Raw genomic sequence first — 115,343 nt, 5'->3', positions numbered from 1 at the left:
TTCAACTTTTTCCTGCTGTTAAGCTAGAAAAATTACCGATCGCTCTTTACAGTTAATATCCTTATAGCTCTTTTGCCTAGAATATTTATACTTAACTTAACGCTCACAGAAACGGAACAAGCAACAAAAGAACGAAATAATCTAAAAGTCTATAATTTATAAGCTAATAACAGTTAATTTAGATTAAACATTGAGAATTTGATCAGGATATGTTTGAAAGCTTTTATCTAAAAAATTTTCACTCACAAAATGAATTTACCTAAATATATAACCACATTACCTCCAACCAAATCTGGTTTTGCCTCAGCCTAATCTTAGGCATAATTTGTAAAATTTTAGGAATAATTCCCGCCTTCAACAGTCAATATGTCGTCCAAGATGACGCTCGTTCCCATGTTTTTTGGATGGCAAGATTTCTCAATCCTGAACTTTTTCCCAACGATATTATTGCCGACTATTTTCAATCAGTCGCCCCAAAGGATATACCTACTTTTATCAACTATTTTCCCTCATCGGCATCCGACCTTTATTACTCAAGAAATTCCTGCCAATAATATTAGGATTAATTACAACTGCCTATTGTTTTGGAGTCGCAATCCAAATATTACCTGTGCCACTCGCCGGATTTCTCAGCACATTATTTTTGAATCAAAATCTGTGGCTAAAAGATGACTTATATCATGTCCGGATAATTAGTGATAAAAAAAGTTCCATCTTCCCACACTTCCCACACTTCCCACACTCCCCACACTCCCCACCCTCCTCCCTCGTTATTTATAACTATTCAACCGGACATGATATTAATCTCCGCCACCCCCAGAGCATTTTTCTATCCTTTATTCTTAGGATTTCTCTATTACTTTCTCAATAGTCCTAATTTAGAAGAAGTGAAAAAATTTATCCAAAAATATGAGATTGATTTTTGGTTGTTAGATTCTCAGGCATTAACTTTAGAGTATGTCAGGAAAAATCATCGCCTTCAACAATTAAATAATACTGCCGCTACTCTAGTTAGAGCGCAGATGGAAAATGGTATAGTTCCGAGTTTGTTAAATGTTCAAGAAAGTTGTCAAGTTCTAGATATTCAGGATTGAGTTTTATTAGAAGCTAACTGTATTTTAGGTATGACTTATGCTAACTAATTTTTCAAGCAAATGTTAGGTGAGGTTAGTCAACTTTTCATTGTCGATATCCGCTACCTTCTGACTAGCAGGATCATAAACTTTTGGCGTCAAAGCACCATCTGCTCTTTTTATTTCAAACTTTTTTCCAATCTAAAGAGGAGTTAATACCCAACTGTTTGCAAACCATCATGGTAACTTCCTCGTCAGATTGGGAATAAAAAGAAATGCTTTTCATTTCGCTCCGCGTTAACCGAGTTATAGGCTAGCAAAACGCCCCCTACTCGACTTTATTCAGCAAACCTTATTTGTATAACCAACTAAATAAATCTGCAATAGATAATTGCCAATCTGTTAATAAATTGAGAACTGGTAAATTATCAAAATTATATCTAATTTATGGTTGTTGGTTAGGTTGAAAAGTCACTATAAATTCATCTTCAGAATCTACTAACCAACCTAACTGAGTACCATTATTGAGACAGAAAAGAATTTTATTAATTAATTGATTAGAACTTTGGTCTGGGGAGAGAATTTCTATTACCTAATCTGGTGCTATTTCAAATTTGTTTTCGATTCTACCATTGGGTTTTCTGCGAATACATTGCCATGCAAAAACTGAAATATCTGGAACTAGGGAACGTCCGTTAAAAGTACATCTTAATTCTGGGAATGCCATTGCTAACTTTCAATATCAGTTATCAATTATCAGTTTTTAATTTATTGGCTTTTTTAGTAAATTTAAAGATTATTTAGTATAATTAAAATATATAACTTAAAACCGTAACGTTATGGTTATGACTCTTTCGTATGTTAGTACCACACAAGCAGCTTTTCTGCTCAATATTTCCACAGGTAGATTGCGACTTCTACTCAATAATGGTCGTGTTGTTGATGCCGAAAAAGTCGGCAGATTTTGGAAAATTCCTCTGAACCATCGGGGAATGCCAGAAATTACACCAGGCCGTCGTGGTCCTCAAGGGACTTGGAATAAATTTCAACGTACAGCCAAGACTATCGTTCATGTTCTCAGAAAAACTATAGACTACAACAGAGACAATAAAACTAAATATGCAGCAGTAGCTGTGAAAGTGGGAGATAAAAAAGATTATTGCCACGCTCTGAAAATTCACGGCCCTTGCCAAATAATTTATCAACCCCATGAACCGAATACTAGTCTTGCTGGAGGTGCCAGGCTGTGGATTGAAGTAGAGCCTGAAAAGAGAGTAGAGCGAGTGTACTTTAGTGATGGAGATTATGGTCCGCCACCAGAAATAGTTCAGCAACGTGCAAAAGCTAAGAAGCCAAAAAATCAGAAAAGAAAATCGAAAAAGAAAGGAAAAAACAGAAGTAATTAAATATTTGGGAAAGGAAAGGAGAATTCCACAAGCAGTGCCTGGGTTCTGCTTAATTTTTGCTGTCTATAGAACCTATTTAGGATTTATGGGATACTACTGACGCAACGCTCGACGCTAAAACTAAGTTTTTGTTGGCGCACAACGGGCGTTAACGGCTGTCATTTCAGTTATATGCAGGGAACACTTAACTGGGAACAGGCATGAAAAACATTTCCTACTCTGAGATTCATCATCAGTAATTTTCAAGAGCCAATTCTTTCTTAGCTATATCAGTTATCAGTACCTCTGCCTGTTTGCTCCGCATTCCGCAGGAAAGCCAGAGGCTTGAGCGATCGCCAATATCAAAAGCAACATCTGAGAAATAGCCAGAATTATCATTTTGTGAAGCTCCAAAAATTTAAGTCGGAAAGGTAGAAAAAAGTTAATTATCGTGATAGAGTGAAATTAACGGTCGGGGTTGCTCGTCCCTACACATGACTTTTTATTCAACGCCAGAAAGCCTGATTGTGAAGGAAAAAGAAGCGTTTTCTCAAATCAAAAGCAAGAAATATTTGAATGAACGACCAGAGACGTCATTGTGTGAAGCTCCCCAAAAACAGAGTCAGCAACATTTGAGAAGATAGACAGAATTATCATTTTATGAAGCTCAAAAAATTTAAGTGGGAAGGGTAGAAAAAAGTTAGTTATCGTGATAGAGTGAAATTAACGGTGGGGGTTGCTCGTCCCTACACATGACTGTTTATTCAACGCCAAAAAGCCCGATTGTGAAGGAAAAGGAAGCGTTTTCTCAAATCAAAAGCAAGAAATATTTGAATGAACGACCAGAGATGTCATTCTGTGAAGCTCCAGAAAAGCAGAGGAAGCGATCGCTATCAATCAAAAGCAACATTTGAGAAACAACTAGAATTATCATTTGCGAAAGCACCCAGAAAAAGTAGCGGAGTGAAAAAAAGGTTGCATTTGGGAAATAAATCTGATAAAGTAAAATAAATATTGGGGGTTTCTCGTCCCTATATATGATTTTTTATTCAATACAATAAAGTTCCGATTGAAAAAAAAAAGCCATAAAAAGTGCTAAGTCCTAGAAATACCTAGAGATTAATCAGATAAAAAACCAAAATACTACCTTCTCAAAACCTTCTCAAAGAAAATATGCTATAAAACAATCGGGTTTCAAGCCAAACCCATGAACAACTATATATATTGTGAAGATTATCTTTATGGTCATCAGTTTTGAACGAGAAAAATGTAGTAATCTCAATATAGCTGAATCACGGGAATGGTTAATCACAAACGGAATAGGCGGTTACGCCTCCGGCACAATAACCAACCTCCTAACCCGTCGCTATCACGGACTACTAATAGCAACTCTCCAACCCCCATTAGGGCGTACTCTACTCCTAACAAAATTAGACGAAACTGCTGAATATAAAGAGCAAAACTACCCCCTATATTGTAACCGTTGGGCAGACGGAACAATAAATCCAGAAGGTTACAAACAAATAGAAAACTTCCATTTAGAAGGAACAATACCAGTATGGAAATTTACATTTGCAGACGCAGTATTAGAGAAACGAATATGGATGGAGCAAGGAGAAAACACAACTTACATACATTATAACCTGCTTCGTGGTAGCCAACCATTAAACTTAGCCATCAAAGCATTAATCAACCATAAAGATCATCATCATCATACCCACGCTAACAACTGGGATATCAGCACCGACAACATAAAACAAGGAGTCTGTATTAAAGCTTTCCCAGAAGCTACCCCTCTATACTTACTAATAGACAATAAAACTCTAGTATCCAAACCTGCCAACGATTGGTATTACGGGTTTAACCTAGCAGTAGAAAAATATCGAGGGCAACAAGAATTAGAAGACCACCTACACGCTGTCACCTTCAATGCTCAATTAGAAGTAGGCAAATCTCTAACTATAGTTGCCAGTACCAAAGAAAATCCTACTACCAATGGCGAGCAAGCATTAGCATCTCGTCGTGCTTACGAGCAAAGGGTCATCCAAAAATTTGCTACTGCTCAAACATCCCAACCAAAAGACAAAAATCCAATTTGCCGACTCTGGAAAAGACTAACCCAGAAAAAACCTAAATTTTCTGCACCAACACCAGAATGGATAAACCAATTAGTATTAGCAGCTAACCAATTTATAGTCGATCGCAAATCCCCCGAACATCCAGACGGCAAAACCATCATTGCAGGATATCATTGGTTTGAAGACTGGGGACGCGACACCATGATTAGCTTACCTGGTTTAACTCTATGTACAGGACAATTTGACGTAGCAAAGTCTATTCTGTTAACCTTTGCCAAATATGTCGATCGCGGAATGTTACCTAATCGTTTTCCCGATGGTGCAACTACACCAGATTATAATACTGTAGATGCGACACTTTGGTATTTTGAAGCAATTCGAGCATATTATGAAGCAACCGAAGATGACAAATTATTAGTAGAATTGTTTCCAGTATTAGCAGAAATTATTGACTACTATCGTCGAGGCACCCGTTACAATATCCAGTTAGATGCTGATGATGGTTTAATTTATGCAGGAGAACCAGGTAGTCAAATTACTTGGATGGATGCCAAAGTAGGTGACTGGGTAGTAACACCGCGTATTGGGAAACCGATTGAAATCAGTGCTTTGTGGTACAATGCTTTGCAAATCATGGATAAATTTGCTCAAAAGTTGGGTAAGGATAATTTAGATTATGAAAGATTAGCAAGGTTGATCAAGGAAAAGGGTTTTGCTCGTTTCTGGAATCAAGAAGGTGGTTATTGTTACGATGTGCTAGATACACCTAATGGTAATGATGCTTCTTTGCGATCGAATCAAATATTTGCTTTGTCATTGCCACCAATGGGTAAATATAGTTATGCTCCCCTTCTGACAGCGGAGCAAGAAAAACAGGTGATGGATATATGTACTTATAAGCTATTAACTCCTTATGGGTTACGCAGTCTTGCTAGTGATGATCCAAAGTATAAGGGTGTTTATGGCGGAGATATTTATCAACGTGATGGAGCTTATCATCAGGGTACTGTTTGGGGTTGGTTGATAGGTGCTTATGTTACGGCGCATTTACGAATTTATAATGACCCGGTAAAAGCTGAGGAGTTATTGAAACCAATGACAGAGCATTTAATGGTGCATGGTGTTGGTAGTATCAGTGAAATTTTTGATGGCAATGAACCGATAACACCTCGCGGTTGTATTGCTCAAGCGTGGAGTGTTGCAGAAGTTTTGCGAGCTTGGTCAGCGATTAATCAGGTTCGTTGAAGTCAAATAGACAGAGAGTAGGAAAGTAGGGGAGTGGGGGGAGTATTTTTCAATCTTTTTCATGTATTGCTTTTGTCCCACTCCCGACTCCCGACTCCTGATCTTAAATCCGGTAGCATTGATGTAATACTAAATCCGGTTTAGATGGAGAGACCTTGCATACAAGGTCTCTACAGAGTTTTCGTGGTTTGCTAGAATGCGGGTGTGTTTAACCCAGATTGGGTATAATATAATTACATCTGATAAATGAAGAGATTAATAGTAAGAGTTAGGCGATACTACTAACCCAATGCTCCGCTTATAAAAGTGATTTATTATAAAAAATTTTAATAACTCTAGTAATTGTAAAAATATCAATTTGTTGTAATACTTTAGTGTAATACACAAGGATGTAAGGTGGGTTTAAAAAATATCTCAATTTAGAGCTGATTTGTAAACTTCGCTAAAAGTCTTATATTATCTAGCTTTTAGCAATTAGGGGGTTACTTAACAATAAATCCTAAAACCTAGATATAGCAAGTGATTCAGCGCCTTAATATTTACTTTATAAATCAGATCTTATCTTGACTATTTTATTAAAGCAAGATAACCTATACTCGGATTTGGAGAAAGTCCGCAAAGGCACTTGTAACAGTTTACCAGACCAACCAAGTGCCTTTGCTTTACTAAAAGCCTTGACAGCTTTTTCTCCTAGATTTTGCGTCAAATACCAAAAAAGGTATTTTAGAAAGCGATACAAAGCTTCTATAGTAACACAACTATAGAGACAGGTGGGACAAAAGTCACCTTGAAAATTTCTATTCGCCTTTTATAATACCTACTTCTTGGTGCTTGTCAACTGTCAATAGGCATAAAAAAAAAGACAATTTTACCAAACAAAAAATTATGGACAGAACAAGAACGACCAAACTATCAAGAAGAAAGAAAATGAACTTTATGAAGCTGGCTATACCAGCCTTAACCATTTTGTCTTTCGTTCTACCATCTAGCTTTATTCTAGAAATCGAATTTCCAAAAAGCATTAGAATTGAAATGCACAAAAAAAATTTTACTGACTTTACCAACAAGTAAAATTTTTTGATTGCCAGAATGTTGTAGCTGGTTCAGGAACAAAAACATATTCAGAAACAAAAGCTTACCCCACGCTGGTTCTACAGTGTGGGGTTTCTTTTGAAAGTAACTAAGAATAACGAAAAGTTATTCTCAAAAACTCCTTTTTTATATGAATAAGTAGTCAAGTTTTTGAGTATTTTTAAAGATCAGATTATACAAACAATATTTTTCTAAAAGCAGGTGTAATTATATTACCGATGCTACCGGATATAACTCCTAACTCCTAACTCCTAACTCCTAACTCCTAACTCCTAACTCCTAACTCCTAACTCCTGACTCCTGACTCCTGACTCCTGACTCCTTTAAACGCGAAACCGCTCAATCAGTTCAATAATTTGCTGGTCATGAAACTCCCTACTCAATTTCTTAATTTGCTGCACAAACGGAACATATTTGTCGTTAACCTTCTCCAGAATTTGAACCTGCTTCACAATACCCTTAAAATTACCCTTCATCGCCAACTCATACAAAGTATCCAATACCTCAGAACCAGGCGGTATAATCTCCATCTCATCCACCTCCTTTTCTTCTGAGACCGTTTCTTCTTCATACACCCATTCCAAACCCAAATGCTGCTGCAACTTATTTAATAACTCTCTTGCCTCGACTGGTTTCGGCAAAAAATCATTGCCACCCGCTTCAAAACTCCTATACTGGTCATACTCAAACACGCTTGCAGAAGAAACCAGAATTGGTACATTCGACAAAACCTCAGACTCCCTAAACCACCTAATCATCTCAAAACCATCCATTACAGGCATTATCAAATCAGTAATAACTAGATCGGGCAGAAAAACTCGCGCCTTTTCCCAACCTTCTTGACCATTCCTTGCCTCTTCTAATTCAAACCCCAGAGGTTGCAATAAATTAACAATGACCGAACGATTTTCCCACTTATCATCCACTGCCAAAATCTTGATCTTTCGAGGTTGATCTTTAATACCTTTAATCACCCCTTTAATACTAGACTGTGCCGACTTCACCCACTCTAGGGAATATTCTAAGGACAAATCGAACCAAAACACGCTACCTATACCTACTTGACTTTCCACATAAATTTGACTATTCATCATCTGGACAATTTCTTGACTTATTGCCAACCCTAAACCAGTTCCCTCGGATTGGTTTGTCGTATCTCCCACCTGCTCAAAAGGTAAAAATATAGTCTCCAAGTGTTCCCGTGTTATGCCCATACCAGTATCGCGCACCTCAAACCGGAAACCAGTTTCAGAGCGACTCACGGTAAAAGTTACCGTACCATCATTAGTAAATTTAATGGCGTTACTCAATAAATTAATCAATACCTGTCGTAACCGTTTTTCATCAGTACGTACACCTTCTGGTAATTCTGCATCACATTGGTAAACTAGAGCAATATTCTTTTGTTTTGCTTTGAAGCGACACATTTCCACAATACCTTGCATGAATGCGGGAAAATAGAAATCAGTAGGCAGCAATTCCATTTTATTAGCTTCAATTTTAGACATATCCAGGACATCATTAATTAAAGTTAGCAGGTGACTGCCACATTGATAGATAATTTCCACAGATTTTGAGCCATTTTCATCCAAAATATGAGAACGTTGTAGAATCTGAGCGTAACCTAAAATCCCATTAAGTGGGGTGCGGAGTTCGTGACTCATATTTGCCAGAAATTCAGTTTTGGCACGATTAGCAATTTCCAATTTTTGATTCGATCGAGCTAATTCCGCAGTACGCTCTTCTACTCTTTGTTCCAAGGTTTCCCAAGATTCTTTCAGTTGCTCTGCCATACTAATAAATGCTCGCCCTAGTTCACCAATTTCATCCTGACGTTTAGTGGGTAATTCTTGCTGCCATTGACTATCTGCAATTTGATTGGGGTTATCCTCAATATTTTTAGCTGCTTTGCTCAAATTTTGAATGGGTTCGAGGAGTCGAAATTTAACTACTGCCAGGATGAGTAATGCTCCAATGACAACAATAAATATAGTCCGGTTAATCAGAAATTGGGAAATAGCAGTTGCTACGGCAATGTTTTCGGAAAAAGGCTTAACAATAACTAACTTCCAGTAGGTATTGGGTATATGAAAAATATCAACGATTGATTTTTCTTTGAGTAACCAGTCATCGTCTATTTCCAATTGTTTCAGTAATCTTGTTGAGTCTGTTTCTCCCCCCAAAGGATCGGCGAGAATAACACTCATAAGTTGCGCTTGCTTTGAATTAATTTGATAACTTCGTTGTTCGAGTTCGGCAACAGTTTCTAGTTTGTAGTTCGGCATTTGCTGTGCTTGCTCTAAAATTTCTTGATTTATCTTTTCTAGTGCTTCAGCAATAGGAGCAAATTCGGAATGAACTTTGACTAACTCTGATGCGAATAGAAAATCTGTTGTAGTGCCATTACTATCTTTATGTATTCGCCTCACTAGATCGATATCTGGAAAGCTGATAAATTTGTTATCTCGATCTACAATAAAAATATACCCCTGAGTTTTTTTCTGCAAAGCTGTGGTAAAACTTTGTAAACCTTCCAGTCTCAGATCGATAGTCACCACCCCAGAAAATTCCCCATTTTCTTGAGTAGCAACCGTACAAGTTACCATTGGTTGTTGGGAAAAAGGGTCTACATAAGACCTACTCCAGAAACACTTTCCTGGTTCTAAATATGGCGCGATCACATACCAGTCTTGATCGTGATAACCAGATTCATTATAGTCATCATAATATTTTAAAGTTCCGTCTTGTTCCCTACCCCAAAAGAAACTTCTTTTTTCTACATCAGGAGCAAAACGGTAGGGTTCCGGCCAAACTCCACCTCCAGCAATATCCATGTCACCTTGAAAATCAATTATTGCTGGTATGACACTCCGGAAAATTGTTTCTGATTTGGATAATTGTTCGACTGTCAACCCCAGGGTGCGAGTTAAAGCTGCCACTTCTTGAGTACGAACAGTTAAATCTGAGACAGCACTATCGCCTGTTTGTTGAATGAGACGGGATGATTCTCGGAAAACCAGTTTTTTACCTTCCCTATTGATGGTAAACATAAAACTACTAATTAGACTAGAGGCAAATATGCCCAAAATAATCATGGTTTGGGCATTCAAGCTTGTGTACCATCGAACTGGCTGATTTTTGGGCATCGAAGAAATAGGAATAGATAGAAATTACATTTGAGGTTCATTTTACACGCATTTTTTTGATATATGGATAGACATTTCCAGGCAAAGAGGGAGTAGGGAGCAAAGAGTAGGGAGTAGAGAGAAATAATTGATGATTTCTGTGAGATAATTGATTTTCTATTTTTATTATTGGAGATGTCTAATATCATGTCCGGATAAGAGCGTGATAAAAAAACCTTATAATCAAAAATCAAATCAATTATCGGGCAGAAAACATTAATTCTTTCCCCCTACTCCCTACAGAAGAAGTAAACATAAGAATAATTAATACGCTCCTGGGGTGTTAATTATTGAAAAAAGTCATTCATTGCAGCATTGCCAAATCTTTCTAGATATCCCCATCTTCCCAAACTCCCCACACTATTTATAGCAGGGAATAGGGAACACTTAACTGGGAAGAGGCATGAAAAACATTTCCTAGTCTAAGATTTATCATCAGTAGTTGTCCTAACTCTCCCTTACTTTGCTATATCTAAATTACCCGATTTAATGTAACTTGTCGGTAGCGCCATACCTCACTATCCTCAAAAGTGCTTTAATATCATAATCCCGATAGTCAGCGATCAAAAAACTTTCTCCTTTTTAACCTTTTCTTTCCTTCTACCTTCTGCCTTATACCATTTCCCATACATGAATGCCATATCTAATTGGATGGGGAAGTGTGGGGGGTGGGGGGAGAAGTAAAAGTATTGGTGGTGGTGCTGAGGAATGGTAGAGAGTGTGTCGGAGGTGTGGGAAGTTGGTTCGTGTGGGAAGTTGGTTCGTGTGGTTCGTGTGGGAAGAAATTACAAAACTTATGTATCTTCGCCATTCCTCAGCAGGACTACCAAAGTATTCTCAATCAATACTGAGCGATTCATAATTATTGTCAAAAACCCCCCAAAAACCTTGGTAACTATTTAAATTTTGAAGTATGGCTGAAGCGTAGCATTACTTTTAGTAATTGGTATTACTTCCTCCAAAGTCTAAGTATTCAACCCGACATGATATAAATCCGGATTACATAATTCAGTCACAAATCTAGCAAATCTCAAGAATTATAAATATTTATCAAGAAATATAAATTGGCCGTAATAATAATTTAACCATGTTAATATAAATACAATAACAAATTTAAAAACAAAGCAACCAATTTTTTTGGCAATGTTAAGAAACTTTTTTTTAAACAATTTAGATCGAACACTTCTGCTTCAGGTAGGAGATTGCTGGAGAGACCCACCTCAGTTAGTCTGGGTAGAGACTACTTCAAATATCGTAATAACTTTTGCTTTTTATTCCATCGCAGCTTTAATCATCTATTTTATTCATAAGCGACAGGATATACAAAGAAATTGGAGAATTTCTATCCTAGCAATTTGCATTCTATCCTATGCCACAACCCATCTAATAAAAACTTGGACTTTGTGGCATCCCAGCGATCTGCTTTCAGGTTTGCTGCCAGCTATTACTGCAATTATTTCTATTTCAATTTTCTCCATAATAGTAACATTAATTCCCACAGGATTAATGATTCCTAGTCTAAATAAATTACAGTCAATAAATGCTGAATTAGCATTAGAAATTAAACTCCGACAAGAAGCAGAAAAATCAGTTAATATCCTAAATGCGTTGTTAGAAAAACAAGTCGAAAATCGGACTGCAGGTCTAACTTGGTTGAACAATAAATTGCGTCAAGCGCTCAAAGAAAAACAGCAAATTAAAGAAGAACTACAATTAAGTCAATTTGCCATAGAACGTTCTGCTGATGCAGTTTTCTGGATAGCAAAAGATGGAAAATTAATATATGTCAATGAAGCAGCTTGTCATTCTTTAGGATATTCTCCAGCAGAATTACTATCAATGACAATCCATGATATTAACTCAGATTTTCCTGGAAATTCATGGTCTCTGCATTGGGATTTATTAAAAAAATGCGGTCACTTGAAAATAGAAGCTTATCATTTCAATAAACACAAGTATAGATTTCCAGTAGAAATCACTCTTAATCATTTAGAGTTCAAAGGCAAAGAATATCAATGTTTATTTGCACGAGATATTAGCGATCGCAAAAGAGTTGAAATTGCTCTGCGCAAGTCAGAAGCAAGAGAACGCAATAAAGCTGAACAATTAGAAATAGCTCTCAATGAATTAAGAGAAACTCAAGCTCAGTTAATTCACACAGAAAAAATGTCTAGCTTAGGTCAGTTAGTAGGAGGTATTGCCCATGAAATTAATAATCCAATTAGTTTTATCTACGGCAATATTAACTATAGCAATCAATACATTAAAGACCTACTAGAATTGATTAATCTTTATCAAAAACATTATCCTATTCCTGATGAAGAAATTAAATATCACATAGAAGAAATAGAACTAGGTTTTCTCAAGAAAGATTTGCCAAAAATTATTTCTTCAATGCAGAGTGGAGCTGAACGTATTCGTTCCACAATTTTGTCTTTGCGTAATTTTGCCAGATTGGATGAATCAGAAAAAAAATTAGTAAATATTCACGATGGGATTAACAGTACATTGTTAATTTTAAAGAATAGATTCAATCTAGTAACAGGATTAGGAACAGGGATAGAATATGAGGAGATTCAAGTTATTAAAAACTACGGAGATTTACCATTAATTGAGTGTTATCCAGGACAATTGAATCAGGTATTTATGAATGTTTTGAATAACGCGATTGATGCTTTAGAAATATCAATTTTATCGAATAGTTGGATGAGTCAAAATAAACAGCAAAGTCATATAGTTTTAGATATGAAAAATTTGCCTCACACTCAGAGCAAAACTACTTTAAATCTGGAAAGTTCTCTAGAAAATTTAGAATCTTCTGGGAATGCTTTGGTTATGAATAATAATAAAAATTCTAAGCAAATACTTGATTTAGAACAACAAAACAATCAGGAAAAACTCAAAACACCGACAATTTCTATTAGTACAGAAATTGTCAATGATAATTGGATATATATTCGGATTGTTGACAATGGTTTAGGTATGAATGAAAAAATATATAAACAAATTTTCGATCCATTTTTTACTACTAAACCTGTAGGTAAAGGTACAGGTTTAGGGTTAGCAATTAGTTATAAAATTGTTGTCGAAAAACATGGAGGAAATATTCAGTGTAATTCTGTATTAGGAGAGGGGTGTGAATTTGTAATTCAGATTCCAGTAAAACTGAAACAACAGGAAAAAGTGACATCTTTTCATAAAGCTAGTTGAAGAAGGCGTTAAGTTATGCCAATTAAGTAGTTGTGCTTTTAGAAATTTCCTAAGTTATATCAAATCCGGTAGCATCGGTATAATTAGATGGTTAATCTAGGAGTCAGGAGTCAGGAGTCAGGAGTCAGGAGGGAAGAGAACTTAGAAAGATTTACTCAATGCTTAAAATGAAAATTTTTTTATACCGAATTAAACGGATTTGATATTATACTAAATCTGCTTATAAAATACCTCCTACGTGGTCTCGGGAAGCAGATAGTTTGATTTGTGGAGAAATCTGACCGTTGACCCTGGCTTTCATCCCGACGCTCCCCTGCCCCTCCCTCTCTCCTGCAAGGAGAGGGGGGAGGTTTTATCCACAATTTTAGTCTAGACGCGGTAGTAGAGAAGTTCCTAAAACATCCCTACATTATTTATCACTACATATCTACTTAACTGAGAACATCTGAGCTAATTCTGGATGACGACCAAATAAACCAGTCATCACCCGCAAAGACAAAGATTTCAACATCGGAACTATTCCCATACCCCATAAACCTAAACGACGAACTGCCACTATAGGCAACAAAGTACCAGAAAACATTCTATCCAGAAAATCAGTAACTCCTAAAATTACTAAATTTTCCTTCCTTCGCCAACTTTCATAACGCTTCAATACCCTAATATCCCCAATATCCTCACCTTGTTGATGAGCAGCTTTAATAACTTCAGCGATCGCTCCCACATCTCGAATACCCATATTTAAACCTTGACCTCCTACTGGATGACAACAGTGAGCAGCATCCCCGATCAAAGCTAAACGATTTTGAACATAGCGATCGCTCTGCATCAACTGTACGGGAAAAACGTAGCGATCGCTCAACAACTCTACCTTACCCAATAAACCAGCAGTGCGATACTCCAATTTTGCCAAAAATTCGTCTTTATCCAACGCCTGCAAAGTCTTCGCCTCAGCATGAGGAGCAGTCCACACTACCTGACAACGATTTTCCGGCAAGGGCAATACTCCCATCGGGCCACTTGGCCAAAATCTCTCAAAAGCAATATTATTGTGAGACTTTTCTGTTTTTATGGTCATCGCCACACAAGACTGCCAATATTTCCAACCATGAGTACCAATACCAGCAGTTTCACGAATGGGAGACCTGGCTCCATCTGCTCCTATAACTAACCGAGACCGAACAGTAAAAGTTTCTTCCTCACCAGATAAATTATCTGTATCCTTGCGTTTCAGTTCAACCTCCACAAAATCAGATTGATAATTTACCTGCAAAACTTCTGTCGGACATAACCAGGTAAGTTGCTCAGAGTCTGCCAAAAATTTTTGCATTGCCGTCAGGATGACTTGATGTTCTCCGACATAACCCAGTCCCTCCTTGGAGGTTGGTTTCTTACCAGTAATAGCTAAATCATCGGGATAAAATTGAACAGTACGGGGATAGTTACCATCAGAAAGACTGATTTGCCGATATGTAGTAATTTTGGGCAAAATTTCTTGCCAGACTCCAATGCCATCCAATATTCTGCCTGAGATTAGGGAAAGATTATAAGCAAGTTTCTTTGCTGCAACTACAGATTTAGGTTTAGTTTCAACTAATGCTATTTTTAACCCAGAATTTTTTAGGGCACAAGCAAGAGCAGTGCCAGCGATACCTCCACCGTTAGAGTCGATAGAGGCGTTTCCACCTCTACCTCTCCTTCAGAACCGGACGTGAGACTTTCACCTCATCCGGCTCCTCGATATCTCCACCCTTGTCATGGGTACGATTCAAGACTTTAATGGTAATGAGCCATCCTGTGCAGTCTTTGTGTCATGGCAATGTCTATGTAGAAGTTGTAAGTTGTCATAGGTATCTTTTCCACCTAGACTTTTTGGAACTATATGGTCAACTTCTAGTAGGTCTTCACTCGTAAAGTTCAGACCGCAGTGTGTGCATTTACCCTTTTGCTTTTTGATTAGCTTGGTTACTTTTTTAGGAGTACCAGGGTATTCTCCACGTCGTTTGCTCCAATATTTCCAGTCACCGTTGTATGGACTACATTCTCCCTTAACTTTTATATGTCTAATAATGGGAGTTTCTGAGTGTGTTTTCAGTTTTAATCCATCTTCGGTGCTGAAGCACCAATTTTGGTCTCCTACTGTTCTCCAGTATTTTTCCTTGTTAATGCTACCCTTCCCCCTATATTTAGCCCAAGCCCTGAGTTTTTCGTAAACAAGATTGTCCAACTTGCTGAACGTTTCCTTACTTACTACGGTTGAGTAATAGTTTGACCACCCGCGAATTATTGGATTCAGCTTGCTAATTAAAGCAGCTTGTGAGGCAGTCTTATGGGTATCTATTACGTCGCCGATATGTCTCAGATGAGATTTGACTTTACTCTTAGAAGGTGTGATTAGTGTCTTAAACCCTAGTGTTTTTCCATTTGTATTACTTGCACTTCTGTAGTTACCTACTTTGTGCTGTTGTACATGGAATCCTAAAAACTCAAACCCAGTTTCTCCCCTGTTGGTTTGTAGGGTGTGGGTTAGTCTTGTTTTGCTAGGCTTTAACTCCAATCCCATGTCAATGAGCCACTCTTCAATTATTTTCTGGCAGTCTTTGATTACGTCTAGATTATCGTGAATAATCACGAAATCATCGGCATATCGGATTAGGGATAGGGCCTTTTGATTATCCCTTTTATTGTCTTTTAATGTGGAGGCGTATTCCTTAATCCGTTCTTCCATACCATGTAGGGCTATATTTGCCAGTAAAGGTGATATTGTTCCCCCTTGTGGTGTACCCTCATTAGTAGGAAGGAAAACTTCCTGGTCAATTACTCCTGCTTTGAGCCATGAATTGAGTTGTTGGCTCAAGGTAGGGTATGTATTGACCTTAGTTAGCAGAGCTTTGTGGTTAATACGGTCGAAACATTTTGAGATATCCGCATCAAGCACATATTTGGCTTTATATCTGATGCTATTAAAGATGGCTTCAATAGCATCGTGACATGAGCGTCCTGGTCTAAAACCATAACTGTTTGGCTCAAATTTGGCCTCCCATTCTGGTTCTAACGCTTGTTTGACAAGTGTTTGCAAAGCACGGTCTTTCATTGTTGGAATGCCTAGCGGTCTTAACTCATCACTGTTGGCTTTCGGAATCATTACCCGTCGTGTGGGTTTGGACTTCCCAGTGATATTCAGCCCATTAGTCAGAGTGAGACGTTGCTTTGGGGTCAGCTTCTTAACACCATCCACACCAGCCGTCTTCTTACCCTGGTTATCTTGGGTAACTTTTCTTACCGCTAAAACCTTTGCAGACCAAGACCTAATCAAGGTTTTCTGAAGCTTACGCACTGCTTTGACATCACCACGCTCACTCGCACGAAATATTCTCTTTTGCAACTTGAACATCTTGACTTCGATTTTACGCCAGTCAATTTCGTTCCATTCCATCATCAACTTATGTTGTGCTTTAGACATATTTATTGCTACTTGTTCAATTTCTTTGGAGTTACCGTGAGTACGTCAGCATATCCAGTTCATTACGAACTGGCATTAGCTTCTTACTCAATCCCGCCCCTATATAACTTGCGGTTAGCACCTACTAGGCATCGACCATTCCTAGAGATATATAAGGGTTACTTCGTTCCGATTACACATTGTCTTAAGTCTTTAGTGCGATGCTGTCCACCGGGTTTATTTGGTAATGCAATAGGTCGAATAGTCAATCGCCTATCCCTTATCCTTGCCTTTTGGCTTGGCCTTAAACAGTCGTTATGGCCATCCTTAGTAACGATGGTTCGGGCACATCTTCGCTTTCGCTACACATGGACTCTTGCTCGACAGTCACCAGATTCGACTACTAGTGGTCTGTCTTTTGTCCCCGCTTTACTATTAGGGTTGCTAGTTCCAACAATAGGGGCCATGCTTTCACTCCTGCATCGGGAGGGAGGACTTGCACCTCATATGTAATCAGTTGTTGTAGCATATGGGCTACACTAACCGTCCCGATTGGCTTTCAGCCTTTCTTTAGGTTAAACGAATCGCACGACAATAACTAAGTCGTAATCCAATTTTGGTGTGTTGGTTGTTTCAGATAGAGAATTTGGGAAAAGTTGTTTATATACCATATTCATCAAAAATGGTCAAGTGTTTACCTAGTAATTTGTACTCTCCTATATTGTGGCGCAACTTTTCAGAAAAATCTGAGTGATTAGTGACTGAATAAGGAGTTAGGAGACAGGAGTCAGGAATCAGAATTTCAAGGAGGAGTTAGGAGTCATATCAAATCCGGTAGCATCGGTATAATTAGATAGTTAATCAAGGAGTCAGGAGTCAGGAGTCAGGAGGGAAGAGAACTTAGAAATATTTACTCAATGCTTAAAATGAAGATTTTTTGATTCCGAATTAAGCGGATTTAATATCAGAATTAAACTGCTAATATGTTCCACTTAAGTACAGTTTTTTTCTTCTTTTCTACTTCCTGTTTCTTAGTGCTAAAGTATAACAAAATCCCTCAAAACATTAATTGATTAAAAATGAGCAGAAATATTCGCCTTTTTTCCTCCTATTTTTAAAGATAAAATCAGACTACAAACCATTGTCTGCTGATTCTAAAAATGCTTTATGAAGAAAATCCCAAATTTTTATCAGAAGTGAAGAAGGAGTCAGGAGACAGGAGTCAGGAATCAGAATTTGAAGGAGGAATCAGGAGTCAGAATTAAACTGTTAATATGTTCCACTGAAGTACAGTTTTTTTGATTCTTTTCTACTCCCTATTCTTTAGTGCTAGACTATAACAAAATGCCTCAAAACATTGATTAAAAATGAGCAGAAATATTCGCCTTTTTCCCTCCTATTCTCAAAGATAAAATCAGACTACAAACCATTGTCTGCTGATTCTAAAAATGCTTGAAAAGAAGAAGGAGTCAGGAGACAGGAGTCAGGAGTCAGAATTAAACTGTTAATATGTTCCACTGAAGTACAGTTTTTTTGATTCTTTTCTACTCCCTATTCTTTAGTGCTAGACTATAACAAAATGCCTCAAAACATTGATTAAAAATGAGCAGAAATATTCGCCTTTTTCCCTCCTATTCTCAAAGATAAAATCAGACTACAAACCATTGTCTGCTGATTCTAAAAATGCTTGAAAAGAAGAAGGAGTCAGGAGACAGGAGTCAGGAGTCAGAATTAAACTGTTAATATGTTCCACTGAAGTACAGTTTTTTTGATTCTTTTCTACTCCCTATTCTTTAGTGCTAGACTATAACAAAATGCCTCAAAACATTGATTAAAAATGAGCAGAAATATTCGCCTTTTTCCCTCCTATTCTCAAAGATAAAATCAGACGACCAACTATTGTCTGCTGATTTTAAAAATGCTTTATGAAGAAAATCCCAAATTTTGATCAGAAGTTTTGAGTAAACTATTGGGTGAAGGCTTATCTGGAAAAGTTGGAGTGAAATTCACCCAACAAGTAAGAAGAAAACAAAGTATTCCTGATGGAGAAATTACTCAAGAACCTTTCTCTATTTTTATTGAAACAAAAAGAGGAAATAATTTTGATGAAGGACAATTATTACGTCATCTAGAAAACCTCAAGCAAAAGCAAGGTACAAAAGTTCTTATTGCTCTTGCTAACTATGAACAAGATGAACCTAACGATCCGGCTTTTTCTAATGTTAAAAAGATTGCTGAAGCAGATAATATTTTATTTTTACCAAAATTACCAAAAAATGAGGGTATGCGCCTCCCCTTGGATAGGGGATGAAAAAAATATTTAATTCAGTATTTCAAGCCTCCGACTTCAGTCGGAGGTTCACTGATAACTGATAACTGATAACTGATAACTGAAATGACCCATTAGTTTTGAAGGTTTTCTAGAATCAATAAAACTGAGAGATTTATCAAAAAATTTAGCTGATTCGATTAATGATTTAGAAGAGTATTTTAATGAAGAAAATTTGTTACCTTCTTGGAAATATCGTCTAGATGTTGTGAATTGTGCTGGAACTTATGATGATGTTATTAAGCATAATATATATGTTTGTACAGCAAGAGGTGTTCAACAATTAATAATGAATAATGAATAATTAATAATTACCTCTCCTTGAAACTGATAGGATTGACTCCTGAATGAAAATTTTTATTTATTATCCCCTATCCAAGGGGAGGCTTTAAACCAAAATTTTTCGGTCAGTATAGTCATCGTCGTAGTCTTTATTTTGGAGTATATCGAAATAAACAAGTAGACCAGGTTGCCAAGATTGAAGCAGTTGTGGATCTTGAGTCAGAAGATGATTATTCTATTAAGTGGAAAAACGTCGATAAATCGGATGAAGAATTAGTTGAAATTGCTAGAAGTCGTCGTAGTTATGTTGATGATTCATGGTATCCAGCACGAGTATTTTTATTAGCTGATTTACATCCGACTAATTTTCGTAAGACTACTCCTGGGGGTATGCAAAGCAGTAAACAATACTTTGATATTAGTAATTTGAATGTGAATGATGCTGCAGATTTAGCTGAAAAATTACAAGATAAAACTTGGGAAAAATATTAATAAAAATTCCCTACTTTAAATAGGGAAAAAAATATTCTCCCTCAAGTATTTTGACAATTATTAGCTAGTAGCATATTAATTATAGGACTTAGGCAGAACCACCATATCTAGTAGAGGCGATTCACGAATCGCCCCTACAAATGGTGTATAATTTGCTATTTTGCGTAAGTCCTGAATTATTCTTATGTGTACTTGTCTCCTACTCAAGAAGCAGCTATAGCTAAGAAAGAATTAGTTAGGAAAATTACTGATGATTAATCTTAGAGTTGGAAATATTTTTCCAACTCTTCACTGTTCCCTGTTCCCTACTATAAGAGAAATTTTTATGCTGCCAAAAATGTATTTTGAGATTTATTTCCTTCACCATAAACATAAGCAGTTTTAGTCATAGGATGAAAATCTATCCATTCCCATTGTTGCTGCAATGCTTTAAATAAACGATTTGTTCCTTGAATCATTGGTAGAGGAAATTGTTCTAATTTTTTGGGAGATTCTAACAATCTTTTCGGGATACGATATTTCAGGGAAAATTCTGCAATTACTGGCAAATTATCTGTCTGGTTTAAATACCAGAAAATTAAATCTGTTTTAACAATATGTCGATCTCCAAACTGTAAATTTCCAAGTTTTCTTACTACCTCATAAACTTGAAAATTATTGACTTTCTCAATCGGAGTTTTTTCAGGAATATCGAGAGATTTTAATCCAGGAAATAATTTAGCCACTTGTTTGATATTTTCAAAGTTAGGTTGCTGATTTTTAGCCACAGATATTGACTGAGAAAACTTACTTTGAAATGGTGGAATTATATCTTCCTCAAACTTGGTTTTACCCGGTTTAGTTGCCGATAAATCCTGTGAAGCTGACAAATAACGGTCTGATTCACGATGTTTGAGAGTTACTTGATATTCTGGTTGGTTAGATCTTTTTTCTTGCCTAATTCTCAAGATAAAACCATAATGACGTAAATCAAGATTCGGCGTATCTAAATAATAAGTTTGTCGATATTTTTCTGCTGTTTCTCGACTAATAACTTTTCCCGAAAACTGTTGTGTTAATAACTCAACTAAATTACCAAATTTTTCTACCGCATGGTTACGCTCATAAAATTGATTGACGTTGAGAATAAGTTTATATTCTCTAGAATTAATTGCTTGGTTGGAGTGCTTCATTACTAATTTTTATTGCATCTGTGTACGAGTTATGACAACCTGAAACTTATTGATTTAAAATTTTAAGTTTGAGGATGTTTTTTAGCAGATGCACCCCTGGGTTAATGAAGTCAAAATTCAAAATTCAAAATTCAAAAGTTAGAAGTTGTTTTTGTCATATAGAATCCGGTTATATAACATAAGTTGATAATTCTATAATTAGGGTTTGCTGAAAAAGTATGCATAGTAGGGGTAGGAGTCAGGAGTCAGGAGTCAGGAGTCAGAAGAAATGGTAATTTAGAAGAGGTAGGAATAAGAATTGTAAGAGTGATTTTTCTGTCATAATCAGCCCAGAATACTAGCTTTTTAATCATTTTTAACTGAAAATCAGGCACTTTTTTCGACCCTGAGAATCGTCAAACCTTTATATATCAATACTTTTGTAATTAATCAGCAAGCCCTAATTACTTCAATATTCAATCTCCCCTACTCCCCTACTTCCCCAACTATATAATAAGTATTCAACCGAATTTGATATCACAGGGACTAGAGCAACCCTCCAAAAACATTTCGCCTTAAAAGGCGAGGTTTTAGACCTAATTATTTTGATAACTAAGAGTTGATAGCTGAAGTAATGATGTTAACAGCAACTATACTTTTTGCTATTATTTATAGTAATTTATTGCCATAAATAATCAAACAAAAATACCGATATAAAACCAAACTTTTCCATCTCTTGAAATCGTCACAAAATCAATATAATGCTATACCTTGGCTGAAATTTTGCCCAGAAAATAGGATAGTTACTTTTCAAGATTTCAACTCCATACTTTCGGTGGAATTGCATCAATAGTAACTATCTATTGAGTAGTATTGCTTAAATCAATTATCGCCCCTGAAAAATTTTAGCTTTTGGCCAATAAGACCATACTATTTTACTGAAAAGCTACTTTTATTGTAGCTATTATAAACTTACATATTGATGTATTGCAATACCAGAAAAAAACTAAAAAAAATATTTTTATTGGTTATTTTTTGATTTGTATATTCGAGAAATCAGAATAATATCAAATCCGATTGAATACTTAATTATATAGTTGGGGGAGATGGTGAGGTGGTGAGATTGAAGTAATATCAAATCTGCTAGCAATGGAAGTGTTATAAGAAATCGGGTTTGTGGGAAGTAGATTTTATATCAAATCCGCTGACTTCGGAGTTACAAGAAACCGGGTTTGTGGGAAGTAAATGTTAGTATTTTAGGCCATTTGATACTTGCCCCGGTTTCTCGTAGATGTTTATTGTCAAAAACAATGATTTACCGTAGAAACCGGGTTTCTTTGCGTAAGTCCTGATAATTTGCTTCAGTGGTTTACATTATGAAAAACGCAAAGTAGGGACGTTCCATGGAACGTCCCTACGGAGTTATCTTTATAGAAATTTACTCGTAACCCAATGTTTAAAATTCCCCTGCTAAAGAAACAACGCAACGTTCGCAAATTGTGGGATCTTCTGAGGAGACACCGACATGAGTGGAATAATTCCAACAGCGATCGCATTTCTCGCCATCTGCTTTGACTACTCCTACGCCTAAAGAATCTGATATAGATTTATATTCAAGATTTTCTAAAGCTTCTGGAGATTCTAATAATTCTACTTGGGAAGTAATAAAGAGATAACGTAATTCATCAACTCCATTACCAGCGATCATGGCTTTAATATTTTTGGGTTGCTGAGGTAAAGTTTCTGTTTCTACTACTTGTGGAACAGGGGGAGTATCGACTTTTGGAGGTACACCTTTTGCCGATAGAGATAGTAAGGTTGCTGATTGTTGAATTGTATTGTCTGGCATTTTTTGATTTTTGCGTACTAATGCTTCTTTTCCTAATATATCTTCAGCAGTAACTTTGATTTTTTCTGACAAATTTTGCCGACTTTTAGCAAATAGCAAGTTATGAGTAATAAAGCGAATTGTGTAGATGATTCCTACTAATTCCATGAGAAAATTTACGATTGGCAGGTCGTTAATTGTTTCTAATCCTGTTACTGTTACTCTGATTAATAACACTGAAATAATGATCAAAAATAACCCTCCTAAAGGTTTTTGATATTCACTAAATAGTTTGAACAAATTTTCTGGAAAATCTGCTAAAAAATTCATTATTTTAGCAAAGATAGTAGTAAATTTTGGCGCGTCATTAGGATTTATTTTTGCGATTTTTCCTGGTTCATTTTCGATTTTTGCTTCCAGAATTTCTGACTGATTTTTGTCTGCTTTAGCAATAGGGTTAAAAGCTTGTATTTGCTCCCGGAATTCTGCATCTTTTACATACAATAATACCTTTGCTTCTAGGGGCGCACCAATGGCTTTTTCTGCCCTTGCTTTTTCCAGCACTTTGTTAACTTCGGTGCGAGTTTTTCGTAATTCTTCCCATAATTTAACTAATTCTGGGTTATGCCATTTTGACTCTAATTTTACCCACCCAGACTCAAATACAGATTTGTAGGGAGTCGGATAAGGAAGATTTTGCCAAATATCTTCTGCTGTATGGGGTAAAACTGGAGCGATCGCTTTTGCTAAATTTTCGACTGCTACAGCTAAAACAGTCTGACAACTACGGCGTCTGAAAGCGTCGGTTGCACTAATATAAAGTCTGTCTTTAGCAATATCTAAATAAAAGTTAGATAAGTCAACGACACAGAAATTTTGAATTGTTTGGAAAAATCGGAAATATTGATACTTTTCAAAACCATCTTTGACTTCAGCAAACACCTCTGTCATCCGGTGCAACATATAACGATCTAGTTCTGGCATTTCCTCATAAGCAACAGCATCTTTTGCCGGATCGAAATCATGGATATTCCCCAACAAAAACCGCGCGGTGTTTCTAATTTTGCGATAAATATCTGCAATTTGTTTGAGAATATTTTTACCGAGTGGTACGTCAGAAGAATAGTCTACGGACGAAACCCACAAACGTAAAATATCTGCACCATAAGGAGGTTCTTGTTTTTGATTTTTGCCGCCTTCGATAACTATTGATGGATCTACCACATTTCCCAGAGACTTACTCATTTTCCGACCATTTTCATCCAGCACAAAACCATGAGTCAACACAGTTTTATATGGTGCAACACCGTTAGTAGCAATACTCGTCAGCAAACTTGACTGAAACCAACCGCGATGTTGATCCGAACCTTCCAAATATACATCAACTGGATATTTTAACCCTTCCCGTTGTTGAGCGACTGCTGCCCAAGATGAACCAGAGTCAAACCAAACATCCATTGTATCCGTACCTTTCCGATACTTGTCAGCATCTTGGCGATAGGTTTCCGGTAAAAGTTCCGCCACCGACATTTCCCACCAAGCATCAGAACCCTTTTCAGCAATAATTTTCTGCACATGAGCGATCGTCTCCTCATTCAACAAAGGTTCCCCAGTCTTTTCGTCATAAAATACCGGAATAGGAACCCCCCAACTTCTTTGTCGAGAAATACACCAGTCAGAGCGATCGCTCACCATCGGAGTAATCCGGTTTTCACCTTGAGCAGGTATCCACTGAACATCAGCGATCGCCTTTACTGCTTCATCGCGGAAACCTTCGACTGAAGCAAACCATTGTTCGGTTGCTCGGAAAATAGTAGGTTTTTTAGTTCGCCAGTCGTAGGGATATTTGTGTTCGTAAGCTTCCTCTTTCAAAAGAGAATTAACATTTTGCAGTGCTTCAATAATCGCAACATTCCCTTCATCAAGTACCTTTAACCCCTCATATTCTCCTGCTTCAGCAGTAAATTTCCCATTGCCATCCACAGGCGACAAAATTGGTAAACCATAACGTTGCCCTACAATATAGTCTTCCTGACCATGACCAGGGGCGGTGTGAACTAAACCCGTACCTGAGTCGGTAGTAACGTAGTCGCCACCAATAACAATTTTACTTTCTCGCTCAAAAAGTGGATGTTGGTAAGTGCAATTTTCCAAATCTTCACCTTTAACCGTCGCTACAGTAGTTAAAGTTGTGCCGAGAGTTGCCGACAAACGTTCCACTGCTTCTGCTGCAACTATAAATAATTTATCTTTCCCCATTGCATAGTCAGCATCAGGTTTGACAACAGCATAATTCAAGTCTGGGTTGACACTGACTGCCAAATTACCAGGTATCGTCCAAGGTGTTGTCGTCCAGATAGCAACCCAGAGTTTTTCCAGGTAAGGTGCGAGAGACTTTTCAACCGCTTTTGCCAAATTAGTAATTTTAAAAGCAGCATAAATACTCCGAGATGTGTGACCTTCGGGATATTCTAGTTCCGCTTCCGCAAGAGCAGTCTTAGAACTCGGACTCCAATGTACAGGTTTAAGACCACGATAAATGTAGCCTTTCAAAACCATTTTGCCAAATACCCCAATTTGAGCAGCTTCGTATTCTGGAGAAAGAGTCATGTAGGGAGTTTCCCAGTCTCCCCAAACTCCATAACGTTTGAATGACTCACGCTGTTTGTCTACAGTTTCCAGAGCAAAATCTCTAGCTTTGTAACGTAATTCTATAGGTGTGAGTTTTGCCCTTTCTGCTGACTTAAGATTTTGAATAACTTTTAATTCAATGGGTAAACCGTGGCAGTCCCAACCAGGAACATAACGCACTTTTCGCCCCTGAAGAATTTGATAGCGGTTAATAATATCTTTAAGAATTTTATTCATGGCATGGCCAATATGTAGGTTGCCATTAGCATAAGGCGGGCCATCATGTAGGGTAAATATTTCCCCTGGGTTGGTCTGAGAGAGACGTTCATAGATTTGTGATTCTGCCCAAAACTTTTGCAGTTCTGGTTCGCGGGTGACTGAGTTTGCCCTCATATTAAAATTGGTTTGGGGCAGGTTTACGGTGTCTTTATAGGATTTTGCTTCAACCATTAGATTTTAGATTTTTCTGTTAGTGTATTTAGAATTTTAGACTTATAGCATTTCTCTGTATCCCCCTAAATCCCCCTTTGAAAGGGGGACTTTGAGCGCTTTCCCTTGAGAAAGGGAGACTTTGAGCGCTTCCTCTTTAGAAAGAAAAGGAGACTTTGAACGCTCCCCCCTTTCAAAGGGGGGCAGGGGGGGATATCAAAGGGAGACTTTGAACGCCTCCGCCTTTCAAAGGGGTAATTTGAACGCTCCCCCCTTTCAAAGGGGGGCAGGGGGGATATCAAACTGTACCTTATTGATACGAAAAACCCTATATTTCTTTGTATCATGCCCTGTTTAGGGTTTTGGTGCTGTTTAATCTTATCTGCATAACTGCCTGTTTATCTTAGTCAGGACTTACGCATTTTTGAGTTCTAAACACTACATATTTATAACGTTATAGTTCTTGAAGGCTATATGACGCTATATATAGTGTCTCTGCGTAAGTCCTGTTAGTCTTGTTAAAAGAGTATCTATCAACAAAATATTTGGTCAACATTTGCAGGTGGTTTTTATTTATTGTAGTATAAAAAATACAAATTGAAGTAAGAAATTAGATTTATTCAGGACTTACGCAAAATGTGAAAAAAAATAAAAAAAATTCATTGTGTAAACCGAATTTAGTATATAAATTGAGCTAATCAATAGTAAACCAGGTATTAATTCGATTGGGGGTATTCTACAATATGGGACGATTTAGAAACTGGTTCAAAAAAGTCTTTAAAAAGACAAAAAATGATACCAGCGACAAAAATCATAATCTCTACGGAAACAGGTGGCGAGGGGACACCTTATCTGGAGAAGAAGGGGACGATAAGATATACGGTCGAGGAGGCAAGGATATCCTTAAAGGATTGGGTGGCAAGGATTACATTGATGGCGGTACCGGCAAGGATTACATTGATGGCGGTCCCGGCGACGATAGTCTTTATGGAGGTACCGGCAACGATAGTCTTAAAGGAGACAACGGCAACGACATCCTCAAAGGAGGTTCAGGCCGCGACAGCCTTTATGGAGGTACCGGCAACGATAGTCTTAAAGGAGACAACGGCAACGATAGTCTTTATGGAGAAAACGGCAACGACATCCTCAAAGGAGGTTCAGGCCGCGACAGCCTTGATGGAGGTCTTGGCCACGATAACCTTGACGGAGGTTCGGGCAACGATCACTTTCTAGCAGGTCCTGGCAACGATACCCTCAAAGGAGGTTCAGGCCGCGACAGCCTTGATGGAGGTCTTGGCCACGATAACCTTGACGGAGGTTCGGGCAACGATCACTTTCTAGCAGGTCCTGGCAACGATACCCTCAAAGGAGGTTTAGGCAAGGATACGCTCCACGGTGATAGCGGTAACGATAACCTTGACGGAGGTTCGGGCAAAGATTCCCTCTACGGAGGAGACAATGATGACATCCTCAATGGTGGTTATGGCTCTGATTACCTCAACGGCGGTTCGGGAAACGACGTTATCCAAGGATTTCAAAACTTCTGGAACTTGAAAAAGTTACAGGATTTATTCTACACGCGCTCGAACAACTATGAAGTTGATACTTTGAACGGAGGCTTGGGTAGCGATACTTTCGTTCTCACTGACGATAGAGGTGCTGGCTACCTAAACAGACCTGAACCCATAGGCGGCAAATTGCCCGGTGCTTATGCAGTCATCGAAGACTTTGAGAAGGGCATTGACAAAATTGATATGGGTTTTACAAACCCAAGCGTTCCCGATACGCTTCCAGGAAGTTCCTACGAAGGTTACACCTCTAGCGATGTAGTGATACTCAGCCCTCTCTCTGGGACTTTTGATTATGACGTACTCGCTGTTGTCAAGAACGTAGGGAATGTAGGTGGTTTAAACGCCCAGGATTTTCTTTACTAATTACTAGCAAACCAAACACCAGCAAAGATTTGTTAGGTTTTACTATCGTTCTAGCCAACCTAAATTTTAAGGTTCGTTATACCAAACCCGATCGAGAAAAAAAGTAGGAACGTTGCATAACAAAAATTCGTTTTCCTGACGGAATGCTACGCAAACATGTCGCACAGCAAAACGCCCCTACAAAACTATCTACTGTAACAAGACTTACGCAAAATCTGAAACCATACACCATCCGTAGGGGCGAATGGCATTCGCCCTTAGTAAATATGCTGGTCATGCGTAAGTTCTGTGCAAAATAAATATTACGACTCAAATCATATTTTTTGCCTTAGCTTAAATCAATAAATCAGAACTTAGGCAAATTCTTAGATAACACGCTATCTGTAGAGGGCGAATGCCATTCGCCCCTACAGGTGGACTGTTTTAACGCGAACAAACAACCCTATTTCAGATCAAAAATTCTTGTGTTACTGACAGTTTCTCTGAGTAAAGGTAGCGATCGCTCATTAAATGATAACCCTGTAGGGACGTTCCATGGAACGTCCCTACTTTGTCTCGATAGATTGTTTCTAGGATTTCTTGTGGTTCTGACATTTAATCTCCTGTTCTGATAATTGATAATTTACCCACAAAACTTCAACCCGGTTTTGCTTTTTTCCGTCGGTACGAGTATTAGTCGAATGAGCTTTTTTTGCTGGAGCATCAATACAATACCAATCTTGATAAAGCGTATCAAATAATTGACAATGATACCCAGAAATCGCAACTTTGCCTTGAACACTATGCAGCACTTCAGCTAATTTTCTATGTTCATCATCCGTCATTTCATATCCATAAGCTTTTGTATCCGTCCGCGAGTCGTGGGGATAAGGTGGATCGCAATAAAAAAGTGTTTCCTCGCTATCAAAACGTTTGATAACTTCAATAGCTGGAGAATTTTCAATTTGCACCCGCAGTAACCTTTGCACAATTTCCGATAACCCCTCTACACTACCTAACCAACGGGAAACAGCACCTGCCATTCCAGCTCTGGTTGTTAGCTTACAATGTGCCCAACGTCCTACACTCGCGGTTTGAGCTAATCCTGTTCTAACCTGTCTTGCTCGGACAAAAAAACGACGCGCACGTTCTAAATCAGAATTTTTTTCTGTAGGTGGTGTCAGCGCTATTTTAAATTCTTCTCTAGAAAAAGGAGTAAGAGCGATCGCTTGAATTAGTTCTTCCTGAGAGTCTCGTAACATTCTAAAAAAGTTAACAACTTCTCCATCTAGATCGTTATAGGTTTCGACAGCAGAGGGTTTTCTATTCAATAAAACTGCTGCCGAACCGCCAAAAGGTTCACAATAATGTTGCGTTTCTGGCAACAGTGGTAGTAACCAATCAAGATGATTAAATTTTCCTCCATACCATCCAAAAGCTATTAACTTACTCATTCTTGAAGTGAAATTTTAATTATTATTAAACAGTTAGTTTTTCAGTAGAATAAATGAAGAATAAACCTCATTAAAAAAATGATAACCCTGTAGGGACGTTCCATGGAACGTCCCTACTTTGTTTGAAAATTATACCCGCTCTTCAGAAACACCTTCTTTTCTTTTTTTCAAAGGAGTTTTAATGAACTTGATTTTCCCTTTCCATTCTTTCTCGAATTGCTTTTGTCTTTCTAACCAATCAGCTAATATTAATTCCGGATCGTAGTTAAAAGCTTTGGCGTGTTCTTCTCGAATTTTGTAAATTTCTTCTAAAATTTCATCAGGTAACATCATATTTTTTTCAAGTAATTGATACGGCGTACAAACTATTGGTAATTCATACCCAAAGTTAGTGCTAATTTCAGATAGTTTTTTCTGAATATTAGGGTTGGCAATATGGCGACAATTCCATGTTAAAAGATAGTCTAAACTATAAACAGTTGCTAGGGCAATATGCAACGCATCATCACTAGCTTTAAGGGGAAGATTAGTTTGTTGAAGAAACTCTTGAGTCAAGTTTGTAACAGTTTCATTATCAAAGAGAAAGGGAAGGTCTGTAATAACCTCTATTCTCTTTTGAGCCATTTCTGGGTCGCCCCTACCTGCCTCATCCAAGACTACTGGAGAGACATATATTTCAAAATTGCTTCGGCAATTATCCCACCATTCTCTGGTTACTGCCATATTAGCAGCAACAATTAGATTTTGGCTTGGTCTGGCGGTTAAATAGCCAATAACACTTGTTTCTAAATATAAACTTTCACTCATTGCTATTTAATTATTGTTCAAATTTACCTTGTTTAAACTTGCTCATAACTAAATTTTAACTTAATTTTATTCATTTATTGTCTTAATAATTTAAGATTACTCTGTTTAATAATTAATAAAATATGTTGATTGATACTAGACATTTATAGTATCTTGTTAAATTAATCTTAAATAAGAGATTATTTAGCTAAAGCCTATTTAAAATAGCTACAATATATTTGATCGGGACTTACACATCGATATGAAATAATACACCAATTGTAAGGCAATTAACCCCTACTATATAGAGAGAAATTTTCACAGAAAAAACAGTGATTTAAACACTCCACTATTTATCTAAATGTAATGAAAAATCAATTGCTATTATCAGAAGAATCAAAGTTATTTGATAGACAAAAATTAATCGCGATCGCATTATTATTCATAGCTGCAGTTGGGCTATCTTTTGCAGCAATATTTATTAAATGGAGTGAAATAGAAATTAGTCCAAATGCAACAGTTTTTAATCGTTTATGGATTGCGACTGTAGTTCTCGGTTTTGGGAATACTCTTAATTTTGTTTATCTAAAACTATCTAATAGACAATTAAATCTACAGTCTGTAGAAGATAGGCCTTACACAAAAACTGTTATTTTACTATTGTTAGGATTAGGTTTTAGTTATCTGGGATTTCAATCACTTTGGGCTTGGTCTATAACTCAAACAAGTATTGGTATTTCTACTGTCTTGCATAATTTTACTCCCATATTTACAACTTTGAGCGCATGGATTTTTTTCGGTCAGCGTTTTGAAGAAAAATTTTTGATAGGGATGGTAATAACCATTGTAGGAATAGTTTTTATTGGTATCGGAGATATACAAATAGCTAATGGTACAACTAATAAAATGTTAGGTGATGCAGCTGCCTTATTATCTGCAGTTTTCTATGCAGGATACTTACTGATAATAGAACAATTACGAAGCAAATTAAGTGCTACCAAAATATTAATGTGGAGTTCCTTAACTGGAGCTATTTTAATTTTACCTATCCTGATAGTTACTGGGGAAAAAATTTTTCCTTACTCATGGAACGGGTGGTTAGCCGTGATTTGTTTAGCTGTTATCTCCCAGGTTTTAGGACAGGGACTTGTCACTTATAGCCTCGATAAATTATCTGCCGGGTTTGTTGCCCTATTTTTACTTCTGGATCCAGTTCTGACAGCTATTGAAGCATGGATAATTTTCTCCGAAAGATTAAGTTTATTGGACTGGATTGCTTTTGTATTAGTTCTACTGGGTATTTATTTAGCTTTATCCAGTAAATCTTCTATTCAGCAAGAATAATTCATAACTTCAAGTTATTATTTATTTTGATTGGGAAACAGAAGGTAGATGATAATATTTGACAGTAAACGGACACTTGTTCCATGTCTCAATATTCGTAATAGGCAAAGGCTGGAAGCTTCTAGCATTCCTGGTTTAAAAGATGTCTGGCACTTCCTAAAAATGTCTACCCTGATAGATATGTACCTCAAAATTGCTTTCAGTCATGCACTGTAGCAGGAAATTTTGCCAGTGAAGATATTGTCTCCGTTATGTGGCAGATTTTGCGCTGGATAGAAGAAGATATTGGGGGTGTAGAAGCAATGGAGAAGATTAACTGGCAAAAATCTTCCGCTCTCTATGATTTTATTGATGCAACGCCTTTATTTGATTGTCCTGTCGAAGTTGAGTCGCGATCGCGCATGAATGTAGTTTTTAAGTTGCCGACAAAAAGCTTGGAACAACAGTTCATTCAGGAAGCATTTGAATCTGGACTTGTGGGTGTAGCTGGACATCGTACTCAGGGAGGATGTCGTGTCAGTCTTTATAATGCTGTTACTATAGATGCAGTTAAAAATTTGATTGAATTTATGGACAAGTTTGCTCAAAAAACGAATTATTAAAAACCTGCTTGATTGTACATAGATTCAGTTAGTTCATAATCATTATTTTGGTTTATTGGTTGTGATGTTCTGGAACCAGATTTAATATTATAATCTTGGAAAAAAATGTAGAGACTTTCTATGGAAAGTCTCTACAAAAGTTTGAGTAAAAAAAGGGGATGATAGGAGGTAATCTCGTGCTACCTCTGATATTGCTTCCTTCTAATCCGCTCCAGACCTACAATAACTAAATTATCGGGATTTGATATAATCTAAAGCTCAAGTATAAAATATAGATTTATTATCAAAAATGTCAAATACTTATAATTCTACTAATATACAACCTTCAAACGTAACTTATTTATTTATTGATGGAAGTTATCTAAGAGAAAGTTATATAGATACCACTTATAAATGGTTTGGAAATGAAGTCGAAAATGACAATATTAACATTGATTTTAATGCCATCAAAAATTTTTTTGATGCTCGGAAAGTTTTCTATTATGACTATATAAATCGGATTCAACGTAAGGATGAGGAAAAAATAGATTTTGAAGATCGTGTATCTCAACAAAAAGATTATTTTAATTACATTCGTTCTCTAGAAGAATATCACGTTAAGCTAGGAAATTTTACAAAAACAAAAAAAGGTCAAAAAGAAGCTAGCATTCTCCTCACAGTAGACATGATGAATCACGCTATTCGCAACAATATGACAAAAGCAGTTTTACTATCTGGAGATAAGGATTTTAAACCACTTCTTGAAAGTTTAGTTAATATGGGAATGGTTGTATATGTATCTTCCGAAGTTCGTTCAACTTCATCAGAGCTGAAATATGCGGCTGATTCTTACATTCCACTGTCATTTTTTGACTACTATAAATGGTCCTCTCCCGAACTGAAAAATAAGTATCCAATGCCTAAAATTGAAACATATAAAACTCCATTTTTAGGTCGAGGTATAGAAAAATTTACGGCACTATCAGACACTAAAATAGGTAAGAAATTTGGAGGTATGGTCAAAGTTTATGAACCTCAAAATGCTCAGTTGCTCGATCGCGGAACAGCTAAAGATTACGAAGTTAAATTATTTCAAAAAGATAGTGAGTTTATCCTCTTCTTTAGAAACATAGAAGATGGTTCTACTTTTCAAATGACTTTGAATAATCAGGATAGATTAGAACTTTACTATGCTTTGGAATCTGGGAAAAAAATTAAGTGGGATTAATTCAGTTATCAGTTATCAGTTATCAGTTATCAGCAAAATTGTAGGGTGCGTTAGACTGCAAAAAATTCAGACTATGAAAGGGATTCAATAATCCGTCGTAACCCACTATTTTAGATTTCTCAGTCTCTGAAGTTTTTTAGATGAAACAGTTGCTATAATTATCAAATATTTAAAAAGTAATTATCATCAAGATATAAAAAAACTATAGAAAGTAACTACTTGATTTTAATTCAAATATCTGCCGCCTTTTTTGCTTCTTCTAACCAACTATCAAACAACTCTTGATTCTTTTCAACCCACTCTTTAGCATGGCGACGGATATCCTCTGGAGAATTTTCACCATCTTTAATATATAGACTTTCAACATTCATATCCTCAGCAGGAATTTGCACCAATTCAAACCAATGTTTGGCAACTGGGTTAGCTGCTAAAAATTTTTTATTGGCAAAAATTTGCTGGTTATCAACAATAAATCCAAGATTTTTACCTTCTATAGTGGTGTCTTTTACTGTGATATTTTTCAGAGATTCTGGAAGAGAGGTAAACGGAACTTCCAACCAAATTATATCTTGATCTGGTTTTAAGACTGTAGATACCCAGTGAGGATTATAAGCTAAGTAGAGAACGCTTTTCCCTTGCTGGTAGCGAGTAATAACATCTGCAAGTAAAATAGTGTATTGTCCTCGATCTTGTTCAACTGTATCTTCTAATCCATAAGCTTTGATGTGATGGTCGATTATTATTTCACAAAACCAACCAGGATTACAACCTACTAAATTAGCTTTACCATTACCATCGGAATCAAATAGTTGAGCAATTTTTGGATCTTTTAATTGTTCAATATTAGTAATGTTATATTTATCGGCAGTTTTTTTATCAATTTGATACCCATGTATTGTATTAGGAACCAGAACTCCTAATTGCTCTAACTTTTTTTCACCCCCAACATTATTAAAATATTCTTGGCGTGTTTTTTCAAAGTCGGTAACACTATAATCTATGTCACCATTAGCAACAGATAAATAAATAGCAGGGTAGTCAATTTCTATCGGTTTTTCAATCTGATAACCAAGTTTTTCCAGACCAATATTTACAATTTCGGTTTGGAAATGTTCTTCAATCCAATTACTATGGGCAGCACTAACTTTAGTTTTTTTCACAGACGAAGTTGATTTACAGGCAATTACACTTATCAACAAAGTTGTCAAAATTATTCCTAAAGTAAATTGCCTCAATTTTTGTTTCATTAAACAGTTGTAATAAAGTTACGATAAAGATTATTTAGTTAGAATATATCCTCAAACTCTCAATTACCCAAAAAATTTATAAAACCTTAAGTATTTTTCAAGGGAATAGGATTCAATAATTAATAATTAATAATTAATAATTAATAATTACCTCTTCTGAAAAATAAAAGGATTGGTTTAAAAGATTTTTTTTTATTTTTTCTCCTTAAAAGTAGAGATTTAAAAGCTTTAGTTTCGGTAAATAATTTATAATTTATGTACGATAATTGGTTTTATTTTTTATTCTTGGAGAGGTATTTTTAGTTATCAGTTATCATTTATCAGTATCTTTCACTCATTATTTGGAAATATGAAAAAATTTGATGGAGCTGAGTTGAGAGGTAGGAAGCAAGAGGTATTTTTAGTTATCAGTTATCAGTAGCGATCGCTAATTATTTTGAGATATGAAAAAATCTGATGGAGCTGAGTTGAGAGGTAGGAAGCAAGAGGTATTTTCAGTTATCAGTCATCATTTATCAGTATCTTTCACTCATTATTTGGAAATATGAAAAAATTTGATGGAGCTGAATTTAGAGGTAGGAAGCAAGAGGTATTTTTAGTTATCAGTTATCATTTATCAGTATCGTTCACTAATTATTTTGAGATATGAAAAAATCTGATGGAGCTGAGTTGAGAGACAGGAAGTCAGAAATATCTACAGCCAATATTTGTCTCAATGGTATAATGTTGTAGGTAAACCTTAAAAGAGTTAACCATTGGTACGATGAAACTAATATTTTCCCAACCCTATCTTTCTTTAGCATTGTCTCTATTGTCAGGATTATGAGTTCAAACCTTCTGTGGATATTTGTTAAAATAGTTTTACCTTTAATGCCTATAGTAATTAATTTTATTTTTATTAGGATAATGGGCAGTGATAAGAAGTGGTATCAAATTCTAACAGGTGGCGAGTTATTCATTTTTTCTACTACAATCTCTGCTTCTGCTATTGGGGTTACTTTTTTTCAAGGTACTTTAGATAATTCTTTAGGAAATTTAATATTTTGTATTCTTCTTTTAACGCTCATATTTTCTACTTCTTTATTTGGCTTCGGTAGATTCATAAAACTTGACGAAAACAAAATAGGCAAAATAAAAAATGAAGAATTATATGCTATTGCTTCAATTGCTTGTGCAATAGCAGCAATTTTTTGTAGTTACTGTATAAATTTTTTATCAGGTACAATAAAATGAATAATTCAACAATTCAAGGATTGACAAAACAAGAAGAAACTCTATTTTGGGGTTTAATTAACAAAATATTACCTCAAAAATTATTACTAGAAGAATCATCTACTTCTACAGAAAAACAATTCCAATTAAATTTCAAGGTAGATGAGAATGGTTCAATAGATGTAGACTCTATCCAATTGCAATTGGTGGAAACTAAGCCAATTTCTCTATTTGAAGAATCTTCTATAAATGAAGGAAAACAAACAGGAATTACAAATGAACAAATAGGATTCATAAATGCAGGAAAGCAAATAAATGCAGGAAAGCAAATAGGAATAGAAAAGAAAGAAGAACCTAAGCATAGTTTGGAGCAATCTATGTCTCCTCCCCCAATTATTTCTACTATTTTCTATGTAATTTCTGTTGCAGCATTTACTTTAGGGTTCATAGTTATCCCTGGAATAATAATCTGGATAGTAACAAATTCTGTTATAAGAACAATACTTGGTGTAATAGGATGGATATTATGCATAATGGTTGCAGTGGGACTTTTTAATGGTAAGACTAATTGGATGATTATTATAAGTGCATTTACTGGTTTATTGATCATCATATTATTGGCAATTTTTCCATAGAAACTTTGGTTTTTCTGAACTAGATGGAAGAAAATTTGTCACTGAATTTTACCCGACACTTCAAATCAACTTGCAACGATATTTCTATATAGCAATCCTCAATAGGTTGTAATATTTTTGGGTAGGGGTTTGGTCTCCCAACCCAGACTAAAATGGGATTTATCTGACCAAACCCCTACAGTTTTTTTTGACAAATTATTTCAGATTGCTGTATCTGTTTCAGCACAAGAAACTTTGGTCTTTCTGAACTAGATAGAAGAAAATTTGTCACTGAATTTTACCCTCCACTTTAAATAAACTTGCAACTATATTTCTATATAGCAATCTTGGATAGATTGTCAGATTTTTGGGTAGGGATTTTTTCTCCTTTCCCCAGACTAAAATGAGATTTATCTGACCCAACCCCTACAGTTTTTTTTGACAAATTATTGAAGATTGCTGTATCTGTTTCAGCACAAGAAACTTTTGTATTTCTGAACTAGATAGAAGAAAATTTGTCACTGAATTTTACCCTCCACTTTAAATAAACTTGCAACGATATTTCTATATAGCAATCTTGGATAGGTTGTCAGATTTTTGGGTAGGGATTTTCTCGACTTTCCCCAGACGAAAATGAGATTTATCTGACCCAACCCCTACAGTTTTTTTTGACAAATTATTGAAGATTGCTGTATCTGTTTGAGCAAAATAAAGTTTTGTCTTTCTGAACTAGATATTAGAAAATTTATCACTGAATTTTACTCTCTACCTTAAATCAACTTTCAACGATATTTCTATATNTTTTTTGGTAGGGGGAGGAGTCAGTCCTCAGTCCTCAGTCCTCAGAATTTACGGGAAGTTTAGAGGAGGGAGTCGGAAGAATGTCCGTTATTTTTTCTGTCAAGTGTGAGCCTTTAATACTAACTTTTTGAGCCTGAGTTACCTAAAAGCTGGCACTTTTTAAATACCATTACAGGCTAAAACCTTGATCTGTAAATACTTTCTGATTTAATCAGCAACCCCTAATTATACTCATACTACTGCTTTAGAGAGTCAGATTCTCAAAAAGGCTAAAGCTCCTAGTTTGGTAGGGGGTTTGGAGACCAAACCCCTACGGAGTAATAATTATACCCATACTACTGCTTTAGAGAGTCAGATTCTCAAAAAGGCTAAAGCTCCTAGTTTGGTAGGGGGTTTGGAGACCAAACCCCTACGGAGTAATAATTATACCCATACTACTGCTTTAGAGAGTCAGATTCTCAAAAAGGCTAAAGCTCCTAGTTTGGTAGGGGGTTTGGAGACCAAACCCCTACGGAGTAATAATTATACCCATACTACTGCTTTAGAGAGTCAGATTCTCAAAAAGGCTAAAGCTCCTAGTTTGGTAGGGGGTTTGGAGACCAAACCCCTACGGAGTAATAATTATACCCATACTACAGAATTTGATATGATAGAACCCATTTGGTATTTTTGACATTGTAAAATATTAGCTCACAAAAAAATCCATGGTGAAAAAATCAAACTTTTTAATTGCTGGTGCAGCCCTTATTGTAGCAGGCAGTATTACCACATATCTTTACTTTAGAAGTGTAACAGCGAAGGTCTCTAGTCCCCTCAAAACCGCTCAAGTTGTGCCAGAATCGGCAATTATGGCCACCTTTTTCCACCCTAATCAAAAAGCCATAACTAAATTACAACAATTTGGTACTCCTGAAGCTAAAGAATTGATTAGTCGGAGTTATGCAGAATTTCAGCAAGAAAATTTAGCTGAGACTAATATTGATTGGGAAAAAGATATTAAACCTTGGGTGGGAGGGATAATGTTGGCTTTTGTTCCTGCTGAGGAGGGGCAAGGTACCGATCCTGTGAATATTTTGATGGTGGTGGGAATTAAAAATAAATTCCAAGCTTTGAGATTTGCTACTAAGTTACAAGGGGAAGATGAGAGTCAGGTAATAAAGAGAGAATATCAGGGGGTGACTATTCGAGAAGTTACCGATGAGACTGGGAAAACTTTTAATTTGGCAATTTTAGGAGATTATTTGGCGATCGCTCCCATGGCAGGAGCAGTTGAAGCTGCTATTGATACGTTTCGGGGTGAAAGTTCTTTGGCGATGAGAGAGAATACTGCTAAGAGTTTGCAGGAAAGTGCGGGGGTGGAAAATGCTATTGCTACTGTTTTTATTCCTAATTATGGTCAGTTTGTCAGAGAGTTTGCTGATGAGTTGCCGGAAAATCAAAAGTTGTCTGCTGCGAGTTTAGAGCAGTTCGAGGCAATAGATTCGATGGTGATGGGAATAGGGGTTGATGATGGGGGGGTACGGTTACGAGCGCTGACTAAGTTCGTTTCTCCGTTGTCTCCAGAACAGACTAAACCTGTGTCTGGGAAAATTTTGCAACGGTTTCCTGCGGAGACGATGATGTTGATGAGTGGGATGGGTATTAGTCAAGCTTGGGCAGAGTTTACCAGTCAAGCAGAGAATAATGAAGATTTGCAAGATGTTGTGGAGGAAGTGAGAAGTCTATTTGTGGATTTTGGTTTGGATGTAGATCGAGAGGTGTTTGGTTGGATGGATGGAGAGTTTGCTTTAGGTTTGATTGCATCTAACCAGGGAGTTTTGGCAACTACTGGGTTTGGGGGAGCCATGGTTTTTGAGACGAGCGATCGCTCTACTGCTGAGAAGTTGATCGAGAAGTTAAATTTGATGGCGACAGAAAATGCGGGGTTAGCATTAAGGGAAATACAGGTGGGACGGCAGTCGGTGACTCAGTGGCAGGTAGCAGGTATTGGTGCATTTTTGGGGTATGGGTGGTTGGATGACAATTCTTTATTTGTGGTATTAGGAGAACCTTTGATGGAGGGGATAGTTAATATGTCTGGCGATCGCTTGATTGGGAGTGAAGGTTTTGAGCAAATTACGGGGACTTTGCCAGAGTCGAATCAGGGTTATTTTTATTTGGATATGGAGCGGACGATGGTTTGGGTAAATCGTTATCCGTTTGCGAATGTGGTAATACCATCGGACTTGAAGGCAATTTTGAATTCTATTCGGGGTATTGGGGTGACGTCAAGTTGGTCTGATGATTTGACGAATGAGATGGAGATGTTGGTGGCGTTTTAGTTAAGCTTTCAGCTTTCAGCTTTCAGCTTTCAGCTCAGGTTCATTATTGTAGGGTGCGTTAGAAGGTTTAAATTCAAACTATGAAAGGAATTTGGCAATCCGTCGTAACGCACCATTAGATTTTGTAGTTAACCAATTTGGAAATAAAAAGCCTGAACAGGTTTCAATCCCTAAATAGGGATTAGGGTTTCCAGAGTGAAAAGTCTAACATAAAAGATATGATAGACGATTTGTTTCAATCCCTAAATAGGGATTAGGGTTTCCAGAGGAACCAGTAAGTACATTTTTACAGGCACAAAATCGTTTCAATCCCTAAATAGGGATTAGGGTTTCCAGAGATTCGATATCTCTATAGGAGGCGGCGACAACAATTGGGTTTCAATCCCTAAATAGGGATTAGGGTTTCCAGAGTCAGTTTTTCCAATTCCAGTGGAGTAAGCAAAGTTGGTTTCAATCCCTAAATAGGGATTAGGGTTTCCAGAGTTATGTCTATCTCCAAGAACGAAATCTCTATCTTTTCGTTTCAATCCCTAAATAGGGATTAGGGTTTCCAGAGCGGAGAAAAAAATTGTTTCAAGCTGTATCAGACTTTTTCGTTTCAATCCCTAAATAGGGATTAGGGTTTCCAGAGCTATTTAAGGGATTAAAAATTAACCGTCATACTAAAGTTTCAATCCCTAAATAGGGATTAGGGTTTCCAGAGTTTTTTGTAGCTGGCTGTCTTGAAGAATTATTTTGGTCTAAGTTTCAATCCCTAAATAGGGATTAGGGTTTCCAGAGACAAAGATGGTAAGAGAAGTATAATTGAGTTTTCAGACAGGTTTCAATCCCTAAATAGGGATTAGGGTTTCCAGAGGAACTAGCAGCTATTTTAGCGTTATATCCTTTATGTTTCAATCCCTAAATAGGGATTAGGGTTTCCAGAGTCGAAGATCTGGTAAAAATAAAAAGAGAAGGCAGAATGTTTCAATCCCTAAATAGGGATTAGGGTTTCCGGAGTTAATGATATTGCCATATGTGCTATATATAATAAATAGCAGTTTCAATCCCTAAATAGGGATTAGGGTTTCCAGAGCCATCGGTGGTGGTGATAATAACTGGCAAACGTTTGTGTTTCAATCCCTAAATAGGGATTAGGGTTTCCAGAGAGTTCCGATCCAGAACTACGACGTAGCAAGGGTTTCAGATACCCAAGAATACCAATTCCTTTGATTTTATCATCAACAAGGCTAATTTTGCCAAAATTACGAGCCTCAAACCCGCTCCTAGCATGGCATCGACGCAGTTGAACGAAATAATCAGCATTTCAGCGATTTTGCCAAGTGCGTCGATGGGGGTCTATGCAAAGATGAAAAACCACCCTTCAGCCACCCTTAAAGACTAAGAAATGACTAAAAACATATTACTATTTATTTTTCGAGGTTCTAAACTGTAAATATACTAACCTGTACTTTTCATCCCTGTCAAGTGGACGAAAAAATCAATTTTTAATATTCCTTTTTATCAATTATCATTTATCAGCTTTTAGTTTTTAGTTTTCAGTACCTCCTACTGAAATTAGTTATCAGTTATTAGACGTACCAATAGCGTTTATGCGTAATTCCTATTAATCTGTGCATCCGTGGCATAATCTGTGTGAGCGCCTTGACATACTCCCGACGTTGCCCTTACGGGACTTATAGGGATTCTTCAGTCTGGGAAACCCTGACCGCTGTTTAGACAGAGGTGATGTCCTCCCCCTGTTTTGACTTTTACAATAACAAAATGCTCTTAGCTTGTCAAGGGCATATGAACGTTTAGCTTATGAAGGTATCCGAATCCTGGCCCTGGCTTTCATCCCGACGCTCCCCCTCCCCCCTATGCACGGGGGGTTAGGGGGGATGGAGAGCGCGGGACTTCCCGCCAGGAAAGTTAACCCAACAACCACTTAACTAATCCGTACATCCGTGGCATAATCTGTGTGAGCGCCTCAACCCAACAACCACTTACTTCATCTCCAGATTCCTGTAGGGGCGATTTCCTACGGAATGCTCCGCAAACGCGAATCGCCCCTACAACCAAAATATTACAACTAAACAAAAATTAGAATTGCCATATCATGGAAAATTTATCAACAATAGAAACAGCCGCAAATTCAATTGTCAAAAAATCCGCTAATAAACCATCTCCAGATTCCGTTATCTTAGCACTTATTGAAATTGAAAAACAGTCAAAAAAAGAGAAACAAACCTATCAACTTCAGCAACTATCAGGAAATTGGCAATTATGCTTTGTTACTGGCACGAAAAAAACCAGAGAAAAAGCAGGTATTGTATTAGGAGCAGGACGTTATATTCCCAATTGGGTAAAAATTACACTCTCCTATTCTGCTCCTATCAATACTTCTGAAATTCCCCAACAAATAGAAACAGGTACCGTGGAAAATACCGTCGAATTTGCTGGTTTAAAATTATCTCTTTCGGGACCCACAAAATTTATAGACAAAAAAAATATTCTAGCTTTTGACTTTACAAAAATTACAGTCAAATTATTCGGGGGAAAACTCTATTCTGGATATATTCGAGGAGGAAAAGAAAGCGAAAATAAATTTGCCACAGAAAGTGTAGGTAAGCAAGCATTTTTTGCCTACTTTTTGATTCAAGAAAAATTTATTGCTGCTAGAGGAAGAGGAGGAGGATTAGCGATTTGGGGAAAATTGGAAAATTAGAATTGTGAGAATGAGTCAGTAGTCAGGAAACAGAATTAAAAATTAACAAATAGGAAATTTTTCAATTCTTACAGCAATGCATGAGGTTAGTGAGGTACAGTGTAACACAGCCTTCAAGGCTGTAACAACCTGGAAGGTTGAACTGCCAAAATTACTAACAGGTTTCCAGCTTTTAACAAATAGTAAAGCTTTGTACCTCACGCGCCTCCGAAACTACTGTAAATTTAGTCACAGTAATAATTTAACTTCTGAATTCTGAATTCTAAATTTTAAATTCATTCAAGCCGTTAATTCATCGTAGTGGACTGTTTCAGCTAAAACTGTGCACTAGATTCTCTCCCTTGTCTCCCTTGTCTCCCTTGTCTTCCTTGTCTCCCTTGTCTCCCTTGTCTTCCTTGTCTCCCTTGTCTCCCTTGTCTCCCTTGTCTCCCTTGTCTCCCTTGTCTCCCTTGTCTTCCTTGTCTTCCAATCAAAAAGTAATGCACCATTTAAGATGAAACAGTCCAGTAGGCATCTTGCCTGTGTGGAATAGGCCAGCGGACATGATATAATTTAACATTTTGCCTAAGTCCTGACCAAATCTTAAAAAGTTTGCTATATATTCTTGTAATAGTGGGGAGGTGGGGAGATAAGAACAAAAATTATAGTATTACTCTTCAGAAATGGTATTATTGACATATTGATAATTTTCCGTTCTACTAAACTTACCCTGAGGAGAACATTTTTATTATAGCAGTCGAAGCAAAGATTAGGACGCATCAAAAGCCTAAAACCCAGACAAAGCCAGATTTTTCCTTCTGCCTCCCTCTCAAAGGGGGGTAGGGGGGATGCTCTGAGCATAAATGTCTTTTGCTATATAGGTAATTAATGACAGCATAGTACAGAAGTAGGTCAATTTTATTCAACAGATTTTACCGTTCCATGGCTAACACGATCAACCAACATTTCCATCATGGCATATTCATCATCATTTAGATAACCAGTCAATAATACACGCCGAATCTGTTGGCGTTCACCGCTAGTAATAACACTAGAGGACATTACTTGACTGAATACTTCCTCAAGTAGAGTTTTTGCTGGTGATATATTGAATAAGCTCATATAAATTATTAACTAATGATTAATTAAAACTGATACTTTATATTATTAGGGTTTTTATAATTAGATAGGGTGATTTGAGTAATGATTAGTTAATGATTCTTGTCAACTTAATTTGTAGTTGATGTCATAGGTTTGATGTGAGTATGTTCTGTTTTTTTGGTGATGTTCGTCACTGATCTTAAATCTGGTTGCGAACCGGCACATAAAATTAGCTGAGGTAAAAGACAGCAGGCAAGAGGTGAAGCATATTTGCCGGCTTTCTATTAAAACTGCTGGTGCTATAGTTATTAGTATATTCAGGGTTGTCTGTGAATATTGTAATTGTTTATTATTATATAGAATCCGGTTATATAGTATATGTTGATAATTCTATAATTTTCAGTATTGAATCTCCCGTACGGACGCCCTTATGCAACGTCTCTACCCTACTCCCAACTATACAATAACTATTCAACCGGATTTGATCTTAGACCTCTGCAGAAAAGATGGAATAAGGAATATGGGGAAATAATTGATAATTGCTCTACGATAATTGATTTAATTTTTTATGATTGGAGATGTCTATTGATTTGACCAATAAATAAGGTTTTAAGTCTCCGCCTTCAGGCCAAAAGAGGTGCTAATAACTGATAACTGAAATTGCACTTAGCAGAACCTAGAAGTAGGTAAATCTCATTCAACAAGTTTTACCCATCCACGGCGAATACAATAAGCAAGTCTGTTAATGATAGCATATTCATCATCATCCAGATCGTCACCGGATAACACACTCTGAATCAGTTGATGTTCATTGGTAGTCATAACACTAGAGGACATCACTTGAGTAAATACTTCCTCAAGTACAGTTTTTGCTGGAAGTACACTTTTTGCTGGTGATATATTGAGTAATCTCATGTAAATTATTAACTAAGGAATAACTAAAACTGAAAACTCATTATATTATCCTTTTGTAATTAGATTGGGTGATTTTAATAATCATTTAACTTGTCTTTGGCCTCTGACAATCGCGCTTTTCTCCTTCCTCCTACAGCTAGGTGTCTAGTTTTTGGCCAAAGAGCGATCGCGAAGTGTGGCGTCAACTATATCGCTTCCAACTCAGGTTGGACACAAAGAGCTTGTAATATAGAATCCGGTTAAATACTTATCATATCTGTGAAGCGAAGGCAGAGGGCAGAAGGCACAAGGGAAGGAGTCAAGTTAAAAGGCAGAAGTTTTCCCATAACTAATTATCTGGACTAGATATCAAACCCTTTCCCATTGGTTTGTAGTTAAGATCATAAGTTTTAATGTGAGTGTATCTGTGTTTGTTAGTGATGTATGTCATCGGTATTAAATCCGGTTGTAAAACATCACATAAAGTTAGCTGAGGCAAAAGGTAACAGGCAAAAGAGGAAGTATGACTTGTTTGAAGGTTCTCTATTAAAACTGCTGATACGATAGTTATGAGTATATCTAGAGTTGTACCTGAATATTGTAATTGTTTATTCTTGAATTGGCCAAAAAATAAGGTTTCAATTCTCCAACTTCAGGCAGACAAAGGTGCTGATAACTGATAACTGAAATGGTACTCAGCATAGTATAGAAGTAGGTCAATTTCATTCAACAAATTTTACCGTTCCACGGCTAACACGATCAACCAACTTTTTCATAATAGCATATTCATCATCATCTAGATAACCAGTCAATAATACACGGCGAATCTGTTGGCGTTCATCGCTAGTAATAACATTGGAGGACATCACTTTACTGAATACTTTTTCAAGTACATTTTTGGTTGGTTGCATATTGAGTAAGCTCATATAAGTTATTAACTAATGATTAACTAAAGCTGATATCAAATCCGGTAGTATTGCTATAATTCAATTCCTGTCAAGGTTCGGTTTTGCTGACCAAACCTTGCTTGGGAATTTTGGCCTCTTTGAGAATCTCCGAAATCCAAAGCAAGCGGATTCGATCTGATACTTTTATTATTAGGGTTTTTGTAATTATACGGAGTGATTTGAGTAATAGTTAGTTAATGATTGTTATCAATTGAATTTCTAGTTAATATCATAGGTTCGATGTGAGTGTATTTGTGTTGCTTGGTGATGTTTGTCACTGGTATAGCGCTAGGGAACATTTAACTGGGAAGATTTAACTGGGAACAGCAGACTTTTAAAGGCTTTTTCTTATAGGGAAATGCTCCGCAAACAGGATTTATATCATGTCCGGTTGAATACTTATAAATAAAAATGGAGGAGTCAGGAGACAGGAGACAGGAGACAGGAGAAAAGAATGTACCAGGAGAAAGAAATGGTTTTATCACTAATTATCCGGACATGGTATTAGAAATATCCTAACCTTACAGCGCTTTTCGGATTGATGAACCACATCGTCACAACCAAAACCCCGTAGGGACGTTCCATGGAAGGTCCCTACTGTGGTCTACTGAAATGAAAACCGCTGTAATGCGTAGTGCTATATTAAATCTCTACGTCCAAGTTATATCAAATCCGGTAGTATCGATATCAAAAAGCAGAGAAACCGGGAAAAGTATCAAATGCCCTACAATTGCTGACATTACAGCGCTTTTCAAATTGATAAACCACAGTAGGGGCAAATGGTATTTGCCCTCACAAGGTTTTGGTTATGACGATGTGGTTCACTCGTCTGAAAAGCGCTGTAATCTCCTACACACCCTGTTTCTGATAACGCTTCCGTTGCCAAGCGGATTTGATCTTACAGCAATTTCGGAGGCGCGTGAGGTACAAAATTTTGTTACTGGAAGCCGGTTAATAGTTTTGGTAACACAAGCATCCTGCTTGTTACAGGCAAGATGCCTGTGTTACCAATCTTTTTACAGGCAAGGTGCCTGTGTTACCAACTGTAAGTCAGTATCCTCATGCATTGCTGTAAAAGTCAAAAGGCAAAAGTCATGCATTAATCTCTGATCGCCTCCATCATGCTTGAAATTCCCAACTTTTCCATAGTTCGCAAATTGTCAGCTACAAGTTTTCACATCTTTTTCCATATAGAAAGTAAAAATGTTTGTATAAATCTTTTATTTTTGTATTATAGCAGGGAACAGGGAACAGGGAACAGGGAACAGTTAGAAAAACATTTCCCAGTCTAAGGTTCATCATCAGTCCATGTCCTAAGCAACTCTTTCTCAGCTATATTTACAATTTGCATAAATTAAAAAATTACTAACTAAAACTTACATTTTTATGATTAATAATTTGGCAATTACAGCACTTTTAAGGATTAATTTCTATCTTTGCAGTTCAGGCATCTTGTCTGTAAGAAGCAAGATGCTTGTGTTACTAAAATTACTAAATGAAATTTTGTACCTCACGTGCCTCCGAAATTGCTGTAAATAGACTAATTTAAGTAATAATTTAGTTAGTAATTGTTCTGAATTAAAAATGTGAAGATTTTTTTGACGATTTACCGAAAAATCAAGGTATAAAGCCTCTCCATTCATGGAGAAAACAGAATTTTTTTTTTAGCCTTACCTCTCCCTAAAAGCTATCCCTTATAAGGAACTCCTGAAAACCTTGTGGGGAGGGTGGGGAGAATGGGGAGGATGGGGAGGTGTGGGGAGTAATAATCTTCAAAAAAACGTATTTTTCAATACACTTTTCTGATGAAAAAGCCACTCAAACTACCTCCACATAACTTCTCATTTTTGTCAAGTTTTATGTTAATAAAGATGTTGATAAAGCAGAGCAAAAAAAGGGAGAGGTAATTAATAATTATTAATTATTGAACAGATTTACAGACAAGCTTCAATTGTTGCTAATACTGACTGAGATAAACTAGGTAAGTCATAACCTCCTTCTAGACCAAATAATATTTTGCGGGTTATTTGCAAACAATATTTTGTAAATAATCCATAGTCTTTTGGTTGTAAAGAAATACCTGCTAATGGATCGTCATGGTTAGCATCATAACCAGCACTAACAATTAATAAATCTGGTTGAAAGTTAGCTAAAAAGGGTATGACTTTTTCCTCGAAAATAGGTTGATAAATAGCCATTGTGCTACCTGGTGACATAGGTATATTTAGTACATTATTGTACGCACCACGTTCGTTAGCAGATCCTGTTCCTGGATAACAGGGAGATTGATGCAGAGAACAGTAGACTATATTTTCATTAGTTTCTACAATTTCCTGAGTGCCATTACCATGATGTACATCCCAGTCGAGAATGGCAACTTTGTTAATGTCTGGTTTTTCTAGGGCGTAATGAGCGGCGATCGCTGCATTGGAAAACAAGCAAAATCCCATACTCCGTTCACTTTCAGCATGATGTCCGGGAGGTCTTGCCAAGACAAAAGCAGGTTTCCCATTTGCTAACACTAAATCAACCCCATCTAACCAAGCACTTACTGCTAACAATGCCACATCATAACTTTTAGCAGAAACTGGTGTATCCCCATCTAGATAACCACCACCTTGTTTAGCTATTCCTGCTACTAATCCAATCTGAGTACGAGAATGAACTTTTCTTAGCAGTTTCTTCAATGATGGATTGCGCTGTTCTACCGGAGTAGGTGACTCCCATTGGAGTTGGCCATTTTCAAAAGGAAAAGCTTTGAGAGTTTCGACAATAGCAGTTAAACGTTCTGGTCGTTCTGGGTGTCGTATACCAGTTTTGTGTTCGAGAAATTCATCGGAGTAAATAACAGAAACCATATTACAAATATAAAGATTAGAGGTTGTCCAATTGACTCAAAATTTTAACTAAAATTATACCAATATTTGAACTTTTCATCCAACTAAAAATATCTTCCTATATCGGATTGATTTTAGGCAAATCTTTAAACAAAACGTGCTATAATTTTAGATATAAACAGCATAATTTTTTAATTATACCGAAGTTAATTGGAGGAAATCCGATTTTTTTTGGTTTGTTGCTAGTGAATTATAAATTTAATGGAGTTTTTCATTATATGACTACTGCTGAGTCGCGAATTGTACCAACCGATCTGCGCAACGAAATGTCCCAATCATACCTGGAATACGCCATGAGTGTAATCGTAGGTAGGGCGTTGCCAGATGCTAAAGATGGTCTCAAACCTGTGCATCGTCGGATACTTTATGCTATGCACGAATTAGGTTTGACTCCAGATCGCCCTTTCCGAAAATGCGCTCGTGTAGTTGGAGAGGTGCTGGGTAAATACCACCCCCACGGCGATACGGCAGTGTATGATGCTTTGGTACGAATGGCGCAAGATTTTTCGATGCGATCGCCTCTTATTCAAGGTCACGGTAATTTTGGTTCTGTAGACAATGACCCCCCTGCTGCGATGCGTTACACGGAATGTCGTCTGCAACTGCTAACTACTGATGCTATGTTGCGGGATATTGACTCGGAAACGGTAGATTTTGCTGATAACTTTGATGGTTCTCAACAGGAACCGTTGGTACTTCCTTCTCGCGTTCCCCAACTATTCCTGAACGGTTCTTCTGGAATTGCCGTGGGGATGGCAACTAATATTCCTCCCCATAATTTGGGAGAGTTAATTGATGGTTTGGTGGCACTAATTCACAATTCAGAAATCAATGAGAACGAATTAATGCAACTTATTCCGGGTCCTGATTTTCCGACAGGTGCTCAAATACTAGGTAAGTCGGGGATTAGGGATGCTTACACCCTCGGTCGCGGTTCCATCACCATGCGGGGTGTCGCTAACATAGAAACTATTGAACAACGGGGTCGTCCTGACAAGGAAGCTATTATTGTCACTGAGTTACCATACCAAACGAACAAAGCAGCATTAATTGAAAAAATTGCGGAACTGGTTAATGACAAAAAAATTGAAGGTATTTCTGATATCCGGGATGAGAGCGATCGGACTGGAATGCGCATTGTTATCGAATTGAAACGAGATGCTTATCCGAGAGTTGTACTGAATAATCTCTACAAACAAACTCCCCTACAAGCAAATTTCGGAGCTAATATTTTAGGATTGGTAAATTCGGAACCCCAGTTATTAACTCTGAAAAAATATCTGGAAGTTTTCCTAGAATTTCGGGTAGAAACTATTACCAGGAGAACCGAATATGAGCTGCGAAAGGCAGAAGAAAGAGACCATTTATTACAGGGTTTACTAATTGCTTTAGATAACTTAGATGAAATTATTCAATTAATTAGAAGTGCTGCTGATACTCCTACTGCTAAACAAGAGTTAATGGAAAATTATGGTTTATCTGAAGTTCAATCCGATGCAATTTTACAAATGCAGTTGAGAAGATTAACGGCATTAGAAGCGCAAAAAATTGAAAAAGAACATGAAGAATTACTGCTAAGAATTGCTGACTTGCAAGATATATTAGCTAAACGGGAACGGATTTTAGAAATCATCGAAACTGAAGCTTTAGAAATTAAAGAACGTCATGCAACTCCCAGACGAACTGTGATTGAATTAGCAGAAGGAGAGCTAGATGATACAGATTTAATTGCCAATGAAAAAGCAATTATTTTATTAACAGAACAAGGCTATATTAAACGGATGCCAATTAATTCTTTTGAGGCTCAAAGTCGGGCAACTCGTGGTAAATCTGGCACTAAAATGAAAGAAGATGATGTAGTCGAACATTTTCTCAGTTGTTATGACCATGATAGTATTTTGTTCTTTAGTCAAAGGGGTGTTGTTTACTGTCTAAATGCTTATCAAATTCCTATTGGTTCTCGCGTCGCGCGGGGAGTACCAATAGTACAAATGTTACCAATTCCTAGAGATGAAAAAGTTACTTCTATTGTACCTGTTTCCGAATTTACCGATGACGAATATTTAGTCATGTTGACTAAGGGTGGATATATCAAAAAAACAGCTTTATCCGCATTTTCTAATATTCGCTCTAATGGATTAATTGCTATTTCTCTTGCCGAAGGCGATAGTTTAAGATGGGTAAGGAGAGCTAGAGTTGACGATAGTGTGATTATTGGTTCTAGTTCTGGTATGGCAATTCACTTTAGAACAGATGATAAACAATTGCGTCCTTTAGGTCGAAACACTAGAGGAGTAAAATCTATGAAACTTATCAAAGACGACGAGTTAATTAGTATGGATATTTTACCCAGTTCAATAGTGGAAAAAATTGCTGATATAGATGAAGAAAATTTAGAACTAGAAGAGGAAGAGTTAGAAATAGAAACTGAGGAAATAGAAGAGGGAGAAACTGATGAAACTTCTACCACTAACGATATTGGACCTTGGGTATTAGTAATTACTATAAATGGTTATGGAAAACGAGTACCAGTTTCTCAATTTACTCTACAAAACCGAGGTGGAAAAGGTCGCATTGCTACTAAGTTTAAACAGAAGAAAAAGAAACAAGACCAAGTAGCTGCTTTACGAGTAGTAAATGAGGCAGAAGAATTGATGATAATTACTGCAAAAGGAATTATTATTCGTCAAGCAATTGATGCTATTTCTATTCAATCTCGTAGTGCTACAGGGGTCAGGGTACAAAGACTTGATGATGCAGATGCTATAGCAGAAGTTGCTTTAGTTCCGGCAACGGAAAATGAAGAGACAATAGAAATAGAAGAAGAAGAAATAACAGAAGAAGAAGTAGTAGATACAGAGGAAGAGATGGAAGAAGAAGTAGCAGAAACAGAAGAAGGTATGGAAGAAGAATAAATATTTGTTTGTAGTTGTGTTTTAGCGCTCAGATACATCTTTTGTGCTAAGGCACAACTACTAGCTTGACATTAGTCTTTTGCTGGATTAATACCCTTGCCTGATTAAAGATTTAAACATTGAAGTAACTACCCGATAATAACTGGATTTCGTATAAGTATGATTTATGGAGTTTTATTCATCCTCTTTCCTTATTTATTCTTCCTTATTCTTAGTGCAATAAATTAATATTCACAAGACAAAAATATTAAGTGCTACAGAAATTTATCAATGCTTACAAGACTTACAAAATTTGCAAAAAAACAATGTAAATATCAACAAAATAAGGAAGAAGATTAATTTAAAAAAAGTAGACTTATATGTGAAAAAAATGTAGGGGTTTGGTCTCCAAACCTTATTTAGGTTTGCTGAAAAAGTCTTTTTTAAGGAGTGGGGGAGTAGGGGAGTAGGGGAGTAGGGGAGTAATTTTTTTGCCTTTGTTTGTCAAAAATACTAACTTTTTGAGCGTTTTATATAAAATCCGGTTATACAGTAATCGCAAAATTACTGCCTCAACTTACAAATGTTAAGCATGAGTAGGAATTTAAAAATTTATGCTATTCAAATCCTTTCTTACTCCGTAGGGACGTTGCATAACAAAAATGCGTTACATGTCGCGCAGCGATACGTCCCTACCTTCTTACTCCTCAGTAATACGATAACTAATTACCCGGATTCTATATTAGATTCTTTACCTGGTAATTTTTTCGACTAAAAAAAGATTAAAGTCTTCATATATCAATAAGCGCGAGAATTAATCAGCAAACCCTAAATAATAAAGGGTTTTGGAAACCAAACCCCTACAATAAAATTTTACAACCAATTTAGAATAGCTAATATCAAATCCGTTGGCAATGAAAGTGTTATAAGAAACCGGGTTTATGGGGGTATAGATGTCAATATAATGGGCATTTATATAAACCCGGTTTCTCTGCTTTATTTATACCGATGCTACCGGACTTGATATAATATCGGAATAACTTCAAATTTTTGATCAATCTTTCAATTCTACTTCCTATTTCCAAGAAAAATCACTATTTAAAGCAGCGTACTGAAGTAGAAAATACTGTTAACGAATAACTGATAACTGATAACTGAAATGAGCTTATTTATAACATTTATTAGTGGCATTTTAATGGGAATGACAACAGCACCAATAGGTGCATCATTTCTTGGATGGGTAGCTTTAGCTCCTCTCTGGATATTAGTAATTCAACAGAAAAAATCCTTTGATAAATTTTTATTGGGTTTAACTTGGGGGATAGGTTATCACGGTTTAGCTTTGTTTTGGATAACCGGAATTCATCCGATGACTTGGTTAGGAATTCCTTGGTTAGCTAGTGTAGCGATCGCTCTATTTTGTTGGATTTTCATCACCCTTTGGGGAGCAATTTTAGTTGCTATTTGGGCTTATTTATTTGGATTTTTAACTCCTCTATCTTTCTCAGATAAAATATCCTCATTTGCCAGAATTTTATTAGGCATAACTTTATGGTGTTGCTTGGAAAAAATCTGGAGTTTAGGAAATCTTTGGTGGACGTCTCTAGCTTTTACTCAGAGTCCTAATAATTTAGCAATTTTACACCTTGGTCAATTATCAGGACCAATTACAATTACAGCAGCTATTGTCACAGTAAATGCTTTATTTGGGGAAGCTTTTATTAAAGCAAAATTACAGCAAAATCCAGGAAATTTTCAACAAATTAGATTTTGTCAGAAACCAAATAATTCAGAGCAATTAAATTTATTGGTGAAATTTACTTTCTCACTTTTTTCTTCTTACTTATTCTTTCTGGCAATCATAACTTTAATATTTTTCCACATCATAGGGTTTAGTCTATATAATACTCCTTTAAATTCAGAAGCAGAAGCAGCTTTAAAAGTTGGAATTATTCAAGGAAATATTCCTAATGAAATTAAGTTAAACTCCCAAGGTTGGTATCTTGCTTTAGAAGGTTATACTCAAGGATATAAAAAATTAGCAGAGGAAAATGTTGATGCTATATTAACTCCAGAAACAGCTTTACCTTTTTTGTGGACAAATCAAAATAATCGTAGATTTCTTTCCTTTTACAAAGCAATTTTAGAGAAAGGAGTAGTAGCTTGGGTAGGTGGTTATGGCAAACAAGAAAATAATTTGACAAATAGTCTATTTACTATTGACAAGACCGGAGAAATTTTCAGTCGTTACGACAAAATAAAATTAGTACCTTTAGGAGAATATATTCCCTTTAATGAAGTGCTAGGAAAACTAATAGATAGACTCTCACCTTTAGATGCTCATTTAGTACCAGGAAAAACACACCAAATATTTGATACACCCTTTGGCAAAGCCATAGTTGGAATTTGTTATGACTCAGCCTTTTCCGAAGTATTTCAAAGACAAACATTAGCAGGAGGAGAATTTATTTTAACTGCTGCAAATAACGCTCATTATAGTTCTATAATGCCAGCTCAACACCATGCTCAAGATGTAATGCGGGCAATAGAAAATGATAGATGGACAGTACGAGCAACTAATACAGGTTATTCTGGAATTGTAGACCCCCACGGTAGAACAATTTGGCGCTCGGAAATTAATACTTATGAAACTTATAAAACCACAATTTATCGGCGAAATACTCAGACTTTATATGTAAAATTAGGTGATTGGTTAACACCACTATTAGTTGTAGGAGGAGGATTAACAAAAATAACTTTATGGTTAAAATAAAATCATCTACTTCATACTAGAAAACAGGTAAGGATTCAGCTATTAGCGGTTAGCTCTCAGCAATAAAAATGAATGCTTGCTTTATTCATTTAACTTCTACTAAATTTTCATGCTCATTCTTGGAAATTTCTCAATTGCTTTTTTATTCCTTAAAGGTAATATAGCTGATACGCGATATGCTGAATGCTTACGAAAATAGTAGGGAAATGCCATAGAACTTCCACAAAAAAAGTTGTATTTTTTACTGTGTAGTTTATCGATGTGAAAACTTCTATAAATATTTTTTCCTTCCTGTCTCACAAACTTTTCTTTTCTGTTCCCTATTCTTTATCAGACTATACAAATATAGCAATCCGGAATGATTTGTGAGAATTTTTATGATACTTAATTTGAGCTAAAAACCTAGAAAATTCTGACTCCTGACTCCTGTACGGGCGAACGGCCGTTCGCCCCTACCACCAAAATATTACAACTGAAATAGGATTACTATATGTTATGAAATTTGTACAAAATAAAAAGTTATTGTCATCAACTTTTCCCTTTTGCCTTCTGCTTAGGGGTATATTCTCGTAAGCATTCAGCTATTAGCAGTCAGCTCTCAGTTTTTGAATGAATGAAGCCAGCTTTATTTTAACTTCTACTACATTTTTAACCAGAGTATTGGAGCACAAGAAAGACTCACTTTAGTTGTGAACCTATACAATTAGGTGGAGCGGAAATAAGTTAATAATTCATAGCTAATAGCTGAATGCTGACGGCTAATTTTTTACATATTATCTGTTGCCAAATTCTACCAAAAGCCTAATAATTCATCAAAAAAAATGAACAAAAAATTGTTTGTATTGCTCTTTTTTTTAGTTAGCTTATTTATAGTAACCTGCGCCAATCAATCTGCTAAATTAGACTCTCAAAAAACATCTTTACTAGAAACAACTCCATTAACAATTTGGTGGGTAAAAGGTTTCTATCCTGAAGAAGATGAAGCCATTAAACAAATAGTTGCTCAGTGGGAGAAAAAAAGTGGTTATCCAGCTCAACTTCTTTTATTAAACGATGATAAAAATTTAGACATCACTTTGGAGGCGACGAAAATGGGAAAACCTCCAGATATTGTTTATAATCCCAGGATAGAATATGCCATAACTCCTCGCCTAGCATGGGAAGACAAATTAGCAGATGTTTCTGATGTGATTGAACCTGTTAAATCTCTTTACACTCAAACGGCTCTTGCATCTGTTTATCTAAACAATAATGTAGCTAAAAAACGTAGTTATTATGCAGTGCCAATTCAGCAACAAACTGTACATATTCATTATTGGCAAGATTTGCTCGAAAAAATTAATTTAAAAAACTCAGATATACCTAATGAATGGAATAAGTTTTGGCAATTTTGGCAAAATGCTCAAAAGACAATTCGTCAAAAAGATCAATCAGAAATTTATGGCATTGGTTTAACTATGTCTGCTGCTTCTGAAGATAACTTTTATGAATTTGAACAAATGTTAGAAGTCTATGATGTTAATTTATTAGATAAAAATGGAAAACTGCTAGTAGATAAACCCAAAGTCCGCCAAGGAATAATTACAGTCTTAAATTGGATTACTAATCTTTATAAAAATGGATATATACCCCCAGATTCAGTTCAATGGGCAGCAGTAGATAATAATGTTAGTTTTCTGAATCAAAATTTGTTAATGGTAGTTAATCCTACCTTATCAATTCCTGCTTCTCAACGACAAGAAACAGAAATTTATCAGAATCAAATTAAAACAATTGAATTTCCTGATGAACCGGATGGAGAACCAACAAAATATCTAGTATCTGTTAAACACATACTTACTTTTAAATCATCCTCTAATTTGGAGCAAGCTAAGAATTTTTTATCCTTTTTTATTCGCCCAGAAAACATCGGTAAATATCTGAAACTTTCAGGAGGAAGATATTTCCCAGTAATGCCACAATTATTATTAGATGAATTTTGGCAAGATCAAACTGAACCTCATATTTCTGTGGCAGTTAAACAATATCAAGAAAGTGCAACTAGACCATTTAATTATGTAGTTAATCCTGCTTACTCTCAAGTATTATCAGAAAATGTTTGGGGCAAAGCAATTGAAAGGGTAATTATTGATGGATTATCAACAGCAGATGCTACTGATGAAGCAATTGCTAAAATACAAGAAATATTTGCTCAATGGTAGTAAACTATCAGCTAATTTAATTAATGGATAATTTAATTAATGGATAATAATTTATTAATGACAACCTATACTAGAAGGTAAAAGCTTTATGTCTATACGAAAAAAATTGTATTATTCTTTCATTATCAATTATCCATTGGTAATGATCAATTTCATTTCTTGCTTAATACTGCGCAAACATAATTTTTCAGATTTACAGCAGTTTTCATTCCGGTAGACCACAGTAGGGACGTTCCATGGAACGTCCCTACGGGGTTTTGCTTGTGACGTGAGGTCATCAATCTGAAAAGCGCTGTATGGAGAAACCAAGTTTATTTCCCTAATTACTGTTGTTCAAATATCAATTTATATGAGACGTAAATTATTTAGTTTAATTTCGTTATTTATACTCAGTTTAGTATTACTTACTTGTAGCTCAAATCAAACTCAAAATTCCTTCCAAGAACCTCAATCAGAGAAAGTACTAACAATTTGGTGGAATCGGGGATACTATCTAGAAGAAGATCAGTCTCTAGAAAAAGTTGTTACTGAATGGCAAGAAAAAACTGACAACAAAGTTGAACTTTTATTTTTTAGTCCAGATGACATTTTACAAGTAGTTATTGATGCTTTAGCGACAGGTAAACCACCTGATATATTTTTTTCTTATAGAGCAGAATATACTTTAATTCCCCAATGGGTTTGGCAGGGTAAATTACTAGATGTTTCAGATGTAATTGCACCTGTAAAGAATTTATACAATAATACTGCGCTGAAGTCTGTTTATTGGTACAACAATGTTGAGTCAAAATTTTCTAATTATGCTGTACCAATAATGCAACGAGGTATTCATGTTCACTACTGGTATGATTTAATTCGTCAAGCTGGTTTAGGAGAGGAAATACCTCAAAAGTGGGATGAGTTTTGGCAGTTTTGGCAAAAGGCACAAAAAGTTCTGCGTCAACAAGGTCAAGATGATATTTATGCCTTGGGTTTGCCTATGTCTATTTATGGTTCAGATACTTACTTTATATTTGAACAAATATTGGAAGCTAATAATTTACAAATAGTAGATGAACGGGGCAAATTACAAATAGATAAACCAGGAGTTAGACAAAAAATTATTGAAGTTTTAGACTGGTATACAAGCTTTTATAAAAATGGCTATGTACCACCTAATGCAGTTAATTGGATCAATTCAGATAATAATACTAATTTCCTCAACCGCAAGACTTTAATGACAATTAATCCAACTATGTCAATTCCTGGTTCTCAACAAGAAGATGAAGAAATTTACTTGAATAAAATGAGAACTATAGAGTTTCCCCATAATCCTAATGGAACAAAGTCTAAATATTTAGTATCTGTCAAACAACTTGTAGTTTTTACATCTTCTGCTCATCCCAAATTGGCAAAAGAATTTTTATCATACTTAGTACAACCAGAGAATTTAGGAGCTTATATTAAAGGTGCAAAAGGTCGCTATTTTCCGATTATGCCTCAATTATGGGAAGACCCCTTTTGGAAGAATACAAAAGACCCCCATATTTCTGTGGCATCTCAACAATTTACTAAAGATCAGATTCGTTTATTTAATAATTCAATTAACCCTGCTTATTCTCAGATAGATTCAGAAAATATTTGGGGAAAAGCGATGCAACAAATTTTAATTGAAGGTAAATCGCCAACTGAAGCAACAGATTTAGCTATTAACAGGATTAAAGAAATATTTTCTCAGTGGAAAACTCAGATTAAAAGATGATTTTAGAAAGTAAAAAATAAGGATATTGAATCATGTACTTTTGGAAAAAAAGCCTCCTAATTCAGATTGTAGGTTCTTTTTTAATCTTGTCGTTGGTGACAATATCAATTGTCGGATATACGACTTTTAGTCAAGCACGAACATCTTTGAAAGAATCAGTATTTGATCGCTTGAACTTTGCTGTTAAACTCAAAGAAAATGAACTGAATAATTGGGTATTAGATCAACGTCAAAATATCTTAGCGATCGCCGAGCTACCAGAAATTAATAACCAAGCAAAAATTATATTAACAAGCAAAAATTCTACACCAGAATATAAATCAGCTCAAGCTTCACTACAGACCTCTTTAACATCTTTTCCTACTAATATTAGCAGCTTACAAGAAATTTTTATTTTAAGCAGAAGTAGTAGAACTTTAGTTTCCAGTGATTCTAATAAAGTAGGCAAATATAAACCTCTAGTACAGTATAGTGAAGTAACAAAGTCTCCCACAGATAAATTAATATCAAACTTTTACCGATCTGCTCAAACAGGTCAACCCATGATTACCTTTGCTATTCCTATTCTCAATGAAAATGGTAATAAATTAGGAATGTTAGCTGCTCACCTTAACCTAGAAAGAATTGATTCTATAATTAGAAAAAAAGGGGGTTTAGGAGAAACATCCGAAACTTATTTAGTAGGTAATATCGGTAGTAGCTTGTCAAGGAAAAATGTATTTGTTTCAGGCACAAAATTTGGTTCAGATGAATTTCCTAATGGGATTAAAAGTCAAGGTATTAATAGTGCTATTAATGGCAAGAATGGCAAAGGGTTGTATAAAAATTATAGAGGAGTACCAGTCATTGGTGTTTATCGGTGGTTGGAATATCAAGACTTAGCATTATTAGCAGAAATAGAGCAAACAGAAGCATTTGCACCGGCTCGTCATCTTGCTAGTTCAATTTTGCTAATTGGCTTAATATTAGCATTAGTAATGGCAGTAGCTATGTTGTTATTAGGCCGTCAAATTGTAGGACCAATTTTAGCGATCGCTCAGACAGCTAAATTAGTAAGTCAAGGCGATCTAACTCAAAAAGTACCAGTATTAACTAAAAACGAAATTGGTTTCCTGGCCCAAAGTTTCAATCAAATGATTCAACAGTTAAACTGCTCATATCAGGAACTATCTAATTACAATCATATTCTCGAAGTAAAAGTTGATGAAAGAACCCAAGAATTAAAAGAAAAAAATACAGATTTAGAACAAACACTTCAGAAGTTAAAACAAACTCAAGCTCAATTAATTCAGAATGAAAAAATGGTAGGTTTAGGTCAGTTAGTTGCCGGGGTTGCCCATGAAATTAACAACCCTGTTAGCTTTATTTATGGCAACATTAAACCTGCCAGAGATTATGCAGAAGATTTATTAGATTTACTCAACCTTTATCAGCAATATTATCTAGAACCGGTAGATGAAATCCAAGATAGACAAGACATAATAGACCTAGATTTTATTAAAGCAGATTTTCCTAGTTTGCTGAATTCTATGGAAGAAGGTAGTAGAAGAATTCAAGAAATAGTTTTATCCTTACGCAACTTTTCTCGACTTGATGAATCTAGCCAAAAACAAGTTAATATTCACGAAGGTATAGATAGTACCCTGGTAATTTTGCAAAGTCGCCTTAAACCCAAACCTGGATATCCAGAAATTAAGATAATTAAAGAGTATGGTAATTTGCCATTAGTCGAATGTTTAGCTAGTCAAGTTAATCAAGTTTTTATGAATATTTTGGCTAATGCTATTGATGCTTTAGAAATGTCATGGGAAAGATTAAAATCTAAATTTTGTTCTATTAAACCCCAGATCAAAATTCAGACAAAAGTTATAAATAAAGACTATATATCTATCTATATTATTGATAATGGAATAGGAATACCAGAAGAAGTAAAAAATAGAATATTTGACCCCTTTTATACAACTAAACCTGTGGGAAAAGGGACTGGTTTAGGGTTATCCCTGAGTTATCAAATTATAGTTGAAAAGCATGGGGGAAATTTTTATTGTAATTCTGTAGTAGGGGACAGTACAGAATTTGTGATTGAATTGCCTGTTGTTTATAGAAAAGAGGCATTCAATAATGGATAATAGATAATTGATAATGGATAATTGATAATTAACTCTGGTTAAAACCTTAACGAAATGGATATAAAGAAATATTATTTTTTCCCTTAAAAGGGGATAATTTTAACTAAGATATTTAATTAATAAGTAAGAAATGGGAGAGTAAGGGAGTAGGGAGTGAGAAGTGTGGGGAGGGAGTCCAGCAGAAACCGGGTTTATTGGGGAAACCTGGTGATTTAAAAATAATCAGGGCAATAAACTCAATTTCTTGTTTCTTGGTTTACATCTTAGAAATGCCATATACTTAATCATTAATAATATAAGTAGTAAATTAATTAATAATGCAAAATAAATCTCACTCCCAAACCCAACAACAAAAACTACCTAACCAAAGGTGGTTGATACATCCAGAACAACCAGAAATTACTAAAAAATTAGCCAAAACCCTAGAAATATCACCTTTAATAGCTCAAAGTCTCATTAACCGCGATCTATCTACTATCGAACAAGCGCAAGCATTTTTAGATCCTGAGTCAATCAAACTACCCTCTCCAATACAAGAATTTCCCGACTTAGAGATCGCTCTCAACTTATTACAAACCACAATTTCCCAAAACCAAAAAATTGCTATCTGTGGCGACTACGATGCAGATGGTATGACTAGCACTGCCTTATTATTGCGCACCTGCAAACACCTGGGAGCAAAAGTTGACTACGCTATCCCCAGTCGGATGCAAGAAGGTTATGGTATCAACGAACGCATTGTCGAAGAATTTCATCAAGAAGGAGTGAGTCTCATTCTTACTGTAGACAATGGTATCGCTGCTTATCAACCTATTGCCAAAGCGCGGGAACTAGGTTTAAACGTTATTATTACCGATCACCACGATATTCCACCAAACCTTCCACCCGCTAACGCTATTCTCAACCCCAAACTAATTTCTGAAACTTCTCCTTATCGAAGTGTTGCAGGTGTGGGAGTTGCCTATATTTTGGCATTATGTCTGGCAAAACGTCTCGACAAACTTCCAGGTTTAAGCAACCCACTGTTAGAATTATTCACCCTGGGTACGATCGCTGACTTAGCACCCTTAACTGGAGTCAACCGTCGCTGGGTTAAACGAGGGTTGCAACTTTTACCTCGCTCCCAGTTAGCGGGAGTACGAGCATTAATTCAAGTATCTAATGTCAAAGCACAAGAACAGGGAAACTTGAAACAAACCAATAATCAAAAATCTCTGAAACCAGATGATATCGGGTTTCGTCTAGGTCCGCGCATTAATGCTGTCGGACGTATTGCCGATCCACAAATTGTCATTGAACTTTTAACGACAGATGACAAAGAAGTGGCGGAAGCAAGGGCAAAACAGTGTCAAGAAATTAATCAAACACGGCAGGAATTGTGTGCAGAAATTGAACAAGAGGCGATCGCTTGGTGCGAGGAAAGTCAGATAAATTTACAGGAGGAAAGAGTGTTAGTAGTTGTGCAACCAGGATGGCATCATGGGGTTATTGGTATTGTTGCTTCCCGGTTGGTGGAACGTTATGGGGTGCCTGTTTTTATCGGTAGTTATGAAGAAGAGCAAGAGCAAGACACAGATTTGGCCACGGCACACACGGATTTGGCCACGGCACACACGGATTTGGCCACGGATACACGGATGGATGCAGGGATGGATGCACGGATGATGTTTCCACACTCTGCATCCACAACTCCAACCTCTACTATTCGGGAAGAGCAAGAGCAAGACACAGATTTGGCCACGGCACACACGGATTTGGCCACGGATGCACGGATGGATGCAGGGATGGATGCAGGGATGACGCCTGCACACCCTACATCCACAACTCCAACCTCTACTATTCGGGAAGAGCAAGAGCAAGACACAGATTTGGCCACGGCACACACGGATTTGGCCACGGCACACACGGATTTGGCCACGGATACACGGATGATGTTAGCTTCCACAATTCGCGGTTCTGCTCGTGGCATTCCAGAATTTCATGTTTTTGAGGCGCTACAATTTTGTGACAACCTATTAGGAAAATATGGTGGTCATAAAGCAGCAGGGGGTTTTTCTTTGCTTGGAGAAAATTTAGATAAATTTCGCTCCCGTTTGAGTGAATTTGCTCATCAATGTTTAGAAATTCATCACTTAAAACCTTTAGTTACTATTGATGCTGAAGCAGATTTTAAGGAACTAAATTTTGACCTTTATCATCAAATAGATTTACTTCATCCCTGTGGAATTGAAAATAAATCTCCTATTTTTTGGACTCCCAATGTACGAGTTGCTGAACAGAGAATTGTTGGTGCAGGACATATAAAATTAACTTTAATTAAATCAGAAATAATCAAGGCGATCGCTTGGCGTTGGGGAGATTATTTTCCTCTACCTCAATTAGTTGATATTGCTTATAAATTGCGCGAAAATACTTTTAATGGTCAAACTTCGATTGAATTAGAATTAGTTGGTGTACGTTTACCTACAAAAGTTTCTGCTAATCAAAACTCTTCAAACTTGCCTCAAAAAGCAGAATTTTATTACAGCGATCGCCTCTATACTTGCAGTCTTTATCAAATAGGAGATAAACCAGAATTAAGAATCAGAAATTCCCGTGGCGAAGTCTTAGCAATTCAACAGGGAAAAAGAATTGGTTTATTAGGCAAAAGTCGGAATAATGCTCGAGAAGTCGATGTTTCTCAACCTCGTTTTTTTAATTTAATTAAGGCAGCTATGAATGCTTTGAAGCTAAGGGAATAGGGAATTTAGCAAACCATAATTATGGTTTGCGCTCAAAAGTCTGTAAGAGATATTTTGGTTGCTAATTTTAACTTTTTGTGGTATCATATAGCATTTCTCATAAAGATGAGGTACAGTTACGATCCCCCTAAATCCCCCTTGAAAAGGGGGACTTTGAAGACTCCCCCCTTTTTAAGGGGGGCAGGGGGGATCTAAAACTGTATCTCACCAATTTGAGAAACGCTATATCAAATCCGGTTAAACAGTTATAGATTGCTTAACTCAGAAGGAGTCAGGAGTCAGGAGTCAGGAGGAGAAAGAATTATAAAGATAAGTGTAGTTATGAAGATAGGAGATTTTTTTTATGTCCAATTAAACGGATTTGATATCATTTCAATTTGAAATTGAGAAATTTATAGTACAAATAAATTTTATAGCGCTACGCGCTAGGGAATAAGGAATAGTAAGCTTTCAAAGGGTTTTCGGATTTATAAATGTCCTAACTTTTGCTTCGATTGCTATAACATTTTGCCGTAATTGATACCTGTCGCGATCGCTCTAATTTAGAAGACGAGAAAAGTAGAAAATCTAGTTTCAGAGTGGAGCGATCGCTTGCCGTTGCCTAAATTCTGTTAAATTCGTGTCATTTTCTCAATCAAAGACTGATATTGGGGATAAAACTTAGTTAATTCCTCTCCCTTGCCCAACTCAAAATCATTAAAATCAAAACCAGGAGCTACTGTACACCTTAGCTATCCTCTTTATCTTTTTTTGATTTCTTTACGGTAGTCCTGCTGAGGAATGGCGAAGATACATAAGTTTTGTAATTTTTTCCCACACTTCCCACACTTCCCACACTTCCCACACTTCCCACACTTCCCACACTTCCCACACTTCCCACACTTCCCACACCTCCCACACCTCCCACACTCTCTCTACCATTCCTCAGCACCACCACCTTCTTTACTTGTGACAGCTCTTATTCTCAAAGGAAAGTAGATAAAAAACAGGAACTTCGCTAACAGGCCGGAGATGATGTCAACAAACATGATACAAAAAAACAGTGGGACAGACTATTGCCTATCCCACTGTTTTCTATATTACTAAATTAGTATCTTCTTTGACTAGGTTTGTGTACGATAAAGCTCAATACTTGACATTGCTTCACGTTATCAAAACCCATCACCCGAATAAAGCAATCAGGATTTTCACTACGACAAGCATCAATTTCTACTAAAACTTCATCAACTGTTTTGGCATGAAACAGAGGTAACTTCCACAAAGTCCAGTAGTGCATTTCTGGTGCAGAAGATTCACTGAATTCTACACCAGCAATGAAACCTTGCTCCAAAATATACCCAAGTTGTTTGCGAATTTGAAGATCACTCAGAGGAGGTAAATAGGAAAGGGTCTCGTAACGACGCTCTTTTGGTAATGTTCTCATGTTTTTTTTACTGTCTAATCAATGTACAACTTTTCCCAAAGCTTTTAGCAAAAAGACTTTGGAAACTCATCTCCGGATTTACCCGTAGAGAAAAATGTATTGGAAATTTTCGTAGCTAGTCAGTTCGTTGCTCAGGATCTAGACTAGGGTCAGCTATTTCTAGTTGCGTTATCTTCTCGAGATACCCACGGCGATGTTCCATATTAGCTTTTTGAATGCCAGTACGAAGCATTTCTGGTAAATAATCAGCTACTTCCTCTGCCAAATGTCCTCGAACAGTCATCACTCTAAATGCTAATTCTTGATTTTCCTGAAGTAGCTCTTGTAGGTAAGCTTCTCCATCTTGAATTTTGCCTGTTGAGGAAAAACCACTTAACCAAATCGCTAAGGGCGGGTTCGTCTCTCGTAACTGATTCGTTACAGTCCGCACAGCTTGATAGGTTAGGTAGCTCGTCAGTACCTTTGCAGTATCTTTAGCAACTTTTTTTATATCCATTTTTGACCCTAGCCTGAATCTATGGTTAGACTTTAGATTTTAGATTAAGGATTGATTAATTAGCTATTAGCTATCAGCTACTAGCAGTCAGCGTGGATAGTCCACATAAATAAAGACACGCTCTAGCTTGGGTTTAAATCCCCAACTTCTAGCTTGTCGTTTAATTTTAGGAGGGGTTAAAATCCCCTTATAAAAAGCTGAATGCTAAACGCTGAACGCTGAACGCTTTTTAAATCCTTAGCAGTCAAGTGTGACATATCTATTTATCTCTTGCCATCTAAAATCTAAAATCTTCCATGTTCAGATAGATCAAACGGTATCAATAGCCTCGAACTCGAACTTGATTTCTTTCCAGAGTTCGCAAGCAACGGCCAAGTCAGGAGACCACTTAGCAGCTTCACGAATTACATCGCCACCTTCACGGAACAAGTTGCGACCTTCGTTACGAGCTTGAATACAAGCTTCTAAAGCTACACGGTTAGCTGTTGCACCAGGAGCATTACCCCAAGGGTGGCCTAAAGTACCACCACCGAATTGTAAGCAGGAATCATCACCGAAGATTTCTACTAGAGCTGGCATGTGCCAAACGTGAATACCACCAGAAGCAACTGGCATTACACCAGGCATGGAAGCCCAATCTTGAGTAAAGTAGATACCACGCTCGCGGTCTTGCTCAACATGGTCTTCACGCATGAGGTCCACAAAGCCCATTGTGATACCTTTTTCACCTTCGAGCTTACCAACCACAGTACCAGAGTGGAGGTGGTCACCACCAGACATTCTTAAGCACTTAGCTAGAACGCGGAAGTGAATACCGTGGATTTTCTGACGGTCAATCACAGCGTGCATTGCGCGGTGGATGTGTAATAACACACCATTACGACGACACCATTTGGCCAAAGTTGTGTTAGCTGTAAAACCACCAGTTAGGTAGTCGTGCATGATGATTGGAGTGCCAATTTCCTTAGCAAACTCAGCACGCTCCATCATTTGTTCAACTGTGGGGGCCGTTACGTTGAGGTAGTGGCCTTTAATTTCACCAGTTTCAGCTTGGGCCTTTTCAATAGCTTCTTGAACGAAGAGGAAGCGATCGCGCCAGCGCATGAAAGGTTGAGAGTTAATATTTTCGTCATCTTTGGTGAAGTCTAAGCCTCCACGTAAGCACTCATAAACTGCTCTACCGTAGTTCTTAGCAGATAGACCCAACTTAGGCTTAATAGTACAACCTAATAAAGGACGACCATACTTATTTAATTTGTCACGCTCAACAGTAATACCGTGAGGAGGACCTTCAAAAGTCTTCAAATAAGCTACTGGAATCCGCATATCTTCCAGACGTAGTGCCCGTAGTGCTTTGAAACCAAATACGTTACCTACAATGGAGGTTAACATATTAGTTACAGAACCTTCCTCAAACAAATCTAGAGGATAAGCTACATAGCAAATATATTGATTATCTTCACCAGGAACAGATTCAATATCATAACAACGACCTTTGTAGCGATCGAGGTCTGTCAATAAGTCAGTCCATACTGTTGTCCAAGTACCAGTAGAAGATTCAGCTGCTACCGCTGCGCCAGCTTCTTCTGGAGGAACTCCAGGCTGAGGAGTCATACGGAAAGCTGCCAAAATATCTGTATCTTTTGGTATGTAATCAGGGGTGTAATAAGTCAGTTTATAGTCTTTTACTCCGGCCTGATACCCAGACTTAGACTGAGTTTGTGTTTTAGCGTAACTCATATCTTATTTCCTAAGAATCTCTTTACTGTTTCTGTATATTTCACAGACTATTTTAGATAATATCAAGAATTAGAACTTTTCTACTTAAAAGATTATTTATTTATTAATAACTTTTATTAATCCTTTCGTTACATTTATTAATTTTATTTTTATAATGGTTGGAAATAAATCAAGTGCATAATTACTTATTGACAAAAAAACATAGATATGCAGAATAAAAACAACTTCTGATTGAAGGATAAAATGTTCAGTAAACTATAGGGGATCGTTAAAAAAAATCACATACTTAGGAGAAGCTAAGACTTTTACGATTAACTAATCTAAGCAATTTTACTCTGATGTTCTGTAACAAGTATGCTTAAAGATTAAAGAAAATAGTTGTTTTTTTCTAGAAAAAATTACCAGCTAGTACAGCAAAAAATCGGTAAATTAATTTTCATAGAGGGCTAATTATTTAACATCTATCTATTAATAACTATCCTCTGAAAATACTAAATTATCCTACATTTAATTTGCATTTTTTGACGACAAAAATACAAATAACGTAAGCATTCAACTATTAGTTATCAGCAATAAGACCTCACTTTTGTAGTCAGGTTCAATTCTGGCTCAATAATTTGACTGGCAGTAAGCAAATTAGATGGGGAAAGTGTGGAGTAATGAGTAATGAGTAATGAGTAATGAGTAAGGAGTGTGGGAGGTGTGGGGAGTGTGGGAGGTGTGGGGAGTGTGGGAGGTGTGGGAGGTGTGGGAAGTGTGGGGAGATGTGGAGAAAGTTAGAGAGGATTTTGAAAGAGTACCTTTTGATAACCGGATTTGGTATTAAATACTCGTTATATTCTCTAATGAAACGCTATATTAGTTTTGTACAACTATAGCAGTCGAAGGAAAAATTAGGACATTTCTAAATCCTGTTTGCGCAGCATTCCGTAGGAAAACCCTTTGACAGTTTACTATTCCCTATTCCCTATTCCCTATTCCCTAGCGCTACGCGCTATAAGTTCAATCTCAAAAACTGGGTATAAAACTACACCTTGATTTGCGAAATGTTTTTGGAGGGTTATTCAAAATCCCCGTTACAAATTCTAAATTCTAAATTCTAAATTCTGAATTCTGCCGATGACTGTAAATCAGTCCCGATTACCGAAAATCCATTGTATAAACCCCCATTGTCCAAATCCAATCCAGCCATGGGGCAATAAATTTTGTCAAAGTTGTGGCACCCCACTCCTACTCAACGATCGCTACATTCCCCTGCGAAGAATAAGTACAGGTGGATTTGCAAAAATCTACATTGTTTGGGACCAAAAAACTCAAACCGAACGTATTCTCAAAGTATTACTTGAAACATCCCCTAAAGCTCTCGAACTATTTGACCAGGAAGCTTTGGTCTTAGCCAATTTACGTCATTCTGGTATTCCCCAAGTCGAACCAGAAGACTATTTTCACCTCCGCAAGCGAATTAGTCAGTCAGAAGTTGGCCATTCGAGCCAATGGTTTTTGCCATGTTTGGTCATGGAAAAAATTGATGGTTGTACCCTGGAGGAAATTGTTGAGCAACATCCCCAAGGATGTCCCGATATTTATGTCATCAACTGGCTTTCTCAAGCAATAGAAATTTTATTGGAACTGCACCGCCGAAAAATTATTCACAGGGACATTAAACCATCTAATTTAATGTTGCGAGGAGTGGAAGTTTCCTCCCTGACAAAATTCTCCCGCAGTTTTTCTCATCATCAAAGAAAAAAGAGAGGTCAACTGGTAATTATTGACTTTGGGGGAGTGAAACAAATGAATAATTATAGAATCAAACCTAAAGAAACTGTGGCAAAACGCAGTACAACTCGGTTAGTTTCCCCTGGATATACTCCCCCAGAACAAATTGCTGGAGGTGAAATAGGTCCTTTTACAGATTTTTATGCTTTAGGTCGGACTTGCATTCATTTACTAACTGGTCAATATCCGGCAGACTTGGAAGACCCCTCTACTGGTAAATTGAGGTGGCGACAGTTGAAACCTATTAATCCAAGTTTGGCTAAGTTATTGGATGATATGGTTAATTTAGATGCAGCTCAACGACCAGCTACAGCAGCAGAAGTACAAGTCCGTTTAGCTAAAATTTATCGACTGCAAAAGAGGTCTCTGGGAATATCTGCTTTTCGCACAAGGATAAAAAATTTCTTGGCAACTCAATTGAGGAATTTTGCTGAGAATATTAGTAGACTGTCTCATTTTGCATCTCAAATAGTTAATCAAACAGTTGCAGGTTGTGTCGATACAACTTGGGAAATGATACTGGGAGGAGTCGGGGGAAGTATTGGAGCGATATTCGGATTAATTTTTGCTTATTGGTCAGTAGTAGGCGATCGCTTTGCTAGTTTGAGTTTTTTTACTAACCTTTTGTTGATGATGTCGGGTGTTCGTTTGACTATCGGTCCGGAGATAATTGTTTTTGCTTTAGCAGGTTTGGGAACGGGAGTCGGTTTAACTGATGTGGGGGGTTTGGGTCAGCGTCGTCGTTATTTTCGGACTGCATTTATGGGAACGATTGGTTATATTTTAGGTGGATTATGTTGGCAATTTTCCCAAGTTGCTACGAATTTCTACACGACATCGGAGGATTTAATTATTCTGGAAATTATGGGTAAGTTGTCTGTGGGGGTGGCGACTGGTGTAATGACTTTGGGTTTGGGTTTAAGAAAGCATGGTTCGATTTATGCTTTGTGGGTTGCTGGTTTGACTGCGATAGTTTTTGTTAGTTTGGAGCAATTAAATATATTTCCCAAGTTATTTTTAGAGTTTATTGTGGTGAGTCAAAGTCAACCTAATTTATTAGAGTTTTTTGCGAGTATAGGTTTTTTCTTTTTGTTAGGTGGTGTTGGTGGTTTTTGTCTGGGAGTGGAAACATTAGCAGGATTAGTAGGATTCGCGGGATTATTAGCAGGTTGGGCAAATACTGAAAAAAATAGTCAAATAAGTCTAAGTCCTGGGGAAAATCAAACAGCATCAGCAACTTGGTTAGTACCAGAAGCGGACAAAGAAGCAGCGAAATCACACGGAGGTGAGCAATATCAACTGCGGGTTTATGATGTGACAGAGCTTAAACCAGATGCAGAACTAACTCAAAGTATACAAGAGTATGATTGTGATGAATCAACCACAGAAAGGGTGATAGAAAATCTGGAGAGTGAGCGCGACTATACTGCGGAAATAGGTTATGTAACAAGGGGTGGCGAATGGTTAAAGTTAGCTCGTTCAAACTCTATCAGAATTAAAGCGCCAGAACTAGCAGCAGTAACTTCAGAAACACAGATAGAAATTCCAACGAAAGAAGTAGAACCAGAACAAAGCAGTTCGGGTATAGGTGTAGCAGGGGTAGCAGGATTAGTAGGATTCGCGGGATTATTAGCAGGTTGGGCAAATACTGAAAAAAATAGTCAAATAAGTCTAAGTGTTGGGGAAAATCAAACAGCATCAGCAACTTGGTTAGTACCAGAAGCGGACAAAGAAGCAGCTAAATCTCATGGAGGAGAGCAATATCAACTGCGGGTTTATGATGTCACAGAGCTTGATCCAGATGCGGAACTAACTCAAAGTGTACAAGAGTATGATTGTGATGAATCAACCACAGAAAGGGTGATAGAAAATCTAGAGAGTGAGCGCGACTATACTGCGGAAATAGGTTATGTAACAAGGGGTGGCGAATGGTTAAAGTTAGCTCGTTCAAACTCTATCAGAATTAAAGCGCCAGAAGTAGCAGTAGTAACTCCAGAAACACAGATAGAAATTCCAACGACAGAACTAGATATAGAAACCCCAACTACAGAAGTAGAGATAGAAACTCCAACTACAAAAGCAGTAGAGTCGGAACAAACCAGTTTGGGAAATATAGCACCAATAGCAGGATTAGTAGGATTCGCGGGATTATTAGCAGCGTGGGCGAACCAAACTAAAAATAGTCAAATAAGTCTAAGTCCTGGGGAAAATCAAACAGCATCAGCAACTTGGTTAGTACCAGAAGCGGACAAAGAAGCAGCCAAATCTCATGGAGGTGAGAAATATCAACTGCGGGTTTATGATGTCACAGAGCTTGATCCAGATGCGGAACTAACTCAAAGTGTACAAGAGTATGATTGTGATGAATCAACCACAGAAAGGGTGATAGAAAATCTAGAGAGTGAGCGCGACTATACTGCGGAAATAGGTTATGTAACAAGGGGTGGCGAATGGTTGAAATTAGCTCGTTCAAACCCACTCAGAATTAAAGCGCCAGAAGTAACTCCAGAAACAAGTATAGAAACCCCAACTACAGAAACAGAGATAGAAACTCCAATTACAGAAGTAGAACCAGAACAAAGCAGTTCGGGTATAGGTTTAGCAGGGGTAGCAGGATTAGTAGGATTCGCGGGATTATTAGCAGGTTGGGCAAATACTGAAAAAAATAGTCAAATAAGTCTAACTCCTGGGGAAAATCAAACAGCATCAGCAACTTGGTTAGTACCAGAAGCGGACAAAGAAGCAGCCAAATCTCATGGAGGTGAGAAATATCAACTGCGGGTTTATGATGTAACAGATATTGAGCTAGGTGCAGAACCGGCTCAAAGTGTACAAGAGTATGATTGTGAGGAATCAACTACAGAAAGGGTGATCGAAAATCTGGAGAGTGAGCGAGACTATAGTGCGGAAATAGGTTATGTGACGCATGATGGTGAATGGTTAAAATTAGCTCTCTCAAACCAAATCAAAATTAAAGCACCAGAAGTAGCAGTAGTAACTCCAGAAACAACTCTAGAAGTTCCAATTACAGAAATAGAGTCAGAACAGAGGACTCCTGGTATAGGAGCAGGAGTAGCAGGAATAGCAGGATTAGCAGGAGTAGCAGGATTATTAGCAGCGTGGGCAACTCAAGAAAAAAATAGTCGAATAAGTCTAAGTTCAGGGGAAAATCAAACAGCATTAGCAACTTGGTTAGTACCAGAAGCTGACAAAGAAGCAGCTAAATCCCATGGAGGTGAGCAATATCAACTGCGGGTTTATGATGTAACAGATATTGAGCCAGATTCAGAACCGGATCAAAGTATACAAGAGTATGATTGTGATGAATCAACTACAGAAAAGCTTATAGAAAATCTGGAGAGTGAGCGCGACTATACTGCGGAAATAGGTTATGTGACGAATGATGGTGAATGGTTGAAATTAGCTCTCTCAAACCAGATCAAAATCAAAGCGCCAGAAGTAGCAGTAGTAACTCCAGAAACAACTCTAGAAGTTCCAATTACAGAAATAGAGTCAGAACAGAGGACTCCTGGTATAGGTATAGCACCAATAGCAGGAATAGCAGGATTAGCAGGAGTAGCAGGATTATTAGCAGCATGGGCAAACACTGAAAAAAATAGTCGAATAACTCTTACCTCTGGGGTAGCTCAAACAGCATCAGCAACTTGGTTAGTACCAGAAGTTGACAAAGAAGCAGCCAAATCTCATGGAGGTGAGCAATATCAACTGCGGGTTTATGATGTAACAGATATTGATCCTGATGCAGAACCGGAGCAAAGTATACAAGAGTATGATTGTGATGAATCAACTACAGAAAAGCTCATAGAAAATCTGGAGAGTGAGCGCGATTATAGTGCCCAAATAGGTTATGTGACGCATGATGGCGAATGGTTAAAGTTAGCTCGTTCTAACCAAGTAAAAATCAAAGCGCCAGAAGTAGCAGTAGTAACTCCAGAAACACAGATAGAAATTCCAACGAAAGAAGTAGAACCAGAACAGAGGACTCCTGGTATAGGTATGGCAGGATTAGTAGGAGTAGCAGGAGTAGCAGGATTATTAGCAGCATGGGCAAACCTTGCCAAAAATAGTAGAATAACTCTTACCTCTGGGGTAGCTCAAACAGCATCAGCAACTTGGTCAGTACCAGAAGCTGATAAAGAAGCAGCTAAATTGCATGGAGGTAAACAATATCAACTGCGGGTTTATGATGTGACAGATATAGACCTAGACTCACAACCTGCTCATAGTGTCAAATATTATGATTCTGAAGAGTCGAATCAGCAGTGGCAAATAGGAAACTTACTGTTCGATCGCGAATATCAAGCGGAAATTGGCTATGTTACCGATGACGAGCGATGGTTACCATTGTCTCGTTCTAACCGGGTTAGAATGCTAGAAGATGAGAACAATACAGAGTTCGTGGTAGCAAAAGAACCAGATTTAGTGAAGGTAGGAGGAGTAAAATGGGCATTACCTCCTTGTAAAATTACTATTACTCCTGATGATGCAGAAAACATGATGGTAGCTTGGGAAGTTCCCGAAGCAGCACACAATGCTTTAAAAGAACAGGGGGGAGAGCAATATCAGTTGCGAGTTTATGATGTGACAGATATTGATCTAGAGACAAAACCGGCCTACAATGTACAAGCTTATGATTGTCAAGAATCAACTCAGGAAATGCAAGTACCTGTTTTTGCCAGCGATCGCGAATATCAAGCGGAAATAGGTTATGTTACTGATGATGGGGAATGGTTGAAGTTAGCTCGTTCTAATCGTATCCGCATATCCGCCATCGAAATTGATGATATCAAAACTACAGAGCCAGATGTAACTCCCACTACAGCAGTGATTCCAGAGTCAGCATTAAAATCATGTTGGATTACTATAGTTCCTCGTGGTAGTCAGAATGCTTATGTTCATTGGGGAGTTTCTCAAACTGCTAAAGATGCAGCCAAACAACAAGGTGGACAGCAATACCAATTGCGGATTTTCGATGTTACAGACATTGACATAGACTCACAGAATGTTCAAAATGTACAAGAGTACAATTGTGATGAATCTAGCCAGAAACAAGAAATACCAATCAATGTGAGTTCTCTTGGGTATGTTGATTATTTAGCAGAAATTGGTTATGTAACTGATAATTTGCAGTGGTTGAGTATTGCTCGTTCTAATCCTCTACGAATAGCTGTTTCGACTCAAATTGATCATCTTGACGCAGCAGAAACAATTCTTCCTGGTGTAACTGCTATTGGTGCGGGTGCAATTTCTCAACGCTCGGAAAGCAAAGAGGAAACAACGACAGAAACAAGTAAGATTACCCCTGGTAACTGTGAAATTCAACATCTGACTGTTCATAGTCGTAACAATTGCTATTTACTAAATGATGAACAGATGAGGCAGTTGCAGGAAACTGGTGTATCTAAAACTCTTGAACCAGGAATTTATATTGTGCGGATTAAGAGTGGTACATTTGGCTATGGTTCTAATGTTTCTCCATCTGGCGAGCCATTTGTATTACTTTGGATTTACGGTGGAAAAATGAAGAATAAAAAGACGAAGATTCCAGTCGAGCAAACTTGGTCAACTTTGAATGGATATAATGAAACATTAACATTGGAAGTTCTGGAAACGGTTACTCTTTGTGCCCTTTTCTTTGATAGTTATCCTGATGATAATGAGGGAGAACTTACTGTTTCTGTAGCTAGATTGTATTCCTAAAATAGTGGGGTGGGTAAATATTGTGAGATTTACCCACCCAATCTATTACACATCTCCAGAAAAGAGGGAACAGGGAACATATAACAGGCAATAGTGAGAAGTAATTGAGAATTTCTGGATAAGAATTGATTATATTTTTAATTTTCGGAGATGTCTATTAAACTTGTCGCTTAATTAAAGTAAAGTAAAAAGAAGATGGCTATCAAATACTCTGACCATAAGTTCATAAGCTTTCAGGAATACATTCAGGATACTGAAAGGGGAAAAATAATACCTTATGGTCATCCGATGGACGAGTGGATAATTCGTACCTTGAATTCCAATATAGCTAAACCACTGATAGAAAAGGCTATAGACTTTTTAGTCAGCGTTAAGTTTGGAGCCGATCTTATTAGCATGGTTCCTATTAACTCCAAATCATACCCCGAACTCTTTCAAATCTTACATCACTGTGCAAAGACTTTAGCGATCCCGATCCCTCATACAGTTCTCAAACAAGACATAAATATTACATATTCAGCAGGAACAGATAGTTATGTATTCATCTATGTTTCGCCTGACTTGCTCCAATCATTCTCCACCCCAGAGGCAAATTTTGTTATCGGGTGCGAATGCGGACACATTGCCACAGGCCAAATACTTTACCGCACTCTGGTATCATTCCTGACAGGTGTTTATGAAGATATCCAGCCATTCGGTCTCCCTGTAGACACCTTGCTGAAGGTTGCCGGTGTCGCCTTAATGGCTTGGTCTCGGCGTTCAGAACTAACGGCCGATCGCGCTGGACTGATATGCTGTAGTGACATTAATATCGCTGAAACCGCTTTACTGAAAATTGCAACAGGTATGGCAGATATTAAGCAGATTGACATCGATCGCTATCTCAGTCAGTCTGAAGCAATGGAAGAGTATCTCTATCCAGCCAAATTGAATAGTATTGTTAAAAGCCAACTTTCAATACCAAAGCGAATTAAAGCACTTAGGCTTTTTGCTAATTCTGAACTTTACTATAAGTTAATCAATCTACCAGAACCACATGGTCAAAATCTGCTGAGTCGAGAGGAATTAGATCGCCAAGTTAACCAGCTTATTCAGCTCTAGTCGTGGAGAAGAAACCTTTAACTATTGCAATCGAGGTCATCATGTCAGAAACAGTCCAATCATTTCTAGATCGAGTCAAAGAGGCGGTGACTGTACTTAGAGAGCCAGATGTGATTGAATTGATCGAAGCCGTCAAAAATCAGTCCCATGCATCTAAATTGCGACTCTTAATAGTTGGAGCAACTGTTTCAGGACGGTTCTCAGTTGCCAATGTTCTCTTAGAACAGCCAAATCTGCTACCAACATCATCTATACCTAAAGCACCTATTAGCTTGAGTGTTAGCTATGGAGAACCGAGTCCTGTCGAAGTTTTTGCCCAAAACGGTATCAGAACAGTAATTCCTGTAGAAAACTTGAAAACTTTTCTAACCAGTCCTGACATAGAAGCAAGGGAGTACCTGGGAATTGAGGTAAAGACAAACTGTAACCTACTGAAAACCTGCGCTCTCAGAATCGAGAGTCTTGACAATAAAAAGTCTGAAGCTCAGTGGAAAGAACTTTTGGCTGGAACCGAGTATGCGGTTTTGGTTCTCAATGCAACTGCTATTTTGTCCGAACAGGAAAAGAAATTTATCAGGGATATCCTGAAACCTAATTTAGGACTAGAAAGGGTTGCTATTCTGCTGAATCAGATTGATCGCGTCTCAGAAGAGGAACGTTCATCAATTTCTGAACTGGTTCGGGCATTTCTTGGACCTTTTGAGAGCCAGCCAGTATTAATAGAATTTTCTGCACTTCAGGCTAGCAACGAAATTAGCTCTGGTAATACATCTACAGATAGTGGATATGCTGTATTGAGTCAGCTAGTGAAAATTGACTTAGTTGAGCAACACAGTTTCCTGAAGTCAATAGCTATTTTTCAGGCAGCAGAAATTTGTCTGACTGAGGTTGAGGAAAGAGCAACTCGTCAGAACGCTCTGATTGTGACAAAAGAAACTGAACTTGAGGAACTACGAGACAAAAGTGACTTACAAAGTCAATGGCTTAAAAGCCGCATTCAAAGGGCGCAGAAACAAACAGAAAGCTTCATTAATACCCTAATCAAGGAGGAATTTTTCGTGAAAATTGAAGGATTTAGCCTTGCCCTTGAGCAACAACTTCCCAGTGAAGTAATGCCAATTAAAGATGTGACTCAAGTTAGGCGGTATCTTCCTGGCTATCTTGAGAGAATCTGGGCTGATTTCTTCAACCTTGAATTGGAAGAAATAAGAAGCAAGCTGAGTGATGAAATCAAGCTGATTGGCGAGATGTTCGAGGATGATCTCAAAGAATTGCTGGGGGATAAAGTGACTCACTTCCAGAACCTTGTAGGTGAATTCGATCCGACTGCTACTAACCTAGGAAAATATTGGATGCCCCAAAAAAGCACCAGTGTAGTTGGTTACAGTGTTCTAGCAGGCGGATTAGGGGTTCAGTTATTCGCAAAATTTAGCAAATTAATTGTACCCATCGCTAGTGTTCCATTCATAGACAAGGCTATTGGTATGGTTGGAGGATTGTTTAGTCAGTTCGGTAAGACAGCGATCGGGCAAAGTGATAAACAAGCCATCTTAGAGTCAGCGATTAAGGAGTTTCCGAAGTTAGAGAAATCAATTCAGCAACAAGTTGAGAGTCAGTTCGCTGAACTCACCAAAGAACTGAAGCAAGCAATTGATGATTTGTATACAGAGGAAGTCAATAAGATTAATCAAGTTCTGACTAAGGCAGTGGAATCTCATCAAGAGTTGGTTGCTAGAAAAGGTGAGATCGAGGAATTGATTGGCGAAACTATTCCTGAATTAAGAAGGCTTTTGGGTAAATTAGGTTAACAGAGAGAGTATCTCTTACATAGGACTTACGCAAAGAAACCCGGTTTCTACGATAAATCGTTGTTTTGAGCAATAGAAGTCTACGAGAAACCGGGTTTCTGGGTTCTCCTGCGTAAGTCCTGTTACAGAAATTTCAACTTCTCACCAAGAAATAACAAAATTACTAAGTTTACAGGAGGGAGATTTATGAACATTTATGGATTTGCTTCAGCCAAGCAAAAAACCACCAGGGTATCTTCTATTTTGCAAGATGTCTCAACGCTTATTGGCAAGCACGAACAGAATCCGGTGAAGTTAGAGACGGGAGGCACAATTGAGCCGGGTTTAGGTCTGGAAACTGAAGCTGATATCTTACAAAAACGAAGCGAGGATATTCAAAAAGGGATTTTTAATCTGCTAGTGTTTGGTGAGTTTAAGAACGGTAAAAGTACCTTGATCAACGCTCTTTTGGGAAGTAAAACCCTTCCAGCAAAGGCAATTCCTACTACTGCTATCATTACTGTTCTGGTGTACGGTGAGAGACAGGATGTGGCCATTTACGAAAAAGATCGCGAGCATCCTCGCTTCGTTAGTTGGGAGTCTTTCAAAGAAGAATTTAGACTGAATGAGAAAGATGTAGAGACTATTAAGCAGACGGGATCTGTTAACAGATTTGCAAAGATTAATTATGCTCAGTTAGAGTGCCAGCATCCTATTTGTGCCAAAGGAGTCAAGCTCATTGACTCTCCCGGACTAGAAGAGAGTCAAGTCCGCACGGACTTGACTTTTAATTGGCTCAAACGCTGCCAGGCTATTATCTTCGTTTTAAATGCGATTCAGCCTTTGAGTGAAACTGAGAACAAAATTATAGCCGATTTTGGAGAACAAGGGCAGCAGTTGAAGAACGTATTCTTTGTTATTAATCGTATCAATCAAGTTGATCAAGATGAGGTCGATGACATCAAAGCTTGGTATCTAGGGAAACTCAAGAATTATTTTCTGAACGATAATGGTCAGTTTGATGAGAATTTCTACAACCGCAGGGTTTTTTTCGTTAATGCTAAGGGAGCTTTAGATGCTCGGACACAAGACTCTCCCAATACGGCAATGCTCGAAGAATCCGGCGTTTTGGCTTTAGAGGAGGAACTAGAGCGATTTTTAACCAGTGATGAAAAGTTCGTGGCAGCTTTTGATCCTGATGTTCAGGGATTACAACAGGTCATTCGTAAGGTTTGTCCAGAAATTTTTAACCAGAAAGCTACCCTGAATTTAGGGTTAGACAAACTGGAAAAAAATCGGCGCGAAGTAGAGACACAATTAAGCAAATTAGAAAAGCAAAAAGATAAGATCGAAAGAAGTATAAGTCAACAGGGAGAAATTATTAGTGGCAAAGTATATAATAATTTGCTGCGCTACACTAACGAGCTTGCCCAAAGAAAAAAAGATTTACAAGATTCTTTAAATTTTGAGGAATTATCGATAGGTGAAATTCTCAAAGCTATTCCAAGTAAACAACATCGAGAGAAAATCAAAAATTTAGTTCAGCGTGAAACTCAAAAATATCTGCAAGCAAAATTTACTGAATGGGCAGAGAAGTTACCGACGATTCTTGAGGACGATATCGAAACAATGAAAAAGAATATTGAGGAAGACATTGGAGATTTTCAGCTAGAATTAGCTCTGCTCAAAAGTATGTTCTCAGGAGTGAAAATTACAGGTGAAAAATTAGACGTCGAGAAAACTAATGCCATTAAAATTGCTCAATTAGCCTTAGGGGTAGCAACCTTCGATCCTAGTGGTTTGGTTACTGGTCTGATAGGTGCAGGAAATTGGCAGGGTCTCCTAAGACATATTGGGTTTCAAATTCTTTCTATTGTCGGTGGATTCTTATTTGGTGGTCCGCTCGGTAGTCTGATTTTCATGATCGTTGCAGATATAATGCATATCGGATGGGAAGGGAACTTATTTCAAAAGCGCCTCCGGGAAGCTATCGGTAATAAGGTGCAGGAAAAGCTTCCTCAAATCATATCTGATAAGGAAGAGGAAATTCGTCAACAGGTTAGCTCTCAATTCAAGCAACTCGCTCAACGCACTACTAAAATACTTCAACAACAAATTGATGAGACTTGCACCCAACAAGAAAAGATAATTCGCCGAAAACAGGATGCCACTTTTTCAGCAGAGAAAGAGAAAGAGCGTCTAGACAAGATTGGTAACAAGTTGATTGAATTGTATAACCGCGTTAATGTCGATGTTTTTGGAAAAGAAGCCACTCCTCAAGAAATGAATGAATTTAATAACCTTTTGATGAAAGGATTAACTGCTAAGGACTAGCGTAGAAATCAAGTACCAGATCGACTATAGTAACTTATTTTACTGGTGTCAGGAATTTCAAAAGGCGATCTACAATCTTAAAAAGGAGGTTATCAAATGAGTTGGGAATCAGAATTTGAATCTCAGTGGAAAATATTTTTAGATGTTGTGGAGACGTGCATTCGTCGAGAAATAGATAGAAATAAAAAGTTAGATTCAGAACTTATTAACTCTATCATTCATTCGCAAGTAAATAACTGGTCAATCGGCACTCACTATAATGGTGCATGGTTAGGAAACTTGAAGCGGAAACATCCATCGTTAGGTGAAGAATTTCAAGCTGCACTTGAAGAACTGCGCTTAAGTAACAACATAGCTTTTAATTTTAGCTTGCCTAGATTCCGTCTTTCTGAAGTCATAGTAATTGCTTGGGCGCTCGCTCTAATCTTGATTCTAACATGGTTAAGAGAAGCCATTTTGAGGCAAATACTGGGGACAGCATTTGTTGCAGCGATCGCATACCCGATCTTCTTAAATCTACGGGATAGCAAAAAGAAAAAGGCAGTGGAGAGTTGCCTCGAACAGATACAAAAGGAGTTGGAATTCACTGGGCAAAAACTAAAAAACGTTGCAACCAGGGCCGATGAAGCTAATTTATAGCGTTTACGAGGTTTGTCCAGCAATGTTTGCTCATACATTTGATTAAAGAACTCCAACAAAGATTCAAATGCTTTACGGTTTAATCCTGTTAATGTTCTGAGTAACCTATCTTGTTTTAAGACTCGTTCAATATTTAGCATTTTTCTGGCCAATTTCTGCTTGAATCATTTTACCTTATTTCCCAACAACTCTAAAGTATATCAGTCATATTATTAGTTGCTCGAAAGCTGCTTAACTAGGGCTTGCTGATTAAATATAAAAGGATTGACAGGTAAAGGTTATAGCATTTTTGAGTCCTTAAAAAGTACCAGCTTTTTGAGCTTTGAGCGCCAAAAAGCTAGTATTTTGGGATGATTATGACAGAAAAATTGTCCCTCAATTTTTCCGACTATCTCCTCTAAAATTCCTATTTCTCCTGACTACTGACTACTGACTACTGACTACTAGAAACAGCAAAAATACTTTTTCAGCAAACCCTAACTATTAATTTTATCCCAAAAGCGATCGCCATCCTCACAAACATTTAATCGAACTAATCATTTCCACCAAAATTCCTATTATCTTTCTCGAATCTTTAATATAGTAATTCTCTACATCAATAAACACTAAATTCTTTTCCAATTTCAAAAATTTCCAGGCATAACCTGTCGTAACCACACCATAAATAAAAGGAACATCTTTACCATCTTTTTGATTATATATTTCAGCCGCAACCATTTCTGCAATACATTCTCCTAAACCACTAACTATCTTTTCATTTTTAGCTTCTACAAGAACAACTACAGGAGTATCTAAATATAATTGTTCGGGAGATTGACTAATAATAAAATCACAAAATCCATTCAACCCCTTATCTTTATCAACTGAGAAATCTATACCCGAAAAAAAACTGATTTGAAGTTGTCTCTTAATCTCCAGCAAAATATTAATAATTATTAGCTCAGAACTAGCTTTTTCAGTAGCGATCGCTAAGGCAATAGGTACATTTTGCTTTAACATCTCAGCCAAAAGATTACTAATTTCTACAGGTTCAACTTCAGAAAATAAATCTTCTGTTTCTATAATTTTCAAATTAAACTCAGCTTTGACTTTTTTTAAATCAAAATCACTATATGACATTTTACCTATTCCTGATTTCCTCAATCAGAATTTTCCGATTAATTACAAATAATTTTATATCTTAAACTATACTCTTAATTACCCATAAAATAGGTTGTAATATTTTATCTAATCGGGTTTGGAGACCAAACCCCTACAGTTTTTTTCACGAATCATTTTATATTCCCATATTTATAACATTAATCGGTCATGGTATAGTACCCTGAGACTAATAGAAAATCTCAATGACAAGAACTCCCCACGACCAATTTGCCAAACAATATTTAGAAGAATTACTAACTTTATTAGGTCAAGTAGAAACCAGTCGCGATGTTGCCAGCGAAGTCCGGGAAATAGACGTATATTTTATCCCCGTCATTCCACCGCCAAACGACCCCAAAATTTTAGGGTTATTAGGCCAAATGGCAGCAACCGCTTCTATTTACGGAATAATTAAGGTTTAAAGCCTCTCCTTTAAAAGAGAAACAAGAAAAAATTTTCATGATTAGTCAATCCTCTCCTTGAAAAGAAGAGTTCAACAATGAATAATGAATAATGAATAATTACCTCTCCTTGAAAAGAAGAGGATTGACTCGAAGGAAAATTTTTATTTATTATCCCCTTAAAAGGGGAGGCTTTAAACCAAAATTTTTCGGTAATAACTAATTATTAATTATTAATTATTAATTATTAATTATTGAACTCCCTCTTGTTCACCCAGAATAATTGATGCTTTTGGCGCTAAACTAGATCCAAGTGGTCAATGGCCTACAGGTATTTATTTTTTGCCAGAATTTCAAGGCACAGCAATAGTAGCAATTAATCAACTGCCCGTTAAGCAGGATACTCTTTGGTTACGAGTATTGGGAAAAGGACAAACACAAGACCAAGCTATTTTAGAATTAGAAGCTCTACCCAGAGGTAACCCACTTCGGGAAAATCTGACAGAGCTTCTGGCCAACTGGCACGTCACAATTCAATTCAGAGAAAATATAGATGAAGATGACCAGGAGTTAATTATGAGACTATCACCTGTTTATTTACGTTGGCGTGAGGATACCTTGGAACAAGGTCGCCAAGAAGGTCGCCAAGAAGGTCTTCAGGAAGGCCAACAGAAGATAAGGCAAATGATTGAAAATTTCCTCAATGTCAGGTTTGGTTCCCTAGATCCAGAACTATTGGCCATTATTGAGCCAATGTCCCAGTTGTCTCCAGAGGAGTTGACTTCTTTGTTATTAAATGCTTCGAGGGAAGAATTGTTGGAGAGATTTAGCGAGTAGTTACTGACAAAAACAATAAGGTTTTATGTCTCCTTTTTTAGGGGGATAAAAAAATAAAATTTTGCATTTTATAGCGGTTTTCACAAAGGTAGACTACAGACAAAATATAAGTATTTTTGAAGTTTATAGCGGTTTTAACAAAGGTAGACTACAAAACTTCTGCCTTCTGCCTTTAAGCCAAAATCTCTGTATTTTATGTTAATGAAAAGCGCTATAAATATTCTTTTTCTAAAACCTTGTAGGGACGTTTCATAGAACGTCCCTACTTTAATGGAAAAAAATGAAAACTGCTATAATAGGACTTAGGCAAAGAAACCCGGTTTCTACGATAAATCGTTGTTTTGAACAGTAAACTTCTAAGAGAAACCGGGTTTCTGGGTTTGCCTGTGTAAGTCCTGTATAAGTTAGCTAAACAAACACAAAACTAGACTCTAGTAACAGAATCTTTTTTCAATACATTCATACCATCACCATTAACAGATACATCCAAATGCGGACGACTCTCCTTACCACCGAATAATTTATTCAACCAGTGGATAAAATTATCAATGTAAGTAAACCACACAGGGACCACCACTAATGTTAACAATGTGGAAGTAGTTAACCCACCAATAACAGCGATCGCCATCGGACTTCTTTCTGCTCCTCCTGCTCCTAATTCGAGAGCAATAGGCAACATTCCGCCAATAGTTGAAAATGTGGTCATCAAAATTGGTCGTAACCGGGAAATACCAGCTTCGCGGACTGCATGAAACTGAGACATTCCTTCTTTTTCATTTGCTAAGGAAGAGTCTACTAACAAAATCGCATTTTTGGTCACCAAACCCATCAGTAGTACAATTCCAATTAAAGCAAACATACCTAACTCCTTCTGGAAGATTATCAACCCTAACAATGCACCACCAATAGATAAAGGTAATGCCACCAAAATCACCATTGGGTAAAGGAAGTTATTATATAGCAACACTAAAATTGCATAAATACACAATATTGCCAAACCTAACGCACCCAAAAATCCATTAAAGATATCCATCATAATTTTGGCATCACCGTCAGACTGTTCTGTGACATCAGGAGGCAGTGGATTCATTGCTGGTAATGCTTTCACTGCTGTTAGTGCATCTCCCAGAGAAATGCCCTGTAAATTTGCCTCAAAGGAAACCTCGCGAAGACGGTTAAAACGGTGTATTTCTGAAGGTCCGCTACCTATTGTAATTTCAGCCACCGCTGACAATGGTACTAACCCACCATTTTGACTGGGAATGCGTAAATTTTTAATTACATCTAAGTCATTTCTAAATTCTTCTGCTAACTGTACCCGAATAGGAATTTGCCGATCTACCAGATCGAATTTAGCTAAATTACTCTCAATATCTCCTATAGTAGCTAATGACGCGGTACGAGCGATCGCCTGTACTGAAACTCCCAAATCTCCTGCTCTTGCAGGTAATGGTTTAATCAAAATCTCTGGTTTCACCAAACTAGCAGTGGAACTCACGTCTACCAACCCTGGAACTTCTCGCATTTGTCGTTCTAAAGCATCTGATGCCTGTTGTAAAGCAACTGCATTGTCGCTGTTCAGAACAATTTTTAAATCTTTACCACCACCACCTGGACCCGTGCTAACAAAATTAATTCGCGCTCCTGGAATCTTCTGAAACAAGGGTCGTACCTCTTGTTCAAATTCTTTTTGAGAAATATTTCGCTCTTGCCTGGGTAAGATCGTAACGTATAATTTACTTTTGTTCAGAAGTCCACTACCCACATCAGCAAATACACTGGTGACAAGTGGATTTTCCTGTAACAGTTGCATTGTTTGTTGTGTAGCTTGTTCAGTTTCTGCTATTGTCGAACCAGGAGGTAATGCTAGATTAACTATACTTACACCCCCATTACCAGCATCCGTTAATCCTTTCGGCAGCAGTGGCACCAGTTGCAAGCTACCAATAAAGAAGGCGATCGCCGTAGCTAAAGTAATAATTTTATGCCGTAATGCCCAAGTTAATAACTGACTGTAGGGGCGAATTTTTCTTTGTTTTTGATTTTGTTCTGGAAAAGAAGGAGATGTTCTTAGTCGTCTATGTTTCAATAACCGTGCCCCTAACATTGGTGTCATTGTACAAGCAACCAATGTAGAAAACATGGTTGCAACTGCTACGGTAATGCCGAATGGTTTAAAAAATTGACCCGGTATCCCACCCATAAATGCTACGGGTAAAAAGACTGCTACAATAGTTGCAGTTGTTGCAACCACCGCAAAACCAATTTCTGCTGACCCATCTAAAGCGGCTTGGAATGGTTTTTTCCCCTTCTTAATATGTTGGTCAATATTCTCTATCATACAAATAGCATCATCTACTAAGTTCCCCATTGCCAATGCTAGTGCTAATAGACTCATCTGATTTAGAGTGTAATTGAGGATTCTCATTACCAAAAAAGTAGGTAGTATTGATAATGGTAATGCTACTGCTGTCACAAGAGTTGGGCGCCAGTCTCGTAAAAATATACCAACAATTATGACAGTGAGTATGGAACCAATAATTAAGGCATCTATAGATGCTTGATATGATTCCTTAATATCTGTTGCCTTGGTGAAAATTAGTTGCAAGTCTACATCTGCTGGCAATGTTTTTTCTAGTTCAGTAACTGTTTCCCGCACCTTTCTTTCTACAGTGACAAGGGTACTTCCCGTGCTGCGGAGTACCTCAAAAGCAACAATAGGTTTACCAATATTATTTGTTCCTGAGTCTTGGTTGAAACTATTTTTTTCTAATAACCAAGCTGCTTGTCTAGTTTCTCCATGACCATCAATAACTTGAGCTACACTGGAAAGGGGGACTGCACCACCAGAGGGTAGAATGATTTGATATTCTTTCAATGCTTCTACTGTGTCAGCACTACCTAAAGTCCGAATACTTTTTTCTGTACCTCCTATTTGAGAACGTCCTCCTGGTATGTTCGCATTCAAGGCACGAATTTGATCGTTAACTTGAGTAGCAGTAATACCCAGACTCTCTAATCTTTCAGGACTCAGCTTGATAAGTATTTCTCGGTCAACTCCACCAATACGATAGATTTGAGAAACACCTGTAACATTGAGGATAGCACGACTAATTTCTTTGTCTACTAATTCGCTTAATTCTTCTACAGAACGTTTGTCGGAGGTGACGGCGTAGGTCATTATTGGTCCGCCTCCAGCAAACTCTATTCTTTTAACGATGGGATCATCAACGTCTCGGGGTAAGTCTTGGCGAATTTCAGCAACGGCATTACGCACATCATTGGTGGCGCGATCGATATCTACTGCTAAGTCAAACTCAATTCTAGTTGTAGACACTCCATCATCTACTTCTGAAGTTAGTTTTTCGATATTTCCCAAACCTGCTACAGCATCTTCAACTTTTTTTGTCACTTGAGTTTCTAATTCTGTCGGACCTGCTCCTTGTTGTCTTACTGTTACTGATACTAGAGGAATATCAACATTAGGTAGATTGTCTATCCCTAATTGCAAAAAAGACATTAATCCTACTACTGTTAAGACTAGAAACATGACCAGAGTAGGAACTGGTTTTTTAATTGACCAAGCTGATAATTGAAATGACATTTTTATTAATGGATAATGGATAATTGATAATGGATAATGGATAATTGATAATTGATAATTACCTCTTTCAATCATCTAAAGACGGCTCTATTTCTAATTGATAATGGATAATTGATAATTGATAATTACCTCTTTCAATCATCTAAAAATGGCTCTATTTCTAATGGATAATTGATAATTACCTCTTTCAATCATCTAAAGATGGCTCTATTTCTAATGGATATTGGTGTTTAATTCATGCAACTTGGTATTAATAATTAATAGGGATTTTGCCGATGTTACTTTTTTATATGCAGAAACCGGGTTTATTACGGAAATTTCCTGGTTTTAACAACAATATCCCGACAATAAACCCGGTTTCTTAGTTCGGAAAGTGTAAGCCCTGTTTATATACTATTTTCAAGTATACAATAAACAAGTTAGCAAAGCCCAGAAAAGTAGTTATTTAATAACATAATAAGTTCTGTAAATTTTCCTTAAGTGTAGTTAAAAGTTCATTTTCAGCTATACTATTACTGTCAATTTTAAAAGGGTTGATCAGTATGGCCAAGCTTTCTTCTTTTTTCAATCTAATTATCTCTTCTGGGAGCTTATTATTTTTATTTTCATCCGCTCCACAATCACTAAATGCGCAACAAAGTACATATACCATTCAATTTCATAACAAATGTTACAATACTGTTAGGGTCGCTATAAACTACAAAGATATAGATGGTGACCGCATAACAAGAAGTTGGTTTAGTGTAGGAAGCAATAGTAGATCAACCCTTGTTACTGCTACAAGTCGTACTTTCTATTTTTACGCTAAATCTAGAAATGGAAAGCATACATGGGGTGGCAATGATTTGTATAAATCAATAAATGGTAGTGAAACTAAATATGGTTTTAGGAAAGGAACAACTGTATCTGAAAATGGAGTTTTGCGACAGAGGTTAACTTGTGGGTAATGGTGTACAAGTAGTGATTTTTGTAGTAATGCTCCTGAAAGTGAAAGAGCTTTAGTTATAAATATCACTACATCTACAGAACTACTAAAAAACCTTTTTATAGGCGATAGTTATTCCAACTAAGAAACGGGGTTTATGAGAGATATATCTGATTTATAAAAGGATTTCATATAAACCCGGTTTCTAGGCTTTTTTGATTTACAGGACTTACGCAAATTGTTAGATGAAACGCTATTCGTAGGGGGGCGAATGGCATTCGCCCCTACAATACAAATGGTGTATATTTTTTTATGTTGCGTAAGTCCTGATTTAATATTCCTTAGACAAAGTGTGATTAATTAACCATAATAAATTAACTCCTTTTAACCATCTACTAATTTCTGTTACCTATTGCCTATTCTCTATAGATAAATAGGTTTTGTAACATGATTTTTTCACGCTTGGTATAAGAACATATTGAAAAAAGAGAAAAATTAATTGGAGTATATTTTTTTGTTTAAATTGAGATTTACATTAGATACAATTTGGTTAATTAACAATAGTATTCGGCTACAGCAATCCTAAATTAGTTGTAAAATTTTATCGTAGGGGTTTGCTTTCCAAATCCCTTTAAACTTGGGTTTGGAGACCAAACCCCTACATTATTTTCTAAATTAACAGGCAAGATGCCTATGCTACTTTTTTATATCTAGGAAAAACTCACAGAAAAAATGCCGATGTTACTGCAAATATTTTGGGAAAAAATTTAACAGAAAAAATGCCGATGTTACTTTTTTATATTTGGTAAAAACTAACAGAAAAAAATGCCGAAAAAGGCTACTCTGTACGAACGTTCCATGGAACGTCCCTACTTATCAATAACTTTAACTATATCCCCATCTTTGAGGTAACCCGCACCTGAGACTACTATACGATCGCCTAATTTTAAACCTTCTTTGATTTCAATTTCAGCATTAGCTAAATCGCTATTTTTACTCAAGATTTCTCCTACTTCTACAGGTACTGCTTTAACTTGATTATTGCTTTGCAAAACATAAGCAATAGACTGCCCATCTGCTTGAGGTAATACTGCTTTGGCTGGAATTTTGAATCCTTGATTTGTAGCAGTTGTAATTGTTGCCCGCAAAAACATTCCTGGTCGTAATAAATTACTATTAGGTAGGTCGATTTTAACAGTTGCTTCGCGAGTTTCTTCATTAACTAATGGTGCTATTTCTCTCACTCTTCCTGACATTTTTATCCGACTATCAGCATCAGAACTAATTCTAACTTTTGTGCCAATTTTAACTTGGGGTAACTGAGTTTCTGGTACTTCTAATTCTAGTTCTAATTGATTGTTTTTAATAATTGAAAACAACATTTTACTACTAGAAGTTACATCACCAACACGAGCTATCCGTTCAGCTATTATGCCGTTTGCAGGTGCTTTCACTAAAGTATATGCTAGCTCAGTTTGTTTCTCTTCTTTGCGAGCTTCCTCACTACTAACATTTGCCATAGCGCTGTCAATATTTGATAATGCACTTTCAACTTCTGCTCTAGCGCTACTTACATTAGCTTGAGCGCTATTAACTTTGGCTTCCGCACTCCGTAGTTGAGCCATTGAACTACTGAGACTTGCTTCTGCACTCTCCACTCTAGCTTCTGCACTCCTAACATTTGAGCCAGCAATATCAACTTTAGCTTTCGCACTATCAATATTAGCATCAGCAATATCAACCTTCGCTTTAGCGCTACTAATATTAGCATCAGCAATATCAACTTTAGCTTTAGCACTATTAATATTAGCTTCAGCAACTCGTACCCCTTCCCTTGATGTTTTCACCGTAGTGCTACGGGTTTCTAATTCTTGAGAACTAATAACACCCTCTGCTCTCAGGGTTTGATATCGTTCAAAATCTCTCATAGCTTGTTCTTGGTTCGCCTTAGCTTCTGCTAACCTAGCTTCAGTTTGAGCTACAGACGCCAGAGCATCATTGCGACTTGCTTGAGTTTGTTGGAGAGCAGCAATAGCATCATTGCGACTTGCTTGGGTTTGTTTGAGGGCAGCAATAGCATCATCCCGACTTGCTTGAGTTTGTTGGAGAGCAGCGATCGCTTCATCTCTTCCTGCTTTAGCTTGAGCAATATTAGCTTTTACACCATCCCGATCTGCAATTGCTTGTTCCCAAGCAGCAATTGCTTGTTTTACCTCTACCTCAGTCTTACTGTGAGCAGCTCTTCTTTGCTCTACTTGACTTCGAGCTGATGCTACTTGAGATTTAGCTTGGTTAATTTGCGATTTCAAAACGGAGTCATCTAAAATTGCCATTACCTGACCTTGAGTAACTTTTTCTCCTTCATCGACTAAGACTTGTTGAATTTGTAACCCATTCGCCTGCGGTAACACTGGTAATAGATCGAAGGCAACAACGCTACCTGTTGCATCAAGGGTACGTTCTACTGTTGCTAATTCTACGTTAGCTACTGTTACGCTGAGAGCGGGACTAACATTAGTCTCGACTGGATTTGTAATAGTTTGTGTAGAATTGGTATTAGCTTCTGTCTTTTTTTCTGATTGAGAAACTAATTGCATACTCACCATACTAGCAACTACACCAATGCCAATACCAAAAGTTAATCCTTGCCATCCTCCTCTCTTTTTTTGAGCTGGAAATTCTTTGGTGTTATTAATTTTATTTTCATTTTCTTGTGCTTCAGAATCAAGTGTCAGGCCATCTATATTGTCAGTCTGGCCCTGAGTATAACCATCTATATAATCGCTATGTTGTTTTGAGGGTATATTCTCTGGTATTGTTACTTCTTTCAATTTACTTGTCCCTTTAAAATACTATATTTTACATTGTAAATAAAATCCCTAGTTTTGTTATTTTTATTGAAATTGCATAGTAATTAGTATAAAATTATTCCTAATTTTGGTTTGGTGTACTTATATTACTTTGATTATTACAAATTATAGAAAATTTAGGTCATTGTCTATAACTGACTAATATCGTAAAAATCAATCAAGTTTTGCTAGAAAATAAAGTGGCGTTGCTAGATTAATGCGAGAAAATTCAAAAAAGGTATTGTCAAATTCGACAACGACAAAGGAGGAGTGAGAATATTTTTGCCGTTGAAATTGGTAAATACTCTAAATGCACAAGGGGTTAACGAAGTTAGAAGTCAGAAGTCAGAAGTCAGAAGTTGTTGACGGATAAATTCAGAAATTATATTAGTGTCTAGCAAATACTTTAAAGTCATAAATCAACCTCTCTTCCTGGTGACTTATCCCGTAAGTTGTTAAAAGTATTATCATCAAAAGTAATTCCTTCTTGTTCTATTTTTGCCCTAAATTTTTGATAGGCTGACTATTTTTTGAATTCAAAATTCAAAGTTCAAAAATTTTGGTTCTAACTTAATTTAAATAATTGTTTAATTAAGGATTCAAGCCTCGTTCTTCAGAACGAAAAAATTAAAAATCTTTTCGTTATTTCAAGCCTCTGACTTTCCTGCGGAATGCTGTGCAAACAGTCAGAGGTTATAATTTTGAATTAAAAATTATTAATTTTGAATTGATTTTACCATTAAACATTGATGATTAATTGCTAAACTCAAATACACACAATCATAAACAGCTTGATTAATTCTATAAGCAATATCTAAAGCACTTTTAATTAGAGGTTCAGAAGGAAAAACTTTAATATCCACAGACTTTAAAGTATCTAAACTTAATTGAGCTTGAGTAATATTCATTTCTCCACGACGAACCCGCTTCCAAAGAATATTACCAATTTCTGGAAAGAAAAAATCAGGGACTAATAGCAAGTTATCTTGATTGTTTAATAATGACAAAACAAGCTCAGTTTGAATTTCTGGAATAACCCATTTAATTGCTACATTGGCATCAACAACAAACTTACTCACTTAGGCGATCCTCTCGTAATAATTCACCACTATTAGTAAAAGTCTGACCTTTATATTGTTGCAATAAACGTTCAAATTTTAATTTTGAATCTTGATGGTTTTGTTTGATAATGGGTTGATACAAAACCATAGCTTCAATTTCTTGATTAGTAATTGGTAAACGAAGAGATAAAATTCCATCTTCGCCAATATGTGTTTTTATCTTGATACTTTCCATAATTTCTCAATTATCTTTCAAATTTGACTAAATTTAATTTTAACCGAATTAATATTTATAATGCTTGTTCTATTTCTTCTCCCCAAGGTGAAATAATGTATGATTCATATTTGCAGTTTTCGATGAATTTATCAATATCTTCCTCTAAGATTTTTTCTGTTTTACAACTTTCTTTTATGTAACGTTTTAAAAATGGTTTGGCATGATCGATTAAAGTAATAGTAGGTATTTCCGATGTTAAGCCTATAAAATCTTCTTGATTTGAGAGAATTTTAATTCGAGTGTGCTTATCACCATTTTTTGGCGTTCCCGTCAAATCAATATAATTATTAATTAAGATTCTAAATAGGTAAATTGGTTCACGGTTTTTAGTGTTTTTAGCTTTGTCAATTTTTCTGTAGCTTTCTCTTATATACTTTAATTCATCAATTAAATTATCAGATAGTCTTCTCTTTAAAACATGAAACGTTATATTATTAGATTTATAGCTAGTAAATTGACTCCAAAACACTCGCCATAGTGCTTCCCATTTAGAGTCAAAATTTTCTAAGAAATTTCCTCTATCTTTAGCAAGATTTCGTCGTAAATAGTTCAAAGATAACTGATAGATACACAAATATCCTAAAATTATTGTAATAGGTATAATTATTTTAACACCATTAAAAGACATTATAAGGTAGTGTTTTTCTGTGTTTGTAAGAAATTTTAATTTGAAACTTATTTCCTTTATCTTTTCGTGGTATGTTTCAGTATCTCCACTCATAGTACAACAGAAAATATTTATATGAAATACAGATTCTTTTAGGTTTTTATCGTATCTAGAAACTAAATTAATTTCATTTTCATTAAAAATACCTATTTTGTTAAAAGCAATATCATACCCTTTATTCTCTATCAAACTTGATTTATAAACTTCAATATATTCTCTATCGTCTATGATTAAATCTTCTCCTAAACAACCCAAATTGATTTGGGAAAAAACTATTTCTAAAATATTGATATGAGACTCTATAGCATTAATAAATAATATAGCAAATTCCCTTTTTTCTTTTCTATCAGTGAAATACCTAATCAAAGTATTACCTAGAAAGATACTTGCTGCCGTTACTAAAACAGTTAATGGAAACTTCAATATATCCTGATATGTTTCAAGAAAGCTGTTTAGCTTATCAATATTTACTGATATGATTTGAAAAATAAACATTAACAATATACAAGATATACTGGAAATTACCATACCCAAGGAATTTTTCTTAAACACAAAATACACTAAAACTATTAATCCGAAAAAAAAGCCAGTTAGTGCAGGGATAATATCTTGCAGTTGAGCAATCATAATCTTATCTATATTAAAAATTTTAGTTTCTCTAGAAATCAGACTTTATTACGTCAAACCAAATTCAATGATATAAAATTATTATCAAAAATTCCCATAAAAAAAGGTGGGGAAAACCCACCCTAAAATTAACAACAATTATAGCAGTCGCCATTACTACTAGAATATTCTCAAACTTAGTCATCGCCAAAATTTAACTTCTGACTTCTGACTTCTAACTTCTGACTTCAACTAAGCACCTACAGCTTCTTTTGCAGCATACATAACTTCTAAAGAAATCTCACCAATACCACGCTCCCTCGCAAACTTTTCCGTATTTCGCTTCACTTTACCCCGGACAAAACCAGGCACCTTATTCAATTCTGCCTTTGCATCTTTCGTCCAATTCAAATCAGAATCAGCAGAAATTCCCTTAGTAATAACCTCCTTAGTATCGTGTCCGCCAAATATTTCTAACAGATGATCTTCCATTCCCAAAGTAAAAGAATTATAAACCAAATCCGCAATTTGATTAGTTCCTTCATAACCCATAAACGGTTTATAACCAATCGGGAAATTCTGAATATGAATAGGCGCCGCAATAACACCACACGGAATATCTAAACGCTTACCAACATGACGCTCCATTTGCGTGCCAAAAATTGCCGAAGGTTCCACACGAGCGATCGCATCCCCAATCTCCCCATTATCCTCACTAATTAAAACCTCATCACAATATTCACTCACCTGTTCCCGGAACCAGTCAGCATCATATTTACAATAAGTACCTGCCCAAACCACATGAATACCCATCTCCCGCGCCAAAATTTTTGTCATGGCAGCAGCATGAGTATTATCCCCAAACACCACCGCTTTTTTACCAGTTAAATTTTGACAGTCAATGGAACGAGAAAACCACGCTGCTTGAGAAACGTGCAAAGTTTGATTATCAATAAATTCCTCATAGTCAACATTAGCACCTTGAGCATTTACCACCTGCTGAATTTTCCGAATACAACGAGCAGTTTCTACAACACCCATAGGCGTAATATCAATATAAGGCGTACCAAACTCCGATTCTAAATATTTAGCTGCCATTACCCCTAGTTCCCGATAAGGTGTGAGGTTAAACCAAGCGCGAGGCAGATTTTTTAAATTGTGAACTGACGCACCTTCGGGAATGACTTCGTTAATTTCGATGCCTAAGTCTGTCATCAAGCGTTTTAATTCGGTGCAGTCATGTTGGTTGTGGAAACCCAAGGTAGAAACACCAATAATATTTACAGAAGGTTTCTCAGTTTTTCCTTCTGGAAGTTCCCCTTTCTTTTTCGCCTTCTCAATATAATATTTAACAATTTGCTCCAAAGTACGATCTGCTGCTTGTAGTTCATTAACGCGATAATGATTAACATCTGCCAACATGACGTCACCTTTAGCATCTATTTGAGCGCGTTCGACAAAATTCTCCAAGTCTTCTTGCAAAATGCTAGAAGTGCAAGTGGGAGTAAGAACAATTAAATCTGGGGTTTCTTCCTTGTCTTTGCGGACAATGTTATCTACTACTTTTTCTTGGGAACCCCGCGCCAATACATTCCGATCGACTACACTGGCAGTCACAGGTGTATAATTCCGTTCTCTTTCCAACATGGAGCGCATGACATTAAAGTAGTCGTCACCAAGAGGAGCGTGCATAATAGCGTGAACGTTTTTGAAGGAACTGGCAACGCGCAATGTACCAATGTGAGCGGGACCTGCATACATCCAGTAAGCTAATTTCATCTAATGTTCTCCGTTTTTTAGTTAACAATTATGGATTTATTAGTTTGATTGTCTCAGATTTTGATGTCTTTAATTTATTAGAATGAAAATTTTTAAACAATATTTTTTCAGGTTATCCCATCAACTAGAACTTAGTTTGTCAGTAAAGTAATAAAATTTTGTTTTATTTAAGTATTCTTAATTTTTGGGTTAATTTATGTTAATTGGGGACAAAAAAGGTTGACAATTATTTGATATGGGTATAAGAAAAGAGCGATCGCTAATTTTGAGTATGCGATCGCTTTCCAGAAAGATATCTTTAACGAAGTCAGAAGTCAGAAGTCAGTAGGGGCGAATGGCCATTCGCCCGTACAGAAGTTAACCCACCCCTAATATAAAATCTGGTTGAATAGTTGTCATTGCGACGATAGGAAGCAATCTCCTCAAACTATGAGGTTGCTTCTTTCCACGGAGTGTAAGTCGCAATGACGTAAGCTATAGTAATTATGCGAATTTGATATAACCCCTGGTTCTAAATTACAGCAATCCATGAGGATGGTGAGGTACACTTAAAGGTTAATCTATATCCTTAGTAACACAGCCGGCTGTAACAACTTGGAAGGTTGTGTTACCTCTCATTACTAATAGGTTTCCAGCTTTTAACAAAAAAAAAATTTGTACCTCACGCGCGGGCGTGAAACTGCTGTAATAGCTTCTTCTAAATTTTCCAGAGCTTAGTTAATGGAGAGGCTTTATACCTTGATTTTTCAGTAACCTACAGCAATAAAAGGTTGACAAATTTCTCTCAATTCGAGAAATTTAAAATAAGTAATAATTACTTGAAATTATCCAACTTTTATTACTCTCTTAGGAGAGTATTTCAAATGTTCCCTGTTCAAATTACAATTGCTATAAATTATGACAAATCAACGAAAGTTACAAATTAGTTTAGCATTAATTAGAATTAGCACTGCTGCATTCTTTTTAGTTTGGTCAATTGAAAAAATTATTGCTCCTGAAGCAGCTCAAAAAATATTTCAGAAGTTTTATTTTTTAAGCATTTCCAATTCTATAGCACTAGGAATAGGAATTATTCAAACCTTAATTGTTGTAATTTTCCTGATGGGATTATTTAAAACCTTTTCTTATGGAGCTATGTTGGGAATGCACCTAGTTTCTGTACTTTCTACATACCAACAATTATTTAATCCTTATGCACCAGGAAATCAATTATTTTGGGCTGCTGTACCTACATTGGCAGCCATGATTGGCTTATTTTTATTACGAGATGAAGACCAACTACTTACATTTCAATATTATTTAAAATGAAGTTAATATTTTTACATTTGAGATACCATTTGTACTTTTCCTCGGACGACAGAACGTAACAACCTGTCCACAGAACGACGTTCTTCTTGTGTGATTGATTCATCTAATATGGCGGCCATAAGGCCATAACAATCTGATTTGGTAAGATAAGAATTATCAGCTACAGAAACCATAATTTCGTTGATAGCGCCAGGGAGTAAGTTAACTTGAAGCATAAAATAAACCTTGAACTCTATAGTTTTTATATTCTACATTATTGAGAAGAATAATTCATAAAGTTTTGGTAAAGTGATTATAATTACTAAAGTAAAGTGAAATGAAAAGGTGAATTTTTGTGATCTAGGTCACGGCAGGTATTATTTCATAATAAAGATGGAGTAGGAGGAAATAATTAATAATTAATAATTAATAATTAATAATTACCTCTTCTGTAATAGAAGGATTGGCTAAAAGGAATTTTTTTCTTTTTTCTCCATGAATTGAGAGGCTTTATACCTTCATTTTTTGGGTAATAGGGGATATCTATCTGCCTGAAAAAGCTATGTTTTTTGTATTACGATAAAATTAATACTGAACAATTAGGAAATCAAACAAAATGTTGGAAGAAAAACCAGAAGCTATTCAACAAAAAATCAAGAAGTTGGCAACTGAATCACAAAAAGCAGATCCCACTGCATGGTTTGATATTTTATATTCTGAAGCTGAGGGTGATGCTGGACAAATACCTTGGGCGCGTTTAACGACACATCCTTATCTACAAGAGTGGTTAGATTTTTCTCAACCACAAGGAGAAGGAGGTACTGCTTTGGTGATCGGATGTGGTTTGGGTGATGATGCAGAAGCTTTGGCAAAGTTGGGTTTTCAAGTGACAGCTTTTGATATTTCGACTAATGCGATCGCTTGGTGCAAAGAAAGATTTCCTGATTCTTCAGTTAACTATTTGGTTGCCGATCTGTTGGCGTTAGATTCTGAATGGCATGGTAAATTTGATTTGGTGATAGAATCGCGGACTATTCAAGCTTTGCCAGTAGAGATGCGATCGCAAGTTATTAACTGTATTGCTCCTTTAGTGGCAAGTAAGGGTAAACTTTTGGTGATGACTCGCATACGGGAAGATGATTCTATACCTGATGGCCCTCCTTGGCCTTTATCTGATCAGGAACTTGCCCAGTTTATTGAGTTAGGATTAGAAGAAGTTCGGCGCGATTTATTTTTATCTGAAGCGGGTGAAAAGACGATTGAACAAGTTCGGATTGAATATTGTTTGAATGCTTGAGATATAGGAATCCTACAGCAGTTTTCATTCCGGTAGACCACAGTAGGGACGTTCCATGGAAGGTCCCTACGGGGTTTTGCTTGTGACGATGTGGTTCATCAATCTGAAAAGCGCTGTAAATAGGTTGTAAGATTTTATCGTAGGGGTTTGGTCTCCAAATCCAAACGTAAAGGGATTTGGAGACCAAACGCGTACAGTTTTTTTCTCACAAATCATTTCTTATGGCTATACTTCCGACGTTGTTGCACTTAGGTGACAACGCGGGATTCTTCAGCTTGGAAAACCATGACGGCAGTTTTAATAAGCGATCGCTCCTTGACAGCCAGAAAAAGTTGTTATATTTTCAGATTAGATATAGCAATTCTCATAGTTATGAAGTACATTGAAAATCCCCCTAAATCCCCCTTAGAAAGGGGGACTTTGAAAATTCCTCCTTTCTAAGGGGGGCAGGGGGGGATCTAAAACTGTACCTCTTATGTTAAAGAACTGCTATTGGTAAAGAGAGGCTTTCAACCAAATTGATTAATTATCAATATTCTTCAGCTTGAGAAACTATGACGGCAGTTGTGATAAGCGATCGCTCCTTGACAGCCAGAAAAAGTTGTTATATTTTAATATTAGCAGGACTTACGCAAAACCACCATATTTAGTAGGGGCGAATGCCATTCGCCCTCTACAGATAGCGTTTTACCTAAGAATTTGCGTAAGTCCTGATTAGATAAGTATTTTGGGAAAGTATTAGCTTTTTTAGGACTTACGCAGAAGCGCCATATCTCGTAGGGGCAAAGAGCGAACTGTAGGGGCGAGCAAGCGAATCGCCCCTACATATGGTGTATGAATTAATATTTTGCGTAAGTCCTGTTTTTTAGAAAAAGGTAGACATTTCCATCCGGTTCAGGAAAATGGATAATCTATTGTGAAGTTGTAGATAAAAAAGATAAAGGAATAAAAATCAGGATGTCTGACAACGAAAAACAAAACGAGACTCAGGAACCTTCTCAACCACAAACCCCTTCTGTAGAAGCTGAACGGAAAATTGCTCAAAAATTTGTATCTGGTACAACCCAGGCTTTTATCCAGTGGATGCCATTGGGGGGTAGTGGTGGTTTGTTGTTCTCTTTTTTGCTCAACCAAGAATGGGTGAATGCTTTAATTACTTTTCCTGTTACTATCGTCACTGTTGTTTGGGCAAGATATAATGAAGGCTTTCTCACACAACTTGGAGCAGTTTATCAGGAACGAGGCAAAAATGATGCTAACTCTCTAATGACGTTCCTGAACAAGCTGGATGAAACTATGCGTTGGCAGCTAGCAGGGACAAAAAATAAATATTTGGAATATCAGAAAAATGACTGCCTCCATTATACGACTGAAGGTGTGGCTAAAACTTTCAAACCGTTACTGAAAGATGTGTTTGTACCGTTAGGTTTGAGCGGTGATTTTTTTCGAGGGGCTGATGGTGAAGATTTACCGGGACTTCCTGGGTTCAAATGGGATAAGGAGATTATTAAAAGGCTCCTAAAAGATGAAGGCTTAAAAATTTGGGATGTCCTTGGCAACGGGAAGAGAAACCCTGGATACCGTCATTTAGTAATTCAAGCATGGGGAGGTTATGGAAAAACAACTCTACTACGGCACATTGCCTATAGTTACGCAAGCAAAACTAGAAATATTCGGAATGCACCCGATCTAATTCCTGTTTTACTTTATTTGCGACGTTGCCAAAACCAAATTATTTCGACTGCTGATGGTAAACAAATAGATTTACTTACTTTAATTGAAGAGTTTCACATCCCTAATTTGCCAAAACGAAAAACTCTGAAGTTACCGCCGAAGTGGGTGAAAAATCAACTCCAGACTGGTAAGATGCTGGTGATGCTGGATGGACTTGATGAGGTGAAGGAGGAGTGGCGAGATGCGGTGATGGAGTGGATAAAAAAAGCTATAAAAGATTATTACTCATGTTTTTTTATTGTTACTTCTCGCCCTAGTGGATATCGTAGTTATGCAAGAGATAGCAAACTTAATTCTCTATTTGTTAAACCTCTGAGTGAGTCACAACAAGAAAGATTTATTCAGAGTTGGTATGTGAGTCTAGAACGTCATCGGAGCGTGGAACCGAATAACCCATCAGTCAAGCAGGAAGCCGATCGCCAAGCAAATAATTTAGTGGCTCAGTTACAAGAAAGTTCGGAATTGAGCGATCTATCGAAAAATCCTCTATTGCTGAACATTATTGTTAAATTGCACAGTTCTTATTCTGGTGAAGAACTTCCTAAACGTAGAATAGATTTGTATGCAGAAATATGCCGGATGCAGCTTGGCGATCGCCCTCTGGTGAAAAAAATTGAGATGTTGCTAAACCGTGAGGATGGCAAAAAGGTTTTACAAGAATTAGCTCTGTATATGGTTCAATCTAATCAGTCTCAAATTAATAAGAAAGAGCTTTTGTCACAATTGAAGACTTATATTGGTAATTTAGGTGAGGCGATCGCTCCGAAAAATTTTTTGCAGCAAGTTGAGGAAGTGAGCGAATTATTGGTTAAGCGCGACTGGGATTATGAATTTGCTCATTTGAGTTTTCAGGGATATTTAGCTGCAGTTGAAATTAAGGAAAAACAGCAGGAAGATTTGTTGATAGAAAACTGGGATAAGTCTTGGTGGCGGGAAACTATTATTCTTTGTACAGCACAACTAAAACCTATTCATTTTAGTCGGTTTGTTTATGAGTTATTGCAGGATGGCAGTCAAAAAGCAGCGGATCTTGCCTATAACTGCTGGAGAGAATATCCTCGGCAAGTTGATCCAGACTTTGAAGCAGAAGTGAAACAGCTAAGTTCTTATGTTCAGGATGTGCGTTTGAGGCAACTCGAAAATTATTTAAAAAATCAACAGTGGCAAGAAGCTGATCGGGAAACCTTGCGAGTATTTAAAAAGGTAAGTTCTGATATTAGGAATGTGCGCTTTAGGCAACTCGAAAATTATTTAAAAAATCAACAGTGGCAAGAAGCTGATCGGGAAACTTGGCGAGTAATGTTACAAACTGCGGGAAAGGAAGAGCGTGAATATCTTACCTTTACAGAACTAGAAAATTTTCCTTGTGAAGACCTCCGTAAAATAGACCAACTGTGGGTAAGATATAGTAATGGTAAGTTTGGCTTTTCTGTTCAGAAGCAAATTTATCAGGGTTTGGGTGGTACAAAAGAGTATAATGCCGAAATATGGGAAAGGTTTGGAAAGGAAATAGGATGGTGCAAAGAGGGGAAATGGCATGATGACATAGAATGGGACATAAGTACGCATTTTGTGGGGCATCTCCCGTTAATACTGGAGAAAAGAAAAGTATTTGGTTTTATGGAGGTTCTCTTCTCTCGCGTAGAGACTTGTAGAGTTTAACATCTAAGGGTTTCAGCTTAATTACCGTCAAGTCATTGCGAGTGGAACGGAGTGGAACGAAGCAATCCCAGAGTAGGTTTAGTAGGGTGCGTTAGGCGCTTACCACAAATTATGGTTGAACTCTCAAAGATTACATGGCGCCGTAACGCACCGTCAAATTATCTACCATCTCAAAAAAAGGTGCGTGACGGCAAAATTTCTAGAGTTTCCCGAAAATTGAAAAGAGCTAGACACGGATTTTGCCACGGATGCACGGATGATGTCAAATAATTAATCCGTTGATCCGTGCCCGAATCTGTGTCTAGTACGGACGATGATAACTGAATAACTGAATAACTGATAACTGATAACTGATAACTGATAACTGAAAAAGAGCTAGACACGAATTTTGCCACGGATGCACGGATGATGGCAAATAATTAATCCGTTGATCCGTGCCCGAATCTGTGTCTAGCAGGGATGATGGAAAATGATCATGATTATCTCACAGAGCGATCGCCCCTAAACCAGCAGAAACCGTAGGGGTTTGGTCTCCAAACCCGAACCCCTTGATGTTGCTCGACAAGGATTTTGCCACGGATGCACGGATGATGTCAAATCATTAATCCGTTGATCCGTGCCCGAATCTGTGTCTAGCAACGATGATGGAAAATGATCATGATTATCTCACAGAGCGATCGCCCCGTCCCTAAACAATTAGAAAGCGTAGGGGTTTGGTCTCCAAACCCGAACCCCTTGATGTTGCTCGACACGAATTTTGCCACGGATGCAGGAATGATGCCAAATCATTAATCCGTTGATCCGTGCCCGAATCTGTGTCTAGCAATGATGATGGAAAATGATCATGATTATCTCACAAAGCGATCGCCCCTAAACAATTAGAAACCGTAGGGATTTGGTCTCCAAACCCGAACCCCTTGATGTTGCTCGACAAGGATTTTGCCACGGATGCACGGATGCTGCCAAATCATTAATCCGTTGATCCGTGCCCGAATCTGTGTCTAGCAACGATGATGGAAAATGATCATGATTATCTCACAGCGCGATCGCCACACTCAGTTTTACGTTTTTCTCCTAGAGTCGAATAAAATATATCGAGCGTTCGATATAAATTACTCACCATCCAAAAGATTAGTCACAACAAGAATTTAACTTTACTCTTCTGACTTCAAACTTCTGACTTCAATAAGGTGCGTGACGGCAAAATTTCTGGAGTTTCCCTAAAATTAAAAAGAGCTAGACACGAATTTTGCCACGGATGCACGGATGATGTCAAATAATTAATTCGTTCCCTAATTTGACTGTAACAATTTCTCCCCGCTCAGAACAAGGTGCCAATCAGCCCATCAATCACACCTTCAATATAATTTTGCATGACAATCCACGAGTCAAAATAATCTGAAGATTTTTTAATTCCTTCAACTTTGAAAAAGTACAATTTCTGGCTGAAGTCGTAGTCAGAAAAAGATTTGAAATACTGATGCTGAGTGATTTCTATCAGTTTAACTTCAACACCGAGTATTTTCTTGACCCTGTTTAATGTCGCTTGGTCGTAAATATACCAATCATTCTCGAACCTGAAATAGTAAGGAACATCCATCCCCATCATTGGCGCTACTTCCGCTTAAGCTAGTTCTTTCGAGATTCTAGCCTTTCTGATTGATTGCATGGCTAAATCGTAATTAAATTTCTATTGAAAAGTTAGGGAGATTAGCTCCCTAACTACGAGATTTTCTACTAGAGGAACTAGCCTAGGTTTTCCTGGGTTTTCCTAGGTTTTTCTAGGTTTTCCTATCAAGAACCGGTTAAACATTTGTTGGGAATTTCTGGTAAGCTTTTACCCCTTCTGCTCTCTTGCTCTCCAACCAACCCCCCCCTACTCCCTATAAAATCCAACAAAATAGTTAGGGAGATTAGCTCCCTAACTATAAAATCAAAACTCGGTCGATGAACGAATCCTATCTAGTCTTGTAAATGCTGTTCGGCCTCTAAATCCTCGTAATCTTGATGATTTTGGCTTTTAGATGTCAAGCTAGAATCAAATCTTGTTGCATAGTCAATATACAATGTCTGATTTTTCCTTGATTCTGTGGCGCAAGCAATTAAGAAATATCTTATATAATTAAGAAGTATCTAGCGAAATGTTGGAAGCAGTTCGCTAGAAATGACAAAAGCCGACACCACTTTACTCGCCAAAGTGTTGTAGCGTCGGCCAACTAAATACAAAGAACGTGAGCGACTAAAGCTTGGAGATAAACCTATTCCTATACTTAGAGATGTTTTAGGGCAAAATGTCGGAGTGCATATTTTCTACTTGAAGATGCCATCAAATATTAACCAAATGTACATTTACGAAAAAAACCTTGGTAGTTGTATGGCAGTTAATGCAAATCATCCTGAAGAAAAAAGACGTTGGTCTATGGCTTCTGGGTATTTGCATTTTATTCGAGTACCAAGACAAGCTGCAATCAACTAACTCGGTACAATAACAACCAAATTAGCTCAAGCTTTTCCTAAGTATTTTTTGGTGCCAACAAGTAGTTTACTAAAGCAGTTTAACAATATTTATCGTAACAACCAAGACGAAAAGTTTACACCAACTGATTTATTCACTTTGGCTCATTACTATGGCGTATCCGTGCAAGCAATGAGTCTTCGATTGGAAGAAATGGATATTCTGCCTTGTGGAACTTATGAAAGACTGCAAGCTCCTGGGTTAAAGGTAAGAGAAGTACAGCAAAAATTAGGTTGAGAAGCTATTCCTCAACGTATTGATGCTATGCCAATTCACTATCAAAGTTTTTAATATTTTAGGACTTACGCAAAGACGCTCCCCTACTCCCCATAAAATTCAACAAAATAGTTAGGGAGAAACTTCTCCCTAACTATAAAGTCAAAGCTCAGTCAGTTGATACTCTTTATAGGAATCCGAGGAAGGACTCATATCATGTCCGGTAGCATCGTTTGTGTATAGAGTTAAGTGACAACTGGAAGAAACCCTCCTGACTCCTGACTCCTCCCTCCTTATTTATAATTATTCAACCGGACATGATATCACTTCGTAAACCCACTCAGAATTCAATAACTTCCCCTGCTTATTCCAGAAGTTGGGAGAATCCATGAACAGATCGAGCTTATATTGTCACCAAGCCTTAGTTTTGTTTCTGTACAGAATCATACCGACAATCTCTCTATCATCTCCGTCGTCGGTGTGAACCAAATCTCCTATATTGAATCGTGGTTGGGGATAATCCTGGGGTATGTTTAAGCGATGAAATGCGGCACGTCGCTCTTGACGCGTTACATTGGTCTGATATACCAGATCTATTAACCTGTGAGTTGCACATCCAACTTAGAGGCCAGGGGAGGGGAGGTATTGCGAATACCGACCCGACCCGCTTGTAAAAAGCCTGTTGAGTTGTAATTTGAACCTAGCAATTATAGGCAAAAATGTCAACCCTCTGCGTTGACATACTCCCGACGTTGCCCTTACGGGACAACGCGGGATTCTTCAGTCTGGGAAACCCTGACCGCTGCGCATGACAGAGGTGATGTCCTCCCCCTGTATTGATATTGATAATAACAAAATGCTCCTAAAAGTGTCAAGGGCATATAAACGTTTAGCTTATGAAGGTATCCAAATCCTGGCCCTGGCTTTCATCCCGACGCTCCCCTCCCCCCTTCCAAAGCTATCCCTTATAAGGAACTCTTGAAACCCTTGTGGGAGGGTGGGGAGGATGGGGAGGATGGGGAGGAGGGGGAGGAAGAATTCTTTCTACAGTCTTCACTCAAGCGTGTCTAATTCAATACATTTTTCTCCTGAAAAAGCCGATTCAAGACTTAAACATAACTTGTCTATGTTGTCAAGTTTTATGTTAAGAAAGATGTTTATAAAGCATAGCTTCCAAAGGGGGGTTAGGGGGGATGGAGAGCGCGGGACTTCCCGCCAGGAAAGTTAAACTCTAGAATCACATTTACTCGCCACTAGCAGAACCACCCACCCCAACACCTATAGAATATGTTTCTGTGAGAGCGATCGCCCTTTCCTCCTGCAAAAGTTCATCCAATTTTGCTCTTACTTTGTCCTGCCAATTGGGAAGATTTTTGATATTGCCTAACGTATCCTCATCAACTTTCACAGCAAGTAATTTATTTTTAGCCTTTTCCGGATTTTTAGCTTGAAAATAATATTTATTTAGTCCAGGATTGCCTGGCGTTGGATATTTTTTGTTTTTGGTTTTTGATTTAGCCATGCTAGTTGACCAACAGATGTCCACCTTTACTATAACAAGTTAACTTCAAAATTCCCATGTTTTACCCTTTACGATTTGAAGTTAACTCGCTATTATCTACATAAGCTTAAAGCTTGAGACAACAAAAAAGGACATCATCACGCCCTGAGAAAGCCCAGATGATGTCCCAAAGTTCCCAGTTAACCAACAATTTAATTAACCAAGGCAAATCTAATGTTACTAAAATCCGAAGAAATCCACAACCAGGAACAATTAGTTTCGATTTTGAAAAATCAGTTAGAACAAGCAACGTCCCGGCTAACTGACCTAAAAAAAATTGATTCAAAATTTCAGACAACAATATTAGAACTTGAGACTTTATTGGAACAACACCCAGACTATCAATCAGTCGTAAGCGATCGCCTCAAGTACAAAGAACCAGAACCAAAACCGGCTCCCGTGAAAATTGAAATTATGGGAGAAGAGGCGATCGCTGAGATGGAAGAGCAGGAAAATCTCAAACAGCAACAAACAGAGGCACAATCCAACTATAGTCCAGAGGAACTCGAAGCCTACGATTCATTGCATGGCGAAACACCACCTCAACCCACCTCCCAAACTGAAGAAAAAATTGAATCGCCATGCTCTAGTGAGGCAGCAGAAATAGCCAAGCTGAATGAAGAATTTAATAAAATATTAGAAAGAAATCAACAAAAATTCACAGAAAAAATGACCACTAGCTCAGAGTCAAAATCAGAAAATTTAACCAAACCTAGCCAAGCTTTAGAAACTAATACTCCTCAAAACCCAGAACCTGCTACAGACTCAACAGAGGAACTATTGGTCTTACATTCCGAGTTAGTCTCCAAGCGAACCCGCACCGAACTAGAATCATTCAAGGCAGAAATCGGAGAGGCAAAAACCAAAGAATTATGGGAGCTTTGCACTATCCCGGAACGCAATTATCTCCAGTGTCTAGGAGTAGCAAGCAACTTAAAAAAAGCACCAGCAACATTAGGCCACCGATTCCAGTATACTGAACCTGGTACCAAAATTAAGCGCAAGGCAACTTATCTAGGATATTACCTACACGGCGAACTGATTCAAGGGGAAGACAAACGGGCAATCTTAGTAGAAGGAGAAGCGATAATTTGCGACAAATCTGATTTAAGGCCAGCAAAGCATCAACCATTATCCCCAGAGGAACGAGAGCAGTTAGAGAAAATCATCTCAGAACCGGAAATAGCAGCCAATACTTTCACAGGAGTAGCACCCGCCCCAAAGCCCCAGACTGGTACACCGAATGGAAACAAACCAAACTCCGAGCCATCAAAGCCAAGCGTAGAGGTACAGCAAATGGAACTCAGTTTCAGTTCTGAAACTGAACCTACACCGGAGCCTAAAGAAGTAGAAGTAGTTCCGACACCATTACTAGAGTTAGCTGCCAGTGAGGTGGCAAAAATCAATCCTACCCTAACCTTGAAATTTGAGAAGAGGGGTAAAGAGATGGTTATGGAGGTTTTAGACGGCACATCCTATATTTGCCGGTGGGAAGATATCAACAATGACTTGTGGCCTGGCAACGCACAAAAATTAAAGTACCACGGGTTTAGTGAAGGACAAATAGATGCAATTAGTGACCTTGATATCCCAAAAGCATAACATCCAATGTCGGGTAGCTAAAAACACTCAGAAATACTGTTACATCAAACATTGGCGCGACTATAATTATATTATGTCAGCAACAATAATGGATAATGGATGCAGTATTCGGTTTACCAGCAACAAACTCTATATTAGTACCGGACTTGGCAATAGGAATTCGCAATAACTGTCAAAGTGGGTGCTGGACACTTGGAGAAACACCAGTGGGAAACAAACTACATTGCAGTATTCTTAAATTTAGCAAGTTCCACGGCGACCTGGGTAGCACCAGTAACAAGCTTTGGGGGCAACTATTTCTGGTTGCGGAACCAGGAAGTTCGGAATAAATTCCTGATAATTGTGTAATGGTGAGCTACATTAAAACGCGCTCCCTTGACGACTTTAACCGCTTAATTGTTCAGTTGCAGTCAAAGGGAGTTAACCCGGCTATTGGTGTATTTTGCCCGAAGTACATCAAACATTCTAAGGGACTGTCTGATGGATCTACAGCTAATTACTACAGCTTAGAATGGCACTGGCGCGAACGTACTGAGGATGATGATTCAATAGAGAAATTATCAGATTGCTTAAAATTTTCTGATAGGTTAATTGATATTAATAGCACTTCAAAAATGCAATGTTTAGATGGTTTATCTGCACCCGAAGTACAAAAAATTATATCAGCAAGTCAGCACTTATTAGAGCCTAATTTTTAGACTGGTTCCTGTTATAAAGCCTCCCAAAGTTGGGAGGATTTATAACGACAAATATATTTATTGCAGCGCATCAAAAGCAAAAACTATTAAAATGGGCAGAAGATAGTTTTTCTTGAGGAACGCGATCGCTAACTATCATTCTTTCTCTACTAATAAAACTGTTTTTCTTTTGTCAATTTTTCATCATGATTTTCTCCGCAATATTTCAACTCCAAGCAAAAACGATAGGGACGATTACTGACTCGTTTTTCAAGTTATTTCCCAAAAAACATAAATCAGCAGCCTCACGGGGTGACAAGCAAGCTGGAAGATAGATATATCAAGGAATTTATAGATTAAGCTGAATAATAGTTCAAGTTAAATGTCAAGCTTATTGAGAATGGAAGGGGTGTAGTGCGAGCGCAGAGCGCTCGCCTACACCCCCCATCTAGGTTGAATAATAGTTCAAATTAAAAAGCAAACAATATTGTAAAAAAGGTAACTCTTATTAATTTTAATTAATCATCAAAAATCAACTATTGTACAGCGTATTAATCTTTGACATAGCTTTAATTCCTTTTCGATAATAGGGTAATTTATGAGAATTTAGCATCATTAAATTTTCAACCCATTCTTGAATGAAATTATAATATAATGTCCATGAAACACCAGATAATCCAATCCAAAAGTTACTATTTCTTCTCTCTATTCTATCTTTTTCATTCGTTCTTGATATATATTTTTGAATCCCTTGATTTTTGATTTTTTGTCCTTGAAATGAACTAATTGTGTAAGAAATAGCTATTAGTAAAATCAAATTATTTCATCTAATTTCATTTGCTTTTACTTCTTCAAGATTATAACCTCCACTTTTACAATCTTTAAACATGGCCTCAATTCCCATTCTTTGACTATATACTTTATGAATTTTTTCCGACGAAGATAAATTACTAATAATGTACCAGGTTTATAATATATTTTTCTGTTTAATTTGACGTTTTTTATATATCAAGAAATTGCGGATTCCCAATATAGTGTATAGTAAGTAAAGCGATCGCTATAATCTTTTAAGCGAGCGCCTCAAGGCAAGTATCATTATCAGGACTTAGGCCAAGACACTATATATAGTGTACTGCTCTAAGTTTGATAAGGGTTGCTCCATGTTCATAAATTTCATCAAAATACTCGTGCTTATAATATAATTATCTATAAATGTTGTATAGAGTGATTGCTGACGCAAAGCTCCGCTAACGATATGAATTTTAACTATATTGATCCCATATCAATATTTGCTAAGTTCTTCTACAAATTATACTATAACTAATAAGCGCAAATCACTTAAAAAACATCAGCCATGATACGATTAATCGTTATTTGAAAATAGAGTCTTTAAGTTTCCTGCGGAATTCTGCGCAAACACAAGACTTATGGCGAAATGTGAAAGAGGAAATTGTTCAATGTACAGAGGGGTATCTAATTTTTGATGATACAGTAATCAATAAAAAAAAATATGCTAAAAAATTGATAGCGTAGCTCCTCTGAAAGAGGCACTTGTGCGACGACAATATAGTGGTAATGAACATCAAGTAATTCGGGGTATAGGAATAGTTAATTGTATCTATTTTAATCCACAAAACGAACATTTTTGGATAATAGATTACCGTATTTATGATCCAGAAGTTGACAACAAAACTAAAATAGATCATGTTGAATAAATAATATTAAATGTGATAAGTAACAAGAAATTACCATTTAAAATTGTATTAATGGATAGCTGGTATGCAACACAAAGATTAATGGCATTGATAGATAATTTAGGAAAAATTTATTATTGTCCCTTAAAAGTAAATCGCGCACGTAGATGATACTGGTGGTGTAGAAAAATATAAAAATATTGCTGAATTAAGCTGGAATGAATCAGAAAAAAGAACGGGGAAAATAATTAAAGTCAAAGGTTTTCCGAGGGATAAAAAAGTCAAGCTTTTCTGGGCAACTGTTTCGACCAACAGAACAGAATATATTGCCATATCATGACTTGAACCAATGCAGCAAAGATGATGTAGAATTTGAATCTCAAACCAGATGAAAAATTGAAGAATTTCACAGGGAAATTAAGCAACTAACAGGTCTATGTTCCTGTCAATGTCGTCTGAAACAAATTCAAATAAATCATATTGCTTGTGGGATGTTAGTCTGGAATTTTTTATGCATGCTTTGCAGTAAAAATAGGAAAAACAATCTTACGGCTGATTGAGAGAACTTATCTTGCTTATTTACAACTTTATCTATCGCCTGTCCTATGAAGTTAACCAAGGGTATTTCTGCTAAGTATTTAATGTGTTCAGTTAATTTAAAGCCAGGAGGTTCTATAGCCATTAGTTTGTTTTTTATACCGACAATTTTATTGGCGCAGATGAATACATAGAATTGTATTTTTCCCTTGTCAATTTTTACTAAATGTACACTATAGAAGGTGGGCTTAAATGTGATCCAATCATCAAATCATTGGATGGTTTTAGGACACGTTCCTGCTTGAGAGTCGTGGTGCATCAAATCGGCAATTTCTTCGTGCCAAAATATTAATTCACTAAATTTTTTGACTGTTATTTCTGGCTGTTGTAATGTGGTAAGCATCTTGTTTTATCCAATAATTAAATTACTTTGATGGGAGGCGAGCGCTTAATCTTCATCCTCATTATTTATTAGGAAGCCTAGTATTGCTCCTACTAAAAAGACTAATAATAAGAACAAGTTGAATAGTAAATCTTCCATAACTGACTTCCTCGTTAATCCTGCTTAAGTTGCCACCCTAGATAACTGCTACAGTGCTTTACTTCTAACTTGTCATATGGCTTGTTATTTTTTAAATGGAGGTATAAATGCAAATTTATAATCCAGGTTAAAAAAGTCGTTAAGGTTGAACGTAATAAATGAGAATGTTTTCAAAATTTTCTCTCCAAAATGTAAGTCTGGCATTGCCCATTGGAATTTGTGGAGATTAACAGTGAAACTTAGTGACAAAATAGAAAACTTTTTGAGCGAACTAGATAACTGCCGTAACTTATTGGCAAGAGTTCAAGAGACAAACAAAGTAGCAAAACTCCTGAAAGGATTATTCAACTTTGTATCCAAAGCAGGCGGTTGCCTATTAGATGCGGTGGATAACTGTGAGCGCTTTATCCAATCTTGAGAGCGAAATTACGTTGTGCTAAAAAAGCCATAGAATCAGCCGAATGCTTTGAGCTGGCATGGGAGCAACATAAATCAAATGAATGCTAAACCAACTTTGAGTGTCCGCATAATTGGCGATAAATCTGACATTGAAAGTTTTATCGCTAGCATGAATAAGTGGCTAATTTGCGATGGCTATCAATTATCCCAGCAACCTAATTACAAGGCTTCCAGGAAAGAACCCGCAGACACCATCGCGTACACAGAGTGGCTAGTGAATCAAAAATAATCCAGAGAGGAAACCATGGGGACAGAATATGTAAGTTTTAACTTTTGGCTGAAATTATTGGATTTATTGGAAAATGAATCTACACAATACCTCAAAGTATCACTTTTAGCTGACGATCTGATTAAGCTAGGTAAAGATGAACATCTGACAATAAAATCAATGCTATAAGAGGCGACTTTTTACCAGTGTTCCAGGGACGGGGATGCAGTGGTGGCGCTAAGTAGAATTTTCGATGTCAACCTCAATGTATCCAATGCTATCTTTGAGCTGACTCTCGAACCAGGCGACACCCTTTATATGATTGAGGTTGAAGGCCTGGAGGAACATGATGCTTATTATTATGGAGCAGGCTTTAGGTTGTACCAAATATTGGTCAAATTGGATTGAGGATAATGACACCAGGACAACAGGATCAGTATCAGTTTTTAAAGCAAAGTGAAGGTTTCGATGCTGCTGAAAGATACCGTGATTTCGTGGAAGCTCCTGATTATTTAGAAGTTTGCCACAGAACTTTCCCTGATTACCTTTGGACTATTCCAGAGCAACAGAAAAAGCTCAGGATTAAATTTAGCTCACAGGAAAGGCGGCGCTTTAAGTTCAGCGATTACGGTAACACTCGTCCGTCAAAGTGATAATCTAGGAGGAATTATGGATTTACCAAACTTTAACACTGAGGATTTGCGGGATAGTCTTGTTGCTACTCTACCAAGTAATGAGCGCATTGAGGGCACAATGTTTACGGAATTAGCTTCGCAATTGTATATCAAGGAAGCTTTTGATTTAACTGAGGCCGAGCTTAAGCTAGAGCTTGAACACAGGGCTAGATACTCCTTGATTGCTGCTGAGATATTTGCTCAGGTTCGGACAGAGGAACAAAATAAGGCCAAAGAGGCTAGCTAACCTAAACCATGAGGAATTTTATTATGTCGGACATAACGTCAGATTTGGATTATTATCAAAACCATGCTATGAAGTACCATACTCATGCTATGGAGCTGATGCATTACCCTAAAGAAGATGCAATATTATATTGCTCTATAGCTCTCCCTAGAGAAGCTGGTAACGCTGCTGATATCATCAAAAAAAAGATTTGAAGTAAAAAATTTATTGCTGATGGAGATATAGATGATGACATTAAAACAGAGCTAGCTTTGAAACTGGGAGACACCTTATTTTACTTATCCGCGTTGGCTGACGAATTAGGCTTTTCTCTTGATGATATTGCTTGCATTAATTTGGAGAAGTTGATTGAAAGGTCTGAAGCACGAATAAATGCAGGGCAAGCAAAGCGACTGGAATCATCATCAGATGATTAATAGATTGACAGCATCGCTCCAGTACGGAGCAATCAAGTTTTTTTACCTTAACCATAACCATTGAATTTTACTCAACCAATTATGTTACTAGAATCAAAAATTCAACGACAGGATAATTTAATTTCCATCCTCAAGGTTCAATTAGCTCAAGCAGAGAATCAGATGGAGCAAATTAAATCTGATGACAAGGAAGGTTCAGATTTGCTAAAACGACTTGAAGCTTTTTTTTCCAGGAATCAGGATTGCAGGCAAACGGTAATTGAGCGACTCAAGCCAGTAGAGGTAAATAATGTCTTCCGTCGAATTGAGATTGAATCCGATGATACTCCAGAAAATATTGATGAGGTGAGGGTTACACTAGAGACTCCTGTACCGGATGAGACTCCAAAAATTACGGATATCGCTGTAGCCAAAAAAACTACCACATCTAAATCTTCTGATTGTTGGTACACGCCTCCAGAAGTTATTGCTCCTGTATTGGGAGTCTTGGAGAAAATTGATTTAGACCCTGGCTCGGATAGTAAGAAACATCTATTAGCAGAAAAACATTGACAAAATCCTATTTTGATTCTGTCTTTCAAGCTCATTTCCCCGATCCTTGGGAAGCTGCAAAACCTGAGGTGTCCGAGCGACTGTGGGAGGGGGGAGTAGGTTGGTGTGAGCAACCAGGATTAATAGAAGCTACTCCTACACCATTAGTGGAAGCAATAGCGGAGGGGATTAAGAACATCAATCCCACGCTAGAATTAAAATACTCATTCAATAAGGAAAATTCAACCTTAATGGAAGTTTTCCACGGAACTTCCTGCATAGGTAGTTTTGAAGACTCTCAAGGTGAACTATTGAGTTTTGATACGGACAAAATGTTCTTTCGTGGTTTGACGCGGGAGCGGTTGATCGCAATTTGTCTAACTGAACTCTTAAAACCTCAAGATGAACAAGCACTTGCAGAACCTCAGACAGACGGTACTGAAACACTTGCCGATAGGATTAAACCTCATTTATTAGATGCTGGGAAGTTGGAAGACATAGCTCCCCGTTTAGTAAGGATAAATGTAACTGATGAGAGCGATTGGAGCAATGTAGCTGCTTTGTCAAAAACTATTGATGGGAAAGACAAATTTAGACTCCATCATCCGAAAGATTCTGACACCAGTTATGAAGAGTTTTCCTATACTGCTCATGGCTTGGATGATGCGTGTGCGGGTAATATAGAAGCCATTTGGTATCTCTAGAAAAGAGGGAGTAGGGGAGTAGGGGAGTAGGGGAGTAGGGGAGCGCTTGTGTAGGCATTACTCATTCATTGTCTGAGCTAGAATATTTACAACCCTACATTTTTTGAGTCCTGTACGGACCAAACTTCCCACACTTCCCACACTTCCCACACTTCCCACACCCACCTCCCACACTTCCCACACCTCCCACACTTCCCACACCTCCCACACCTCCCACACTTCCCAATAATAGATCCCAAATGGGTAATATAAAATTATTTTTATTTTACCCCTGAAGTAGAAACCCCGGAAGTTCTAGATCAAAAACCAGAACTTTTAATAGAAACGATACGCTCTAAATATCCTGACTTGGTCGTCCGAAGGAAAGGGATTAGCTTTGCATACACCTTGAAAGAGCTTTTGTCTGAGAATAAAACTGTGACAAGGCGATTATGGGCGGAAACTTTCGCTCAATTGTTGGTCAATGATTATTCTAATCCTGGTACATTTATTTACCCTGCTTTAACTAAAGATAAATTCTCTGAGTATATATCAGTGATGCAAGATGACTTTCAATTTGGTCTGAACCAGCAAGCGATAATTTTATCTCAGATATATCCTATAGAGAAATTCTTTGGTAGCGATTACCGACCAGAAATTATTGTGTCTACAGGGAAAGTTTCTGGAAAGCCTACAACCAAGGATTTGAGTCTGAGGCGGTTTCGGAAGATATTGGGAGTTGTTCCTGTGCGAGATTGGAGTGGTTCTAAGAAGGTTCATTATAGGTCTGGTTCTATTCTAGCCATGAATGCTTTCTGGTCATGGTGTTTTGTTAGGGTTGATATAGAATCCGGTTATATAGTATATGTTCATTATTAAATCGGACAATCGGACCATCTCCCCCAACAATACACTCTTGTATTCAACCGGATTTGATATTACTCCTTACTCCTTACTCCTTACTCCTTACTCATTACTCATTACTCATTACNGAGTTGCGGAGAAGTAGGTTGCTAGGGGTTAGTCGTTTGGGTGTGGGAGGGGTGGGAGGTGTGGGAGGTGTGGGAGGTGTGGGAGGTGGGGGAGGTGTGGGAGGTGTGGGAGGTGTGGGAGGTGTGGGAGGTGTGGGAGGTGTGGGAGGTGTGGGAAGAAATTACAAAACTTATGTATTCAGTCTTCGCCATTACGCGAGCAGGACTACCGAATTGATTATTTCTGTAAAGAGGGATTAGGGATCTGTACGATAATTAATTTGATTTTTTCTTATTGGAGATGTCTATTCTCTAAATCAGCAACTGTTGTAACAAGAGTGTCAAAAAAGTTAAGACTTTTTAAGAGTGGATTCGGATGACAAAAAAACAAATTTTACTAATAGACGATCAAGATGATATTAGGGAAGTCGCCCAACTGAGTTTAGAAATCGTTACTGGTTGGCAAGTAATTACTGGTAGTTCAGGTAAGGAAGGTATTGCTAAAGCAGAACTAGAACAAGCAGATGCTATTCTCTTGGATGTAATGATGCCTGAACTAGATGGATTTGCTACTTTTCAAGAATTACGAGCTAATCCTGCTACTAAGCAAATTCCAGTAATTTTTCTGACAGCGAAAGTTACTTCAGACGATCGCCGTCAATTTTTTGAGTTGGGAATAAATGGAGTAATTACTAAACCGTTCGATCCTATGTCTCTAGCAACCGAAATAGAAACGACTTTGGGTTGGGATTCTTAAAGAAGTTAGAAGTTGTTTTTGTAACGGGGATGGGTGAGCAACTTTCCAAAAACATTTCACCTTAAAAGGCAGAGTTTTAGACCCAATTTTTTCTTAGCTATATTAAGTTTTTCAGTAGGAAAAACTTAAAATTTATTGTCTAGAATTATTGTCTAGTTGATATTGCTGCGTATATCGCCTCACTTTTATAATATCTATACATCTGTAGGATTACTCTTTTGGAGAAATATTTTAATTTAGTATAAGTACACTTGACAAAAATGCTTGTTTGTGATAATAAAAATATTAAAAAAATATTAAGATTAAAAAAATATGACTTGATCGCCTAAAATTATTCAGATCACTAATAATCTGAGATAAACTTAAGAATATATATTTTGTAAAGTAAAGCTGTAGCCGTAGATGTCAAACTGGGAATTTTTGCTACAGAAAGAGGGAGACCAAAGCTGGCTACCTTTAGAATCAGCCGATGTGGAAATTCTAGAAGGTCGCTATCGTATTGTGGCTAATACCCATATAGCCAATACAGAGGTCCAGATTCGGATTATTCACGATTCTACTGAAGAAATCCCACCTTTAAGGCGAGCTCATAAACGTTTTAGTCGTACCCACTCTCAAGGTCTTATTTCTATTATCCCATTTACCCGCCTCAAGCCTGGTAAATGGGAATTTCGTTGTCAAGCTAAACTAAGTACATCATCAAAGGAAGCAAAGCAACATATTGTCCATCTAGAAGTATTGCCCACTGAGTATGATACTTCAGATTTTTCACAACAATTAGAACCACAAAATAACGAACTATATACAGTAGCAGGTTCTCAACCTGAGCCGCCAAAGGATTTGATTATTAATGAAGATATATCGTTTTTTTCTGGTCAAGTAGACACAAATGAAGTAACAGTTAACGGAGAGGAAAATACAGAAAGAGATAATCCAGAATTGTCAAAAATTGAGGAAATTAAATCAGATGAAAGAGAATTATTAGATGGTCAGATTGAAGATGAATCAAAAGCACTATCTGAAGAATCGGAGATGAGGGAAAATATCACTGATTTACTAGGTCGTGATGAACAAGAGAAGCCAAATATTCAAGGTCAAAATCAAGAAGTCAAAAATCTCGAGAATAAACTAGAAGATAGATGGTTTGTTTCTGGTCAAGTAGACACAAATGAAGTAACAGTTAACCGAGAGGAAAATATAGTCAAAAATAATCCGGAATTGTCAAAAATTGAGGTAGTTAAATCAGATGAAAGAGAATTATTAGATGGTGAGATTGAAGATGAATCAAAAGCACTATCTGAAGAATCGGAGATGAGGGAAAATATCACTGATTTACTAGGTCGTGATGAACAAGAGAAGCCAAATATTCAAGGTCAAAATCAAGAAGTCAAAAATCTCGAGAATAAACTAGAAGATAGATGGTTTGTTTCTGGTCAAGTAGACACAAATGAAGTAACAGTTAACCGAGAGGAAAATATAGTCAAAAATAATCCGGAATTGTCAAAAATTGAGGTAGTTAAATCAGATGAAAGAGAATTATTAGATGGTGAGATT

The 115,343-nt window shown here is 37.1% G+C and carries 91 protein-coding genes, 2 pseudogenes and 1 CRISPR repeat array; of the genes and pseudogenes, 56 read left to right on the top strand and 37 right to left on the bottom strand.

Annotated features, from left to right (window positions below; translation table 11 throughout):
- Positions 1-695 precede the first annotated feature (695 nt).
- On the top strand, positions 696-1,094 hold the full coding sequence (locus F6K40_RS06595; protein ID WP_293133077.1) for a hypothetical protein: 399 nt from the start codon (positions 696-698) through the stop codon (positions 1,092-1,094).
- Positions 1,095-1,518: 424 nt separating this feature from the next.
- Here the strand turns inward: F6K40_RS06595 and F6K40_RS06590 are convergent, their stop codons facing one another.
- Together F6K40_RS06590 and F6K40_RS06585 are read right to left on the bottom strand one after the other, a co-directional pair.
- A complete protein-coding gene (locus tag F6K40_RS06590) occupies positions 1,519-1,656 on the bottom strand; it encodes a PDDEXK family nuclease (protein WP_293133092.1) in 138 nt (45 codons plus the stop codon).
- A 9-nt stretch (positions 1,657-1,665) separates the two neighbouring features.
- Positions 1,666-1,800, bottom strand: coding sequence for a hypothetical protein (locus F6K40_RS06585; RefSeq protein ID WP_293133074.1), 135 nt, complete (start codon positions 1,798-1,800; stop codon positions 1,666-1,668).
- 118 nt (positions 1,801-1,918) lie between these two features.
- Between F6K40_RS06585 and F6K40_RS06580 the strand changes: the two genes are divergently transcribed.
- The 3 genes from F6K40_RS06580 to F6K40_RS06570 all read left to right on the top strand — a co-directional run bounded on the left by F6K40_RS06580 (position 1,919) and on the right by F6K40_RS06570 (position 5,781).
- Positions 1,919-2,479, top strand: coding sequence for a DNA-binding protein (locus F6K40_RS06580; protein WP_293133071.1), 561 nt, complete (start codon positions 1,919-1,921; stop codon positions 2,477-2,479).
- Positions 2,480-3,292: 813 nt separating this feature from the next.
- Entirely contained in the window at positions 3,293-3,469 is a 177-nt protein-coding gene (locus F6K40_RS06575; RefSeq protein WP_293133068.1) for a hypothetical protein, read from the top strand.
- 230 nt (positions 3,470-3,699) lie between these two features.
- On the top strand, positions 3,700-5,781 hold the full coding sequence (locus F6K40_RS06570) for an amylo-alpha-1,6-glucosidase (RefSeq protein WP_293133065.1): 2,082 nt from the start codon (positions 3,700-3,702) through the stop codon (positions 5,779-5,781).
- 1,415 nt (positions 5,782-7,196) lie between these two features.
- Here F6K40_RS06570 and F6K40_RS06565 read toward each other — a convergent pair.
- Positions 7,197-9,968 (bottom strand): ATP-binding protein, encoded by a 2,772-nt coding sequence (locus F6K40_RS06565; RefSeq protein WP_293133062.1) that lies wholly within the window; start codon positions 9,966-9,968, stop codon positions 7,197-7,199.
- 749 nt (positions 9,969-10,717) lie between these two features.
- Here F6K40_RS06565 and F6K40_RS06560 point away from each other — a divergent pair.
- Both F6K40_RS06560 and F6K40_RS06555 read left to right on the top strand, forming a co-directional pair.
- Positions 10,718-10,909, top strand: coding sequence for a hypothetical protein (locus F6K40_RS06560; RefSeq protein ID WP_293133059.1), 192 nt, complete (start codon positions 10,718-10,720; stop codon positions 10,907-10,909).
- A 292-nt stretch (positions 10,910-11,201) separates the two neighbouring features.
- Complete coding sequence (locus F6K40_RS06555) at positions 11,202-13,268, top strand: sensor histidine kinase (RefSeq protein ID WP_293133056.1); 2,067 nt, start codon at positions 11,202-11,204, stop codon at positions 13,266-13,268.
- A 427-nt stretch (positions 13,269-13,695) separates the two neighbouring features.
- Here F6K40_RS06555 and F6K40_RS06550 read toward each other — a convergent pair whose 3' ends face one another.
- Entirely contained in the window at positions 13,696-14,940 is a 1,245-nt protein-coding gene (locus F6K40_RS06550) for an FAD-dependent hydroxylase (protein ID WP_293133089.1), read from the bottom strand.
- 16 nt (positions 14,941-14,956) lie between these two features.
- Positions 14,957-16,731 (bottom strand): annotated as a pseudogene (gene ltrA / locus F6K40_RS06545) (group II intron reverse transcriptase/maturase).
- 1,936 nt (positions 16,732-18,667) lie between these two features.
- Between ltrA and F6K40_RS06540 the strand changes: the two are divergent.
- From F6K40_RS06540 to F6K40_RS06530, 3 genes are all read left to right on the top strand, one after another.
- On the top strand, positions 18,668-19,021 hold the full coding sequence (locus F6K40_RS06540) for a hypothetical protein (protein WP_293133054.1): 354 nt from the start codon (positions 18,668-18,670) through the stop codon (positions 19,019-19,021).
- Between the two features lie 193 nt (positions 19,022-19,214).
- The gene (locus F6K40_RS06535; protein WP_293133052.1) at positions 19,215-19,343 is read left to right on the top strand and encodes a hypothetical protein; all 129 of its coding nucleotides are present in this window, start codon (positions 19,215-19,217) and stop codon (positions 19,341-19,343) included.
- A 185-nt stretch (positions 19,344-19,528) separates the two neighbouring features.
- Positions 19,529-19,813, top strand: a complete 285-nt coding sequence (locus F6K40_RS06530) for a hypothetical protein (RefSeq protein ID WP_293133049.1) — start codon at positions 19,529-19,531, stop codon at positions 19,811-19,813.
- A 323-nt stretch (positions 19,814-20,136) separates the two neighbouring features.
- Here F6K40_RS06530 and F6K40_RS06525 read toward each other — a convergent pair whose 3' ends face one another.
- Both F6K40_RS06525 and ileS read right to left on the bottom strand, forming a co-directional pair.
- The gene (locus F6K40_RS06525; protein WP_293133047.1) at positions 20,137-20,985 is read right to left on the bottom strand and encodes a CYTH domain-containing protein; all 849 of its coding nucleotides are present in this window, start codon (positions 20,983-20,985) and stop codon (positions 20,137-20,139) included.
- 1,435 nt (positions 20,986-22,420) lie between these two features.
- The gene (gene ileS / locus F6K40_RS06520) at positions 22,421-25,873 is read right to left on the bottom strand and encodes an isoleucine--tRNA ligase (RefSeq protein WP_293133044.1); all 3,453 of its coding nucleotides are present in this window, start codon (positions 25,871-25,873) and stop codon (positions 22,421-22,423) included.
- 722 nt (positions 25,874-26,595) lie between these two features.
- On the opposite strand from ileS, the gene F6K40_RS06515 reads away from it, so the two are divergent.
- Complete coding sequence (locus tag F6K40_RS06515) at positions 26,596-27,786, top strand: calcium-binding protein (RefSeq protein ID WP_293133041.1); 1,191 nt, start codon at positions 26,596-26,598, stop codon at positions 27,784-27,786.
- A gap of 447 nt (positions 27,787-28,233) precedes the next feature.
- Here the strand turns inward: F6K40_RS06515 and F6K40_RS06510 are convergent, their stop codons facing one another.
- The 3 genes from F6K40_RS06510 to F6K40_RS06500 all read right to left on the bottom strand — a co-directional run bounded on the left by F6K40_RS06510 (position 28,234) and on the right by F6K40_RS06500 (position 30,026).
- Positions 28,234-28,380, bottom strand: a complete 147-nt coding sequence (locus F6K40_RS06510) for a hypothetical protein (RefSeq protein WP_293133038.1) — start codon at positions 28,378-28,380, stop codon at positions 28,234-28,236.
- Positions 28,356-29,219, bottom strand: coding sequence for a DNA adenine methylase (locus tag F6K40_RS06505; RefSeq protein ID WP_293133035.1), 864 nt, complete (start codon positions 29,217-29,219; stop codon positions 28,356-28,358). Before F6K40_RS06505 ends, F6K40_RS06510 begins: the two co-directional genes overlap by 25 nt.
- A 129-nt stretch (positions 29,220-29,348) precedes the next feature.
- On the bottom strand, positions 29,349-30,026 hold the full coding sequence (locus tag F6K40_RS06500) for a type II toxin-antitoxin system VapC family toxin (RefSeq protein WP_365670406.1): 678 nt from the start codon (positions 30,024-30,026) through the stop codon (positions 29,349-29,351).
- A 345-nt stretch (positions 30,027-30,371) separates the two neighbouring features.
- On the opposite strand from F6K40_RS06500, the gene F6K40_RS06495 reads away from it, so the two are divergent.
- From F6K40_RS06495 to F6K40_RS06485, 3 genes are all read left to right on the top strand, one after another.
- Positions 30,372-31,349 (top strand): DMT family transporter, encoded by a 978-nt coding sequence (locus F6K40_RS06495; RefSeq protein WP_293133033.1) that lies wholly within the window; start codon positions 30,372-30,374, stop codon positions 31,347-31,349.
- A 251-nt stretch (positions 31,350-31,600) separates the two neighbouring features.
- A complete protein-coding gene (locus tag F6K40_RS06490; protein WP_293133031.1) occupies positions 31,601-31,951 on the top strand; it encodes an aminotransferase class V-fold PLP-dependent enzyme in 351 nt (116 codons plus the stop codon).
- A gap of 289 nt (positions 31,952-32,240) precedes the next feature.
- Positions 32,241-33,158, top strand: a complete 918-nt coding sequence (locus tag F6K40_RS06485) for an NYN domain-containing protein (protein ID WP_293133028.1) — start codon at positions 32,241-32,243, stop codon at positions 33,156-33,158.
- Positions 33,159-33,388: 230 nt separating this feature from the next.
- Here F6K40_RS06485 and proX read toward each other — a convergent pair whose 3' ends face one another.
- The gene (gene proX, locus F6K40_RS06480) at positions 33,389-34,405 is read right to left on the bottom strand and encodes a glycine betaine/L-proline ABC transporter substrate-binding protein ProX (RefSeq protein WP_293133025.1); all 1,017 of its coding nucleotides are present in this window, start codon (positions 34,403-34,405) and stop codon (positions 33,389-33,391) included.
- An 822-nt stretch (positions 34,406-35,227) separates the two neighbouring features.
- Between proX and F6K40_RS06475 the strand changes: the two genes are divergently transcribed.
- The 4 genes from F6K40_RS06475 (at position 35,228) to F6K40_RS06460 (ending at position 39,353) form a co-directional block, all read left to right on the top strand.
- Entirely contained in the window at positions 35,228-35,638 is a 411-nt protein-coding gene (locus F6K40_RS06475; protein WP_293133022.1) for a hypothetical protein, read from the top strand.
- Positions 35,635-36,252 carry a hypothetical protein gene (locus F6K40_RS06470; protein WP_293133019.1) on the top strand — a complete coding sequence of 206 codons (618 nt, stop codon included), beginning with the start codon at positions 35,635-35,637 and terminating at the stop codon, positions 36,250-36,252. The genes F6K40_RS06475 and F6K40_RS06470 overlap by 4 nt, the downstream gene beginning before the upstream one ends.
- Before the next feature lie 1,075 nt (positions 36,253-37,327).
- Positions 37,328-37,705, top strand: a complete 378-nt coding sequence (locus F6K40_RS06465; RefSeq protein ID WP_293133016.1) for a hypothetical protein — start codon at positions 37,328-37,330, stop codon at positions 37,703-37,705.
- A 31-nt stretch (positions 37,706-37,736) separates the two neighbouring features.
- The gene (locus F6K40_RS06460) at positions 37,737-39,353 is read left to right on the top strand and encodes a DUF3352 domain-containing protein (protein ID WP_293133013.1); all 1,617 of its coding nucleotides are present in this window, start codon (positions 37,737-37,739) and stop codon (positions 39,351-39,353) included.
- A 160-nt stretch (positions 39,354-39,513) separates the two neighbouring features.
- Positions 39,514-40,501: a CRISPR direct-repeat array (repeat unit 36 nt; unit sequence GTTTCAATCCCTAAATAGGGATTAGGGTTTCCAGAG).
- A gap of 763 nt (positions 40,502-41,264) precedes the next feature.
- On the opposite strand, the gene F6K40_RS06455 is transcribed toward F6K40_RS06460, so the two are convergent.
- Complete coding sequence (locus F6K40_RS06455; RefSeq protein ID WP_293133010.1) at positions 41,265-41,432, bottom strand: hypothetical protein; 168 nt, start codon at positions 41,430-41,432, stop codon at positions 41,265-41,267.
- 19 nt (positions 41,433-41,451) lie between these two features.
- Here F6K40_RS06455 and F6K40_RS06450 point away from each other — a divergent pair, with 19 nt between their 5' ends.
- Positions 41,452-42,060 (top strand): hypothetical protein, encoded by a 609-nt coding sequence (locus F6K40_RS06450; RefSeq protein ID WP_293133007.1) that lies wholly within the window; start codon positions 41,452-41,454, stop codon positions 42,058-42,060.
- A 310-nt stretch (positions 42,061-42,370) separates the two neighbouring features.
- On the opposite strand, the gene F6K40_RS06445 is transcribed toward F6K40_RS06450, so the two are convergent.
- From F6K40_RS06445 to F6K40_RS06425, 5 genes are all read right to left on the bottom strand, one after another.
- Entirely contained in the window at positions 42,371-42,529 is a 159-nt protein-coding gene (locus F6K40_RS06445) for a hypothetical protein (protein ID WP_293133004.1), read from the bottom strand.
- Positions 42,530-42,957: 428 nt separating this feature from the next.
- Positions 42,958-43,161 carry a hypothetical protein gene (locus tag F6K40_RS06440; RefSeq protein WP_293133001.1) on the bottom strand — a complete coding sequence of 68 codons (204 nt, stop codon included), beginning with the start codon at positions 43,159-43,161 and terminating at the stop codon, positions 42,958-42,960.
- A 672-nt stretch (positions 43,162-43,833) separates the two neighbouring features.
- Positions 43,834-44,055: a hypothetical protein gene (locus tag F6K40_RS06435; RefSeq protein WP_293132998.1), complete on the bottom strand. Its 222-nt coding sequence runs from the start codon at positions 44,053-44,055 to the stop codon at positions 43,834-43,836.
- Positions 44,056-44,756: 701 nt separating this feature from the next.
- Positions 44,757-44,900 (bottom strand): hypothetical protein, encoded by a 144-nt coding sequence (locus F6K40_RS06430; protein WP_293132995.1) that lies wholly within the window; start codon positions 44,898-44,900, stop codon positions 44,757-44,759.
- Between the two features lie 2,015 nt (positions 44,901-46,915).
- Positions 46,916-47,839, bottom strand: a complete 924-nt coding sequence (locus F6K40_RS06425) for a histone deacetylase family protein (RefSeq protein WP_293132992.1) — start codon at positions 47,837-47,839, stop codon at positions 46,916-46,918.
- Positions 47,840-48,096: 257 nt separating this feature from the next.
- On the opposite strand from F6K40_RS06425, the gene gyrA reads away from it, so the two are divergent.
- The 6 genes from gyrA to F6K40_RS06395 all read left to right on the top strand — a co-directional run bounded on the left by gyrA (position 48,097) and on the right by F6K40_RS06395 (position 62,357).
- Entirely contained in the window at positions 48,097-50,793 is a 2,697-nt protein-coding gene (gene gyrA / locus F6K40_RS06420; protein WP_293132989.1) for a DNA topoisomerase (ATP-hydrolyzing) subunit A, read from the top strand.
- 1,138 nt (positions 50,794-51,931) lie between these two features.
- Positions 51,932-53,545 carry an apolipoprotein N-acyltransferase gene (gene lnt / locus F6K40_RS06415; RefSeq protein ID WP_293132986.1) on the top strand — a complete coding sequence of 538 codons (1,614 nt, stop codon included), beginning with the start codon at positions 51,932-51,934 and terminating at the stop codon, positions 53,543-53,545.
- 821 nt (positions 53,546-54,366) lie between these two features.
- Positions 54,367-55,746, top strand: a complete 1,380-nt coding sequence (locus F6K40_RS06410; RefSeq protein WP_293132983.1) for an ABC transporter substrate-binding protein — start codon at positions 54,367-54,369, stop codon at positions 55,744-55,746.
- A 349-nt stretch (positions 55,747-56,095) separates the two neighbouring features.
- On the top strand, positions 56,096-57,487 hold the full coding sequence (locus tag F6K40_RS06405; RefSeq protein ID WP_293132980.1) for an ABC transporter substrate-binding protein: 1,392 nt from the start codon (positions 56,096-56,098) through the stop codon (positions 57,485-57,487).
- Positions 57,488-57,519: 32 nt separating this feature from the next.
- Positions 57,520-59,616, top strand: a complete 2,097-nt coding sequence (locus F6K40_RS06400; protein WP_293132977.1) for an ATP-binding protein — start codon at positions 57,520-57,522, stop codon at positions 59,614-59,616.
- A 317-nt stretch (positions 59,617-59,933) separates the two neighbouring features.
- On the top strand, positions 59,934-62,357 hold the full coding sequence (locus tag F6K40_RS06395; RefSeq protein ID WP_293132974.1) for a single-stranded-DNA-specific exonuclease RecJ: 2,424 nt from the start codon (positions 59,934-59,936) through the stop codon (positions 62,355-62,357).
- Between the two features lie 727 nt (positions 62,358-63,084).
- Here F6K40_RS06395 and F6K40_RS06390 read toward each other — a convergent pair.
- From F6K40_RS06390 to F6K40_RS06375, 4 genes are all read right to left on the bottom strand, one after another.
- Positions 63,085-63,264, bottom strand: a complete 180-nt coding sequence (locus F6K40_RS06390) for a hypothetical protein (RefSeq protein ID WP_293132971.1) — start codon at positions 63,262-63,264, stop codon at positions 63,085-63,087.
- Between the two features lie 180 nt (positions 63,265-63,444).
- Entirely contained in the window at positions 63,445-63,780 is a 336-nt protein-coding gene (locus F6K40_RS06385; RefSeq protein ID WP_293132968.1) for a ribulose bisphosphate carboxylase small subunit, read from the bottom strand.
- Positions 63,781-63,895: 115 nt separating this feature from the next.
- Positions 63,896-64,276, bottom strand: a complete 381-nt coding sequence (gene rcbX / locus F6K40_RS06380; RefSeq protein WP_293132965.1) for a RuBisCO chaperone RbcX — start codon at positions 64,274-64,276, stop codon at positions 63,896-63,898.
- 309 nt (positions 64,277-64,585) lie between these two features.
- On the bottom strand, positions 64,586-66,016 hold the full coding sequence (locus F6K40_RS06375) for a form I ribulose bisphosphate carboxylase large subunit (protein WP_293132962.1): 1,431 nt from the start codon (positions 66,014-66,016) through the stop codon (positions 64,586-64,588).
- A 691-nt stretch (positions 66,017-66,707) separates the two neighbouring features.
- Here F6K40_RS06375 and F6K40_RS06370 point away from each other — a divergent pair.
- The 6 genes from F6K40_RS06370 to F6K40_RS06345 all read left to right on the top strand — a co-directional run bounded on the left by F6K40_RS06370 (position 66,708) and on the right by F6K40_RS06345 (position 79,374).
- The gene (locus tag F6K40_RS06370; protein WP_293132959.1) at positions 66,708-66,842 is read left to right on the top strand and encodes a hypothetical protein; all 135 of its coding nucleotides are present in this window, start codon (positions 66,708-66,710) and stop codon (positions 66,840-66,842) included.
- A 293-nt stretch (positions 66,843-67,135) separates the two neighbouring features.
- On the top strand, positions 67,136-73,513 hold the full coding sequence (locus F6K40_RS06365) for a DUF4912 domain-containing protein (protein ID WP_293132956.1): 6,378 nt from the start codon (positions 67,136-67,138) through the stop codon (positions 73,511-73,513).
- A gap of 195 nt (positions 73,514-73,708) precedes the next feature.
- The gene (locus F6K40_RS06360; protein ID WP_293132953.1) at positions 73,709-74,614 is read left to right on the top strand and encodes a M48 family metallopeptidase; all 906 of its coding nucleotides are present in this window, start codon (positions 73,709-73,711) and stop codon (positions 74,612-74,614) included.
- A 41-nt stretch (positions 74,615-74,655) separates the two neighbouring features.
- Positions 74,656-76,422, top strand: coding sequence for a hypothetical protein (locus tag F6K40_RS06355; protein ID WP_293132950.1), 1,767 nt, complete (start codon positions 74,656-74,658; stop codon positions 76,420-76,422).
- A gap of 186 nt (positions 76,423-76,608) precedes the next feature.
- Positions 76,609-78,735: a dynamin family protein gene (locus F6K40_RS06350; protein WP_293132948.1), complete on the top strand. Its 2,127-nt coding sequence runs from the start codon at positions 76,609-76,611 to the stop codon at positions 78,733-78,735.
- Between the two features lie 96 nt (positions 78,736-78,831).
- On the top strand, positions 78,832-79,374 hold the full coding sequence (locus F6K40_RS06345; protein ID WP_293132946.1) for a hypothetical protein: 543 nt from the start codon (positions 78,832-78,834) through the stop codon (positions 79,372-79,374).
- A gap of 513 nt (positions 79,375-79,887) precedes the next feature.
- Here F6K40_RS06345 and F6K40_RS06340 read toward each other — a convergent pair.
- Entirely contained in the window at positions 79,888-80,493 is a 606-nt protein-coding gene (locus F6K40_RS06340) for a hypothetical protein (RefSeq protein ID WP_293132944.1), read from the bottom strand.
- A gap of 224 nt (positions 80,494-80,717) precedes the next feature.
- Between F6K40_RS06340 and F6K40_RS06335 the strand changes: the two genes are divergently transcribed.
- Together F6K40_RS06335 and F6K40_RS06330 are read left to right on the top strand one after the other, a co-directional pair.
- The gene (locus tag F6K40_RS06335) at positions 80,718-80,936 is read left to right on the top strand and encodes a hypothetical protein (protein ID WP_365670381.1); all 219 of its coding nucleotides are present in this window, start codon (positions 80,718-80,720) and stop codon (positions 80,934-80,936) included.
- A 321-nt stretch (positions 80,937-81,257) separates the two neighbouring features.
- The gene (locus tag F6K40_RS06330) at positions 81,258-81,752 is read left to right on the top strand and encodes an RpnC/YadD family protein (protein WP_293132941.1); all 495 of its coding nucleotides are present in this window, start codon (positions 81,258-81,260) and stop codon (positions 81,750-81,752) included.
- 424 nt (positions 81,753-82,176) lie between these two features.
- Here the strand turns inward: F6K40_RS06330 and F6K40_RS06325 are convergent, their stop codons facing one another.
- Positions 82,177-85,356: an efflux RND transporter permease subunit gene (locus F6K40_RS06325; RefSeq protein WP_293132938.1), complete on the bottom strand. Its 3,180-nt coding sequence runs from the start codon at positions 85,354-85,356 to the stop codon at positions 82,177-82,179.
- 542 nt (positions 85,357-85,898) lie between these two features.
- Here F6K40_RS06325 and F6K40_RS06320 point away from each other — a divergent pair.
- On the top strand, positions 85,899-86,303 hold the full coding sequence (locus tag F6K40_RS06320; protein ID WP_293132935.1) for a DUF1036 domain-containing protein: 405 nt from the start codon (positions 85,899-85,901) through the stop codon (positions 86,301-86,303).
- A gap of 847 nt (positions 86,304-87,150) precedes the next feature.
- Here F6K40_RS06320 and F6K40_RS06315 read toward each other — a convergent pair.
- The 5 genes from F6K40_RS06315 to bchB form a co-directional block, all read right to left on the bottom strand.
- Entirely contained in the window at positions 87,151-89,112 is a 1,962-nt protein-coding gene (locus tag F6K40_RS06315) for an efflux RND transporter periplasmic adaptor subunit (RefSeq protein ID WP_293132932.1), read from the bottom strand.
- Positions 89,113-89,846: 734 nt separating this feature from the next.
- On the bottom strand, positions 89,847-90,209 hold the full coding sequence (locus tag F6K40_RS06310; protein WP_293132929.1) for a type II toxin-antitoxin system VapC family toxin: 363 nt from the start codon (positions 90,207-90,209) through the stop codon (positions 89,847-89,849).
- The gene (locus tag F6K40_RS06305) at positions 90,202-90,426 is read right to left on the bottom strand and encodes a hypothetical protein (RefSeq protein ID WP_293132926.1); all 225 of its coding nucleotides are present in this window, start codon (positions 90,424-90,426) and stop codon (positions 90,202-90,204) included. The genes F6K40_RS06310 and F6K40_RS06305 overlap by 8 nt, the downstream gene beginning before the upstream one ends.
- 55 nt (positions 90,427-90,481) lie before the next feature.
- Positions 90,482-91,762, bottom strand: a complete 1,281-nt coding sequence (locus F6K40_RS06300) for a hypothetical protein (protein ID WP_293132923.1) — start codon at positions 91,760-91,762, stop codon at positions 90,482-90,484.
- 231 nt (positions 91,763-91,993) lie between these two features.
- Positions 91,994-93,520, bottom strand: a complete 1,527-nt coding sequence (bchB, locus tag F6K40_RS06295) for a ferredoxin:protochlorophyllide reductase (ATP-dependent) subunit B (RefSeq protein WP_293132920.1) — start codon at positions 93,518-93,520, stop codon at positions 91,994-91,996.
- Positions 93,521-94,417: 897 nt separating this feature from the next.
- On the opposite strand from bchB, the gene F6K40_RS06290 reads away from it, so the two are divergent.
- Positions 94,418-94,828 carry a hypothetical protein gene (locus F6K40_RS06290; protein WP_293132917.1) on the top strand — a complete coding sequence of 137 codons (411 nt, stop codon included), beginning with the start codon at positions 94,418-94,420 and terminating at the stop codon, positions 94,826-94,828.
- An 11-nt stretch (positions 94,829-94,839) separates the two neighbouring features.
- Here F6K40_RS06290 and F6K40_RS06285 read toward each other — a convergent pair whose 3' ends face one another.
- On the bottom strand, positions 94,840-95,043 hold the full coding sequence (locus F6K40_RS06285; protein ID WP_293132914.1) for a hypothetical protein: 204 nt from the start codon (positions 95,041-95,043) through the stop codon (positions 94,840-94,842).
- A 380-nt stretch (positions 95,044-95,423) separates the two neighbouring features.
- On the opposite strand from F6K40_RS06285, the gene F6K40_RS06280 reads away from it, so the two are divergent.
- From F6K40_RS06280 to F6K40_RS06260, 5 genes are all read left to right on the top strand, one after another.
- Entirely contained in the window at positions 95,424-96,104 is a 681-nt protein-coding gene (locus tag F6K40_RS06280) for a class I SAM-dependent methyltransferase (protein WP_293132911.1), read from the top strand.
- Between the two features lie 221 nt (positions 96,105-96,325).
- Positions 96,326-96,490 carry a hypothetical protein gene (locus F6K40_RS06275; RefSeq protein WP_293132908.1) on the top strand — a complete coding sequence of 55 codons (165 nt, stop codon included), beginning with the start codon at positions 96,326-96,328 and terminating at the stop codon, positions 96,488-96,490.
- A 571-nt stretch (positions 96,491-97,061) separates the two neighbouring features.
- Complete coding sequence (locus F6K40_RS06270) at positions 97,062-99,500, top strand: GUN4 domain-containing protein (RefSeq protein WP_293132905.1); 2,439 nt, start codon at positions 97,062-97,064, stop codon at positions 99,498-99,500.
- A gap of 51 nt (positions 99,501-99,551) precedes the next feature.
- Positions 99,552-99,770, top strand: a complete 219-nt coding sequence (locus F6K40_RS06265) for a hypothetical protein (protein ID WP_293132902.1) — start codon at positions 99,552-99,554, stop codon at positions 99,768-99,770.
- 387 nt (positions 99,771-100,157) lie between these two features.
- Positions 100,158-100,292 carry a hypothetical protein gene (locus F6K40_RS06260; protein WP_293132899.1) on the top strand — a complete coding sequence of 45 codons (135 nt, stop codon included), beginning with the start codon at positions 100,158-100,160 and terminating at the stop codon, positions 100,290-100,292.
- 78 nt (positions 100,293-100,370) lie between these two features.
- Here F6K40_RS06260 and F6K40_RS06255 read toward each other — a convergent pair whose 3' ends face one another.
- Positions 100,371-100,508, bottom strand: a complete 138-nt coding sequence (locus F6K40_RS06255) for a hypothetical protein (RefSeq protein WP_293132897.1) — start codon at positions 100,506-100,508, stop codon at positions 100,371-100,373.
- 313 nt (positions 100,509-100,821) lie between these two features.
- Positions 100,822-101,109: a hypothetical protein gene (locus tag F6K40_RS06250; protein ID WP_293132894.1), complete on the bottom strand. Its 288-nt coding sequence runs from the start codon at positions 101,107-101,109 to the stop codon at positions 100,822-100,824.
- Between the two features lie 690 nt (positions 101,110-101,799).
- Here F6K40_RS06250 and F6K40_RS06245 point away from each other — a divergent pair.
- Both F6K40_RS06245 and F6K40_RS06240 read left to right on the top strand, forming a co-directional pair.
- Complete coding sequence (locus F6K40_RS06245) at positions 101,800-101,976, top strand: hypothetical protein (protein ID WP_365670367.1); 177 nt, start codon at positions 101,800-101,802, stop codon at positions 101,974-101,976.
- A 48-nt stretch (positions 101,977-102,024) separates the two neighbouring features.
- Entirely contained in the window at positions 102,025-102,252 is a 228-nt protein-coding gene (locus F6K40_RS06240; protein WP_365670364.1) for a hypothetical protein, read from the top strand.
- Positions 102,253-103,474: 1,222 nt separating this feature from the next.
- Here the strand turns inward: F6K40_RS06240 and F6K40_RS06235 are convergent.
- Positions 103,475-103,753 carry a hypothetical protein gene (locus tag F6K40_RS06235; RefSeq protein ID WP_293132888.1) on the bottom strand — a complete coding sequence of 93 codons (279 nt, stop codon included), beginning with the start codon at positions 103,751-103,753 and terminating at the stop codon, positions 103,475-103,477.
- Between the two features lie 213 nt (positions 103,754-103,966).
- Here F6K40_RS06235 and F6K40_RS06230 point away from each other — a divergent pair, with 213 nt between their 5' ends.
- The 3 genes from F6K40_RS06230 (at position 103,967) to F6K40_RS06220 (ending at position 106,092) form a co-directional block, all read left to right on the top strand.
- Positions 103,967-105,394, top strand: coding sequence for a hypothetical protein (locus tag F6K40_RS06230; RefSeq protein WP_293132886.1), 1,428 nt, complete (start codon positions 103,967-103,969; stop codon positions 105,392-105,394).
- Between the two features lie 95 nt (positions 105,395-105,489).
- Positions 105,490-105,723 carry a hypothetical protein gene (locus tag F6K40_RS06225; RefSeq protein WP_293132883.1) on the top strand — a complete coding sequence of 78 codons (234 nt, stop codon included), beginning with the start codon at positions 105,490-105,492 and terminating at the stop codon, positions 105,721-105,723.
- Between the two features lie 18 nt (positions 105,724-105,741).
- A complete protein-coding gene (locus tag F6K40_RS06220) occupies positions 105,742-106,092 on the top strand; it encodes a hypothetical protein (protein WP_293132880.1) in 351 nt (116 codons plus the stop codon).
- A 511-nt stretch (positions 106,093-106,603) separates the two neighbouring features.
- On the opposite strand, the gene F6K40_RS06215 is transcribed toward F6K40_RS06220, so the two are convergent.
- Positions 106,604-106,888 (bottom strand): hypothetical protein, encoded by a 285-nt coding sequence (locus F6K40_RS06215; RefSeq protein WP_293132877.1) that lies wholly within the window; start codon positions 106,886-106,888, stop codon positions 106,604-106,606.
- 6 nt (positions 106,889-106,894) lie between these two features.
- A complete protein-coding gene (locus tag F6K40_RS40660; protein ID WP_365670422.1) occupies positions 106,895-107,026 on the bottom strand; it encodes a hypothetical protein in 132 nt (43 codons plus the stop codon).
- Positions 107,027-107,624: 598 nt separating this feature from the next.
- On the opposite strand from F6K40_RS40660, the gene F6K40_RS41320 reads away from it, so the two are divergent.
- On the top strand, positions 107,625-107,786 hold the full coding sequence (locus tag F6K40_RS41320) for a hypothetical protein (protein ID WP_375340551.1): 162 nt from the start codon (positions 107,625-107,627) through the stop codon (positions 107,784-107,786).
- A gap of 454 nt (positions 107,787-108,240) precedes the next feature.
- Here F6K40_RS41320 and F6K40_RS06205 read toward each other — a convergent pair whose 3' ends face one another.
- Positions 108,241-108,447: a hypothetical protein gene (locus F6K40_RS06205; RefSeq protein WP_293133098.1), complete on the bottom strand. Its 207-nt coding sequence runs from the start codon at positions 108,445-108,447 to the stop codon at positions 108,241-108,243.
- Between the two features lie 126 nt (positions 108,448-108,573).
- Entirely contained in the window at positions 108,574-108,705 is a 132-nt protein-coding gene (locus F6K40_RS06200) for a hypothetical protein (protein ID WP_293132874.1), read from the bottom strand.
- 370 nt (positions 108,706-109,075) lie between these two features.
- Between F6K40_RS06200 and F6K40_RS06195 the strand changes: the two genes are divergently transcribed.
- The 7 genes from F6K40_RS06195 (at position 109,076) to F6K40_RS06165 (ending at position 112,082) form a co-directional block, all read left to right on the top strand.
- Positions 109,076-109,261 carry a hypothetical protein gene (locus tag F6K40_RS06195; RefSeq protein ID WP_293132872.1) on the top strand — a complete coding sequence of 62 codons (186 nt, stop codon included), beginning with the start codon at positions 109,076-109,078 and terminating at the stop codon, positions 109,259-109,261.
- A gap of 285 nt (positions 109,262-109,546) precedes the next feature.
- Positions 109,547-109,699: a hypothetical protein gene (locus tag F6K40_RS06190; protein ID WP_293132869.1), complete on the top strand. Its 153-nt coding sequence runs from the start codon at positions 109,547-109,549 to the stop codon at positions 109,697-109,699.
- Positions 109,700-109,923: 224 nt separating this feature from the next.
- Positions 109,924-110,163 carry a hypothetical protein gene (locus F6K40_RS06185; RefSeq protein WP_293132865.1) on the top strand — a complete coding sequence of 80 codons (240 nt, stop codon included), beginning with the start codon at positions 109,924-109,926 and terminating at the stop codon, positions 110,161-110,163.
- Positions 110,164-110,179: 16 nt separating this feature from the next.
- Positions 110,180-110,431, top strand: a complete 252-nt coding sequence (locus F6K40_RS06180; RefSeq protein WP_293132863.1) for a hypothetical protein — start codon at positions 110,180-110,182, stop codon at positions 110,429-110,431.
- A gap of 206 nt (positions 110,432-110,637) precedes the next feature.
- Positions 110,638-110,847: a MazG nucleotide pyrophosphohydrolase domain-containing protein gene (locus F6K40_RS06175; RefSeq protein ID WP_483143764.1), complete on the top strand. Its 210-nt coding sequence runs from the start codon at positions 110,638-110,640 to the stop codon at positions 110,845-110,847.
- Positions 110,848-110,928: 81 nt separating this feature from the next.
- The gene (locus F6K40_RS06170) at positions 110,929-111,399 is read left to right on the top strand and encodes a hypothetical protein (protein ID WP_293132860.1); all 471 of its coding nucleotides are present in this window, start codon (positions 110,929-110,931) and stop codon (positions 111,397-111,399) included.
- Positions 111,396-112,082 carry a hypothetical protein gene (locus F6K40_RS06165; protein WP_293132857.1) on the top strand — a complete coding sequence of 229 codons (687 nt, stop codon included), beginning with the start codon at positions 111,396-111,398 and terminating at the stop codon, positions 112,080-112,082. The genes F6K40_RS06170 and F6K40_RS06165 overlap by 4 nt, the downstream gene beginning before the upstream one ends.
- A 57-nt stretch (positions 112,083-112,139) precedes the next feature.
- Here the strand turns inward: F6K40_RS06165 and F6K40_RS06160 are convergent, their stop codons facing one another.
- Complete coding sequence (locus F6K40_RS06160) at positions 112,140-112,301, bottom strand: hypothetical protein (RefSeq protein ID WP_293132854.1); 162 nt, start codon at positions 112,299-112,301, stop codon at positions 112,140-112,142.
- A 198-nt stretch (positions 112,302-112,499) separates the two neighbouring features.
- Here F6K40_RS06160 and F6K40_RS06155 point away from each other — a divergent pair, with 198 nt between their 5' ends.
- From F6K40_RS06155 to F6K40_RS06140, 4 genes and pseudogenes are all read left to right on the top strand, one after another.
- Positions 112,500-112,940, top strand: a complete 441-nt coding sequence (locus tag F6K40_RS06155) for a hypothetical protein (protein WP_293132852.1) — start codon at positions 112,500-112,502, stop codon at positions 112,938-112,940.
- Between the two features lie 153 nt (positions 112,941-113,093).
- A complete protein-coding gene (locus tag F6K40_RS06150) occupies positions 113,094-113,270 on the top strand; it encodes a hypothetical protein (protein ID WP_293132849.1) in 177 nt (58 codons plus the stop codon).
- A gap of 138 nt (positions 113,271-113,408) precedes the next feature.
- Positions 113,409-113,789, top strand: coding sequence for a response regulator (locus tag F6K40_RS06145; protein WP_293132846.1), 381 nt, complete (start codon positions 113,409-113,411; stop codon positions 113,787-113,789).
- 402 nt (positions 113,790-114,191) lie between these two features.
- Positions 114,192-115,343 (top strand): annotated as a pseudogene (locus F6K40_RS06140) (hypothetical protein); the annotation flags it as partial.

It is taken from the genome of Okeania sp. SIO3I5 (genome assembly GCF_010672085.1).
Lineage (GTDB): Bacteria > Cyanobacteriota > Cyanobacteriia > Cyanobacteriales > Microcoleaceae > Trichodesmium.
This window is presented reverse-complemented; position numbering and strand designations above follow the sequence as displayed.

Coding starts and splice junctions, on each gene's coding strand:
- F6K40_RS06585 (WP_293133074.1), bottom strand. CDS start 1,800: ATGGCATTCCCAGAATTAAGATGTACTTTTAACGGACGTTCCCTAGTT.
- F6K40_RS06375 (WP_293132962.1), bottom strand. CDS start 66,016: ATGAGTTACGCTAAAACACAAACTCAGTCTAAGTCTGGGTATCAGGCC.
- F6K40_RS06460 (WP_293133013.1), top strand. CDS start 37,737: ATGGTGAAAAAATCAAACTTTTTAATTGCTGGTGCAGCCCTTATTGTA.
- F6K40_RS06305 (WP_293132926.1), bottom strand. CDS start 90,426: ATGGAAAGTATCAAGATAAAAACACATATTGGCGAAGATGGAATTTTA.
- F6K40_RS06350 (WP_293132948.1), top strand. CDS start 76,609: ATGAACATTTATGGATTTGCTTCAGCCAAGCAAAAAACCACCAGGGTA.
- F6K40_RS06185 (WP_293132865.1), top strand. CDS start 109,924: ATGACACCAGGACAACAGGATCAGTATCAGTTTTTAAAGCAAAGTGAA.
- F6K40_RS06340 (WP_293132944.1), bottom strand. CDS start 80,493: ATGTCATATAGTGATTTTGATTTAAAAAAAGTCAAAGCTGAGTTTAAT.
- F6K40_RS06495 (WP_293133033.1), top strand. CDS start 30,372: ATGAAAAATCAATTGCTATTATCAGAAGAATCAAAGTTATTTGATAGA.
- F6K40_RS06440 (WP_293133001.1), bottom strand. CDS start 43,161: ATGAGCTTATTCAATATATCACCAGCAAAAACTCTACTTGAGGAAGTA.
- gyrA (WP_293132989.1), top strand. CDS start 48,097: ATGACTACTGCTGAGTCGCGAATTGTACCAACCGATCTGCGCAACGAA.
- F6K40_RS06510 (WP_293133038.1), bottom strand. CDS start 28,380: ATGTCAGAACCACAAGAAATCCTAGAAACAATCTATCGAGACAAAGTA.
- F6K40_RS06230 (WP_293132886.1), top strand. CDS start 103,967: ATGTTACTAAAATCCGAAGAAATCCACAACCAGGAACAATTAGTTTCG.
- F6K40_RS06170 (WP_293132860.1), top strand. CDS start 110,929: ATGTTACTAGAATCAAAAATTCAACGACAGGATAATTTAATTTCCATC.
- F6K40_RS06525 (WP_293133047.1), bottom strand. CDS start 20,985: ATGAAGCACTCCAACCAAGCAATTAATTCTAGAGAATATAAACTTATT.
- F6K40_RS06435 (WP_293132998.1), bottom strand. CDS start 44,055: ATGAGATTACTCAATATATCACCAGCAAAAAGTGTACTTCCAGCAAAA.
- F6K40_RS06500 (WP_365670406.1), bottom strand. CDS start 30,026: ATGAGTGAAAGTTTATATTTAGAAACAAGTGTTATTGGCTATTTAACC.
- F6K40_RS06300 (WP_293132923.1), bottom strand. CDS start 91,762: ATGATTGCTCAACTGCAAGATATTATCCCTGCACTAACTGGCTTTTTT.
- rcbX (WP_293132965.1), bottom strand. CDS start 64,276: ATGGATATAAAAAAAGTTGCTAAAGATACTGCAAAGGTACTGACGAGC.
- F6K40_RS06570 (WP_293133065.1), top strand. CDS start 3,700: ATGGTCATCAGTTTTGAACGAGAAAAATGTAGTAATCTCAATATAGCT.
- F6K40_RS06200 (WP_293132874.1), bottom strand. CDS start 108,705: ATGCTTACCACATTACAACAGCCAGAAATAACAGTCAAAAAATTTAGT.
- F6K40_RS06555 (WP_293133056.1), top strand. CDS start 11,202: ATGTTAAGAAACTTTTTTTTAAACAATTTAGATCGAACACTTCTGCTT.
- F6K40_RS06335 (WP_365670381.1), top strand. CDS start 80,718: ATGACAAGAACTCCCCACGACCAATTTGCCAAACAATATTTAGAAGAA.
- F6K40_RS06190 (WP_293132869.1), top strand. CDS start 109,547: ATGGGGACAGAATATGTAAGTTTTAACTTTTGGCTGAAATTATTGGAT.
- F6K40_RS06225 (WP_293132883.1), top strand. CDS start 105,490: ATGGATGCAGTATTCGGTTTACCAGCAACAAACTCTATATTAGTACCG.
- F6K40_RS06405 (WP_293132980.1), top strand. CDS start 56,096: ATGAGACGTAAATTATTTAGTTTAATTTCGTTATTTATACTCAGTTTA.
- F6K40_RS06395 (WP_293132974.1), top strand. CDS start 59,934: ATGCAAAATAAATCTCACTCCCAAACCCAACAACAAAAACTACCTAAC.
- F6K40_RS06180 (WP_293132863.1), top strand. CDS start 110,180: ATGGATTTACCAAACTTTAACACTGAGGATTTGCGGGATAGTCTTGTT.
- F6K40_RS06205 (WP_293133098.1), bottom strand. CDS start 108,447: ATGGCTATAGAACCTCCTGGCTTTAAATTAACTGAACACATTAAATAC.
- F6K40_RS06400 (WP_293132977.1), top strand. CDS start 57,520: ATGTACTTTTGGAAAAAAAGCCTCCTAATTCAGATTGTAGGTTCTTTT.
- F6K40_RS06320 (WP_293132935.1), top strand. CDS start 85,899: ATGGCCAAGCTTTCTTCTTTTTTCAATCTAATTATCTCTTCTGGGAGC.
- F6K40_RS06360 (WP_293132953.1), top strand. CDS start 73,709: ATGGCTATCAAATACTCTGACCATAAGTTCATAAGCTTTCAGGAATAC.
- F6K40_RS06470 (WP_293133019.1), top strand. CDS start 35,635: ATGAATAATTCAACAATTCAAGGATTGACAAAACAAGAAGAAACTCTA.
- F6K40_RS06250 (WP_293132894.1), bottom strand. CDS start 101,109: ATGATGGGGATGGATGTTCCTTACTATTTCAGGTTCGAGAATGATTGG.
- F6K40_RS06285 (WP_293132914.1), bottom strand. CDS start 95,043: ATGCTTCAAGTTAACTTACTCCCTGGCGCTATCAACGAAATTATGGTT.
- F6K40_RS06290 (WP_293132917.1), top strand. CDS start 94,418: ATGACAAATCAACGAAAGTTACAAATTAGTTTAGCATTAATTAGAATT.
- F6K40_RS06260 (WP_293132899.1), top strand. CDS start 100,158: ATGATTATCTCACAGAGCGATCGCCCCGTCCCTAAACAATTAGAAAGC.
- proX (WP_293133025.1), bottom strand. CDS start 34,405: ATGAAACAAAAATTGAGGCAATTTACTTTAGGAATAATTTTGACAACT.
- F6K40_RS06575 (WP_293133068.1), top strand. CDS start 3,293: ATGAACGACCAGAGATGTCATTCTGTGAAGCTCCAGAAAAGCAGAGGA.
- F6K40_RS06505 (WP_293133035.1), bottom strand. CDS start 29,219: ATGAGTAAGTTAATAGCTTTTGGATGGTATGGAGGAAAATTTAATCAT.
- F6K40_RS06485 (WP_293133028.1), top strand. CDS start 32,241: ATGTCAAATACTTATAATTCTACTAATATACAACCTTCAAACGTAACT.
- lnt (WP_293132986.1), top strand. CDS start 51,932: ATGAGCTTATTTATAACATTTATTAGTGGCATTTTAATGGGAATGACA.
- ileS (WP_293133044.1), bottom strand. CDS start 25,873: ATGGTTGAAGCAAAATCCTATAAAGACACCGTAAACCTGCCCCAAACC.
- F6K40_RS06410 (WP_293132983.1), top strand. CDS start 54,367: ATGAACAAAAAATTGTTTGTATTGCTCTTTTTTTTAGTTAGCTTATTT.
- F6K40_RS06385 (WP_293132968.1), bottom strand. CDS start 63,780: ATGAGAACATTACCAAAAGAGCGTCGTTACGAGACCCTTTCCTATTTA.
- F6K40_RS06475 (WP_293133022.1), top strand. CDS start 35,228: ATGAGTTCAAACCTTCTGTGGATATTTGTTAAAATAGTTTTACCTTTA.
- F6K40_RS06220 (WP_293132880.1), top strand. CDS start 105,742: ATGGTGAGCTACATTAAAACGCGCTCCCTTGACGACTTTAACCGCTTA.
- F6K40_RS06270 (WP_293132905.1), top strand. CDS start 97,062: ATGTCTGACAACGAAAAACAAAACGAGACTCAGGAACCTTCTCAACCA.
- F6K40_RS06425 (WP_293132992.1), bottom strand. CDS start 47,839: ATGGTTTCTGTTATTTACTCCGATGAATTTCTCGAACACAAAACTGGT.
- F6K40_RS06430 (WP_293132995.1), bottom strand. CDS start 44,900: ATGTCCTCCAATGTTATTACTAGCGATGAACGCCAACAGATTCGCCGT.
- F6K40_RS06580 (WP_293133071.1), top strand. CDS start 1,919: ATGACTCTTTCGTATGTTAGTACCACACAAGCAGCTTTTCTGCTCAAT.
- F6K40_RS06345 (WP_293132946.1), top strand. CDS start 78,832: ATGAGTTGGGAATCAGAATTTGAATCTCAGTGGAAAATATTTTTAGAT.
- F6K40_RS06280 (WP_293132911.1), top strand. CDS start 95,424: ATGTTGGAAGAAAAACCAGAAGCTATTCAACAAAAAATCAAGAAGTTG.
- F6K40_RS06515 (WP_293133041.1), top strand. CDS start 26,596: ATGGGACGATTTAGAAACTGGTTCAAAAAAGTCTTTAAAAAGACAAAA.
- F6K40_RS06365 (WP_293132956.1), top strand. CDS start 67,136: ATGACTGTAAATCAGTCCCGATTACCGAAAATCCATTGTATAAACCCC.
- F6K40_RS06450 (WP_293133007.1), top strand. CDS start 41,452: ATGGAAAATTTATCAACAATAGAAACAGCCGCAAATTCAATTGTCAAA.
- F6K40_RS06565 (WP_293133062.1), bottom strand. CDS start 9,968: ATGATTATTTTGGGCATATTTGCCTCTAGTCTAATTAGTAGTTTTATG.
- F6K40_RS06355 (WP_293132950.1), top strand. CDS start 74,656: ATGTCAGAAACAGTCCAATCATTTCTAGATCGAGTCAAAGAGGCGGTG.
- F6K40_RS06325 (WP_293132938.1), bottom strand. CDS start 85,356: ATGTCATTTCAATTATCAGCTTGGTCAATTAAAAAACCAGTTCCTACT.
- F6K40_RS06275 (WP_293132908.1), top strand. CDS start 96,326: ATGGCTATACTTCCGACGTTGTTGCACTTAGGTGACAACGCGGGATTC.
- F6K40_RS06235 (WP_293132888.1), bottom strand. CDS start 103,753: ATGGCTAAATCAAAAACCAAAAACAAAAAATATCCAACGCCAGGCAAT.
- bchB (WP_293132920.1), bottom strand. CDS start 93,520: ATGAAATTAGCTTACTGGATGTATGCAGGTCCCGCTCACATTGGTACA.
- F6K40_RS06145 (WP_293132846.1), top strand. CDS start 113,409: ATGACAAAAAAACAAATTTTACTAATAGACGATCAAGATGATATTAGG.
- F6K40_RS06490 (WP_293133031.1), top strand. CDS start 31,601: ATGTGGCAGATTTTGCGCTGGATAGAAGAAGATATTGGGGGTGTAGAA.